This window comes from Acinetobacter sp. UBA2581 (genome assembly GCF_002339435.1).
Taxonomy (GTDB): Bacteria; Pseudomonadota; Gammaproteobacteria; order Pseudomonadales; family Moraxellaceae; genus Acinetobacter; species Acinetobacter variabilis.
The window spans coordinates 1-92,509 of the sequence record NZ_DDLD01000105.1 but is presented as its reverse complement, the minus strand read 5'-3'; the positions used below and the strand labels follow the sequence as shown (position 1 = coordinate 92,509).

At 42.6% G+C, this 92,509-nt stretch carries 86 protein-coding genes, 3 tRNA genes and 1 pseudogene; 52 read left to right on the top strand and 38 right to left on the bottom strand.

What is annotated here, in order from left to right; all coding sequences use genetic code 11:
- Positions 1-236, top strand: a 236-nt coding sequence (locus tag B3Q46_RS13850; RefSeq protein ID WP_286716274.1) for a hypothetical protein, incomplete at its 5' end; no start/stop codon positions are given.
- Between the two features lie 48 nt (positions 237-284).
- Here the strand turns inward: B3Q46_RS13850 and gatB are convergent.
- Genes gatB through gatC form a run of 3 tightly spaced genes read right to left on the bottom strand, consistent with a single transcriptional unit; the run spans position 285 to position 3,605 of the window.
- Positions 285-1,760, bottom strand: a complete 1,476-nt coding sequence (gene gatB / locus B3Q46_RS13845) for an Asp-tRNA(Asn)/Glu-tRNA(Gln) amidotransferase subunit GatB (RefSeq protein ID WP_175966983.1) — start codon at positions 1,758-1,760, stop codon at positions 285-287.
- Positions 1,760-3,238, bottom strand: coding sequence for an Asp-tRNA(Asn)/Glu-tRNA(Gln) amidotransferase subunit GatA (gene gatA / locus B3Q46_RS13840; RefSeq protein WP_175966985.1), 1,479 nt, complete (start codon positions 3,236-3,238; stop codon positions 1,760-1,762). Before gatA ends, gatB begins: the two co-directional genes overlap by 1 nt.
- Before the next feature lie 52 nt (positions 3,239-3,290).
- The gene (gene gatC, locus B3Q46_RS13835; RefSeq protein WP_005234479.1) at positions 3,291-3,605 is read right to left on the bottom strand and encodes an Asp-tRNA(Asn)/Glu-tRNA(Gln) amidotransferase subunit GatC; all 315 of its coding nucleotides are present in this window, start codon (positions 3,603-3,605) and stop codon (positions 3,291-3,293) included.
- Between the two features lie 134 nt (positions 3,606-3,739).
- On the opposite strand from gatC, the gene B3Q46_RS13830 reads away from it, so the two are divergent.
- The 6 genes from B3Q46_RS13830 (at position 3,740) to B3Q46_RS13805 (ending at position 8,492) form a co-directional block, all read left to right on the top strand.
- The gene (locus tag B3Q46_RS13830; protein WP_005234480.1) at positions 3,740-4,786 is read left to right on the top strand and encodes a rod shape-determining protein; all 1,047 of its coding nucleotides are present in this window, start codon (positions 3,740-3,742) and stop codon (positions 4,784-4,786) included.
- Positions 4,787-4,802: 16 nt separating this feature from the next.
- Entirely contained in the window at positions 4,803-5,660 is an 858-nt protein-coding gene (gene mreC, locus B3Q46_RS13825) for a rod shape-determining protein MreC (RefSeq protein WP_175966987.1), read from the top strand.
- On the top strand, positions 5,647-6,138 hold the full coding sequence (gene mreD / locus B3Q46_RS13820; RefSeq protein ID WP_005234482.1) for a rod shape-determining protein MreD: 492 nt from the start codon (positions 5,647-5,649) through the stop codon (positions 6,136-6,138). The genes mreC and mreD overlap by 14 nt, the downstream gene beginning before the upstream one ends.
- Positions 6,126-6,692 carry a Maf family nucleotide pyrophosphatase gene (locus B3Q46_RS13815; RefSeq protein WP_175966988.1) on the top strand — a complete coding sequence of 189 codons (567 nt, stop codon included), beginning with the start codon at positions 6,126-6,128 and terminating at the stop codon, positions 6,690-6,692. The genes mreD and B3Q46_RS13815 overlap by 13 nt, the downstream gene beginning before the upstream one ends.
- A gap of 39 nt (positions 6,693-6,731) precedes the next feature.
- Positions 6,732-8,186 (top strand): ribonuclease G, encoded by a 1,455-nt coding sequence (gene rng / locus B3Q46_RS13810; protein WP_175966990.1) that lies wholly within the window; start codon positions 6,732-6,734, stop codon positions 8,184-8,186.
- A 132-nt stretch (positions 8,187-8,318) separates the two neighbouring features.
- Entirely contained in the window at positions 8,319-8,492 is a 174-nt protein-coding gene (locus B3Q46_RS13805; RefSeq protein ID WP_004783090.1) for a PA1571 family protein, read from the top strand.
- Positions 8,493-8,650: 158 nt separating this feature from the next.
- Here B3Q46_RS13805 and B3Q46_RS13800 read toward each other — a convergent pair whose 3' ends face one another.
- Both B3Q46_RS13800 and B3Q46_RS13795 read right to left on the bottom strand, forming a co-directional pair.
- A complete protein-coding gene (locus B3Q46_RS13800) occupies positions 8,651-10,033 on the bottom strand; it encodes a WS/DGAT/MGAT family O-acyltransferase (RefSeq protein WP_005234485.1) in 1,383 nt (460 codons plus the stop codon).
- A 172-nt stretch (positions 10,034-10,205) separates the two neighbouring features.
- On the bottom strand, positions 10,206-10,940 hold the full coding sequence (locus B3Q46_RS13795; RefSeq protein WP_286716267.1) for a phosphoadenylyl-sulfate reductase: 735 nt from the start codon (positions 10,938-10,940) through the stop codon (positions 10,206-10,208).
- Between the two features lie 209 nt (positions 10,941-11,149).
- On the opposite strand from B3Q46_RS13795, the gene thrH reads away from it, so the two are divergent.
- Positions 11,150-11,767 (top strand): bifunctional phosphoserine phosphatase/homoserine phosphotransferase ThrH, encoded by a 618-nt coding sequence (thrH, locus tag B3Q46_RS13790; RefSeq protein WP_004783083.1) that lies wholly within the window; start codon positions 11,150-11,152, stop codon positions 11,765-11,767.
- Between the two features lie 70 nt (positions 11,768-11,837).
- Here thrH and B3Q46_RS13785 read toward each other — a convergent pair whose 3' ends face one another.
- The 4 genes from B3Q46_RS13785 to B3Q46_RS13770 all read right to left on the bottom strand — a co-directional run bounded on the left by B3Q46_RS13785 (position 11,838) and on the right by B3Q46_RS13770 (position 16,561).
- Entirely contained in the window at positions 11,838-13,055 is a 1,218-nt protein-coding gene (locus B3Q46_RS13785) for an OmpP1/FadL family transporter (RefSeq protein ID WP_004783082.1), read from the bottom strand.
- 321 nt (positions 13,056-13,376) lie between these two features.
- Entirely contained in the window at positions 13,377-14,705 is a 1,329-nt protein-coding gene (locus B3Q46_RS13780) for an OmpP1/FadL family transporter (RefSeq protein WP_004783080.1), read from the bottom strand.
- A 337-nt stretch (positions 14,706-15,042) separates the two neighbouring features.
- Positions 15,043-15,118 (bottom strand) — tRNA-Arg (locus B3Q46_RS13775).
- Positions 15,119-15,208: 90 nt separating this feature from the next.
- Positions 15,209-16,561, bottom strand: a complete 1,353-nt coding sequence (locus tag B3Q46_RS13770; protein WP_004783078.1) for an amino acid permease — start codon at positions 16,559-16,561, stop codon at positions 15,209-15,211.
- A 332-nt stretch (positions 16,562-16,893) separates the two neighbouring features.
- Between B3Q46_RS13770 and prpF the strand changes: the two genes are divergently transcribed.
- The gene (gene prpF / locus B3Q46_RS13765; RefSeq protein ID WP_286716260.1) at positions 16,894-18,084 is read left to right on the top strand and encodes a 2-methylaconitate cis-trans isomerase PrpF; all 1,191 of its coding nucleotides are present in this window, start codon (positions 16,894-16,896) and stop codon (positions 18,082-18,084) included.
- Between the two features lie 224 nt (positions 18,085-18,308).
- Positions 18,309-19,217 (top strand): polyprenyl synthetase family protein, encoded by a 909-nt coding sequence (locus tag B3Q46_RS13760; RefSeq protein WP_175966998.1) that lies wholly within the window; start codon positions 18,309-18,311, stop codon positions 19,215-19,217.
- An 82-nt stretch (positions 19,218-19,299) separates the two neighbouring features.
- Here B3Q46_RS13760 and putP read toward each other — a convergent pair whose 3' ends face one another.
- From putP to B3Q46_RS13735, 5 genes are all read right to left on the bottom strand, one after another.
- Positions 19,300-20,811, bottom strand: coding sequence for a sodium/proline symporter PutP (putP, locus tag B3Q46_RS13755; RefSeq protein WP_175967000.1), 1,512 nt, complete (start codon positions 20,809-20,811; stop codon positions 19,300-19,302).
- 213 nt (positions 20,812-21,024) lie between these two features.
- Positions 21,025-21,876: an SPFH domain-containing protein gene (locus B3Q46_RS13750; RefSeq protein WP_005234507.1), complete on the bottom strand. Its 852-nt coding sequence runs from the start codon at positions 21,874-21,876 to the stop codon at positions 21,025-21,027.
- 3 nt (positions 21,877-21,879) lie between these two features.
- Positions 21,880-22,362 (bottom strand): NfeD family protein, encoded by a 483-nt coding sequence (locus B3Q46_RS13745; RefSeq protein ID WP_004783073.1) that lies wholly within the window; start codon positions 22,360-22,362, stop codon positions 21,880-21,882.
- A gap of 101 nt (positions 22,363-22,463) precedes the next feature.
- Positions 22,464-23,381: a patatin-like phospholipase family protein gene (locus B3Q46_RS13740; RefSeq protein ID WP_005234509.1), complete on the bottom strand. Its 918-nt coding sequence runs from the start codon at positions 23,379-23,381 to the stop codon at positions 22,464-22,466.
- A gap of 65 nt (positions 23,382-23,446) precedes the next feature.
- Positions 23,447-24,076 (bottom strand): 1-acyl-sn-glycerol-3-phosphate acyltransferase, encoded by a 630-nt coding sequence (locus B3Q46_RS13735; protein ID WP_175967002.1) that lies wholly within the window; start codon positions 24,074-24,076, stop codon positions 23,447-23,449.
- A 126-nt stretch (positions 24,077-24,202) separates the two neighbouring features.
- Here B3Q46_RS13735 and B3Q46_RS13730 point away from each other — a divergent pair.
- From B3Q46_RS13730 to B3Q46_RS13700, 7 genes are all read left to right on the top strand, one after another.
- Positions 24,203-24,954 (top strand): IS5 family transposase gene (locus B3Q46_RS13730; RefSeq protein ID WP_414631447.1). Its coding sequence is split into 2 segments (ribosomal slippage): positions 24,203-24,437 and positions 24,437-24,954, totalling 753 coding nucleotides; the frame shifts between segments, so codons are not numbered across the junction.
- Positions 24,955-25,455: 501 nt separating this feature from the next.
- Positions 25,456-26,871 carry a type I glutamate--ammonia ligase gene (gene glnA, locus B3Q46_RS13725; RefSeq protein WP_171064793.1) on the top strand — a complete coding sequence of 472 codons (1,416 nt, stop codon included), beginning with the start codon at positions 25,456-25,458 and terminating at the stop codon, positions 26,869-26,871.
- Between the two features lie 86 nt (positions 26,872-26,957).
- Positions 26,958-27,233, top strand: coding sequence for a hypothetical protein (locus B3Q46_RS13720; RefSeq protein ID WP_005234859.1), 276 nt, complete (start codon positions 26,958-26,960; stop codon positions 27,231-27,233).
- Positions 27,234-27,288: 55 nt separating this feature from the next.
- A complete protein-coding gene (locus B3Q46_RS13715) occupies positions 27,289-27,747 on the top strand; it encodes a chorismate--pyruvate lyase family protein (protein WP_164071349.1) in 459 nt (152 codons plus the stop codon).
- Positions 27,748-27,753: 6 nt separating this feature from the next.
- Positions 27,754-28,632 (top strand): 4-hydroxybenzoate octaprenyltransferase, encoded by an 879-nt coding sequence (gene ubiA, locus B3Q46_RS13710; RefSeq protein ID WP_005234862.1) that lies wholly within the window; start codon positions 27,754-27,756, stop codon positions 28,630-28,632.
- Between the two features lie 106 nt (positions 28,633-28,738).
- Positions 28,739-29,989, top strand: a complete 1,251-nt coding sequence (locus B3Q46_RS13705) for an alpha/beta hydrolase family protein (RefSeq protein WP_005234864.1) — start codon at positions 28,739-28,741, stop codon at positions 29,987-29,989.
- A 111-nt stretch (positions 29,990-30,100) separates the two neighbouring features.
- A complete protein-coding gene (locus B3Q46_RS13700) occupies positions 30,101-30,361 on the top strand; it encodes a hypothetical protein (protein ID WP_005234866.1) in 261 nt (86 codons plus the stop codon).
- 5 nt (positions 30,362-30,366) lie between these two features.
- Here the strand turns inward: B3Q46_RS13700 and B3Q46_RS13695 are convergent, their stop codons facing one another.
- The 5 genes from B3Q46_RS13695 to B3Q46_RS13675 all read right to left on the bottom strand — a co-directional run bounded on the left by B3Q46_RS13695 (position 30,367) and on the right by B3Q46_RS13675 (position 32,715).
- Positions 30,367-30,810 carry a DUF2726 domain-containing protein gene (locus B3Q46_RS13695; RefSeq protein ID WP_004782760.1) on the bottom strand — a complete coding sequence of 148 codons (444 nt, stop codon included), beginning with the start codon at positions 30,808-30,810 and terminating at the stop codon, positions 30,367-30,369.
- Between the two features lie 62 nt (positions 30,811-30,872).
- Positions 30,873-30,948 (bottom strand) — tRNA-Asn (locus B3Q46_RS13690).
- A 6-nt stretch (positions 30,949-30,954) separates the two neighbouring features.
- Positions 30,955-31,030: transfer RNA gene (locus B3Q46_RS13685), tRNA-Asn, on the bottom strand.
- Positions 31,031-31,177: 147 nt separating this feature from the next.
- Positions 31,178-31,804 carry a superoxide dismutase gene (locus B3Q46_RS13680; RefSeq protein WP_005234867.1) on the bottom strand — a complete coding sequence of 209 codons (627 nt, stop codon included), beginning with the start codon at positions 31,802-31,804 and terminating at the stop codon, positions 31,178-31,180.
- A gap of 152 nt (positions 31,805-31,956) precedes the next feature.
- Positions 31,957-32,715 (bottom strand): Nif3-like dinuclear metal center hexameric protein, encoded by a 759-nt coding sequence (locus B3Q46_RS13675; protein WP_005234868.1) that lies wholly within the window; start codon positions 32,713-32,715, stop codon positions 31,957-31,959.
- Between the two features lie 170 nt (positions 32,716-32,885).
- Between B3Q46_RS13675 and B3Q46_RS13670 the strand changes: the two genes are divergently transcribed.
- From B3Q46_RS13670 to B3Q46_RS13630, 9 genes and pseudogenes are all read left to right on the top strand, one after another.
- The gene (locus B3Q46_RS13670; protein WP_004782756.1) at positions 32,886-34,067 is read left to right on the top strand and encodes a S1C family serine protease; all 1,182 of its coding nucleotides are present in this window, start codon (positions 32,886-32,888) and stop codon (positions 34,065-34,067) included.
- 136 nt (positions 34,068-34,203) lie between these two features.
- On the top strand, positions 34,204-34,461 hold the full coding sequence (locus B3Q46_RS13665) for a hypothetical protein (protein WP_005234869.1): 258 nt from the start codon (positions 34,204-34,206) through the stop codon (positions 34,459-34,461).
- A gap of 80 nt (positions 34,462-34,541) precedes the next feature.
- On the top strand, positions 34,542-35,333 hold the full coding sequence (gene rutD, locus B3Q46_RS13660; protein ID WP_005234870.1) for a pyrimidine utilization protein D: 792 nt from the start codon (positions 34,542-34,544) through the stop codon (positions 35,331-35,333).
- Between the two features lie 336 nt (positions 35,334-35,669).
- Positions 35,670-36,776: a pyrimidine utilization protein A gene (gene rutA, locus B3Q46_RS13655; protein WP_005234871.1), complete on the top strand. Its 1,107-nt coding sequence runs from the start codon at positions 35,670-35,672 to the stop codon at positions 36,774-36,776.
- Positions 36,773-37,534 (top strand): pyrimidine utilization protein B, encoded by a 762-nt coding sequence (rutB, locus tag B3Q46_RS13650; protein WP_005234872.1) that lies wholly within the window; start codon positions 36,773-36,775, stop codon positions 37,532-37,534. The genes rutA and rutB overlap by 4 nt, the downstream gene beginning before the upstream one ends.
- Before the next feature lie 32 nt (positions 37,535-37,566).
- Positions 37,567-37,947 (top strand): pyrimidine utilization protein C, encoded by a 381-nt coding sequence (gene rutC / locus B3Q46_RS13645; protein ID WP_004646493.1) that lies wholly within the window; start codon positions 37,567-37,569, stop codon positions 37,945-37,947.
- A 178-nt stretch (positions 37,948-38,125) separates the two neighbouring features.
- Positions 38,126-38,608: pseudogene (rutF, locus tag B3Q46_RS13640) on the top strand (NADH-dependent FMN reductase RutF); the annotation flags it as partial.
- Positions 38,609-38,641: 33 nt separating this feature from the next.
- The gene (gene rutG, locus B3Q46_RS13635; protein ID WP_286716243.1) at positions 38,642-40,003 is read left to right on the top strand and encodes a pyrimidine utilization transport protein G; all 1,362 of its coding nucleotides are present in this window, start codon (positions 38,642-38,644) and stop codon (positions 40,001-40,003) included.
- Between the two features lie 51 nt (positions 40,004-40,054).
- The gene (locus tag B3Q46_RS13630) at positions 40,055-40,894 is read left to right on the top strand and encodes an NAD(P)-dependent oxidoreductase (protein WP_414631448.1); all 840 of its coding nucleotides are present in this window, start codon (positions 40,055-40,057) and stop codon (positions 40,892-40,894) included.
- A 143-nt stretch (positions 40,895-41,037) separates the two neighbouring features.
- Here the strand turns inward: B3Q46_RS13630 and B3Q46_RS13625 are convergent, their stop codons facing one another.
- The 3 genes from B3Q46_RS13625 to lipA form a co-directional block, all read right to left on the bottom strand.
- Positions 41,038-41,430, bottom strand: coding sequence for a carboxymuconolactone decarboxylase family protein (locus B3Q46_RS13625; RefSeq protein ID WP_286716239.1), 393 nt, complete (start codon positions 41,428-41,430; stop codon positions 41,038-41,040).
- A gap of 166 nt (positions 41,431-41,596) precedes the next feature.
- A complete protein-coding gene (locus B3Q46_RS13620; protein WP_208462048.1) occupies positions 41,597-44,101 on the bottom strand; it encodes an acyl-CoA dehydrogenase in 2,505 nt (834 codons plus the stop codon).
- Between the two features lie 351 nt (positions 44,102-44,452).
- Positions 44,453-45,466: a lipoyl synthase gene (gene lipA / locus B3Q46_RS13615; protein WP_286716236.1), complete on the bottom strand. Its 1,014-nt coding sequence runs from the start codon at positions 45,464-45,466 to the stop codon at positions 44,453-44,455.
- A 217-nt stretch (positions 45,467-45,683) separates the two neighbouring features.
- Here lipA and sthA point away from each other — a divergent pair, with 217 nt between their 5' ends.
- The gene (gene sthA / locus B3Q46_RS13610; protein ID WP_005234884.1) at positions 45,684-47,099 is read left to right on the top strand and encodes a Si-specific NAD(P)(+) transhydrogenase; all 1,416 of its coding nucleotides are present in this window, start codon (positions 45,684-45,686) and stop codon (positions 47,097-47,099) included.
- 52 nt (positions 47,100-47,151) lie between these two features.
- Here sthA and B3Q46_RS13605 read toward each other — a convergent pair whose 3' ends face one another.
- Positions 47,152-48,030, bottom strand: a complete 879-nt coding sequence (locus B3Q46_RS13605; RefSeq protein WP_286716235.1) for a LysR substrate-binding domain-containing protein — start codon at positions 48,028-48,030, stop codon at positions 47,152-47,154.
- Between the two features lie 160 nt (positions 48,031-48,190).
- On the opposite strand from B3Q46_RS13605, the gene B3Q46_RS13600 reads away from it, so the two are divergent.
- The 3 genes from B3Q46_RS13600 to B3Q46_RS13590 all read left to right on the top strand — a co-directional run bounded on the left by B3Q46_RS13600 (position 48,191) and on the right by B3Q46_RS13590 (position 50,878).
- Positions 48,191-48,904 carry a UxaA family hydrolase gene (locus B3Q46_RS13600; RefSeq protein ID WP_286716234.1) on the top strand — a complete coding sequence of 238 codons (714 nt, stop codon included), beginning with the start codon at positions 48,191-48,193 and terminating at the stop codon, positions 48,902-48,904.
- A gap of 16 nt (positions 48,905-48,920) precedes the next feature.
- Positions 48,921-49,709: a UxaA family hydrolase gene (locus tag B3Q46_RS13595; RefSeq protein ID WP_286716233.1), complete on the top strand. Its 789-nt coding sequence runs from the start codon at positions 48,921-48,923 to the stop codon at positions 49,707-49,709.
- Positions 49,710-49,861: 152 nt separating this feature from the next.
- Entirely contained in the window at positions 49,862-50,878 is a 1,017-nt protein-coding gene (locus B3Q46_RS13590) for a 2-keto-3-deoxygluconate permease (RefSeq protein WP_034170051.1), read from the top strand.
- Between the two features lie 93 nt (positions 50,879-50,971).
- Here the strand turns inward: B3Q46_RS13590 and B3Q46_RS13585 are convergent, their stop codons facing one another.
- From B3Q46_RS13585 to B3Q46_RS13565, 5 genes are all read right to left on the bottom strand, one after another.
- A complete protein-coding gene (locus B3Q46_RS13585; protein ID WP_005234894.1) occupies positions 50,972-51,301 on the bottom strand; it encodes a four-helix bundle copper-binding protein in 330 nt (109 codons plus the stop codon).
- Between the two features lie 300 nt (positions 51,302-51,601).
- Positions 51,602-52,561 (bottom strand): TauD/TfdA dioxygenase family protein, encoded by a 960-nt coding sequence (locus B3Q46_RS13580; protein ID WP_286716232.1) that lies wholly within the window; start codon positions 52,559-52,561, stop codon positions 51,602-51,604.
- Between the two features lie 185 nt (positions 52,562-52,746).
- Positions 52,747-52,881 carry a hypothetical protein gene (locus tag B3Q46_RS13575; RefSeq protein ID WP_034170050.1) on the bottom strand — a complete coding sequence of 45 codons (135 nt, stop codon included), beginning with the start codon at positions 52,879-52,881 and terminating at the stop codon, positions 52,747-52,749.
- Entirely contained in the window at positions 52,874-54,088 is a 1,215-nt protein-coding gene (locus B3Q46_RS13570) for an MFS transporter (RefSeq protein WP_286716231.1), read from the bottom strand. Before B3Q46_RS13570 ends, B3Q46_RS13575 begins: the two co-directional genes overlap by 8 nt.
- Positions 54,089-54,268: 180 nt before the next feature.
- Entirely contained in the window at positions 54,269-55,348 is a 1,080-nt protein-coding gene (locus B3Q46_RS13565; RefSeq protein WP_286716229.1) for an OmpW/AlkL family protein, read from the bottom strand.
- Between the two features lie 444 nt (positions 55,349-55,792).
- Between B3Q46_RS13565 and B3Q46_RS13560 the strand changes: the two genes are divergently transcribed.
- A complete protein-coding gene (locus B3Q46_RS13560) occupies positions 55,793-55,972 on the top strand; it encodes a hypothetical protein (RefSeq protein WP_004782731.1) in 180 nt (59 codons plus the stop codon).
- Between the two features lie 56 nt (positions 55,973-56,028).
- On the opposite strand, the gene B3Q46_RS13555 is transcribed toward B3Q46_RS13560, so the two are convergent.
- Positions 56,029-56,817 (bottom strand): A1S_2505 family phage non-structural protein, encoded by a 789-nt coding sequence (locus tag B3Q46_RS13555; protein WP_034580895.1) that lies wholly within the window; start codon positions 56,815-56,817, stop codon positions 56,029-56,031.
- Between the two features lie 339 nt (positions 56,818-57,156).
- Here B3Q46_RS13555 and uvrB point away from each other — a divergent pair, with 339 nt between their 5' ends.
- The 8 genes from uvrB to proB all read left to right on the top strand — a co-directional run bounded on the left by uvrB (position 57,157) and on the right by proB (position 66,718).
- Positions 57,157-59,178 carry an excinuclease ABC subunit UvrB gene (gene uvrB, locus B3Q46_RS13550; protein WP_286716227.1) on the top strand — a complete coding sequence of 674 codons (2,022 nt, stop codon included), beginning with the start codon at positions 57,157-57,159 and terminating at the stop codon, positions 59,176-59,178.
- Between the two features lie 142 nt (positions 59,179-59,320).
- A complete protein-coding gene (locus tag B3Q46_RS13545) occupies positions 59,321-59,920 on the top strand; it encodes a lipocalin family protein (protein WP_034170046.1) in 600 nt (199 codons plus the stop codon).
- 169 nt (positions 59,921-60,089) lie between these two features.
- Positions 60,090-61,022, top strand: a complete 933-nt coding sequence (gene rarD, locus B3Q46_RS13540) for an EamA family transporter RarD (RefSeq protein ID WP_286716226.1) — start codon at positions 60,090-60,092, stop codon at positions 61,020-61,022.
- A 246-nt stretch (positions 61,023-61,268) separates the two neighbouring features.
- Positions 61,269-62,726 (top strand): glyceraldehyde-3-phosphate dehydrogenase, encoded by a 1,458-nt coding sequence (locus B3Q46_RS13535; RefSeq protein WP_286716224.1) that lies wholly within the window; start codon positions 61,269-61,271, stop codon positions 62,724-62,726.
- Positions 62,727-62,926: 200 nt separating this feature from the next.
- Positions 62,927-63,301: a winged helix-turn-helix transcriptional regulator gene (locus B3Q46_RS13530; protein ID WP_159123113.1), complete on the top strand. Its 375-nt coding sequence runs from the start codon at positions 62,927-62,929 to the stop codon at positions 63,299-63,301.
- A 29-nt stretch (positions 63,302-63,330) separates the two neighbouring features.
- Entirely contained in the window at positions 63,331-63,993 is a 663-nt protein-coding gene (locus B3Q46_RS13525) for a hypothetical protein (RefSeq protein ID WP_286716222.1), read from the top strand.
- Positions 63,994-64,351: 358 nt separating this feature from the next.
- On the top strand, positions 64,352-65,557 hold the full coding sequence (gene cgtA, locus B3Q46_RS13520) for an Obg family GTPase CgtA (RefSeq protein WP_004782712.1): 1,206 nt from the start codon (positions 64,352-64,354) through the stop codon (positions 65,555-65,557).
- 27 nt (positions 65,558-65,584) lie between these two features.
- Positions 65,585-66,718 (top strand): glutamate 5-kinase, encoded by a 1,134-nt coding sequence (gene proB, locus B3Q46_RS13515; protein ID WP_034170044.1) that lies wholly within the window; start codon positions 65,585-65,587, stop codon positions 66,716-66,718.
- Positions 66,719-66,781: 63 nt separating this feature from the next.
- On the opposite strand, the gene B3Q46_RS13510 is transcribed toward proB, so the two are convergent.
- Together B3Q46_RS13510 and B3Q46_RS13505 are read right to left on the bottom strand one after the other, a co-directional pair.
- Positions 66,782-67,378, bottom strand: a complete 597-nt coding sequence (locus tag B3Q46_RS13510) for a phosphatase PAP2 family protein (protein ID WP_286716220.1) — start codon at positions 67,376-67,378, stop codon at positions 66,782-66,784.
- A gap of 166 nt (positions 67,379-67,544) precedes the next feature.
- Positions 67,545-68,249, bottom strand: a complete 705-nt coding sequence (locus B3Q46_RS13505; RefSeq protein ID WP_005234925.1) for an SIMPL domain-containing protein — start codon at positions 68,247-68,249, stop codon at positions 67,545-67,547.
- A gap of 475 nt (positions 68,250-68,724) precedes the next feature.
- Between B3Q46_RS13505 and B3Q46_RS13500 the strand changes: the two genes are divergently transcribed.
- Positions 68,725-70,098: a diaminobutyrate--2-oxoglutarate transaminase gene (locus B3Q46_RS13500; RefSeq protein WP_005234927.1), complete on the top strand. Its 1,374-nt coding sequence runs from the start codon at positions 68,725-68,727 to the stop codon at positions 70,096-70,098.
- A 3-nt stretch (positions 70,099-70,101) separates the two neighbouring features.
- Positions 70,102-71,634 (top strand): pyridoxal phosphate-dependent decarboxylase family protein, encoded by a 1,533-nt coding sequence (locus tag B3Q46_RS13495; RefSeq protein WP_286716218.1) that lies wholly within the window; start codon positions 70,102-70,104, stop codon positions 71,632-71,634.
- An 87-nt stretch (positions 71,635-71,721) separates the two neighbouring features.
- Here B3Q46_RS13495 and B3Q46_RS13490 read toward each other — a convergent pair whose 3' ends face one another.
- Positions 71,722-72,774, bottom strand: a complete 1,053-nt coding sequence (locus B3Q46_RS13490; protein ID WP_286716216.1) for an aromatic ring-hydroxylating oxygenase subunit alpha — start codon at positions 72,772-72,774, stop codon at positions 71,722-71,724.
- 302 nt (positions 72,775-73,076) lie between these two features.
- Between B3Q46_RS13490 and B3Q46_RS13485 the strand changes: the two genes are divergently transcribed.
- On the top strand, positions 73,077-74,507 hold the full coding sequence (locus B3Q46_RS13485) for an aldehyde dehydrogenase family protein (RefSeq protein ID WP_414631446.1): 1,431 nt from the start codon (positions 73,077-73,079) through the stop codon (positions 74,505-74,507).
- 52 nt (positions 74,508-74,559) lie between these two features.
- Here B3Q46_RS13485 and B3Q46_RS13480 read toward each other — a convergent pair whose 3' ends face one another.
- Positions 74,560-75,033: an Lrp/AsnC family transcriptional regulator gene (locus tag B3Q46_RS13480; protein ID WP_034703664.1), complete on the bottom strand. Its 474-nt coding sequence runs from the start codon at positions 75,031-75,033 to the stop codon at positions 74,560-74,562.
- Positions 75,034-75,172: 139 nt separating this feature from the next.
- Here B3Q46_RS13480 and B3Q46_RS13475 point away from each other — a divergent pair, with 139 nt between their 5' ends.
- The 9 genes from B3Q46_RS13475 (at position 75,173) to B3Q46_RS13435 (ending at position 85,723) form a co-directional block, all read left to right on the top strand.
- On the top strand, positions 75,173-76,888 hold the full coding sequence (locus B3Q46_RS13475) for an alpha-keto acid decarboxylase family protein (protein WP_286716213.1): 1,716 nt from the start codon (positions 75,173-75,175) through the stop codon (positions 76,886-76,888).
- A 44-nt stretch (positions 76,889-76,932) separates the two neighbouring features.
- Positions 76,933-78,315: an amino acid permease gene (locus B3Q46_RS13470; RefSeq protein ID WP_286716211.1), complete on the top strand. Its 1,383-nt coding sequence runs from the start codon at positions 76,933-76,935 to the stop codon at positions 78,313-78,315.
- Positions 78,316-78,509: 194 nt separating this feature from the next.
- Entirely contained in the window at positions 78,510-79,535 is a 1,026-nt protein-coding gene (locus tag B3Q46_RS13465; protein ID WP_286716209.1) for a substrate-binding domain-containing protein, read from the top strand.
- Between the two features lie 100 nt (positions 79,536-79,635).
- A complete protein-coding gene (pstC, locus tag B3Q46_RS13460; protein WP_286716208.1) occupies positions 79,636-81,015 on the top strand; it encodes a phosphate ABC transporter permease subunit PstC in 1,380 nt (459 codons plus the stop codon).
- Positions 81,012-82,403: a phosphate ABC transporter permease PstA gene (gene pstA, locus B3Q46_RS13455; RefSeq protein ID WP_286716206.1), complete on the top strand. Its 1,392-nt coding sequence runs from the start codon at positions 81,012-81,014 to the stop codon at positions 82,401-82,403. The genes pstC and pstA overlap by 4 nt, the downstream gene beginning before the upstream one ends.
- A gap of 13 nt (positions 82,404-82,416) precedes the next feature.
- Positions 82,417-83,340: a phosphate ABC transporter ATP-binding protein PstB gene (gene pstB / locus B3Q46_RS13450; protein WP_262735665.1), complete on the top strand. Its 924-nt coding sequence runs from the start codon at positions 82,417-82,419 to the stop codon at positions 83,338-83,340.
- A 586-nt stretch (positions 83,341-83,926) separates the two neighbouring features.
- The gene (gene sohB / locus B3Q46_RS13445) at positions 83,927-84,889 is read left to right on the top strand and encodes a protease SohB (RefSeq protein ID WP_104426322.1); all 963 of its coding nucleotides are present in this window, start codon (positions 83,927-83,929) and stop codon (positions 84,887-84,889) included.
- 109 nt (positions 84,890-84,998) lie between these two features.
- Positions 84,999-85,421, top strand: a complete 423-nt coding sequence (locus B3Q46_RS13440) for a hypothetical protein (protein WP_286716203.1) — start codon at positions 84,999-85,001, stop codon at positions 85,419-85,421.
- A 62-nt stretch (positions 85,422-85,483) separates the two neighbouring features.
- Positions 85,484-85,723, top strand: coding sequence for a hypothetical protein (locus tag B3Q46_RS13435; protein ID WP_286716202.1), 240 nt, complete (start codon positions 85,484-85,486; stop codon positions 85,721-85,723).
- Positions 85,724-85,783: 60 nt separating this feature from the next.
- On the opposite strand, the gene B3Q46_RS13430 is transcribed toward B3Q46_RS13435, so the two are convergent.
- The 5 genes from B3Q46_RS13430 to B3Q46_RS13410 all read right to left on the bottom strand — a co-directional run bounded on the left by B3Q46_RS13430 (position 85,784) and on the right by B3Q46_RS13410 (position 90,324).
- Positions 85,784-86,419, bottom strand: coding sequence for a DUF2238 domain-containing protein (locus B3Q46_RS13430; protein WP_286716200.1), 636 nt, complete (start codon positions 86,417-86,419; stop codon positions 85,784-85,786).
- 90 nt (positions 86,420-86,509) lie between these two features.
- Positions 86,510-87,898, bottom strand: a complete 1,389-nt coding sequence (gene purB, locus B3Q46_RS13425) for an adenylosuccinate lyase (RefSeq protein WP_262735658.1) — start codon at positions 87,896-87,898, stop codon at positions 86,510-86,512.
- Between the two features lie 57 nt (positions 87,899-87,955).
- Positions 87,956-88,687, bottom strand: a complete 732-nt coding sequence (gene hflD, locus B3Q46_RS13420) for a high frequency lysogenization protein HflD (RefSeq protein ID WP_004782648.1) — start codon at positions 88,685-88,687, stop codon at positions 87,956-87,958.
- Positions 88,688-88,694: 7 nt separating this feature from the next.
- Complete coding sequence (mnmA, locus tag B3Q46_RS13415; protein WP_286716196.1) at positions 88,695-89,834, bottom strand: tRNA 2-thiouridine(34) synthase MnmA; 1,140 nt, start codon at positions 89,832-89,834, stop codon at positions 88,695-88,697.
- 4 nt (positions 89,835-89,838) lie between these two features.
- A complete protein-coding gene (locus tag B3Q46_RS13410) occupies positions 89,839-90,324 on the bottom strand; it encodes an NUDIX hydrolase (protein ID WP_286716194.1) in 486 nt (161 codons plus the stop codon).
- Positions 90,325-90,595: 271 nt separating this feature from the next.
- On the opposite strand from B3Q46_RS13410, the gene B3Q46_RS13405 reads away from it, so the two are divergent.
- Positions 90,596-92,497: an acyltransferase family protein gene (locus B3Q46_RS13405; protein ID WP_286716192.1), complete on the top strand. Its 1,902-nt coding sequence runs from the start codon at positions 90,596-90,598 to the stop codon at positions 92,495-92,497.
- The last annotated feature ends 12 nt before the right edge of the window (positions 92,498-92,509 follow it).

Sequence of the window (92,509 nt, the reverse complement as noted above, 5' to 3'; positions counted from 1 at the left end):
TAGTGCGTAAGTCCTATAATATTAGAAATATTCTTTATCTGCTTAATCAAATGTGGAATGAAAAGAATCGCATGAATAAGCCCCCATGCTATATCTTGGTTAAGGATCATAATGAAATATTGGATACAGTTTTTAAATCATGGAATGTTATGCCAATAACTGCAGCAGAATTAGGAATTAGTGAAACAGATAGAAATAAACAGAATAAATTAGTTTTAGACGTAATATCTTCTTGATAAAAAACCCGCTCTAAAGCGGGTTTTTTATTCTAAAATTAATCAGCATTAACCAATCAATTTTTTCATTAATTCATTTACTTGTGCAGGGTTTGCTTTACCTTTTGCTGCTTTCATCACTTGACCAACAAGACCGTTGAAAGCTTTCTCTTTACCAGATTTATACTCTTCAACCATCTTCTCGTTAGCAGTAAGTACTTCCTTAATAATCGCTTCAATTGCGCCTGTATCAGTTTCCTGTTTCAAGCCTTTTTCAGCAATAATTTCGTCCGCAGATTTGCCTTCGTCCCACATAAAGCCGAATACTTGCTTCGCGATCTTACCGTTAATGGTGTTGTCCACAATACGTGCGATCATGCCACCAAGTTTTTCCGCAGATACAGGAGAGTCAGCAAGGTCTAGACCAGCTTTGTTTAAAGCACCTGAGAATTCGCCCATCACCCAGTTTGCCGCAATCTTGCCTTGCGCAGCACCACCAGCAGCTTTAACGACTTCTTCGTAAAACTCTGACATTTCACGAGTCAGTGTAAGAACGTGAGCATCGTACTCAGTCACACCAAAGTCAGCCACGAAACGTGCACGACGTGCAGCAGGCAACTCAGGCATGGTTGCTTTAATTGCTTCGATTTGCTCATCCGCAATCACCACAGGCAACAAGTCTGGGTCAGGGAAGTAGCGGTAATCGTTCGCTTCTTCTTTAGAACGCATTGACCGGGTTTCCATCTTCACAGGGTCGAACAGACGAGTTTCCTGGTCGATGGTGCCGTCCCATTCCAGAATTTCCATTTGACGTTCAATCTCAACATTGATCGCTTGCTCAATGAAACGGAATGAGTTCAGGTTTTTCAACTCACAACGTGTACCGAATGGTTGACCCGGACGGCGTAAAGACACGTTACAGTCCGCACGGAACGAACCTTCTGCCATGTTACCGTCAGAAATACCTAACCAGCGTACCAGTGTGTGAATCGCTTTAATGTAGGCAACTGCTTCTTCAACCGAACGCATATCCGGTTCAGATACGATTTCAAGAAGCGGCGTACCGGCACGGTTCAAGTCGATGCCTGACATGCCTTCAAACTGGTCATGGATTGATTTACCTGCATCTTCCTCAAGGTGCGCACGAGTCACGCCAATGCGTTTAACCGTGCCATCTTCAAGCTGGATGTCGATATGACCCAAGCCTACAATCGGGTTATCCATCTGGCTGATCTGGTAGCCTTTTGGAGAATCCGGGTAGAAGTAGTTTTTACGTGCAAATACAGAGGCTTGGTCGATGTAAGCATCGATACCCAGACCAAAGCGAATCGCAAGATCAACGACTTCTTTGTTCAGTACTGGCAATACGCCCGGCATCGCAAGGTCTACAAGGCTCGCCTGAGTGTTTGGATCATTACCAAATTCAGTTGATGAACCAGAGAAGATTTTAGATTTAGTCGCAAGCTGAGTGTGAATCTCGATACCAATAACGACTTCCCAACCATCAATCAGGTTAGATTTTGGTTTAGCAGCGTTTTTAGCCATTATGCATTCTCCTCAGCAATTGCAGCGCGTTTAGTATGCCAATCAGTTGCTTGTTGATACTGGTGTACCACAGACAACAATTGAGATTCTGACCAGTAGTTACCAATCAGCTGTAAGCCAACTGGCAAGTTGTCTTTGTCAAAACCAACAGGCGCATTAATCGCAGGAAGACCTGCAAGGTTTACCGCGATGGTGTAGATGTCACCTAAGTACATTTCAACCGGAGACAGGTTTGCACCGATACGATATGCAGTAGTCGGTGCAGAAGGCGCAGCGATGACATCGACAGATTCAAATGCTTTAAGGAAATCTTGCTGGATCAGACGGCGTACTTTCTGTGCTTTTACATAATAAGCATCGTAGTAGCCCGCAGATAACGCGTAAGTCCCAATCAGGATACGACGTTGAACTTCGGCACCGAAACCTTCTGAACGGGAACGTTTATATAGGTCGAGAAGATCTTTAGGCTCTTCACAACGGTAGCCATAACGCACACCGTCATAACGAGACAGGTTTGAAGATGCTTCAGCAGGGGCAATCAGGTAATACGTTGGAACATAGGCTTCCGTCATGTTGAGATCAATCTCAACCAGCGTTGCGCCCATTTCTTCCAGTTTTTTTAAGGATTCTTCAACGCGTGCTTTTACATCAGCATCCAGACCTTCAACATTGAAGTATTGTTTAGGAATACCAATGCGCAGACCTTTTACAGAAGTGCCGTTCAGGTTGGCAACGTAGTCATCAACGTCTTTGTCCATGGAGGTTGAGTCTTTGGCATCATGACCGGCCATCACATTCATCAGGTAAGCACAGTCTTCCGCTGAACGTGCCATTGGACCACCCTGATCCAGTGATGATGCGTACGCGATCATACCGAAACGTGATACACGGCCATAAGTCGGTTTTAGACCAGTCAGACCACAAAAAGATGCTGGTTGACGGATTGAACCACCGGTATCGGTACCGGTTGCAAAAGGTGCTAGATCAGCAGCCACAACCGCAGCAGAACCACCTGAAGAACCGCCTGGAACGTGATCTAGTGCCCAAGGGTTTTTGGTCGCGCCAAAATAAGATGACTCAGAAGTTGAACCCATGGCGAATTCGTCCATGTTCACTTTACCAAGTGTGACTAAGCCCGCAGCTTTACCTTTCGCTACAACGGTCGCGTCGTAAGGAGAGATAAAATTGTCCAGCATTTTAGAACCGGCAGTGGTTTTAATGCCTTGGGTACAGAAGATATCTTTATGCGCAATGGGCACGCCAGTCAGGGCAGTGGCATTGCCGGCTTTGATTGCAGCATCGGCAGCATCAGCTTGAGCCAATGCCTGTTCAGCAGTCACGGTCACATAAGCCTTGACCTGTGCATCAATTTTTTCGATGCGTTTTAAATAGTGTTGAGTCAATTCGCAGGATGAAAATTGAGCATTTGCCAAACCTTCAGTCAGTTCACGAATGGATAAGCGGTGTAAATCTGTCATGAGAAATAATTCTTTACGTTTAATTTAATAAAAAGAATGGACTGGGTAGTAATTACTCAATCACGCGTGGGACGAGATACAAACCGTCCTGTACAGCAGGTGCAACTGCTTGGTATTCCTCACGATGATTGCTTTCCGACACGACATCTTCACGTAAAGGCTGTGGGTGGTCGAAAGGGCTTTTCAGTGGTTCAACACCGTCAGTATCGATGCCTTTCAGCGTTTCCATCATGCCTAAAATTTTATTTAAACTTTGAGCATATTCAGCAGATTGCGTATCATTAAGAGATAACCTTGCGAGGTTGGCAATAGCTGAAACTGTTTCTGCATTTAAATCTGCAGAAGACTGTGCATCCGATGTAGACATAATATTACCTAATCAGTATTAAAAAAAAATTCAAATTATCATGCGTTATGATAAGCGATTGACTTGTCCAAATCATCACATTTAGTTAAAGTGGCCACCTTGCGTCCATATAAAGTTTAACTGAGAACGTCCCCGTGATTCTAAAACGACTAATAGGCTTGTTTTCGCCAGATCTCGCTATTGATTTAGGTACTGCAAATACACTTATTTATGCGCCAGGACGAGGCATTATATTAAATGAACCGACGGTTGTAGCCATCCGTCACAGTGGTTCACATAAAATTGTTGCTGCCGTAGGTCTTGACGCGAAACAAATGCTTGGTCGTACCCCAGCAAATATTTCTGCAATCCGTCCGATGAAAGACGGCGTGATTGCGGATTTCGAAGTGACCGAAACCATGTTAAATCAGTTCATTGGTAAGGTACACGAAAAACGTTTATTCCCGCCAGCGCCACGCGTGGTGGTTTGCGTGCCATGTAAATCGACACTGGTTGAACGCCGTGCGATCCGTGAAGCAGTTTATAATGCGGGTGCACGTGAAGTACGTCTGATTGAAGAACCGATGGCTGCTGCAATTGGTGCAGGCATGCCGGTTGAGCAGGCATGTGGTTCGATGGTTGTCGATGTGGGCGGCGGTACAACTGAGATTGCAGTAATTTCATTGCAGGGCTGTGTATATGCAGACTCGCTGCGTATTGGCGGTGATGTATTTGATGAACAGATCATCAACTACGTACGTAAGGCACATGGTTGCGTGATCGGTGAAACCACAGCTGAAGTGATCAAAAAAGAAGTTGGCATGGCACTTCCAGATGAAGGTGCAAAACCGCTGGAAATTGAAGTTCGTGGCCGTAACTTGGCTGAAGGTGTGCCTCGCGCGATTGTGGTGAACTCGGATGAAGTCACTCAAGCGATCTCTGATCCACTACAAAACATCGTGTCTGCTGTGAAATCTGCATTGGAACAAACACCTCCTGAACTGTCTTCTGACATCGCTGAACGCGGGATCGTGTTGACCGGTGGTGGTGCATTGCTGCGTAACCTGGACAAGCTGCTTGCTAAAGAAACAGGTCTGCCTGTTGTGGTTGCTGAAGATCCACTGTCTTGCGTGACTCGTGGAGGTGGTAAGGTACTCGAATTCTTCGACAATCCAAATCATGACATGTTATTTGTAGGCTAAGACAAGGATTCGGCGGGTGCAAGCACATCTGTTTTCTCGACAACCGCCATCTTTTCGCTCTTTTATCATTGCACTGATAACATGTCTGGTGGTGCTGTTCTTTGACTGGCGCATGCCACATGTTGTTCAACCTGCAAGGGATGTCTTGTACGCGGCCTATAATCCCATTTATGCCGTGGCCAGCTATCCGGTACTGTCGCGAGAATGGCTGAATCAACAAACCAAATCTGAAGCACAACTGCGTCGTGAAAATACCGCGATGCAGGCTGAGCTATTGCAGGCGCAAGTTCGCCTACAAAAAATTGCAGAGCTTTCTGCAGAAAATACCCGTTTGCGCGGTCTTTTAGATACCTCTCTGATTCTTGATGGACGTATGGAAATTGCTGAGGTGATTGGTACCGATGCTGATCCGCTACGCCATATCATCGTGATCAACCGTGGTTCCAATAACAAGCTGAAAGTCGGTCAGACCGTACTGGATGACATGGGGATTATGGGACAGATTATTGATGTCTATCCGCATAGTAGCCGGGTTATGCTGCTCTCTGATAAAGAACACTCCTTGTCGGTACGTCTGGAACATACTGGCATGCGTGCCATTGTCTCGGGAACCGGGGATCTGGGACGCCTGAAAATGGAATATGTACCGACCAGTGCCAACATCAAAGTCGGTGAAAAAGTCTATAGCTCGGGTTTGGGACAGCATTTCCCGGCAGGCTATCTGGTCGGCACCGTCTCTAAAGTACAACGTCATAATTCAGGTGAGTTTGCCCAGATTGATGTGGTTCCGGCAGCGCAGCTGGCTGGTGGTCATCATGTAGTGGTGTTATTTTCCGATTCTTTAGCGATGGAGCAGCCACATGTCGATCGCTAAACTGAAACCAAGAACCCATCGGGATCCCTTGTTGCCGATCATGATTTCGGTAATTTTTGCCTCGGTTCTGGTGGTCTATCCTTTATCTTATTCGCTCTCTGGCTGGCGCCCGCAGTTTATGCTGATGATCATGCTGTTCTGGGTGTTGTGTCAGCCGACCTGGTGTGGAATCTGGTTTGCATTTGCTACCGGGATATTCATTGATTTACTGCTTGATGCGCCTTTAGGTCTAAATGCACTTAGCTTTATCATCATTGCTTTTGTGGCACGTTTCCTGACCCGTGAGCGCCGTATTCTGACCTTTGCTAATTTATGGGTCATTACGGCAATTGCGATTCTGGCACATTTGATGATTATCTTCTTTGCCCAGATTTCGACCGGCGTACAATTCTCATTTGCACGACATTGGATTCCCATGCTGACTAGTGTCATCATATGGCCAGTGCTTTATTACTTTTTGAGAAAATGGCGCATTTAATCCTCGCTTCCAGCTCACCCCGACGCCGTGAACTTTTGCAGCAACTCGGGCTGAACGTTGAGATCTGTAGCCCAGATGTAGACGAATCTGTACTGGAAAATGAGTCCATTGCAGCCTATGTCGAACGTCTGGCACAAGTCAAAGCGGAAGCGGTGGCCAAGCTGTTTCCGGATGCCATTATTATTGCTGCGGATACCAGTTTAGGTGTGAATAATGAGATTTTGGGGAAACCTGAATCCAAACAGCATGCCTTTGAAATGTGGGAAAAAATTTCAGGGAGATGGCATGATGTGTTTACTGGAGTGTGCGTCCGCACAAAAGAAGAAAAATACAGTATAGTAGTTCGTACACAGGTTGAATTTCAGCCACTAAATAGCCATGATATGGAAAGTTACTGGGCAACAGGTGAGCCGCTTGGGAAAGCAGGCGCCTATGCAATACAGGGAATTGCAGCGCGTTATATTCCAAGAATAGAAGGTAGTTATTCGAATGTAGTGGGCTTGCCACTATATGAAACAGTACAGTTATTGCAGACGGTTAAGGCACTAAATTAACTGCTGAAAAAGAATTCTTATAATGTTTTGAGTGTTGTTATGTCTGACGAGTTGTTGATTAACGTCACACCGATGGAATGTCGGGTGGCGTTGATTGAAAACGGCACGGTGAATGAACTGTTTGTCGAGCGTACGGCCAAGCGCGGATTGGTCGGGAATATCTATAAAGGGAAAGTGGTCCGGGTCTTGCCGGGCATGCAGGCCGCTTTTGTTGATATTGGCCTGTCCAGAACGGCATTTTTGCATATCAATGACATGGTCTGGCCACGTAACCAGCCAACGCCGAATGTATTCGAGCTGTTGCAGCCGGGTCTGATTCTCACCGTTCAGGTGATGAAAGACATGCTCGGCACCAAGGGCGCACGTCTATCTACTGATCTTTCTATTCCTTCACGTTATTTGGTCCTGATGCCATATGGCAATCATATTGGTGTATCGCAGCGGATTGAATCCGAAGATGAACGCAATCGTTTACGCTCGATCATTGAGCGTATTCAGGCAGAACACAAGCTGCCAGGTTCCGTCATTGTCCGTACTGCCGCTGACGGCATTGAGGAAGAAGCGATTGCACAGGATATGGCTTATCTGGCTAAACTCTGGGAATACATTCAGCGCAAACAAAAAGTCATCGCAGTGCCTTCATTGATCTTTGAAGAGCTGCCTTTGCCACAGCGTGTTATTCGTGATCTTGCCAATGAAGAAACCGAAAAGATCTATATCGATTCACGCGAAATTCACGGCAAGTTGAAAGAGTTTGTGGATGAGTTCGTGCCGAATATGAAAGACCGTTTGCTACATTATCCGGGCGAGCGACCAATTTTCGATTTGTACAATGTCGAAGAAGATCTGCAAAAGGCTCTACAAACCCGTGTAGCACTGAAGTCCGGTGGTTATCTGATGATTGACCAGACTGAAGCCATGACCACAATTGACGTCAATACCGGTTCTTATGTGGGCGGTCGCTCGCTGGAAGATACGGTGTTTAAAACCAATATGGAAGCCACACAGGTCATTGCACGTCAGCTGCGTCTGCGTAATCTGGGCGGTATTATTATCATCGACTTCATTGACATGCAGGAAGCCCAACATCGTGAAGAAGTGATGAACCAGTTTATGAAAATGCTGGAACGTGATCATGCCAAAACCAAGATCACCCAGGTGTCTGAACTGGGACTGGTGGAGATGACGCGTAAGCGTACCCGTGAGTCTTTGGAACACTTGTTATGCGAGTCCTGTCCGACCTGTCAGGGACGTGGATATGTGAAAACAGCAGAATCAGTGTGTTACGAAATCTTTCGGGAAATCCTGCGCTATGCTCGCGCTTATGAATCACAAAGTGGCTTTACTGTCGTTGCCCATCCGGCAGTGATTGATCGGCTGTTAACTGCAGAAGCCCCAGCTGTGGCGGATCTGGAACACTTTATTAATCGTGTAATTAAATTCCAGGTCGAAAATTTATACACGCAAGAGCAATACGATATCATTCTCAGCTGAAATTGTAACAGAATATCGTTAAACACTTGTTACATCTGAAATTTTACATCTCTACTGATATTTACAATACTAGAAACATCAAATTAGCCAAAGCCTTTCTCCCAGTTCTAGGCTTAGCAAAAGGAGTCTATGATGAGTATGAGTAAAGTTGTAATCAATAAAAGCTTGAAACACGTATTAGAACCAAAGGCTGTGCATGCAGGATATATTGTGGATGAACGCGGGAATGAAGTTCAGATTACAGCTTCTATGATTCGCTCTGTTTGCCATCAGTTATTAAAACAGTGTCGTACTATTAAAAGTTAATTAAACCAAAATAGATTGCAGTTGTATGAATTTCATTCAAACTGTAAAAAGGAATAAAATCAAGGGGCTTAAATTGCCCCTTTGTTTTTCAATAAATGATTGGCAAAAGTGCTCACACACTTTTTAGCAGTCCATTGCCAGATTTTATTCGTCCGCGGCTAACTGACCGCTTTCAACTTTGGGACGGGTTCACCATCCACAATCCGTTCGAAGCGCTGAATTTCTTCTTCAAGATGAGTCAACAGATTCTGCATTTTGGGTAGAGCATTACGGCAAGCGGTAAGACCTACTTCAAGCTTGTCCATATAACTGGTCATCGTGATATTCAGTGCTTGTCCATCCAGTACAATTGAAGCCGGATATAAGGCTTCCAAACGTGCGCCATTCCAGTATAGGGGTTCCTGAGGACCAGGGACATTGGAAATGATTACGTTAAATGCCTGACGTTTTGGCATTAAGCCAGATGCAATATTGAATCCTGCAAGACCATAGACAAAGGCACTATAATTCAAAATTTGATTGGCATTCATGCGCTTAAAGCGCTCTTTAGCACTGAGTACACTGCGACGTACTGTTTTTAAGCGTTCTAAAGGATCATCCTTATGCGTGCCCAGATTCGCCAGAATCATGGTAATACGGTTGGAAACATCGGAATCATCACTACGTACGGAAGCCGGCACCATCGCAATCAATGGTTTTTTCGGCAAAGCATTTTGTGTGAGTAAATATTCGCGTAAGGCACCTGAACAGATCGCCAGCACGATATCATTAATGGTTACACCTAAAGCTTTGGAAATATGACGCAGACGTGAGAACTCAAAAGATTGGGCTGCGAAACGACGTGAGGTACTAACACGCTGATTTAAAATCGAACTTGGCGCCTGAAAGCTGGATACATAATCCGGATTACGCCCCATATCTTTCAGTACGGTTTGCGATAATTCATAAGCCACTCGTGGTGTACATTCCAGCTGTCCTTTAATCGCCTGTAGCACATTCTTCATGCGGCTGACTTTCGGCGCTTTCAGACGTTTTGCTCGTGGGCCTTCTACACACCAAGGTGGCACAATACTTTTCGCATGTGGATCATGAGAAAGTGATTTCTCTACCAGACGCATGCCTGCAATACCATCTACCATCGCATGGTGAATCTTGAAGTACATGGCAAAACGGTTGCCTTCAATGCCTTCAATAATATGACAGGTCCAAAGCGGTTTAGCGCGGTCAATCAGTGCACTATGTTCTTGGGAAATATAAGTCAGCAGCTCGCGGATACGCCCAGGTTTCGGTAAGGCAATATGACGAAAATGATGATCTAAATCAAATTCTTCATCTTCATCCCAGAATAAACCGTTTAAATAGTTATTAAATGGAGGAATCGGTGAGGATTTGGAATTACGAATATCAGTCACCAGATCCTGGATAAAAGAGGCTGGTGCATTGTCAGGAATTTGAAACAAAAATAACCCGCCTACATGCATAGGCTGCTGCCGTTTCTCTAAAGACAAAAAAATAAAGTCAATCGGATGTAATGGACGCATAGCGTAGATTGCCTCACTGCATTTTCTTCAGCTGCTCATGTATAAGCAACCTTGTTAGAATTATTGGTATCACATTACAAAGTATAGCGATTTTGTCGCATAAAGGTACTGATTTTTCTGTAGCCGATTGGTTCACAGAAAAACCACCCGACGAACGGATGGTTTTTTAAGATTATTTTTTCAAGTTGCCGGCATGCAAGCCACATTCTTTATGGGTGGCTTCTTCCCACCACCAGCGTCCTTCGCGTTCATGCTGATTTGGCAGCACAGGGCGGGTACAAGGTTCACAACCAATCGAGATGAAACCTTTTTCATGCAATGGATTGTATGGAATTTCCATCATACGGATATAATTCCACACATCCGCGCTAGACCAGTTAGCAAGGGGATTATATTTAATCAGCTGTTTGCCTGGACCAGAAAAACCTTCATCAGATTGAACCACCGGAATGTCATTCCGTGTTCCCGGGCTTTGGTCTTTACGCTGACCAGTAATCCAGCCATCTAAAGTTGCCAGTTTTTTGCGTAAAGGCTGCACCTTGCGGATTCCACAACATTCCTGATGGCCGTCACGGTAGAAACTGAACAGGCCTTTTTCAGTCGTTAGTTGTTGAATCGCCTCTGTTTCCGGGAAGCAGATTTCGATATCAATATTATAGTGCTGGCGAACTTTTTCAATAAATTGATAAGTCTCAGCATGCAGACGCCCTGTATCCAGGCTAAATACCCGGAAAGGTTTACCTAAATGCGATGCCATATCAATCAGTGCAACATCTTCTGCACCGGAAAATGAAATGGCAATTTCACCTTCCTGGTCGAGAGCAAGCGCTAAAATTTCACTTGGTGATTTATCCGCATATTCAGATGCGAACGCATCTACCATAGCAATAGTGGGGATTTTGGTCATATGAGTCCTGGCAACATAGGCTTGGAAATGACGTGGCCTATATGAATTTATTTCAGATTTATTCTATTTTAATAGAAATGCCCAAAGCTACTTATCACTAAAAAATAGATACTTATGAAAAAAATAGATTTAAAAAAGAACAATGCAAAATATGAATCTTCAGCTATGATAGGGCAAACTTTTTTCAATACAATTGAGGGGGATGCTTCATGGAAGTCGTATGTCTAGATCTAGAGGGCGTTTTGGTTCCAGAAATCTGGATCAATTTTGCTAAAAAAACAGGTATTAAAGAGCTCGAAGCAACGACACGTGATATTCCTGACTATGATGTGTTGATGACCCAGCGTTTGAATATTTTAAAACAGCATGGTTTGGGCCTAAATGATATCCAAGCCGTGATTGCGGATATGGGACCATTTGAAGGCGCTAAAGAATTTGTAGAATGGGTAAGTACTCATTTTCAGCTGATTATTCTGTCTGATACTTTCTATGAATTTGCTCATCCTTTAATGAAGCAACTAGGCTGGCCAACGATTTTCTGTCATAAGCTGGAAACTGATGAAGAGGGCATGATCACTGCTTATAAACTTCGCCAGCCAGATCAGAAGCGTCAGGCAGTGAAAGCATTACACGGTCTGAATTTCCGTGTGATTGCAGCCGGTGATTCATATAACGATACCACAATGCTGGGTGAAGCAGATCATGGCTTCCTGTTCGACGCACCAGAGAATGTGATTGCAGAATTCCCGCAATTCCCGCCAATTTATGGTTATGACGCATTGAAAGAAGCAATCCGTAATGCATCGGTACGTAATATTCCAGCTTAATTTTTAAGTTTGAAATTAAAAAAAGGCACCAAAGGGTGCCTTTTTTTATTAGAGTAAAACTCTTTATTGCTTAGAAACGGTAGCCGATTTTTAGGCCATAACCCATGGCATGGTTGTCTTCAAAATCACCTACAATAGTACCGCCAGTTTGTGCTTGGGCATCGCCTAACCAGAAATATTTTACGCCAGCCTGAATAAAGTAATTCTCAGCAGGGCTATATTGAGCACCTAAGCCTACATTCCAGTAACCTTCAGTTGGACCTAAAGTCGTTACAGGGTTGCCTGCACCTGAGTCATAACCTACAGAAGCTGAACCTGACCATTTATTATTGAATTTGCGACCTACACCGACTGTTGCTGACCATTGATCATTAGAGTAATCGATCAGATTTTGTGCTTTTCCTTTTGCCAAGGCTGAAGCTTGAGCGAGTAAAGATGGTGTTACAGCAAATTGATCCCAATGAACCCAACGAAGATTTGCAAAAGCAATAGTATTTTGAGCGACACCTGATTGCAGATCAATATTTACCGACTGAGGTGTAACCGCCTCTACAGTACTTTCTCTTTCACCTAAAGTCGCCAATAATGGTTTTGCTGGACTTAAAGGATGACCTGCATCAGGAAGTTGTTGTCCTAAAAGAGCTAAATCAGACTGTTCAGAAGATTTTGCTTTATGCTTAATTTCTGAACGATAGGTAACAGAAGCTTTTAATGCAATTTCAGGAATTTGATAAGCAAATCCAGCAAGCCATCCAAAGGCTTCTTCTTGTTTAAGCTGAATGTTATAGCCACTTAATAAAGAATAAGCACCCCCCCGTAATTTAATATCAGCCTCAACAGTTTGCCACACTGGACCAGCATAGAAATTCCAGTTTTCTGTAGGTTGATAACCAATGAGGGCAGTTAAATTATGTGTGTCAACATCAACTGATGTACCTTCTACACCATTACCAAAAGAACCAGCAGTTTCAGCGTATGTTGCATCTGCTCCAAAAGGTTGATCATAGATCAAGCCTAAAGAAATTTTGTCTGTTGCTTGAACTTTAATTGCAGCAGAGGGGAAATAGTAATCTTCCCCCATGTCGTTAATTTTTTCACCTTCAAAAGCAGATACTTTAGATGTCCCTTTCACAGTTGGATCAAGAACAGAAATTCCTGCTTCTGCATAGTTACCAGGTTGTAAAAAAGCCTGAATAGACTGGCCTGAACGGTCTAAACCGGCAGCGAACACGAGAGAAGTAGGCAGGCTAGAAAGAAGAATAGCGATAGAGATTGGCTTAAGCTTCATGGCTCATCCTTGACAATGTTGCATAAATATTAATAAAAGTTGTGGAAAAGTAACACAAATTTAAAAAGAGTAAATGCTCCACTTCGTCCAAGAAATTAACTATGGCGGTTATAAAAAATGATTGCTTAGAGTATTTATACTATATTTTTTTGATTAACTTAATGAAAATAAACAAATAATAATTTTTATCAAAATATATTAAAAACAAAATTTAGGCAAAATTTGATTGGTGATAAAAGCATCGAATAGTATACGGGTGTATAAAAATATAAATGAGACAATAAAAACCACCCGAAGGTGGTTTTTATTAACTAACAGGAATTAGAAGCGATAGCCCATTTTTAAGCCATAACCTAAAGCATGGTTATCTTCAAATTGTGCCACAGAGTTTCCTGTACCAAACATTGATGCAGGTTGAGCTTTAGCATCACCTAACCAGAAGTACTTCACACCACCAGCGATAAAGTAGTTTGCAGCAGGTGAGAATTGTAGACCTAGGCCAACGTTCCAGTAACCTTCAGTTGGACCTAAAGTTGAAACAGGGTTGCCTGCACCTGAATCCCAACCTACAGAGACATTACCTGCCCATTTTTCATTAAATTTACGGCCTACACCTACAGTAGCTGACCATTGATCATCTGTATAACCCACTAAGTCAAAACCATTTGGATTATCTGGGGTTAAGCCTGCGGCACCTAAAGCTTCTGAAACTGTACCAAACTGTTCAGGACGAATTGAAAAATCTTCCCAGTTTACCCAGCGCACATTAGCAAAAGCGACTGTGTCAGCCATGATACCAGTTTGGAAATCAAGGTTTACAGATTGTGGAGTTGTAATTTTGGTAGTAGTGTTTTCGTTATATACCGCACCTGGTCCAGGAACTAAACCAGTTAAAATTAAGCTTGTACCATATTCATTCGTTGCTGCTTCGTGATCAATTTCAGAGCGATACGTTAAAGATGCTTTTAATGCGATTTCAGGAATTTGGTAAGCTAAACCTGCAATCCAGCCTACTGCAGAATCTTTCTTCATATCTGCATTATATTGGCCTAATGCAATAGTAGAACCGTATGCGGTACCACGTAGTTGAACATTCCCTTTAACGGTCTGGTATACCGCACCACCATATAGATTCCAGTTTTCAGTTGGTTGGAAACCTAATAGGAACGTTAAATTTTCGGTTGTAACTTCTACTTCAGTTGCTTCTTGGCCATCATGCAATAAGCCCTGTCCAGCAAATAATGCAGCTGGAAGCCCCAAGCCTGCTAATGCTGGGTTTGCTCCAGCATCACCAACTGAATAGGCTGCATCAGCACCAAAAGGTTGATCGTATAAAAGACCCACTGATAATTTATCAGCTACTTGAAACTTTAATGCTGCACTTGGGAAGTAATAATCTTCGCCCATGTCTGATAGAGAGGTATTCTCAAGACCAGCTAAAGCTGCAGGAATAGCAGCGTTAGGTGTATAACCTGCATTAGCTTTACCAGATACAGATGGATCTAAAACAGAAATACCTGCTTCAAAATAGTTACCAGGTTGTAGGAAGGCTGCAATAGATTGGCCTGAACGATCTAGTGCTGCTGCAAATGCGCCTGTCATAGGTACAGTTGCAAGAATCATTGCAGTAGTTAATGTTTTTAATTTCATTTACGTCTTTCCTTGAGGTACAAATTTATATCTAGCGTTGTTGTTTGCACTTATTGAATTCTTGGAGATTTCGGGTATTTATCCGCAATCATTTGTTACTCCATGTGACAAAAATAGCACAATTAAAATAAGAGTAAATGCTCTAGAAAAAACTAATTAGTCTAAAAAAGCACCAAAATAGAGTTTTTGCACCAAAAAATGGCCTTATTTTGAAATAAGTATTTGAAAGTAAAAGAAATAAAATAATGGAGAAAAAATGATTTTTTGTATAAAAAATATTCTAAAAATATGAAGATTAACGCTAATTTTTTGAAGTATAGATCACATTTTGAAAGGATGGTGCGCCCTGCGGGACTCGAACCCACGTCGGTCGCTTAGGAGGCAACTGCTCTATCCAGTTAAGCTAAGGGCGCGAAAAAAGGCTATTGTACTGTAAAAAATGCAAAAAAAAAGTTATTGCCGAAGCAATAACTTTAAAAATCATCGATTAAAAGATTTTTTGATTAATTCTTAGGGCGCAGTGCCTTAAACAGAATAAACATGATCACGACCCAAATCGGAAGCATCAGTACCGATTCTTTAAAGCCTTGTGTCCACATGATGTAAAGAATGGTCGCAATGAAAGCTAAAACCAGAATATTACTTGCAGGTGACCACAATGCAGGGAAACTGGTCTTTTGTCCTAACTGCTTCATGCTTTGCATAAACTTGAAGTGAGTCAGACTAATCATGGCCCAGTTCAGTACCAGTGCACCTACCACTACATAAATCAGGTGACTTAAGGCATCTTCAGGAACAAAGTAGTTTAGAAGTACACAGCCGAAAATCAGCAGGGCAGAGAACAGAACTGCAGGAATTGGAACGCCTTGTTTGTTCACAGTCTTAAAGATTTTAGGGGCATTACCTTGCTGTGCCAGACCATAGAGCATACGGCTATTAGCATACATACCACTGTTATAAACAGAAAGTGCAGCTGTCAGGATGATGAAGTTCAGCAGATGTGCTGCCCAGTCAATCCCCAATTGGCTAAAGATCATTACAAACGGGCTTTTATCCAGACCACCCAGTTCCAGCTGGTTCCAAGGCACTAAAGATAACAGAATGGTCAACGCACCTACATAGAACACCAGAATACGGAATACAACCTGATTAATCGCTTTTGGAATAGTTTTTTCTGGATTTTCAGCTTCTGCTGCCGCCATCCCGATCAGTTCAATACCACCGAAGGCAAACATCAGGAAGGCCAGCATATAGAATAAGCCTTCAAAGCCATTCGGGAAGAAACCGCCTGCTGTCCAAAGGTTGCTGAAAGAAGCTCCTGAAGAAGCATCAGCAGTCAGGATCAGATAGAGACCAAAGACAATCATGGAAATGACCGCAGTCACTTTTACAATGGATAGCCAGAATTCTGATTCACCGTAGAATTTTACATTGCCGAGATTGACCAGCGTAATTACGATGAAGAAAAACAGGACTGAGGTCCAAGCTGGAATATGAGGCCACCAGTAATTAATATATTTTGCAACGGCGGTGAGCTCGGTCATAGCCACCAGGATATATAAGATCCAGTAGTTCCAACCCGCAAGGAAACCAGGGAATTTGCCCCAGTATTTATAAGCAAAATGGCTGAATGAACCTGCTACAGGTTCATGAACAATCATCTCACCCAATTGACGCATGATTAAGAATGCAATTAAGCCACCAATGGCATAGCCAAGAATAATAGAAGGACCCGCAGATTGGATCACCTGTGCGGAACCTAAGAATAAGCCTGTGCCAATTGCACCGCCCATGGCGATCAACTGAATATGACGGTTCTTTAAGCCACGCTGAAGTTGTGAAGACTCGTTATTCAAAGTGTTCAGCCCGACAATGTAAGAAATAGGTATAAAGATTGTAATGGAACAAAGATAAGAAGCCTAGAGCACCCGTCTGGATGAAATATTATTATCGTATTTATAAAAAAAAATTATAAAAATAAATAGAATAAAAGATATGTGAATCAATATATTAATTTTATTGAAAATGTAACTGATGAGTTTGCTGTTTTTTTAACTCGACACAAATGCTGTTTTTTTATACTTAGGTCGGGCAAGGCGACTACTTGGCTTTAAACCGATTATACTCGTCTCACAAATATTCAATAATTTTGATCAGAATAAAGACAAGCCAGAGGAAGAAAGTATTCATGAGTTTCGCTGCCCAAATCAAAATCCCGGCCACTTACATGCGCGGAGGCACCAGTAAAGGGGTGTTCTTTAAACTGGACGATTTACCTGCTGCTGCACAACAGGCAGGCCGAATTCGGGACCAGTTATTATTAAGAGTGATCGGCAGCCCGGATCCATATGGCAAGCAGATTGATGGGATGGGCGGTGCCAGTTCAAGTACCAGCAAAACCGTGATTCTGACTAAAAGTCAGCAAGAAAATCATGATGTGGATTATCTTTTTGGTCAGGTATCGATTGATCGACCTTTTGTGGACTGGAGTGGTAATTGTGGCAATCTGACTGCAGCAGTTGGGGCATTTGCGATTTCCAATGGCCTGGTCGATCCTGCACGTATTCCTGAAAATGGGCTGTGTACGGTGCGAATCTGGCAGGCGAATATTCAGAAAACCATTATCGCCCATGTACCGATGCAGAATGGTCAGGTTCAGGAATTAGGTGATTTTGAGCTGGATGGCGTAACTTTCCCAGCAGCCGAAGTACAGATTGAATTTCTGGATCCTGCCGATGATGATGCCGAGGGCGGTTCAATGTTTCCGACCGGAAATTTAACCGATACGCTGGAAGTACCGAATATTGGCAGCTTTGAAGTAACGATGATTAATGCCGGGATCCCGACAGTTTTCTTAAAGGCAGAAGATCTAGGCTATAACGGTACCGAGTTACAGGACCATATCAATAATGATGCAGCTGCCTTGGTGAAGTTTGAAACCATCCGAGCCTATGCTGCTCAACAGATGGGGCTGATTCAGGATATTAGTGAAGCTGTTACACGTCAGCATACGCCAAAGATCGCCTTTGTGGCTCCGCCAAAGACTTATACGTCCTCTAGTGGTAAGGAAGTCACTGAGGCAGATAGCGATATTCTGGTCCGTGCCTTATCGATGGGTAAATTGCATCATGCCATGATGGGGACAGCGGCTGTAGCGATTGGGACAGCGGCAGCAATTCCGGGAACCTTGGTCAATCGTGTTGCGGGTGGTGGTGAACGTGAATCAGTCCGCTTTGGTCATCCTTCCGGTACCTTAAGAGTGGGTGCGCAAGCAGTGCAGGAAAATGGAGAATGGAAAGTGAAAAAAGCCATTATGAGTCGTAGTGCTCGTGTGCTAATGGAAGGTTGGGTGCGTGTTCCTGAAGATGTTCTTTCTTAAAATTATTTCTTGAGAAAATTAGCCTAAGTAAAACCATCAGTTCTCTGGTAGTTTTTTATTGATGCAGATTTTCTACCTCAAATTTTCAGTCTCAATACAGAATTATGAAACAACATTTGGATTTAAGACTGAAAATTCAAAGCAATTCTAGGTACAATGCCTGATAACAGACAGGTACTTATAAACTGTCATTTTATTATTCTGGCTACGTATTCGAGGCGAATGTGTCATCTATCACTGACGTATCAACCCATGCACTAACTCAAGCACAACAACGAATCCAACACGATTTAATGACTGCTTTGGAAGCCTTTTCCATTCCGGAACCGTTAAAGTCGGCAGTACATCATGCCGTAATGCTAGGAGGAAAGCGGGTACGTCCAGCACTCTGTTATGCCACTGCCGCTTTAAAACCGAATCAGAATAGTGCTGCGGTACGCCGTGCCGCAGTTGCGATCGAGTTTATTCATTGCTATTCGTTAGCCCATGATGACCTGCCATGCATGGACAATGACTTGTTACGTCGTGGTCAGCCAACCTGTCATGCTGCTTTTGGTGAAGATACGGCTCTTCTGGCAGGTGATATTTTGCAATCTATGGCGTTTGAAATTCTGGGTAGTCGTCTGTTTGATCAGGGGCCTGCAGTAGAGCCAGCGATTGTCTTGAAGCAAATTCAGATTCTGGCTACTGCTTCCTCGAAAATGGTCAATGGTCAGGTACTGGATTTACAAGCCGAAGCCAAAAAAATTGATCAGGAAGCATTGGAAACCATTCACCGTAATAAAACCGGTGCTCTGATCAGTGCAGCGATTATGATGGCAGCGGTAACCATCTTTGAAGGGACTGATGTGGCGATTCCAAAACTGCGTGAATTCGGGCAAGCGATTGGTCTAGCTTTCCAAGTACAGGACGATATTCTGGATATTATTTCTGATACAGAAGTGCTCGGTAAAACGGCGGGCAAGGATGAACAGGTGGAGAAGTCAACTTATCCGGCATTAATGGGTTTAGAGAAAGCCCGAGCCTATGCACAGCAATTACATGATCAGGCCATGACTGCACTGAATCATTTTGATGGTCAGGCTGATGATCTGATGCAGATTACCCAGTTCCTGCTGACACGTAAAAGCTGATTTGAATAAACTAATCTTCCTGAAATTAGCTGAAAACGAGCATAAAAAAGAGGACTTAAAGTCCTCTTTTTTTTATATTGAATTATTTGCTTTCGTTATAGAGACGTTCTGCCTGTTCAAAGCGTGTTGTAATTTCAGCTGTTGGTGCTTTGCCTAATAGACTCACAACCACAATCGCAATCCAAGAACAGATAAAGCCTGGAATAATTTCATAGATGCCGGCTGGAATAAAACCAAGACCTGTTCCACCAACAGTATTCTTCCACAGAATCACCATACATGCGCCAACGATCATACCTGCCAAAGCACCATTCAAGGTCATACGTTTCCAGAACAGAGACAGAATAATCAATGGACCAAAAGCAGCCCCAAAACCAGCCCAGGCATACGCTACCAGCCCCAGCACTTTAGATTCAGGATTACCAGCCATCCAGATCGCCAGTAAAGCAATGAGAAGCACCATCAAACGACCGACCCAAACCAGCTCTTTTTGTGAGGCATTTTTACGAAGGAATGATTTATAAAAGTCTTCAGTCAGGGTACTTGAACACACCAGTAACTGACAACTCAATGTACTCATCACAGCAGCGAGAATGGCCGCCAGAACCACACCGGCAATCCATGGATTGAACAGGATTTTAGTCAGTTCCATAAACACGGTTTCAGGATTGGCATTCACCACAGTAGCGAGTTCCGGATGTTGCTGAAAGTAGGCAATACCAAAGAAACCTGCAGCTACTGCGCCACCTAGACAAAGTGTCATCCAGGTCATCCCGATACGACGTGCATTCGGAATCGACTTCACTGAATCGGCGGCCATAAAACGTACTAAAATATGCGGCTGACCAAAATAACCCAAACCCCATGCCATTAAGGACAGGATTGCGATGGTACTTAGATCACCGACCAGGTTCATGGCCTGTGGGCGTGCGGCTTCCAAAGCGAGCGTAACTTGTGACATATCTGAAAAAGTCAGAATGGTTACAATTGGTGTGAGGAGCAGGGCAAAGATCATCAGGGTTGCCTGAATGGTATCGGTCCAGCTGACTGCCAGGAAACCGCCGATAAATACATAACTGATCGTTGCAATTGCACTGATCCAGAGTGCCGTATTATAAGACATATCGAACATGCTTTCGAATAGACGTGCACCTGCCACCATGCCTGACGCACAGTAAATCGCAAAGAAAATCAGAATGACAAATGCAGAAACCACACGCAGCACTTTTTTCTGATCGTTAAAGCGGTTCGAGAAATAGTCCGGTAGGGTCAGGGCATTGTGCTGGACTTCGGTATGGACCCGTAAACGGCCCGCAACTAGCAGCCAGTTCAGCCATGCACCGATAATCAGACCAATCGCAATCCACATTTCAGACAGGCCAGAAAGATAAATTGCGCCTGGCAAGCCCATCAGCAGCCAGCCACTCATGTCGGAAGCCCCTGCAGAAAGTGCAGTTACGAAACTACCTAAACGTCGGCCCCCTAAGATGTAATCGGAAAAGTTGTTTGTCGCGCGGTATGCCATCAGGCCGATCACGACCATGCCGACAATATAAAAAAGAAAGGTAATTAAGGTTGGATTTAGGGAGCTCATACGGTATCCATTTTTAAGTTGGACAGTAGATCGAAACAAGGATTTTGACAGATGCGAAAGACTTTAATCCGAAAGCCAAGCAACATCGAATCCAGAGGATTTCAAAAATAAACGCGAAATTTAACCATAAATTCACAATCTTTGCTGAGATTTTCTTATTTTGAAAGAAAATAGGCAACCAATTGGCTGCCTATTGTGAAGTATCTCTGAAATTTAGTGACGTCCCATCACACCGCGAATGGTATTCAGCACATCGGCAGGCAAGACCACAGTCTTGGCATTTGGAGACTTGGCCATATCCTGCATGGCTTTGACATATTGTTCACCCAACAGATAAGCCACAGGAATTTCCTTATCGCCAATTGCCTGACTCACCATATCAATCGCACGCTGTGAAGATTCTGCCAGTACGACTTGCGCTTCTGCATCACGACGTGAGGCTTCCAGACGACCATCAGCTTCCAGAATGGCGGCCTGTTTTTCACCGTCTGCTTTAGTGACAGTTGCACGACGTTGACGCTCTGCCGCTGCCTGTTCTTCCATCGCCGTCTGCATAGTCACAGAAGGTTTAATGTCCTGAATTTCAACCGTCTTTAAGGTGATACCCCAGTCTGAAATATCATCAGAAATGCTGGACTTTAAACGTGCCTTGATATGATCACGTGAAGATAAGGCATCATCCAGATCCATTTCACCCACGATTGAACGTAGCGAAGTTTGTACCAGGTTCTGAATTGCCCATGAGTAGTTCTCAATCCCGTATACCGCTTTTTCTGGAGTTGTCAGGTTGATATAAGCTACCGCATTCATCAGCAAGACGGCGTTATCACGGGTAATTACTTCCTGCGAAGGAATATCCAGAACAATATCTTTGGTGGTGACTTTATAAGCCACTTCATCTACATAAGGAATGACAAAATTCAGGCCAGGATTGAGTGTGGTGTGATATTTACCCAGACGTTGCACGATCCATTTATAGCCTTGTGGAACAATCCGTACACCTTTAAAAATGGTAATCGCAACAAAGGCCAAGAACGCAATAACAATGATAGTGCCAGCAGACATAATTTATTCACCTTTTTCGTTTTGATATTGAGTGCTGTGGGGCTGTACAACCAGGTCATTTCCCAGAATATCGACAACACGGACACGATCTCCAACCTGAACTTTATCCAGAGCGCGGCAATCCCATTCATCCGAGCCTAAAACAGGCAGCGGAAAACGGACCCGGATCTGATCCTGTTCAAGATCGGTCTGAATCACCATACCAATTTGGCCAATAGTGGCTTCGCGCGACAGGCCGGCTTTGGTCTTGTCGATAGAAAGCGGCTTGATAAACTTGAACCAGAGCAAGGTACAAAGAACAGACAGGATGATCCAGGTCAGGATCTGGGTGGTCAGTCCCATCATCGGGAACATCCAGTACAGAATGCCAACCATAATGGCACCAATCCCGAACCAGAGGGCAGCAAAAGCGGGCAGTAGTAATTCTGAAAGAATAAGAAGTATTCCCAATACAAACCAGTGCCAAGGTTCAAGAACTAATTCCATATCGTGACCTATAGTGCTAAGTATTTAATTAATCATCATCTTTATATGATTTAATTCCAATGTAGCAGATGCGGCAGCAGATGAATATAAAAAAGTTCTGATTAAAATTTTGCCGGTCGTGCAGGCTTGAATGCAGCCGGAGATTGCCTAAAATCACTGATGGCTTTTTCAATTGAACGGATTTTTAATTGCGCAGCTTTTTCACCTTCGAGAATGGTTTCATTACTGGCTTTTAAATCCAGTGTGCCGATATGGCCTACTTTAGGCTGGATTACAATATTGGCCTGACTGAGTTCTTCATTGATGCTTTGCTGACCCATGATATTAATCGTCTGGTCCAGTACGCCCCACATGTTGAGCGCTTTATTGCTGTCCGGACGTGCAGAAATATCTACGGCAATAACAATATCAGCTCCCATATCTTTGGCCGTTTTTACCGGAATCGGGCTAACCAGACCGCCATCGACATATTTTGTACCGCCAATCACAGCAGGTACAAAGACATTTGGAATACTGCAAGAGGCACGCACGGCTTGTCCGGCATTGCCTTTGATAAAGTCAGCTTTACGGCCATTGTCCAGGCGGGTTGCCACCGCCGCGAAGCGAATCGGGAACTGTTCAATTGGTTTATTCGCCACATTTTTATTGACGAAATCCTGCAGTTTCTGTCCGGCAATAATTCCTTGGCGGTTCAGGGTTAAATCACGAATATCGGATTCTTTAAAGTTCAAGGCGATTTGCTGCAACTGAAAGGGAGATTTGCCGCTGGCATATAGACTGCCTACGAAACTCCCGGCACTGGTTCCAGTAACAATCTTCGGTTTGATGCCATGCGATTCGAGGACTTTAAGTACCCCGATATGGGCAAAGCCTTTGGCACCGCCACCACCGAGAGCAATAGCTACCACAGGTTCACGAGCCTGAAGAGGAGTAGAGGGTGCTGGGGTTTTAGTAGCTTTATCACATGCTGCAAGGCTTAAGCCCAAGCAGCCAATCAGAGCATAACGGGCTAATTTCATTATAAAAAAACTGGCGATTAAATCAACAAAATTCAGGCTATCACATCAAAAAAAGCCAGTTTTGCCTAGTCTTTTTTCAAAAGCTTTTGTAACGGCTTGGCGACCCAATCCGGATTTTTAGCCGAAAATTTACCTTCATAATGCTTATAGATCTGTTCCAGATCATATTCATAATCACCTGTCAGGTGATATACACCGAGGATATGAATGGTCTTGATGTCATAGTCAAAGGAAAACATCACAATCGGTAAATTGGCTGCCTTGGCAATATGATAAAAACCGCTGCGGATTTTTTCTGGCGCCTTGCGAGAACCTTCCGGTGCCATACCTACCCAGATCCGGTCTGTCTTATTAATCACATCAACAATTTGTCGGGTGTGACCTTGCGGTGTATCGCGTACTACAGGAACTACACCGATCCATTCCAGAATGGGTTTAAGTGGAGTACGAAACAGGCTGTCTTTACCAAAAATCGTAATCTGAATACCCAGACCAAGCAGGGCATTAAAGCCTAACCAGGCATCGATATTTGAGGTATGCGGGGAAATAATTGCCACTGCTTTAGGCAGGTTAGGGAATTCGCCTTTAAGCTGCCAGCCCTGAGCCAAAAATAGCTGTTTAAATAGGGTCTGGCTCAATTTACCTCCGCGACAGGGAACCAATGGAGGGAGTTTGGGAAAGCGTGTTTTACTCATCGATGTCTCATCCTGAAACGTATTTTTCTTTATTTTTGATCATACTAGGGCGTATCCTCATTTGAAGAATTGGTTTTAAATACTTAAAATCCTCCTTTAAGCTCTTTTCATTTCTATATTTTTTCAATGGCACGTACTCTTCTCACCGATGATATTTGGCAGCAAATTCAAGATACTATGCGATTACACGGTTGTTACTGTTCAAAAAATAGTAGAAATATCATGGAAGCCATCTTATGGAAACTACGTACGGGTGCGACATGGCGTGATATTCCTCAAGAACTTTGCCCTTGGCAAACTGCTTACAATCGCTTTAATCGCTGGGCAAGTAAGGGATTATGGGATAAATTTTTTTTAGATTACGAGGCATTCTGGATCAGGAATGGGTATTCATTGATGGAAGCTACATACGCGTGCATCAACATGCAAGTGGAGCTCGGCATGGTTTCGAAAGAGCAATTGGACAATCACGCGGTGGACGAACAACAAAAATACATCTTGCAACCGACGCGAATGGATTACCGATTGATTTTAAAATCACTGGGGGTGACGTCCACGACAGTCAAGTTGCAAAACAACTGATTGATATTGTAGGCGAGGCAACTTATCTCATTGCTGACAAGGGGTATGATGCTGAGCACATTAGAATATGTGCCAAGAACAAGAATATGATTCCCATTATTCCATTGAGATCAAACAGTAAGAGATCGAATAAGGAATTTGATAAATATCTATATAAATTAAGACATTTAGTTGAAAATGCTTTTGTGAGATTAAAACATTTCCGTGCTATTGCAACTCGATTTGATAAACTAGCACGCAATTATAAATCTATGATCCGTATAGCCTGCATATTTATTTGGTGCAAAGCCAAATGAGGACACGTCCTAAAATAATGATGCTGAAAAAAACATCATTTGAATAATAATGCATGGTATAAATCAAAGAATAAGATCGACAATTTGAATAAAAGTGACTCAAAATAGTGATCTTTTTAAATACAAAAACCTCCAGATACCACTTTGTAACTGATAGAAATTAACCAGAATTAAACGAAATTGAATATTTTTTAAACTAAATTAGCATAAAAACGCAAATCCTCACTGAAAAGTGCTCCTATTCTTACCTAATATGAAATCATCGCACTATTTAGGTGCGCTAAAAAAATACCTGCAACAAATCTCAGGAAGAATGCTTGAATATAGTGCATTTAGTTTAAGTCACAGTATAATAGCGACAAGGTATTTTTATCTTTCTATGTTTTCTTATAAAGATTTCAAGATTTTAGATATACTTTTAAAAGTTGGTACGCTAATTGCTTAATAGATACCAACTTCTAACACGCACTTTGCGAGTGCAACAAAAAACATCGGAGCAAAATGAGCATGGCGAACAAGGTCCTTCAACTCATACAAGAAAGTGGCGCGAAATGGGTCGATTTTCGCTTTACTGATACCAAGGGTAAAGAACAGCACGTTACTTATCCAGCAGACAGTATTGATGAAGATACGTTTGAAGACGGCAAAATGTTTGACGGTTCTTCAATCGCAGGTTGGAAAGGCATCGAAGCATCGGACATGATCTTACGTCCAGATGCAGAAACAGGTTTCATCGACCCGTTCTTTGCAGAGCCAACTGTTGTTGTGACTTGTGACGTTATCGAACCATCAACTGGTCAAGGTTATGAACGTGACCCACGTTCGATTGCTCGCCGTGCAGAAGAATACCTGAAATCTACAGGTATCGGTGATACTGCATTCTTCGGTCCAGAACCAGAATTCTTCGTATTTGACGAAGTGAAATGGGACATCGACATGTCTGGCGCTCGCCACACATTAATCGCTGAAGAAGCTGCTTGGTCTACTGGTAAAGATTACGAAGCAGGTAACTCAGGTCATCGTCCACGTGTTAAAGGTGGTTATTTCCCAGTTCCTCCTGTTGATTCTCATCAAGATATGCGTGCAGACATGTGTGCAAAAATTGAAGAAATCATGGGCCCAGGTCGTGTAGAAGTACATCACCACGAAGTTGCGTCTTGCCAGTTAGAAATTGGTGTGAGCTTCAACACAATGGTTCGTAAAGCTGACGAAGTACAACAGTTCAAATATGCTGTTTGGAACGTTGCGCACCAATACGCTAAAACTGCAACCTTTATGCCTAAACCAATGGTAGGCGATAATGGTTCTGGTATGCACGTTCACATGTCGATCTCTAAAGATGGCAAGAACTTGTTTGCTGGTGATGAATATGCAGGCCTTTCAGAAATGGCATTGTACTTCATCGGTGGTGTGATCAAACATGCTCGTTCATTGAATGCGATCACTAACCCATCTACAAACTCATACAAACGTTTGGTACCTCACTTCGAAGCACCGATTATGCTTGCTTACTCAGCGCGTAACCGTTCAGCTTCTATCCGTATTCCTTACGTTTCTAGCCCTAAAGGCAAACGTATTGAAGCACGTTTTCCTGATCCAATGATGAACCCGTACCTAGGTTTCGCTGCATTGTTGATGGCGGGTATCGACGGTATCCAAAACAAGATTCACCCAGGTGAAGCTGCTGACAAGAACCTGTACGATCTTCCTCCTGAAGAAGAAGCGAAAATCCCTACAGTGGCGCACAGCCTTGAAATGGCACTTGAATCTCTTAAAGAAGATCATGACTACCTGCTTAAAGGTGGCGTGTTCACTAAAGAAATGCTTGATGCTTATATCGAACTTAAGACTGAAGATGTACGCCGTCTGAATACGACTACTCACCCAGTTGAATTCGACATGTACTACAGCCTGTAATTCTGATCTGAATTTCACTGTAAAAAAGACCCGCCTTTGTGCGGGTTTTTTTGTATGATGCTGTTATTGATCAAAGATATGAAGTTATGGCACAACGTAAAAGACATACCGGCTTTTTTCCCTGGATTGATCCTCAGGATCATAGTAAAGGCTTTAAACTGAATTTTTCTGAAGTGACCTATGTAGATGTTGCGCGTACACCTGAAGGTTATAAACAGGTTGAGTTTGTGGCATTACGTCATCCTGAGTTGGCTTTGGATTATGATTATCCACAAAGTTTTTATCTCACAACAGATGGCATGATTTTGAAAAAGCTGCCAAGTGGAAAATATGAAGTGATTGCCAAAACAGATAATGCCTAATCGTGAAGTTGATAACATTGTGAGTGTAAAATTTAAAAATCCGAATAGACAGCAGATGCCTACAGCACTTCGAGAGTGGCTGTATGCCTCAGGATCATTGACGCAGCAGTTAACAGATCTGGCTGATGGTCAGTTCCGGGTAGAACCACAGCAGGAACATTTTCAGCGTCTGGAATTTGTGGATGCGCGGTGGATGCAGATGCCACATCAGCATACGTCCTGGGTGCGGGAAAGCTATTTATATGGCTCTGAAGAACAGCCTTGGGTCAAAGCCAAAAGTATATTTCCAATTTTAAGCCTGCAAAAACGTGCGCGGATATTCCAGCATATTGGATCGAAGCCGATTGGCTGGCTATTATTCCAGCGTACCAATCCACAGTGTGAGCGACGTGTGATTTATCTGGAAGAGGGCTGGACCCGCCAGAGCTGCTATACTTGGCATGGTTGTAAATTTATCGTACAAGAAACATTTTTACCGGCATTTGAACACTTTATACAAAATCAACAGGCTTAACTTGATATGGCAACTGCACAAGCAATTACTTGGCGTGAACGTCTGAGCGCCTATTATTATCTTTGTCGTTTTGATAAGCCAATTGGCACAGAGCTGGTTTTTTGGCCGACCATGTGGGCGCTATGGGTCGCAGCAAAGGGAATACCTGATCTCAGTATTTTGGTGCTGATGATTCTAGGTGTAATTTTTATGCGTGCAGCGGGCTGTGCCATTAATGACTTTGCCGACCGTAAAGTGGATGCGCATGTCGAGCGTACCAAAACCCGTCCCTTAGCCATCGGTATTATTAGTGCTAAAGAAGCAGTGATGGTCTTTCTGGTGCTCGTCGCAGCCAGTGCCTGCCTGTTATTTTTCCTGCCGATTGAAACCTTTTACTGGTCCTTTGGAGCCTTGTTTTTAGCGTTCATTTATCCGTTTATGAAACGCTATACCCATTTGCCGCAGGTATTCTTGGGAGCTGCATTTTCCTGGTCAATTCCAATGGCCTATACTGCCGTCGGGCAGACGCCAGATTTAACTTGTTGGCTTCTCTATTTTGGCAATCTCGCTTGGACCGTGGCGTATGACACGCAATATGCGATTACTGATCGTGAATATGATTTGAAAATTGGTGTGAAATCCACAGCCATTTTATTTGGTCAGCATGATATTCAGATCATTAGTACCTTACAGGCTTTAAGTCTGGTCTTGATTGGCGCAGCATTATGGATTGAGGATTTGCTTGTTCCACTTGGCTTGATGGGTCTGCTCGCAGTCGCAATTGATTTTATTTATCAATGGTCAGAAACTCGAGATAAGGACCCGCAGCGCTGTTTCTGGGCCTTCCGTCATAACCGCTGGGTGGGGCTGATGATTTTCCTTGGAATCTTTGCCGCGCTTCTGTAACTGCACCTTGTCGACTCATAACAAAAGCATCCTATAAGGGTGCTTTTTTTTATGCTTAATTCAAGATTCTTCATGAAAATCATAAACAACAATAAGGGATTAGAATATGAATAATGTAGTGAAAAACGGTTTCAAAAAAACCTGTCTGGCACTGGTATGTTCCATGTCATTGTTCATGACTGCGTGTAATGACGATGATAATGATTCGTTTCGACCACAGGAAAGGGTATTTTTAAGTCAACAGTCTTATGATGAGGATACCTTGCCTGAAGCGTCAGATATTCAAGTCATACGCTATAACATGCCAAACGTAAATGGTGAACGGGCTGAAGCGACAGCCATGGTGTTTTATCCAAATACACCTCAACCTCAAGACGGATGGCGGGTGGTGGTTTGGGAACATGGCACGGTGGGTAGCGGTGATTCTTGTGCACCAAGTAATAACCAGCTGAATAATAATTTTAGAGGATTGGCCAGCAGCTTGCTTGCAAAGGGATATGTGATTGTTGCACCCGATTATGAAGGATTAGGTACTCGGGGGATCCATCCTTATTTAAATTTAAAAAGTGCGGCACAATCGGCTATCTATGCAGTAAGAGCCTTTAAGGAACAACAGGGAAATCGATTTAATGGTGCCTGGGTCTCAGTGGGACAATCCCAGGGAGGGCACGCATCACTTGCTACAGCCCAGTTTGCCGATGAAGATCCAAATTATAAGGCAGCAGTTGCAGCAGCTCCGGCTTCAAGTCTGGGTTATATTATCAGTGAAGTAGCACCGCAAGCGCTTAGTGCCTTGGTTGAGGCTGGGCAAGATAATGCTGCGAAAGCAGTCTATGCAGAATTACTGGCTTATGCGGCTTATGTTGCTGTCGGGATTAAAGCTTATGAACCAGGCTTTAACTATCGCAATATATTTTCAAGCCGTGCAGGGATTGTGGCTGAAAAGGCGGAAGGCACGACTGGAGAAAATGGACTTTGTTTAGGGCCATTGATTACTGAATATGTGCAAGATATTGATGATTATCTGGTGAATAATCCGGAAAAAACGGTTGTAAACTATCCAGGATTAGTAGAAAACTTCCAGAATAATTCGTCGGTTGAAAAGTTCCTTGAGAATAATCAGCCTGCAACTGAAAAAATTAATGTTCCTGTGATGATCATTCAAGGTACTGCAGATATGGCTGTTCCATATCCAGTGACAAATACTTTACAACAAGGCTTGAAAGATATGGGAACCACAGTGACTTTTGTACCGGTACAAGACGCATCACATACCGAGGCTATTGTACAAAGCAGAACCCAGCTGCTGACCTTCATCAATACCTATATGCCTTCAGGTATTTCTGTCAGTCCTTAATCCTAAAAGGAGCTTCGGCTCCTTTTCTATTCCTTGTAAGGCTAGGCCTTGAGCAATCATTTAAGTTTGTTATAGTGACTCAGGATTATAGGTTATCAGTATAGGCTTGTTATGTCGGAACAGACAAAACCCCGCAGTATTAAAAAACTGCTTATCTTTGGAACCCTGGCTTTATGTGTGCCGATTTTTTTAGTGACGATGGCATTTCTGGCAGTTAATAGCGATGCAAAAAATCAGGAAAAATATAAGCAGCAACAGGCAGATATGATTGCCCGGATTGAAGCGCGCGAAGCGGCTGAAAAATCAAAGGCAGAGCAGGAGGCTAAAGCAACCCAAGCTGCTTCCGAAGCTGAAACGAATTCCTCTCATTAAACTATTTATCTTAAATCTCTTTGTAGCTGCCGGATCGTTGGAATTTCAGTGTAGCGGACGACTGTATAGCCGGCAGCAATCAGCATTGCATCGCGTTCCGCATCTTCCTGTTCCTTGCCAATATGGGTGGGGTCATCCAGTTCTATAATCGCCACCACATTATATTCCCGGTCCATCACCACAAAATCGGTCACCTTGCGGTTAAACTTGCTGCGCATTTTCATATTGTCATGCGTAATCAAAGCACTAAATGCGACCTGTGCCAGAATGTGATGATGCGGAAAAGCATCTTTCAGGCGAGTAAACATCTTGCTTTCGAAAGCTGTAATGACACGCTTGGGATAGAATTTCTTCTGGCGGGTAAACAGATGAGGGAAGAGCAGGCAAATTAAGGCAAAGCTTGCCAGACAGCCAATCACAAAGAATATAAACTGACTCAAATCAAACACGGATCATAAAAGAGAAAAGAATAAAAAAACCCACTTCGCAATGAGTGGGTTTTTCAGAATCTTGGCTCTCCCACCTGGGCTCGAACCAGGGACCTGCGGATTAACAGTCCGTCGCTCTACCGACTGAGCTATGGGAGAATAGATTGGCTCTCCAACCTGGGCTCGAACCAGGGACCTGCGGATTAACAGTCCGTCGCTCTACCGACTGAGCTATTGGAGAATCTGATGCGCATTTTAGGCAGGAAAACAAAGACCGTCAATCAATTCCTGTAAAGAAATGAATCATTTGCTTTTTTAATATGCATATTAGACCTAAAAATAAAAAAATCACCCATGAAGGGTGATTTTTTAAGCTGGAAATAAAAAATTATTTCTCAACACCAGCAGGTTGACCAGCATATTTCGCGTTTGCGTAATCCCAGTTCACCAGGCTTTCTAGGAAAGTAGAGATGTATTTAGGACGAGCGTTACGGTAGTCGATGTAGTAAGCGTGTTCCCAAACATCGATTGTCAACACAGCAATTTTACCGTGTGCCATTGGAGTGTCAGCATTTGAAGTTTTAAGGATAGACAGGTTACCGTTTACTTCGTCAGCAACCAACCAAGCCCAACCTGAACCGAACTGAGTTGCGGCAGCAGTTGCGAACTCTTCAGCGAATTTTTCGTAAGAACCGAAAGCTTCGTCAATTTTTGCAGCCAAAGCGCCAGTTGCTTTACCGCCACCGTTTTTAGTCAAGCAGTTCCAGTAGAATGTGTGGTTCCATACTTGCGCAGCGTTGTTAAATACACCTGCTTTAGATGAATCACCAGCAGTTGCTTCGATGATTTCTTCTAGAGTTTTGCCTTCAAGCTCAGTACCAGCGATCAGGTTGTTCAGGTTAACCACATAAGTATTGTGGTGTTTGTCGTGGTGGTATTCTAAAGTTTCTTTGCTGATGTGTGGAGCAAGAGCGTCGTAGTCGTATGGTAATGGTGGTAAAGTAATGGTTGTCATGTTTTCAATTCCTTGCATTTTGCTGGGTTTTGACAATAAGTGGCGTTATTGTAATAGATTCTTAGGCAAAAATGGGACTGTGTATAAATAACAATACAGAATAAAGCCTGAAAATTTAAAGATAAAGCCACTCATCTACTTGCCAATCGAAATTAAATCGGATTGTTTAATTCGAAATAACTATACTCAATATTAAATTGTTCTGAAATAGCTTTAGCCAGACGTTGTACACCATATTTTTCAGTAGCGTGGTGGCCGCAGGCATAATAATGCACATCCAGTTCCTGAGCATCATAAAAAGTACGTTCACTGACTTCGCCAGAAATATAAGCCTCACAGTCTTGTGCCGCCGCTTTATGAATATAATCCTGTGCACCACCAGTACAGAAACCGACTTTTTGAATCAGGCTTTTTTCGGCAGGTAAATGCAACGCATCATAGCCCAGTCTTTCTGATACATAGGCCTTGAATCCTTCTGGCGTCATGGCCTGTTTTAAATAACCAATATTCCCAATTGGACGGCGCTCACTCGGATCAAGCTGTTCCAGGTTTTCCAGCTCCAGCAGGTCTGCAATCGCAATATTATTTCCCAGAGTTGGATGGCTATCTAAAGGCAGGTGATAACCAACAAGCGAAATATCATTTTGGATCAGGCTTTTAATTCGTTTACCACGCATCCCGGTAATCGGGTAGGCTTCACCTTTCCAGAAATAACCATGGTGAACCAGTAATAAATCGGCACCTTGTTTGATCGCAGCTTCAATCGCAGTTTGTGAGGCAGTAACCGCACATAAAATTTTATTGACTTCAGCGCGGCCTTCGATTTGTAAGCCATTTGGTGCATAGTCCTTAAATTCGGAAGATGCCAAAGTCTGATCGCACCAGCGGATAATATCGTTTAAATTCGCCATAAAATTCCTGTCAGTTGATGAACTTGCCAATTCTTATTTATATGTCCAATTGTAACTAAAGCAGCACAAATCTCTGTGGATTTTTTTGTGTTTAGTTATGTATTTGGCATTACAATAGGATACAAATTACTTAGTCATCAACGAATTAAAATATTTTAGAGGATAGCAAAGTGCGCCGTACCTTTACATGGTTACCTTGGGTGTTACTGATTTTAGTCATTATCGGTTTTTTGGGGTGGCAGCAGCTGCAGAAACCTAAATCACCGATTGCGCCGGATGGCGTAAAAATGCCTGCTGAAAAAGTAGAACCGTTGATCGATACTTCGCGTTCTGGAGGCGTTGTCTCCTATAGTGCCGCTGTGAAAGTCGCAGCACCTGCGGTGGTAAATATCTTTACCACACAAAAAGTAAAACAGCAGGCGCATCCTTTACTGACAGATCCAGTCTTCCGTGAATTTTTCGGTGATCAGTTACCAGACCAGTTTGGTCAAAGTCCAAATGAAAACAGTTTAGGTTCAGGCGTGATAGTTCGTCCTGATGGTTATATCCTGACCAATAATCACGTGATTGCACAAGCAGACCAGATTGTAGTGGCCTTGCATGATGGACGCCGTGCTGAAGCTAAAGTTGTAGGTACAGACCCGGATACGGATTTGGCTGTAATCAAGATCGAACTTGAACAATTACCAGTTTTGCCATTCAAGCTGAGTGGCAATGAAGTCGGTGATGTTGTTCTGGCAATTGGTAACCCGTTTGGTGTCGGTCAAACCGTGACTCAGGGGATTATTTCTGCGACAGGCCGTTCTGATCTGGGCATCAATACTTATGAAGACTTTATTCAGACAGATGCTGCAATTAACCCGGGCAACTCGGGTGGTGCATTGATTGATGTTGCCGGTAACCTGATCGGGGTGAATACAGCAATCTTCTCGCAAACAGGTGGCTCACTGGGGATTGGTTTTGCGATTCCCGCTAAAATCTGTCAACAGGTGATGAATGCAATCCTGAAAGATGGCCGTGTCGTTCGTGGCTGGCTGGGTATCAGTCTGTTGCCGACTGAACGTAATGATGTACTGCAACCTAAAGAATCAGGTGTAGTGGTCGCTGAAGTGCTGGAAAATGGACCAGCAGCAAAAGCTGGCATCCAGCGTGGTGATAAAATTATCAAAGTAAATAATGAAGTGATTACTTCTGCCTCACATCTGATTAATTTTGTCGCTTTACAGGCACCAAACAGTACCGTTCAGATTGAAGTAGAGCGCGCTGGAAAAACCATGACACTGGATGTGGTGATTAGTGAACGTAAAACGCAAAGCAGTTCTTCACAATATATTCCTTTACCAGGTCAGTAATTTTTTCTAAGAAAATCCCTCCATGTGAGGGATTTTTTTATGCACGATTGATTTACTTTAGATACAAAACAAAAATATTTTATGTGAATTAAATCATTTAACTTCATTGAATAAAAATCAAAAAGAGTGAAGAACAATGAGTTTTATGACTGCAGATCAGGCCAAAATTTTATCGGACGTGGCCAATTTAAATATTGAAATGTACAAGCCTCGCTTGGCTCAACTGATTGAAGATAATGCCCGACTGGGCAATACCGCTGTGCTAACGGTATTTCCCAAACATTTGCCCTTGGAAGAAATTCGTGGTCTTTCGGCGGAATTGACTGAGCTTGGTTATAACGTACGCTTTGAGGTGCAGGAATTTTATTATAGCTTTAATGTCTACTGGCTATAATTTTATCAATTGTTCAAAAAAAATCCTGTTCAGGCATATATTTTGCTGCATTTACCTCATAGTTAAAATATGAGAGTGATATGTCTTTATCTATTCATCTTGCAGCACAGACAGATGCACCTTATGTGGTGCTTTCATCCGGACTGGGCGGGCATGCCAGTTTCTGGAATCCTCAAATTAGAGTTTTACAGCAGCATTTTCATGTAGTCACTTATGATCAGGAAGGCTGTCATTCAGATTCTGAGCTATTACCCACGTCTTATTCGATTGATCATATGGCCGGCCAGATTCTGGATTTATTGATCAATGATGGCATTCGAGAGTTTCATTTTATCGGGCATGCGTTGGGCGGACATATCGGCATGCAACTAGCGACCTATCAGGCTGAAAAAAAGTTTAAGCTGCTCAGTCTGACCATGTTAAATGCCTGGGGAGAGCTGGATGCTCATACTCAGAAATGTTTCGAGGCACGAACTTCCTTATTAGTGAATAGCGGACCAGAGGCTTATGTGCGGGCACAGGCTTTATTTCTTTATCCGCCGCACTGGATCTCGACACATATTGATCAGTTAACTGAAGCAGAAAATAGGCAGCTCTTAGACTTTCCACCGATCCAAAATGTTCTGGCCCGCCTACAAGCCGTGCAGGCTTTTAAACTAAACGAAGAGCATCAGCAAGTATTAAAAGATGTTCCAATCCATCTGATTGCCAATCAGGATGATTTTCTGGTGCCTTATCAACGGTCACAGCAATTACAACAATGCCTGCCGCATAGTTACCTCAGTTTGCTTGATACAGGTGCACATGCATCTACCGTGACCGAAACGGATCAGGTCAATCAGCTGATCTTTTCCTTCCTGATTTCCACTTAGTTTGAAGATTTTTTAAAAGCCAGACCTCCTGTCTGGTTTTTTATTTTTTCTAATCAATCATTTTTGTAGCATCAGCATGGTTTTTACTTCGAATTGATGCATGAACTGCAAATGCACAAATTGCTACGAGTGCACTTGAATGAAACAGTATGTTCAAAATTGACTCATAGGTAAAAATAGATATTTTACTAAAAATTCAAAAAATAAAATATTAAGTGTATGATATTTATAAATTAAATGTAGTTGGCACACGCTTTGCAATGTTTATCTTGTAAATAAAATTCCCGAAGTGGAATTAGAATTTTGAATAAGTGTTAAAAATGATGAGGTATGAAAATGAAAATAGGTGTCTTCTGTCCAATCGGAAATAATGGCTGGTTACTCTCTGAAAATGCACCGCAGTACATGCCGACTTTTGAGTTAAACAAACAAATCGTACAACGCGCCGAGCACTATGGTTTCGATTTCGCACTTTCTATGATCAAGCTGCGTGGCTTTGGTGGCAAGACTGAATTCTGGGAACATAACCTGGAAACGTTCACCCTGATGGCAGGTCTTGCTGCTGTGACCAGTAAAATTAAAATTTTCGCAACTGCCGCAACTCTGGTAATGCCACCTGCAATTGTCGCGCGCATGGCATCAACTATTGATTCGATTTCAAATGGCCGTTTTGGTCTGAATGTTGTGACCGGCTGGCAACCACCTGAATATACCCAAATGGGTATGTGGCCAGGTAATGACTATTTTGGTAAACGCTATGAATATCTGTCTGAATATGTACAAATTCTGCGTGAACTTTGGGCGACTGGTAAATCAGACTTTAAGGGCGAACATTTCCAGATGGAAGATTGCCGTGTCAGCCCACGTCCACAAGCGGATATGAAAATTATCTGCGCAGGTCAGTCTGATGCAGGTTTGGAATTTTCTGCACAATATGCCGACTACAACTTCGTATTTGGTAAAGGCCTGAATACTCCAACAGCTTATGCAGAAATTAATGACCGTCTAAAAGAAAAAACAGATGTGACTGGCCGTGATGTACAGACTTATGTGCTGTTTATGGTGATTGCAGCTGAGACCGATGAAGAAGCGCAAGCAAAATGGCAGCACTATAACGATGGCGCCGATATGGAAGCGATTAACTGGCTAATGAATCAGGGCGGTAAAGACACTACCTCGGGTACAGATACCAATATCCGTCAAATGGCTTCTAGCGTATCTCCAGTCAATATCAATATGGGTACGCTGGTAGGTTCTTATGAAAATGTGGCACGAATGTTGGATGAAATTGGCGAGATCAAGGGTACCGAAGGTGTGCTACTGACTTTTGATGATTTTATTCAAGGGGTTGAAGATTTTGGTCAAAAAATCCAGCCACTGATGAAATGTCGTGAGCATATTGTCATTGAAAGTGCAGCACCGGTTCTGGAGAAAAGCGCATGAGTGAATCAGTCGTAACAGCCGGTTTTACTGAAAAACTCGGCACAGGAAAAACGCTTAAAGCTGAACCCGAAGCAATTTGCCTTGCACCAGAACAGACAGCCTTGATTGTGATTGATATGCAAAATGCCTATACCTCGCAGGGTGGCTATCTGGATCTGGCGGGCTTTGATGTCTCGAAAACCAAGCCAGTGGTTGAAAATATTAAAAAGGCAGTTGATGCAGCGCATGCAGCCGGTATTCAGGTGATTTATTTCAAAAATGGCTGGGATGAAGAATATAAGGAAGCGGGTGGAACCGATTCTCCAAATTTTCATAAATCAAATGCCCTAAAGACCATGCGTAAACGTCCTGAATTACAAGGGAAATTATTAGCAAAAGGCGGTTGGGATTTTGAACTGATTGATGAGTTAAAGCCATTGCCACAGGACCTGGTCATTGAAAAGCCACGTTATAGCGGTTTCTTTAATACCGCGCTGGATAGCATGTTGCGTGTGCGTGGTATTCACAATCTGGTCTTTGTCGGGATTGCCACCAACGTATGTGTGGAATCGACGCTACGTGATGGTTTTTTCCTAGAGTATTTTGGTGTCGCACTTGCCGATGCCTGCCATCAGGCAGGTCCTGTCGAAGCGCATGAAGCCAGTCTGTATAACATCAAGACCTTCTTTGGCTGGGTGTCAGATACCGCAAATTTTATCGAGACCTTTCAAAAAGAAAGTGAGTCACTAAAAGAAACTAAATTAGCTGTAAGCGCATAAAGAATTAAAGATCAGGATTAAGGAAAAAAAGTATGCCTAAAGAAATCATTATTCCAGCAGGAACATCGAAACCATTAGCACCGTATGTACCGGCAACCAAGGCAGACAATATTGTGTATGTGTCCGGTACATTGGCCTTTGATGAAAATAATAATGTAGTGCATGTCGGTGATGCCGCAGCACAGACCCGTCATATTCTGGAAACCATCAAGCGTGTGATTGAAGAAGCCGGTGGCAGCATGGATGACGTAACGTTTAACCATGTCTTTGTCAAAGACTGGGCAGATTATGCTGCGATTAATGCAGTGTATGCAGAGTATTTCCCGGGAGATAAGCCGGCACGGTATTGCGTACAGACAGGTTTGGTCAAACCTGATGCGCTAGTCGAAATTGCTTCGATTGCCCATGTATAAGCCGATCCACCTGATTCAATCTCATTACTAGATGCCCCAAGTCTAAAACTGAATATTGACTTGGGGTCGGGAGAACAGCATGAATGCCAAATTATCTAAAATCATCACAGAGATAGTTGCAGAAAATAACGCATTAAATAAGGTTTTGGCGACTAACGCATCTGGCGACATCATTACGCAAGTCGATCAGCAGATTTTCCGTCAGGGCATGTCCAATCTGGGGGCTGCGGTGAATGTCATTACCACGCAAGGCGATGCAGGAATGGCTGGATTTACCGCTTCGGCCGTATGCAGCGTGACGGATACACCACCAACGTTGCTGGTGTGTCTGAACCGTTCTGCTTCAGTTTATGAAACCTTTAAAAAGAATCAGGTGTTGTGTGTGAATACCTTGGCATCACATCAACAACATCTATCCAATCTGTTTGGTGGAAAAACACCAATGGCAGAGCGTTTCAGTCAGGGGAACTGGAAAACCTTGGTGACCCAGTCACCTGTACTTGAGGATGCCTTAGTCAGTTTTGACTGCGAGGTGGTCCAATGTTTATCCGTAGGCAGTCATGACGTGCTGTTCTGTGAGGTGAAAGCCATGTGCCAGAGTCAAGGCAATGCGCTGATGTACTTCAATCGTTCTTACTGTGAGCCACACAAAATGTGCTAATTCAATTCAATCCTAATCAAGGAGGGGAAGCCGATGCAAGAAAAAGAAACGTGGTTTCCAAAATTTAAGCCTTACCAAGGCAATCTCGATACCACACCCGTGCAAACAGATGAATATCTGCCTGCTGGAAAAAGTATTATTCTCGGGTTACAGCATGTGTTTGCCATGTTTGGGGCAACTGTACTGGCACCCTTATTAATGGGGTTTGATCCCAATCTCACAATTTTTATTACCGGGATTGGTACCATTTTATTTTTCCTGATCACGGGCGGTCGATTGCCTAGTTATCTGGGATCTAGCTTTGCCTTTATTGGTGCGGTCGTCGCAGTGACGGGGTATTCCGGAGTTGGAGCGAATCCTAATATCGGACTGGCGCTTGGCGGTACGATTGCTTGCGGTATTGTTTATGCCTTGATTGGGCTGCTGGTGATGAAAACCGGTACCAACTGGATTGAAAAACTGATGCCACCTGTAGTGACAGGCGTGATCGTAATGATTATCGGTTTGAACCTGGCTCCAGTGGCAATCAAAAGCGTTTCAGCGAACCAGTTTGATTCCTGGATGGCACTAATCACTATTATCTGTATCAGTGTGATTGCTGTATTTACACGAGGAATGGTACGCCGTCTGTTATTGTTATTGGGCTTATTATCTTCCTACCTGATTTATTTCCTTTTCACCAATGTGATGGGCTTCGGACCTGCGATTGATTTTACTAAGGTCAGTGAAGCAGCATGGTTTGGTTTGCCAAATTTCCAAAGTCCGGTCTTTGAAATGAATGCCATGCTGATGATTGCACCAGTAGCAATTATCTTGGTTGCAGAAAATCTGGGGCACTTTAAGGCAGTCTCTGCGATGACCGGTAAAAACCTGTCTCCATATATGGGTCGTGGTTTCTTTGCTGATGGGGTGTGTACTTCATTATCAGCTTCTGTGGGTGGTACGGGGATGACCACTTATGCCGAAAATATCGGTGTCATGGCAGTCACCAAAGTTTATGCAACCACTGTATTTGTCTTTGCTGGTATCTTCGCCATCTTACTTGGGCTTTCACCTAAATTCGGTGCAGTGATCAGTACCATTCCAGTGGCCTTGTTGGGTGGTGCATCGATTGTCGTATTTGGTCTGATTACTGTGGCTGGTGCGAAAATCTGGGTGGATAACCGTGTTGATTTTACCAAGAACAGTACGCTGATTATTGGTGCAATCTGTCTGATCATGGGCACAGGGAACTATAGCTTGCAGATCGGCGGTTTTGATCTGGGCGGTATTGGTACTGCAACTTTAGCTGCGATCTTACTCAATCTGTTCCTGAACCGTGGTGAAGATAAAGAATTGCCAGCATCTGAACCAGCTGAAACCGTAACTGAGGTTGAGGCTAAGCCAGTCGCTTAATATGAGGAGCATTTTTTGAGTCATTCAATTGCATTTTTAGGACTCGGGGCAATGGGCTGGCATATGGCCTCCCATTTGCCAAAACTCGGGCATCAGGTTTGGGTCTGGAATCGAACTGAACAGAAAGCTGTAACGCATGCTGAAATTTTTGCAACTCAAGCAGTGAGTATTAAGCAGGCGGTTCAGGCAGATTTTATCTTTTCCTGTTTGCCGACCAGTCAGGATGTGGAAGCATTGATTGCAGCCCATCCACCCAAACAAGGTGCAATCTGGATTGACTGTACTAGCGGTGTACCGGAATCTGCCCAGAAACTGGCGAAGCTATTGGAGCAACAAGGCAGTTTTTATCTGGATGCACCGGTTTCTGGTCAAACCGTTGGCGCAGAAAAAGGCACTTTAACTGTGATGGTGGGTGGCAATGAACAAGCCTTTGAACGAGCCAAACCGATCATTGATGCCTTTGCTGGCCTGATTGAATATGTGGGAGAAAGCGGTTCTGGCTTTGCGGTAAAAGCTGTGAATAATACCTTAATGGCGACTCACTTATGGGCATTGGCTGAAGGGCTGACTGTGCTGAAAGGGCAGGGTGTTGATTTAAGCAGTGCACTAAACTGTATTAATCATTCCAGTGGTAAAAGCAGCATGTCGGAAAATATCATGGCACAGCGTGTACTAAGCCGTGAATTTAATAAGACCTTTGCACTGGATCTATTACAGAAAGATATTGGCATTGCCTTGGAGTTGGTACAGCAACAGCAACTGGATTTATCAGTAATGTCTTTGGTTCAGCAGGAATTTCAGCAGATTTCCAAACCACAGGCCAGTCAGCTGGATTTCTCCGCTGCGGTGCAAGGACTGGAACAGCGGACTCAAATTGAATTAAGAGGATAAGCTTTTTAATTCAATGTTAATTAAAGAATTTAAGAACCTATTGTTTGAAGCGCTATAGATTGATCAATTCAAAAGTTAAAAGCCGGGAAATAAAATTCCCGGCTTTATTTATTCATTAGGCAACTAAATAGCCTAAGTAAATCTTAATTCTCTTGATTCGCCTGATATTCCTGAATCACTTCAAGCGCTGCACGGAAGGCTTCCTGAGTAGCTGGAGCACCGCAGTAAGGCAGGCTATGCAGTAGTACTTCCTGAATTTCTTCAACTGTTGCACCATTATTCAAAGCGCCACGAACATGGCCTTTCAATTCAGTTGGGCTTTTTTGCGCGGTAAGAAAAGCAATAGTAATTAAAGAACGATATTTACGTGGTAAAACCCCTTCACGTTGCCAGGTTGAACCCCAGGCATGTTCATTAATCCAGTCCTGCAAAGGCTGAGTAAAAGGAACCGTATTGTCCTGGGCACGTTTTACAAAACTTGCACCCATCACTTCAGTACGGACTTTCAAGCCATTTTCATAATCTTGTTGTGACATCATTGACCCTCAATTTTATTATGGGTGTAGCTTAACGTTTTATCTCTTAAATACCATCGTGCAATAGTCGTAAAAAAGTGGCTGAATAGCCACTTGAGATATCCAAAGTGAAGTCAAGAAATAACTTCACTTTGTAATCAAGATCTGATTTAGATAAAAGTTCTATCTAAGGACTGGTTGAATGTGAAGGTGCACTTTGAACTGAAGTATCAGTACCTGTTGCATCTGCTTTCGAAATATGAGGATTTTCCAGCTCCAATACTTCCTGTAAATGCAAATCGAAGACATCAGTCAACATGCTGTCATAGCGACGCGCATTATAGTGCAGTAACTTATTGGCTTCTTCTTCATTAATAAAGCCTTGTCCATGCGCATCAGCCACATGATCAGCAAAACTGAGTCCCTTAAATTGACCTTTGTTTTCGGCTTTCTTAAAGCGATCCCAAAGCTGCTCAATCTCCAATAACATGGTGAAGGTTGATTCCATACGACCATTCACATCATCTTCCGCCGTGCTATAGAAAACATGCTTTTTCAGTACCTGCCGGAAAGTGTTATCTTCCATCATGACATTTGCGACTTCCTGTTTAAGTCGGTCAGATGGTTTCGCGACAGGTCGGCCAAATGGGAAACAGATGAGTTTGACCATGCCAGCAGCAACACCCACCGGGAAGTTCGCAAACAGGTCATAAAACGCTTCCTGAGCGGTATATAAAGATTTCTCAATTGCCAATTGTGCATGCAGACGTTCAGCTTCAGTTTTTTTACTATGTTCAAAAAATTTCAGAATTGCCGTCGCAATAAACAAATGGGCATGAATATCAGCCAGACGGCCAGAAAGCATTTCCTTGCGTTTAATATCACCTGCTAATAAACCTAAACACATATCTGCAGTCAGGGCAAAGTTGGCACTGAGCCGGTTGATAATCTTGTAATAGGGACGGGTAAAATCAACCGCACTTTGTGGCGCAGCACTTGAACCCCCGCTAAAAGCATAGGCAAAAGAGCGGGCAGTCCGGTTAAAGGTATAACCCAGATGCTTAAACAACATAGTATCGAATGGATTCAGAGCGGCTTTTGGATCTTCAGCTTGCAGAAGCTGTAATTCTTCATACAGATAAGGATGGCAACGCATCGAACCTTGACCAAAGATCATCAATGAACGGCTGAGAATATTGGCACCTTCCACTGTAATCGATACTGGAATGGCTTGATAGTTGAGAGCCAGGAAGTTACGAGGCCCCATCTGAATGGCGCGACCACCCACGACATCCATACCATGATTGACGATTTTACGCATGGTCTCAGTGGCATAGTATTTGGCAATCGCGGTCATAACTGCCGGTTTACCACCTTGGTTCAGACCACAAGTCACTAAATAACGGAAAGCTTCCAGCATATAAGCATCACTGGCAATTTCGCTATTGGCTTCCTGTACGCCTTCAAATTTACCCACCGAAATCTTGAATTGTTGACGGATTCGCGAGAATGCACTGACATTCAGGTAAGTCATTTCGGCACTGGAGGTAGACAAAGCCGGTAGGGAAATACCACGGCCAACCGCCAGACATTCCATCAGCATACGCCAGCCTTTACCGGCATTTTTCACGCCACCAATGATCCAGTCTAAAGGAATAAATACATCCTTACCTTCAACAGTACCATTCATAAAAGGGGAGCCAGGATTATGTCGTGGACCGACTTTTACCCCTTCATGATTGGCCGGTAGCAAGGCACAAGTAATCCCATAATCTGTTTTATCACCAAGTAGATGATCAGGGTCATACATTTTAAAAGCCAGACCGACGACAGTGGCAATCGGTGCTAAGGTAATCCAGCGTTTAGAAAAATTCATTCTCAAACCGAGAACTTCCTGACCTTCAAACTGCCCATAACAGACCACACCGGTATCTGGAATTGCACCGGCATCTGAACCGGCTTCAGGACTGGTCAGACCAAAACATGGGATTTCTTCACCTTTGGCCAGACCGGGTAAATAACGATCTTTTTGCTCATCAGTACCATAATGTAGTAACAACTCACCCGGCCCGAGAGAGTTAGGCACCATACAGCTCACAGCAGCAGTGAGAGAGCGTGAAGAAATTTTGCTCATCACTCGGCTTTGAGCAAAGGAACTAAAGGCACGACCGCCGTATTCTTTGGGAATAATTAGTCCCAAGAAACCGTTATCTTTAATATATTGCCAGATATGTTCAGGCAGCATTTTCTTCTCATGAATTTCCCATTCATCCAGCATGCTACAGAGCGTTTCGACTTCGTTATCCAAGAATGCCTGTTCCTCAACGGAAAGTTTTGGATAAGGATAGCTATTAAAGGTTTCCCAGTTCGGCGCACCCATAAAGAGTTCTTTTTCCCACCAGCTGGTGCCGGAATCAAGAGCCTCACGTTCTGTCGGGCTAATGCTCGGCATGGCATCCGCTAAAGCTTTATAGGCTGGCCTGGAAATGAAAGACATGCGCAAAGGTTCGATCATGACGACCAGACTGATCAGGATCAAAGGAATGCCCAGAATCAGTGACCAAGGACTGATAAAGGCACAAACCACTGACATGACAATCAGGGTAATTGTACCAGTGGTACGGGAGAGTTGAAAAAAGAAAATCGCCCATAAACTGGCAATGAGAAGAAGTACGGCGAAAATAAATAGCATTGTTATATTTCTCCAGGGTCATACAAGTGTGATGCTGCCGATCTCCCTAAGGTGTCTTCATAAGACTTGATCAATTTTTTTACATCGCTTAAGCAATTGGCAAATTCACAATTGTTCTTGTGAGAACAATCGTTATTAAATATTTCAACGATATATTGAAGTGTTTTATCTGTTTTTGAGATTGTTTGAAAAATGCGCAGTCTTCAAGTGAGAACACGCAAAGAAATGTGAAGATAAGTAATAACTTAATCTCCAAGAGAGGGTAGATAAAATAATTAAAAAGTGAACAAATATAAATTTAGCTAGGCATAAAAAAGCCCTCTACTTGAGAGGGCTTTGATCTAAGTCATTTTAAGCTTCGATTGCCTGTACAGCGATTTTTTTTGCTGGATCAACTTTACGGCGTACTTCTGGAACCGGTTCACCATAGTATTGACGATCCGCAAAGTAACTTGAACGTACCATCGGTGCTGACCAGATATTCTTAAAGCCAAGCTTACGGCCATGTTCTGCATAACGTTCGAATTCTTCTGGCGTTACAAAACGGTCGATTGGCGCATGCTGTTTAGATGGCTGTAGATACTGGCCAATCGTTACATAATCCACGTGATGAGCTTTCAGGTCGTCTAGCAGAGCGAGAACTTCTTCTTCAGTTTCACCGATACCGACCATCAAACCACATTTGGTTGGAATTTCTGGGCAATAATCTTTAAACATTTTCAACAGATTTAAAGAGTGCTGATAATCAGAACCTGGACGCATGGCTTTATACAGACGTGGCACAGTTTCAATGTTGTGGTTAAACACGTCTGGTGGACATTCAGTCATGATGCGTAAAGCGATGTCCATACGACCACGGAAATCAGGTACCAGAATTTCTAGCAAAGTCTTTGGACTCAAAGCACGAGCTTCTTTAATACAGTCTACAAAATGCTGTGCACCGCCATCCAATAGGTCATCACGGTCTACTGAAGTGATGACTGCATACTTCAGACCCAAGTTGGCAATCGTTTCTGCCATATGACGCGGCTCGTCTGGATCAAGTGCATTTGGACGACCATGCGCCACATCACAGAACGGACAGCGACGCGTGCAAATATCACCCATAATCATAAAGGTTGCTGTACCCCCACCAAAACATTCAGGCAGGTTCGGACAGGCAGCTTCTTCACATACGGTATGCAGTTTTTGCTGACGAAGTGTAGTTTTAATACGCTGAACTTCCTCGGGAGCGGCCATTTTCACGCGGATCCAGTCCGGCTTACGTGGCGTTTCAACCGTAGGAACAACTTTTACAGGAATACGGGCGACCTTTTCTGCGCCGCGAAGTTTGATACCCTGTTCAGGTTTACGGTTTTCAGACATATATAACTTTTCCACTGTTTTGAAGGAGGGAGATAAATCAAAGTTAACACTTTTTTAATTATAACGAAACTCGGGTGAAATAGGGTGAAAAGGATTATTCATTTAAAAAATGTTCTTATCACACAATATATGTAAGTTAAATACACCAAATTGGTAGCAATTACGTCATAATATAGCGTAGATTAAAGCAAAATTTTTTAATTTTAAGGAGCGTTGAATGCCACGTAAAAAAGAGGTCGTTAGTGGAACTTTCGTTAAGTACGATGCGGTAGTTCTAGGTTCAGGCCCTGCGGGCGAAGGCGCGGCAATGAAACTTGCCAAATCTGGTAAGCGTGTTGCAATTGTAGATATGCGTGAACAGCTGGGTGGTAACTGTACACACGTAGGTACGATTCCAAGTAAGGCATTGCGTCAAACGGTATCCAGCATCATCCGTTATCAACGTGATCCAATGTTTCAAAAAGTAGGTGAATGGAAACAATTCACTATGAAACAGGTACTGCGCAATGCACATAAAGTGATTCAGCAGCAGGTGGATACTCACTCACGTTTTTATGACCGTAACAAGATTGATATCTATCATGGTCGTGCTTACATTCAAGACGAAAATACGATCTTTGTATTTACACCAGATGGCATAAAAGAAACCATTATGTTCCAGCAACTGGTGATTGCGACGGGTTCACGTCCATACCGTCCAGAGATTCTTGATTTCAATCATCCACGTGTATTTGATTCAGACAAAATTCTGGATCTGGATTTCTCGATCCAAAAAATCATTATTTATGGTGCAGGTGTGATTGGCTGTGAATATGCATCAATCTTTATTGGATTGGGACATAAGGTTGACCTGATCAACACCCAACCAAAACTGCTGAGCTATCTGGATGATGAAATCTCCGATGCGCTGTCTTATCACTTACGCGAACAGGGTGTATTGATCCGTCATAATGAACAGATCGACTTCCTTGAAACTTCTGATGATTATGTCGTTCTGCATACACAAAGCGGCAAGAAAATTAAGGCAGACGCTATTCTGTGGTGTAACGGCCGTTCAGGGAATACTGACGGTTTAGGCCTTGAAAATATTGGCCTGAAACCAAACAGCCGCGGTCAATTAACCGTAAATGAACAGTATCAGACTGAAGTCGAAAATATCTATGCTGCAGGTGACGTGATTGGCTGGCCATCATTGGCTTCTGCTGCCTATGACCAAGGTCGTTGCGCAGGTGCCAACATGAGCGGTGAGCAAGACGTTGCACCCGTAACTGATATTCCGACTGGTATTTATACCATTCCAGAAATTTCTTCGATCGGTAAAACTGAGCAGCAGCTGACTGAAGAAAAAATCCCGTATGAAGTGGGTCAGGCTTCTTTCCGTCATCTGGCGCGTGCGCAGATTACCGGTGATACGGTTGGTGAATTAAAAATCCTGTTCCACCGCGATACGCTGGAAGTTCTAGGTGTGCATTGTTTCGGTAATAATGCTTCGGAGATTATCCACATTGGTCAAGCGGTCATGAACAGCCCGAACAATACGATCAAGTATTTTGTGGAAACTACATTCAACTATCCAACGATGGCGGAAGCCTATCGTGTGGCAACCTTGAATGGTATGAACCGTTTATTCTAATTTGATTTATTCAGGTTAGATCAAAAACCCGCAAGCTCAATTTGCGGGTTTTTTATTTATCATAATTTTGGCATAACCACTGAATAAACAGTTGGGCTTCATCAGATATGTTTTTCCTCGGGTCTACAATTGCATAATATTGAAATTGAGGCTGCGCTGTAATATCAAATAGTTGTACGAGTGATCCTTGATTAATGAGTTTATTTACTAGTGATTCTCTAGCTAACGCTATACCCCAGTTATTTTGTGCTGCATGATAAAGTAAAGATAAATCTTCAAAGCGATGTCCTTGTATAGGTTCTTTCCATTCTAAATGTGCTTGCGTAAACCAAGGTGACCAAGGCTCTAAATAGCTCCTTAAAAGGTCACAGTTTTTAAGATCCCTAGGTGAACGAATATTCTTTATTTTTACATAATAAGGCGATGCAACTGGGAAAATAGTATCTCGGCTAATCTGATAACTTTGCATACTAGGGTAGATTCCAGTTCCATATCTAATATCAAAATCAACTTTGCTAATTTCATAATCAAGCTGTGATTTTGCAATTTCTATAGCAATCTCAATATCTGGATACTGTTCTAAAAAGTCTTTTAAACGAGGAAGTAAATAAATATTTGCGAAAGTAGGAGGAGACGATAGCGTAACTGTTTTTTGATGAGGGTTATTCGAGTTAATTTTATTAAGACTATCTAGTGAATGTAGGGCTTTTTTTACTGACTGATAATAGGATGCACCTGTAGCACTTAAATTTAACTTGCGTGTAGTTCGCTCAAATAAAACAGTATTAAGTAATTTTTCTAAGGTCTGAATCCGATGTGAAATTGTACTACGGGTAACATTAAGTTCATCAGCTGCTTTGGAAAATGATGAATGCCTAACTACAGCTTCAAAAGCATAAATAAGATGAAGAGGAGGAATCCTTCCTGGCATAAATTGTCCAATCCTATTCAACAATGTGTCTTTTAAATATCACAGATTGTCAAAAATAAAAAGACTATGATGAATTCAATCAGACATTTTAATATCTGATAGCACTAGCAAAATATAAAGACATTATGGACTCAGCCAGCTACTAGAAAGGAAGCAAACAGTGAACACATCTTATATTCTTCAATTGCATCCGAATGATAATATTGCAATTGCCAAAAGCCCTTTGATATCACGCACACCGATTACAGAAGAGATTGCTACTTTAGAAGATATCCCTGCTGCCCATAAAGTCGCACTAAAAGATATTTTCAAAGGTGAAGCTGTATTACGTTATGGTCAGATTATTGGTTTTGCTACCCAGAATATTCTAGCGGGTCAGCATGTTCATATACAAAATTTGGCCATAGCTGATTTTGATCGTGACTACGCGTTTGGAGAAAATGTAATTCCAATAGCAACTGCGCTGCAGCCTCGAAATTTTTTAGGAATTAAACGTGCAGATGGACGTGTAGCTACTCGGAATTATGTGGGAGTAATCAGTACAGTCAACTGTTCAGCAACAGTGGTAAAAAAAGTTGCTCAGTATTTTGACCACCCAGAAATCATAGACAATTATCCTAACGTAGATGGCGTAGTAGCATTATCACATAGTTTTGGTTGTTGTATTGATCATCATGGTGAAGGGCTCAAGCAATTACGTCGTACTATTGCAGGTTATATGGAGCATCCTAACTTTGCAGCGGTAGTAATCATAGGATTAGGGTGTGAAGCCAATCAGTTGAAACCACTTCTTCAATCAAAAAATCCAGCATATGCTAGTAAAATAAAATCACTGGTTATGCAGGAAGAAGGGGGGGACACAAAAAACTATTGATAAGGCGATTGCGTTAGTGCAAGAAATTTTACCTGAAGCAAATCAAGTGAGCCGAGAGCCGCTACCATTATCTCATTTATGTGTCGCTCTGCAGTGCGGTGGCTCCGATGGATACTCTGGAATTACTGCTAATCCTGCCCTAGGTGTAGCTGTTGATCATTTGGTTGCACATGGCGGTACAGCAATCTTATCGGAAACTCCAGAAATTTACGGTGCAGAACATCTATTAACACGTCGGGCGGTGAATAATGAAGTAGGTCATAAATTAGTAGAGTTGATTCATTCTTGGGAAGCTTATGCTGATCGTGAAAAAGGTAGTATTGATAATAATCCTACTCCTGGAAATAAGGCGGGCGGTCTTACTACTATTCTAGAGAAGTCACTGGGTGCGGTAGCAAAAAGTGGTTCAACACCATTAAAAGGTGTGTATCGTTATGCGGAAACTATTGACACACAAGGCTTGGTATTCATGGATGCACCAGGTTATGACCCTATGGGAGCTACTGGCCAAATTGCCGGTGGGGCAAATTTAGTTGCCTTCACGACAGGACGTGGTTCTTGTTTTGGTGCTAAACCTTCACCCTCAATCAAAATTGCAACGAATACTGCTATGTATGATCGGATGCTAGATGATATGGATATTAATTGTGGAAATATTATGGACGGAACATCAAATGTGGCAGAAAAAGGTCAAGAAATTTTTGAAATGTTTATTCGTGTAGCCTCGGGTGAGAAAAGTAAAAGTGAAGCGTTAGGAATTGGTGGAGAAGAATTTGTACCTTGGATGATCGGTGCACAAATGTAAAAAGGAAATTGCTCAATAAGAGTAATGGTTTTGATCTCCACAGCCGCAATAAATATCTTTCTATTTTAAAAAATAGTTTCAAAATAATTAAGATCAGTATTGCTTTATCAAAACCATAACTCTTCAGGATGGAATTCGAGGGAGTTTTTAAAATGGAAATTAAAAAATTTATAGATAAAGTACCTGGTGGAATGATGCTAATTCCACTTTTAATTGGTGCAACAATTCATACATTTGCACCAGATACTGCTGAATATTTTGGTTCATTTACTAAGGGAATTATTACAGGGGCTGTACCAATTTTAGGAGTCTGGACTTTCTGCTTAGGGGCTTCTATTAATGTTCGTGCTACTGCCACTGTCGTCAGAAAAGCAGGAGCCGTTATCGGTGCAAAATTATTTATTGCCTGGATGTTAGCTCTAGTTTTAGGTTCTCTCATGCAGCCAGATGAAATGTTGAATACTCCGCTATTTGCGGGTTTTTCTATTTTAGCTATAGTGGTTGCATTTGATATGACCAATGCTGGTCTTTACTCTTCATTAACGTCAGAATATGGAACTAAAGAAGAGGCAGCAGCAGGCGCACTCATTGGAATTGAGTCTGGCCCTTTATTTACTATGCTTATTTTAGGTTCAGCTGGTGTTGCTTCTTTTCATCCTGCCGCTCTAGTAGGAGTGGTTCTACCATTTTTGTGTGGTTTCTTATTAGGCAATCTAGATGAAAAAATGAGAGACTTTTTTGCTCCTGCAGCGAAAGTAATGATTCCATTTTTTGGTTTTGCTCTGGGTAATAGTATTAATTTTGGACTAATTCTAGAAACTGGATTACCTGGAATTATTCTAGGTGTTACTGTTGTCTTGATTTCGGCTCTCTTTTTAATACCAGCAGATATATTTTTGGCCAAAGGTAATGGTACAGCAGGAATAGCAGCATCTAGTACAGCAGGTTCTGCAGCCGCTACACCAATGCTTATTGCTCAGGTAGCCCCACAATTTGAGGTTGTGGCGCCAGCAGCAACTACTTTAATTGCAGCCTGCGTAGTTATTTCAGCAATTATCGTGCCTTTACTTACATCTTTATGGGTTAAAAAGTTTGCTTATAAAATTGATGATATAAGAGCTAAAAAAACTGAGTTTAAAGCAGAATTTTCCAAAATTACAGATACCTAAAATCTTAAATAATAAGAAAAACCCGCAAGTTCGATTTGCGGGTTTTTTATTTTCTAAATTGAAAAAGTTTAATCTGGTCAGTAAGTCTAGTGATCAAGCTGCCATTTTGCGGCATTCTTCAGCACAGCGACGGCAAGCTTCTGCACATTGCTGGCAATGATCATCCTCATGATGGCCACATTCTTCTACACAATAATCGCAAGCTTTAGCACATAGCTCGCAAATCTCTTTCATAAATGGAGATTGCTTTTGTTGCATGCGGGCGCAGAGCTGACACAGATCAGCACAGTCCAGACAGCGCTGAATACATTCCCGCATCATTTCTAAATCTTCTTCTTTCAGGCAGGCACTGGCACAGTTGGTACAGGCCAGCGAGCAAGTCATACATGCGCGGACACAATCTGAAAATTGAATCTCGTTCATTTTCTCCTCCTTTTTGCAGCTATAGCAATCGCTTGTTTTTTAATACGCTAAGCAGAAAAGGAAAAATACACTAGGCAGTTTGAGTGAGAAAAAGTAATCTAATTACCGATTTTGTTAAAAGTTGTATTTCTAAAAAATTTAATTCAAAGCATCTCTCCTGATATTCCCAAAATAGGATGATTGAAGATTTAAAAATAAAACCATTGAGGTGGTCATTCCTCAATGGCGGAAAATCTACATGATGAGTCGTTATTGTCGAAGGCTTAAATAACCTTTCTCTTTATTATATTTTTATGGAGATTAAAATGGACGACTACCTGCCAAGCTGATCCGTTTTAATAAACGGCGTTGATCAGCGGGGAAAGGACGGCGTGAATGTAGAGTAACCTGATTATCCCAGAACACGATATCGCCTGCTTCCCAATTGTGCTCATAAGCGAATTCAGGTTTTAAGACATGTTCACGTAATTTTGCAATCAGTTCACTGCCTGCCTGATCGTCATAATTCACCAGCTCAACTTCGGTATGGGTATTTAACCAAAGTGCTTTACGGCCAGATTCAGGATGGGTACGTACCAGTGAGTGCGGGTAGGCGTGACCTAAAATTGGCTGATCTTTAAAGCGATACTTTGGCATATTACCCGCATAAGCATTACCATCTTTATTGCTTTGGAAGCGCACAAATGGATTATAGGTAATGAGCTGTAACAGGTTGATTTGTGCTTTGGTTTCTTCATCCAATGCTTTATAAGCCTTGATGGTATTAATCCAGGACGTCTGGCCACCATCTGTTGGCAGTTCAATGGCATAGAGTAAAGAGCCAAAAGATGGTAGGGGTGTCCACTGGTGATCGGCATGCGGTGCAAGTTCACCATGGCCGGTGTAATCCCCTTGACCGACTGCATTGGAAACTGGTACGACATCAGGTGGGGTGCCCGTATCAGTTTTAGAAGCTAGCACTGGCGTGTCAGCATCTGGACGGAAGATTGAACCGAAATAGGTGGCAAAGGCAAGATACTGTAGATCATCCAGACTTTGGTTTCTAAAGATCAGGATCAAGTGTTCGGCCAGAGCTTGCTTCAGACGCAGGATGATTTCACCAGATTGGGCTTTGCGGGCATCGAGGCCATAAACCACTGCGCCTAGCGCTTGATCTGCCTGCGGAACAATTTTAATTTCATCAGTATTCTGGAACTGATCTTGCTGATGCCAGCGTGGTGCATCGTGAATGGCTTGTGAAAGTTGGGTCAAGCTTGTCATTGGAAAGTCTCTGAATTTTCTTGTTGTAGAAAATCTAAAAAAATCCAGAGCAAAAATAAAATCACAAGAATTGCTAAACTTATGAAAATTCGGATAAAAATATCTAAATGATTGAATTGAAATCTTTTAATTAATATGGCAAAACAAAGTCCTAAAGCTGCTAAAAAATGTCAAATATTTGACAATCAGTGTGCGCAAAAAGCCTGGTTAAAGTACTCAAACAGTTCTGGAGTCTGGCTCCAGAGCAATAGAGAAATAGCGAGGAGAAGTACCATCGCTACCGCAATGGAAAGCTTGAGCAGAAAGGTGGAATCAGTCATGTACAATTTGCTCCTCATTTACCCATAAGTGCACCAGTACGCCAAAAATACTTAAGGCAATCGACAGCATCCATACTGCATTATAGTTACCACTCATGTCATGGTTTACACCGCCGAGCCAGCCGCCAAAGAATGAACCGACCTGATGGGTAAAGAATACAATCCCGCTGAGCATGGTCAGATATTTCACGCCAAACATATTGGCAATAATACCATTGGTGAGCGGTACGGTAGAAAGCCATAATAATCCCATGATGACACCAAATGCATAGACCGTCCAGGTGCTTAAAGGCAGCATCAGAAAGGCGATAATCGCAATCCCGCGCAGACCGTATAAGCCCATTAGCAGACGTGGTTTGGAATACTTTCCACCGAGCCAGCCAGCCGTATAGGTACCGACAACATTAAACAGGCCCACCAGCGCCAGGAAAATCGTGCCAGTTGTAGCATTGAAACCATGATCAATCAGATAACCCGGCAGGTGAATCCCGATAAAGACCACCTGAAAGCCACAGACAAAAAAGCCCATCGCCAGAAACCAGAACGGCTTATGGTTTTTGACTATCACTAAAATCTCTTTAAAGCTGAGTGATACCTTATTCGGTGTAGATACGGCATTTGGATCGACATATATCGGGGCTTTTAGCATCCAGGCCAAAGGTACAATCAAAGCGATTAAAATTGCGCTGACAACAAGTGCTGCTGACCAGCCGACATTCTGTAAAAGTAACAGCGTTGAAGGCAGCATAATAAACTGGCCGAAGGAGCCTGCTGCACTGGCAATCCCCATTGCCAGACTGCGTTTTTCAGGTGGTGCAGCTCGTCCGACTGCAGACAATAAAACCGGGAAAGAAGTCGCAGACAGGGCCAGACCTAAAATCAGTCCGACGCTGAGATTCAACAATAATCCGGTTGAACTGACGGCCATTAATAACAGGCCAAACGCGTATAAGGCACCGCCAACGGCAACAACAATCTTGCTACCATATTTGTCAGCGAAGGCACCAGTAATGGGCTGAACAGTACCCCAGATCAGGTTCTGCATGGCAATGGCTAAACTAAAGACATTATGACCCCAACCAAATTCTTCACTCATTGGCACCAGATACAGGCCAAATGCATGACGAATCCCCAAAGATAAGGCCAGAATAATGGCAGCGCCAATCAGCATAAAAATCAGGGTTCTAGAAAATTGACTGTCAGCCATAAGTCATTCATGCATATAAAGTTGATAGGTATAGTATTCGATTCAAGCTAGAGAGGCGATAAAATAAAAATTAATCAAACGATAAATTTTTTTTATAGCTGTATATAACGTCAGAAAACAAAACAACGGCCGTAGCCGTTGTCCTGAAGTATTCAGTTTTTTAATAAAAGAATTAATTGATTAAAAGCGCATCCCGAATCCGGCATAGGCCAGAATTGGATTGACTTCAATATCGGCTTTAGAGGTAATTAACTCCCCCAAATTATCATCAGAAACAGTAATGGTAGTTTCATTTTTAAGGTGGGCATAAGACACTGAACCCACTGCAAACCAGCGTTCATTAAAATCATAGGTGAAACCGACGGTGGCTATCGGAGCGAATGCATCGGTTGCTTCAAGATCTACTGTAGGATTGGCATTGCTCGGTTTACCTTCCAGTGAAGCTCCGGCATTGCCTTCTTTGATATTGGCAATCATATGACCGGCTGCAATCAAATCCTGTTCAGTACGCGGGTTAATCTCCAATTCATTAAAGTAAGCGTACATTATCCCTAAGCCGACATAAGGGCGAAACTTATTAACTCCGGTTTTTCCAAAATGATATTGTAATTCAAAGGCAGGCGTCCAAGCACGTGCTGACGCTGCAGGACCATGAGCTTCTAAATCAGTAATAAAAATATCATTTTGCAGATCGATATTCAGAAATTCTAAAGGCAAACTACCGATTTGAGGTGTAGCGATCGCAGCGAAAGGAGCATAAATTTTTCCTTTGCCCTGTAAGTCCACTTTGGGTGGAATGCCGGCTTTCATTTCAAGTGATACGTGATCGGTAAAAAAGTAATTACTTAATATCCCAAGCGTAGTGACATCATCTGCTTCCAGACCGGTGCCCGGATTATTCCACTCCTCCAACCCTTGAATTCGTGAACTACCGCTGAGTCCACTACCTAATTCACCACCGGTAAAAAAACCCAGAAATTCTAATGCTGCTGCAAGACCCTCTTGGTCAACATTAGAATTCAAGTTATTCAATACAGTATCGACTTGAATAGTACCATTTCTGGCAACTTCACCATTTTTTACAGCAGTATTAACTTGAAAAGGCTGAGCTTTTCCTTGTGGCATGACATGCAGTGCACCAACTGAAACGGAAAATCGCTTAAAGCCATCGCCATCCTGTAGGCTGAAATATGGGGATTCTGCATGTGCAAGCAGGGGTAGTGTGGCTAGACCTGCCATGCATACCATGATTGTCTTCATTGTTCAGAGGACTCCTTGTCCGTGCTAGTTATTTTTTTTCTATTGAACAATTTAGTTAAATCTCACCAATTTACACAGTTACAGAACGATTAGTGAAAAGTTAACAGAAAGTAAAAAATGCCAAAATTTGTATAAATTGTATTAATAAAATATATATTTATGTAAAAATTATCATGAATAGTGAAGATAAATAGGATGTTAATTTTTATAAAATTTTCAATTTTATTGAAGTAATAGAGTAAGAAGTGGGTAACATTTTTATCATTAATCTAAGTTTTAAATAATGATTTAAGCTTTCTGTTCCGGACGTGATATATACAAGAAATCAGCAAATTTTCCGCTTAAAACCTACTAGAAAAAGCTTTAATAAATTTAGCTAACCGATGGTACACAGCAGATAGAGTTTTTTTGTACAATAGCCGCATAAATTATTGAGTATTGCGCATGAGCTCCCAAAATTCTCCCAAGAAAAAGCCACTGGTTAATTTACCGTTTCCATTAAAACAGGCAGAACAATCTGCTTCAGATGAAGTTCTGGAAGATCTGCGACCTAAACCGCAGCGTTATGCTGATCGGACCTGGATGCCACCTCGTGGTACACGCCGTTCAATGGGCAAACGTTAATAAATAAAAAAGCTATGAAGTTCATGGCTTTTTTATGAGTAAAATTTGAGATTTTCTTAGCGAACTGTTTTACGCGCCTTATTTTCAGGTTTTGGCGGGGCAATCTCACGATCGCCTTTCCAGACATCAATAAAGTCTTTTTCATTGATATTATAAAGTTCCAGTAGCGCCAGAATTACGGCACCAAACAGCATGGAACCTTCAGAATTATTCTGGAAATCAAAAATCTTGCCATTCAGGTTATGCAGAATATCTTCAATCTCGAATACACGGTCACGACCATTGCTATCGACCGGATAAATCTGAGTATTGAGCAGAATCTTGGCCAGACTCTTTTCATTATCGGTCAGTGCCAGAACATCAATCAGCTCATCTGTCGCCGGAGTAAAAATCACTGAATCCCGGAAGATGGTATGCAGGAATTGCGACGTAATTTTCGGAAGCGCTTTTTCTACAAAAGGCCGGAATGATTGCGGGAAAATGACATTGTGAGAAATGCCTTTAAACATCGGAGCGATTTCTTCAACTTTATAACCTGCAATGCCACAACCGACCGAAGTAATAAAATATTTAATTTTAGGATGGTTCTTGGTGTAAATCTTGAAGTCATCAATATAGTGCTGGATCTGTGAGAGAGGCATCTGTTGCAAATGCTCATTCATAGTCGGAATAGCATAACTTTGACCCGCCCAGCCACGACCAACCCCCATGACCGCCCCAAAATGCTCATAAGCTGTTCGAGCTGCACCTCCGGCATGTTGTCCGGCTAAATTGCTTCCGAAAACAAATACCGTATTTTCTGGCAGAGATTTAACAATACTTTCATCGTGATAATGGTAAGTCATGGCTTTTTTATTCGATGTCCTGATTAGCTTCATGTTGCCTTTGAACGCTATAAGGGTCAAGGTGAAATTAATCTTTATTACCTCATCAGATAAAGCAGAACTTTATACAGAAATTTTGGCTAAATATTGAATAAGCCAGAATGAGGTAAGGAACCGAATCAAAACTTATACTGATTCAATTTTGATAGAAAAGATTAGAACTAAAATGGTTTTAGGCTACGAAAGCATAATATTTCACTCGATTTATTTTACTAAACAGAAACCTGGATAGGGATTGAGTAATTCAATTTTACCCCCATAATAAATTGAGTCGATATCCGCAGTGAAATTATTAAAGCTATGAGTGATAAACAACCCTTTGAACTGGTGACTAATTATCAACCTGCTGGCGATCAGCCACAGGCCATTGAAAAGCTGGTCAAGGGTATAGAAAAAGGCTATCACGATCAGCTTTTGCTGGGGGTTACCGGTTCAGGTAAAACCTATACTATGGCCAATGTCATCGCCCGTACCCAGCGTCCGACTATTGTCATGGCCCATAACAAAACGCTGGCTGCACAGCTCTACGGTGAATTTAAAGCATTTTTCCCGAATAATGCGGTTGAATATTTCGTCAGTTATTATGACTACTATCAGCCAGAAGCCTATGTGCCATCTTCAGATACCTTTATCGAGAAAGATGCGGCGATTAATGACCACATTGACCAGATGCGTCTTTCGGCCACCCGTGCACTTTTAGAACGACGTGACGCGATTATTGTTGCTTCGGTGTCTGCAATTTATGGTCTGGGTGATCCGAATGCTTATATGAGCATGCTGCTGCATGTGGTGGAAGGGGATCGCATTGGTCGTGATGATATTATCCGTCGTCTGGTCGAAATGCAGTATTCACGTAATGAACTGGAATTCCTGCGTGGTACATATCGTATCCGTGGTGAGATCATTGATATTTTCCCAGCCGAATCGGATCAGGATGCCATCCGGATTGAACTGTTTGATGATGAAGTCGACTCCATTCGCTGGTTTGATCCTTTAACCGGGAAAATGATCCGTAAAGTGCCGCGTGTCACGATCTATCCTAAAAGTCACTATGTAACACCGAAAGACAATCTGGCTCGCGCGATTGAAACGATTCGAGATGAGTTAAAAGAACGTCTGGTCTTTTTCCGTGAAAATGACAAGTTGCTGGAAGCTCAGCGGATCGAGCAGCGTACCCGTTATGATCTGGAAATGATGCAGCAGCTCGGTTATACCAACGGGATCGAAAACTATTCACGTCATTTATCGGGTCGTCCGGCAGGCGAAGCACCGCCGACACTTTTTGATTATGTGCCTGATGATGCCTTGCTGATTATTGATGAATCGCATGTGACCGTTCCACAAATTGGAGCCATGTACAAAGGTGACCGTTCCCGTAAAGAAAATCTGGTGAATTATGGTTTCCGCTTGCCAAGTGCGCTGGATAACCGTCCGATGAAATTTGAGGAATGGGAACGTATTGTACCGACGACCGTGTACGTCAGTGCCACACCTGCAAGATATGAAATGGAAAAATCTGAACAGGTGGTCGAGCAGGTGGTTCGTCCAACCGGTCTGATTGATCCGGAAATTGAAATCCGTCCAGTCCTGACTCAGGTCGATGATGTACTGTCTGAAATCAATATCCGTAAGGAAATGAATGAACGTGTGCTGGTGACGACATTGACCAAGCGCATGGCAGAAGACCTGACGTCCTATTTAAAAGAATATGGAATCAAGGTTGCCTATTTGCACTCCGATATTGATACCGTTGAGCGTGTGAAGATTATTCATGAGCTACGTACCGGTGTGCATGATGTTCTGGTCGGCATTAACCTGCTACGTGAAGGTCTGGATATGCCAGAAGTTTCACTGGTTGCAATCCTGGATGCGGATAAAGAAGGTTTTCTGCGTTCAGAACGTTCATTGATTCAGACCATTGGTCGTGCTGCGCGTAACTTGAAAGGTAAAGCGATTTTGTATGCGGATCGTATCACTGATTCAATGCAAAAAGCCATTGATGAGACTGAACGCCGTCGTGCCAAACAGATTCAGTTCAATGAAGAGCATGGTATTACACCACGTAGTGCAGTACGTCAGGTGATTAAGGAAATTGATACGGGTGAAGTGCTGGATGATGAAACTATTGAGCTGAAAGCTTCGGATCAGGCCCGTGCGATCAGTGCAGATGAACGCCATATCATGGCCGATCCAAAGATGTTCGCGAAGCATATCAATAAACTGGAGAAAGAAATGCTCAAGGCTTCAAAAGAGCTACAATTTGAGCAGGCTGCACGTATACGGGATGAAATTTTACGTTTAAAAGCGCAGATGTTAAGTTAGGTCTGTGTGTAAATTACAGATTTAAATTACGTAAAATCAATCACAAACCTAACATAATGCTACAAAGTATGTCTGCGGATGTCGCTATTGTAAGTACGAAATATTCATATTGAAAATTTTGTCCTGATCAAATAGGTATCGTATGACAACTAAAAATAATCTGCCTCATGCGGGATTGAAACTTGCAAAAATTGCAGTGGGTGGTGCAGTTCTACTTGGACTCGGGGCTGCAACCATGGCTTATGCCAAGAACGATTCTTTACCCACTGTAGAGAAAGTTGAACTGGACCGTTATTTGGGCATTTGGTATGAAGTGGCTCGTAAACCACTTACATTCCAGAACAAGTGTGATCGTGATGTTACGGCGACGTATACATTAAATGAAAATGGTAACGTTAATGTAGATAACCGTTGTATCCAGAAAAATGGTCAGGTGACCCAATCCGTAGGTGAGGCATACATTCAGAATGCACCTTATAACACCAAGCTCAAAGTAAGTTTCTTACCAGAGTTTATTCGCTGGTTGCCAGTGGGCCGTGGCGATTATTGGGTTTTGAAACTGGATGATAATTATCAAACCGTACTGGTAGGCGAGCCTAAACGTAAATATATGTGGGTATTGTCACGTGATCCTCAACTTGATCAGAACGTGGTGAATGAATACCTGCAATATGCGCAATCTGTGGGTTATGATTTGAGTGATGTGATACATACCAAACAGACCCAACAGGCAAGAAAATAAAAGGCCAATCGGGTTATGTATAAAAAACCCTGCTTCGGCATGGTTTTTTTAATCCAGCTCTTTTTTGAATTATATATTTTGCCTTGCTATTACCTTTGGTCAGATGAATCTTCAAGCTTTATTTTAGACTAATCGTTATAATGTGCTGGAATGATCTTGGGTTTGAAGCATGTATAAAGGTATTGCATTATCGGTATTGGCATCAGTGGTATTTGGTGTTCTTTATATATTCACGCCATTGTTGCAGCCTTTAGACAGTGAACAGACCTTTGCCTGGCGGATGCTGGCGACCATTCCATTTTTGACTGCGTTCATGTGGTGGTCAGGCGATTTGAGTCATATCACTCATATTTTTAAACGCATTCTCAAAGAGCCTGCTTTTCTGATCTGGTTGATCATCAGTTCCCTGTTATGTACGACACAGTTGTGGCTCTTTTTATGGGGACCAATTAATGGCCGCGGTTTACAGGTATCCCTGGGATATTTCCTGTTGCCTTTAGTCATGGTCTTGGTCGGATGTGTGCTCTATAAAGAGAAGTTGTCACGCTGGCAAATGGCAGCAGTCGCACTGGCCATATTAGGTGTAGGACATGAAATCTGGAGGATCGGTTCGATCGCGTGGGAAACGGTGTATGTAGCACTGGCATATCCGCTGTATTTCTTTATGCGCCGTAAATTCCAGACGGATCATTTGGGCGGTTTCTGGTGGGACCTTTTCATCATTCTGCCTGTCGCGATTTATCTGGGCTTTATTCATAGCGATTCCATGCAATTAATTCTTAATGCACAGCATTTGATTTTTGCGGTATTGGGTCTAGGCTTTTTAAGTGCGTTAGGATTGGGAAGCTATATTCTGGCGAGTCGCTATTTGCCTTTTGTCATCTTTGGGTTATTGAGCTATTTAGAACCAGTACTTTTGGCTTTTGCGTCTATGGCATTAGGGGAGCGGGTTGAAGCTGGCGAATGGCTGACTTATCTTCCGATCTGGCTGGCCGTCGTATTGTTGGTGATTGAAGGTATACTACACATTATTGAACAACGAAAAAGACGCTTGGCACTAGCACAAAATTTAGAGCGTTATCAGAAGCGTTTAGATTCTTGAATGATAAATTTGACCGAATAAACAACATTTAACAAAAATCTGGTTTTTACAGGGAATAGAGGAACTTTCAAATTTTGAATGCAAAATCATCTGACTAATTACAATTATTTTCAAAATTTATAGTGAATATATCGGATTTTCGGCCAGAGTTAATCAGCTTTTGATTCAAACTTGCGGCCAATTCCATTACAATTATCGGGTTTTGAAATTTATGCTTAGATTTACAATTAATTAGAGGACGTATCTGTGAGCAAAGACACTATCGTTGCCCTCCATGCAGAGCACCAAGGTCGTTGGAAAAACCGTGAAGAACTTGCGGAACGTATGATTGCCCTAGTAGGTCAGTTATATCGTGAAAAAAATATCGTAGCTACAGTTTACGGTCGCTCTTTAATTAACCGTTCTGTAATTCAGATCCTTAAAGCGCATCGTCGTACTCGCGTATTAGACGTTGAGCTTTCTGTTGTAGACACTTTCCCAATCCTTGAAGCATTGGCAAAAGTGGAAAACATCGGTACTGCTGAAATTGATCTAGGTAAACTTGCTGTTGAATTCAAAGCGAAAGGTGGTGATGTTAACGCATTCGTTGCTGATGCTGTGAAATCACTTGAAGGCAATGCAACTTCTGTTGAAGGTAAAGACGTTGTTCTTTACGGTTTCGGTCGTATCGGTCGTATCCTTGCCCGTTTGATGATCAGCCAGTCAGGTCTAGGCCGTGGCTTGAACCTGAAAGCAATCGTAGTTCGTAAATCATCTGACGGTGACCTTGAAAAACGTGCGTCTTTATTACGTCGTGACTCAATCCATGGTCCATTCGCGGGTACGATTTCTGTAGATGAAGAAAACGAAGCAATTATTGCAAACGGTCAGTTCATCAAAGTGATCTATGCATCTAATCCATCTGAAGTGGATTACACTGCATACGGTATCGAAAATGCATTAGTGATCGATAACACTGGTAAATGGCGTGATGCTGAAGGTCTTGCTCAACACCTTAAATGCCCAGGCGCTGCCCGTGTAATTCTGACTGCACCTGGTAAAGGTGACATGAAGAACGTTGTATTTGGTGTGAACCAGGCTGACATCCTTGATGAAGATCAAATCATCTCTGCTGCAAGCTGTACAACCAATGCGATTACTCCAACATTGAAAGTGTTAAACGACAAATACACAGTGATCAATGGTCACGTTGAAACAGTTCACTCGTTCACAAACGACCAGAACCTGATCGACAACTACCACAAAGCTGACCGTCGTGGCCGTGCTGCAACATTGAACATGGTCATCACTGAAACTGGTGCTGCTAAAGCAGTTGCGAAAGCACTTCCTGCACTGAAAGGCAAGTTGACTGGTAACTCTGTACGTGTTCCTACACCAAACGTATCTCTTGCGATCCTGAACCTGACTTTAGATAAAGAAGTTGATCGTGATGAAGTGAATGAATACATTCGCCAAATCTCAATCAATTCTAACCTTCAAGGTCAAATCGGTTATACAAACTCTACTGAAGTTGTATCTTCTGACTTTATCGGTTCGCGTACTGCAGGTGTATTCGACGCTCAAGCGACAATCACTTCAGGCAACCGCTTAACTGCTTATGTTTGGTATGATAACGAAGTGGGTTATAGCTGCCAGGTATTACGTATTGCTGAACAAATGGGCGGCGTAAGCTATCCAAAAGTTCCTGCTGAAACTAATGCATAATTAGTATTGAGCTGAAAAAAGGGCCTCATTTGAGGCTCTTTTTTATTGCATGTTTTTTAGGTTTAAGTTTTGGATTTAAATAGAATTAATTTGAAAAATCACCTTGATACGTCCATATGAATCTGTTAACTTACAAATGGTAAGTACATTAAAAATAGTAAGTAATAACTAAAAACTGTGATCAAGAAAGGAACTCTTCAATGACCAAGTATGCAATCAGTCCATTGTTGGGACAGGTGCTATCTAATGAATGTCCATCCCGTGAAATACTGGAACATCTCACTAATAAATGGTCAGTGCTGGTATTGCGCTGTTTAAGTGAGGGCGTACATCGCTTTAGTGAGTTGAAACAGCGAATTGAAGGGGTCAGTGAAAAGATGCTGGCACAAACCTTAAAAATGCTGGAACAAGATGGTTTTATTTTAAGAACGGTATATCCGGTTGTACCCCCTAAAGTGGAATATCAATTGACCATTACCGGTTCGCAAGCGGCAGAAAAAATAAATTATTTGATTGGCTGGGTAGAGCGGAGTTTGCCAGAGATTTTGGAAAATAAAGAGCGTGTTGCTAAATAAAACTTAAATTGCTTTTGGGGAAGCAATAAATGGATAAATCAGAAAATTTAGTTGCTCGATTATTGGCAGTGTACGCAATTATCCTAACTTTATGCATCGCTATTTATGCGATCTTTCAACTTTTAGAAGTTGATCTCACTTTAGCGACTAATCTTTTACTTTGGTCAGCTGCAATCTTTGCTCCAATAGCCGTATTAATGACTTATACAAGCTGGAGAGAGCAGAAAGGGAGTGAAATTCTATCTAGTATGTCTAAAGATAATTATGCATCTTTGCTTGCATTAGAGAGTCATTTGATAAATGTAGCAAATAGCGTGAAATATCAATTTAGATCATGGCAATTAAGTGAAAATAGAGAAAAACTTTTTAATAACCAGTATCTTTTTGAAATTGAAAAATTAAAAGATCGAACGTCTTCACTTAAAAAGAATCTGGATATGATAGTTCGGTATCAAAAGGAAAATATAGAATTAAAGACATTGGTAAATAATTTTAATTCTGAATGTGAGTTGGTGAATGAAGGTATAAAAGAACTCTGGGACCATATTGGAACATATGGTAACGATGATACTTACTTTAAAGCTAATTATTTAAAATATGAAAATGATTTTGATATGACAGTAGGTGAAGCTAATAAATCGAGTCAAGAGCTTAGAAATTATCTCATCAACCTTGTTTTTTATAAAACTTAATAAGACAGTTTCTAATTTTCTTTTGGATTACAAATAAGTTATTTTTTCAAAATCAACTCAATCAAAGAGTAAAACACAATCAAGAAAATTAAGCTTAAAGCAGTAAATCACTTCAACTATAAGAAAAGACCTAACTCAAATCTAAGCCAAGTACAAATATTTTTTTGATCTTTATTTTGTATAAGTTCCTCACAATAATTTCTTGATAAATCGTCAATCTGTATCAGCTTTTTGCTTGAATAATATAAAATAATCTTAAATTGGGTCTTCTTCATGGAAAGCCCAATAAATATAGTCGAGAAATGCTTTAAAATATGGCAGAATAGGCGGTTTTTAAAGTTTTTAGAGGATTGGCATTATGCGCTTTGTTGATGAAGCAGTCATTACCGTAGAGGCTGGCGACGGTGGCAATGGCGTAGCCAGTTTTCGCCGTGAAAAGTTCGTACCATTTGGTGGTCCAGATGGTGGTGATGGTGGTCGTGGCGGCAGCATTTATATTCAGGCTGACGACGACACGAGTACCCTTGTAGATTATCGTTATACCCGTAAATTTCGCGCTGAACGTGGTAAAAACGGTGCTGGCGCAAACTGTGCTGGTCGTGGTGGCGAATCAGTTATTTTAAAAGTTCCTGTGGGAACAACTATCGTCGATTCAGAATCTGGCGATATTATTGGAGATCTGGTTGAAGACGGCCAGAAAGTATTAGTGGCACATGGCGGCCAAGGTGGTTTGGGTAATACCCACTTCAAATCATCAACCAACCGTTCTCCGCGTAAATGTACGCATGGTACCAAAGGCGAATTCCGTGAAATCCGTCTTGAGCTGAAAGTGCTGGCTGATGTTGGCTTGCTCGGTATGCCGAACGCAGGTAAATCAACCTTTATTCGTGCAGTCTCCGCAGCAAAACCAAAAGTGGCGGATTATCCATTTACAACCATGGTGCCTAACCTGGGTGTAGTGGATGCGGATCGTCACCGTTCATTTGTAATGGCGGATATTCCAGGTCTGATCGAAGGTGCGGCAGAAGGTGCAGGTCTCGGGATTCGCTTCCTGAAACATTTGGCACGTACCCGTATTCTGCTTCACATTGTAGATGTTCAACCGATTGACGGTTCAGATCCAGCTTACAATGCCAAAGCGATTTTGAATGAGTTGCAAAAATTCTCCCCAACACTTTCAAAATTACCAGTGGTATTGGTTCTGAATAAGGTCGATCAGCTTGCTGTAGATACTCGTGACGAATGGTGTAATCACATTCTTGAAGAATTGCAGTGGGAAGGTCCTGTCTTTAAAACTTCAGGCTTAACGGCTGAAGGCACTAAGGATGTGGTGTATTACCTGATGGATCAAATCGAGCAGCAACGCGAACGCGAAGTTGAAGATCCTGAATACGCAGCAGAGATGAAAGAATTCCGTGATCAGCTTGAAGCTGAAACACGTGAACAAACGATTGCTGCGAAAGAAGCTTATCGTGAAATGCGTCGCGCTCAACGTCTGGGTGGCGATGACTTTGATGATGAAGATGATGACGACAGCGACGTAGAAGTATATTACGTACGTTAATCTTTTAAAGATAAGTCTGAGGACAAGATGATAGAAGTGGTAGATGGGCAACGTCAGCTCAAGGGTTGTAAACGAATCGTTGTTAAAATCGGATCATCTTTACTCACAGCAAACGGGCAAGGTTTAGATTTAGATGCGATCTCGCATTGGGCGGGACAAATCGCGGATCTACACAATGCCGGACACGAGATTATTCTCGTTTCTTCCGGAGCTGTGGCTGAAGGTATGGTTCGAATGAAACTTGAGAATCGACCCACCGATCTACCCAGTCTTCAGGCTTGTGCTGCCATTGGTCAAATGGGTTTAATCCAGACCTGGTCAAGTGTACTGGAAAAACACAGCATTCAAACCGCTCAGGTATTATTGACTCATGATGATCTGGCAGACCGTCGTCGCTATCTCAACTCTTGTGATGCTTTGCAACACTTGATTGACTGGCATGTGATTCCAGTCATTAATGAAAATGACACGGTTTCTACTGATGAAATCCGCTTTGGTGATAACGATACACTCGCAGCGATGGTCGCAGGTCAAGTTCATGCAGATCTGCTGATTATCCTGACCGATCAGGAAGGCATGTTCGACTCGGATCCACGTTCTAATCCGAATGCTAAACTGTTCCATACCGTTCGTGCCATGGATGAAAGCCTGTTTGATATGGCAGGCGGCGGCGGAAAATTTGGTCGTGGCGGTATGCTGACCAAAGTCCGTGCTGCTCGTCTGGCTGCCAAGTCTGGTTGTCCGACATTAATTGCCAGTGGTGATAGTGACAATGTTTTATCGCGCCTGATGGCGGGTGAAATGCTGGGTACGTTATTTATCACTGATGATGATCGTATGACTGCACATCAGCAATGGTTAGCAGCGCATCTGCAAACTGCAGGTCGTCTGGTGATTGATGATGGTGCGGTTAAAGCCATCAAAGAAAATCACCGTAGCTTGTTGCCTGTCGGTGTCAAAGCGGTAGAAGGACATTTTGACCGTGGTGATGTAGTGGAATGTGTCGATCGACAAGGTCACCGTATTGCTGTAGGACGTGTCAACTTCAGTTCGCGTTCAGCGGAAATTGTCAAAGGTCTGGCATCAGATAAAGTGCATCAGGTCTTGGGTGAAGCACGTTCTTTAGAGATGATTCATCGCAATCATATGGCGATTTACTAAATCTTCGGTCTATAAAAAAATCCCGCTTTCGAGCGGGATTTTTTTATGACATTTGGATTAAGTTTATTTAATCCATCCCATTCGAATAAAAGGCTTAAACAGGAATTGATGAATACTGAAAATAAAGCGCATGATTTTATTCTCATATTTCCACCAGAGCGGTAAGCCGGCAAGATTGACTGCTAAAGCAATCAGGAATGCTCCCACCATATCAATCGGAAAATGTACACCCACATAAACTCGTGACCAGGCTACCAGCCAAGCAGTCCAGAGCAGGATTCGTCCCAAATCACGTTGTACTGAGAAATAATAGGCAAAGGCAATCCCGCTGAAAATACTCATGTGGTTGCTTGGGAATGAACCTGTAGGCGCATGTTCAATCAAAGTTCGGCCAACTTCCATGACAAAAGGGCGAGGTGTGTTTAGAACGGTAGATAATACCTCGCTAATCGACAAGGTAATTGCTGTGAAGATTGCAGCTTTAATAATCCCGGTTTTTACTTCATGACTACCACGCAGCCAGGCAATAGCAAAAATCAGCAGGAATACATACACCAGATCATGCGCTATCAGACTGGCATAGTTAATCATCCAGATCGAGGCTTGGTCAGGTACATTGAGAAGATGAAACAGATACAGGTTCAATTGATCGAGTGACATGAGGAGAGAGGGTTGACACAAATGTCCGTTACTCTAAACCGATCAAAGCTCAATTCATATCTGAGTTTGTATGAATTTGTAGCATTGATTTTTCAGAGAATATTCACATGATAAAAAAACCACTCAAAAGAGTGGTTCTTAAAAGTCTGAGGAATATAATGAAGTCTTATTTAAACTGAATCGCCCCATTCGCGCTGACGGTCATTTGCGATTCACCCGCCGCAAATTCCTGCTCAGGAACCGCCATATCAGCCGATGCAGATTTCATCATGGCCATGCGCGGTACTGGCTGTGGTGAATAATTGTTAGTATTCAGGTTTAAGTTCACCAGTTGATAACTCGGTTTGTTCCAGGTCTGGGTGAGTGCCTGTGCGCGTTGCTGGAAGTTTTTGGTGGCTTCAATTATCAGTTCGCTTTCAACTTTTTTACGCTTTTCGTCTGATACTTTAAAGTTAATCGACTGGGTCTGGAAGTGCTGTTGTAATTCGGCAATCAGTTGAGATGTCGCTTTAAAATCTTTCGATTCCAGACGAATTTGGGCACGACCACGCCATTCTTTCAATTTACGGTTGTCATTGTCATAAATAGGGTAAGTACTTTGTGCCCCAGTCTCGATTTTCACAGTTGGATATTTGCGTGCTGTGGCGATCGCCTGACTCATCAGCTGGTTAATTTGAGTGGCCAGTTCAGCTGGTTGTTTGTTGGATTTTTCAATATAAAGCACAGCATGCATTTCATCATTTGAGATTTCACGGCTGGCCTCTGCTGAAAGATTAACAACATTATAATTCAGAGATTCAGCAGGAGCTGCGAATGTGCCTGTGGAGAGGGTGCTGGCAAGGATCAAACTGGTAAGTGCTAAGAGACGCATGAAATTGTCCTGTTTTTCTTAAAATTGGCCATCTAAGCCGTTGTTAAAATATTAAATCTCAATTGTGATCTTTTTACGAAATATTTGTCGTAAGAGTGTTAAATTTTCTTTAATTTTATCTCATTATTTAATTTATATTTATTATTAATAATTAAATACTTAATAAATAATTTTAAGATTGATTACCTGAATACCGCCTGCGCTACAAAAAAGCATAAAAGAACACGCTTTTCTTTCTGCTGTCACACTGTAAGATGATGATTTAGGGGATGGATTAGCATGATATTTTTTTTCGATAAAGATTAGGACAAAATGTGACTGAAAGTTGTTTATTTTCCTGAAAAATTCGGTATCATCCGCCTCCTAGTTGTTCGAATACAAAACTGCTAGCTAGAACCTTTATAAAGCGCCGAGTCAAAGGACCAAACGTCACCAGACTTATTTCTTTCACCCATATCAGAGATGGTAATTCGATATGAGCGTTACTTCTGTAAACCCTGCCACCAATTCCACAAACGAATACTACTTGACTCGCCAAAGTCAGATGGAATCGAATGTGCGTAGTTATCCACGTAAATTACCGTTAGCGATAGCGAAAGCACAAGGTTGCTGGGTTACCGATGTTGAAGGTACTGAGTACCTTGATTGTTTAGCTGGGGCAGGGACGTTGGCTTTAGGCCATAATCATCCTGCAGTCATTCAAAGTATCCAGGATACAATTGCAAGCGGTTTACCATTGCATACCCTGGATCTTACTACTCCTTTAAAAGATGCTTTTACCGAAGCACTTCTTTCTTATCTTCCAGGTGGCCAAGAAGAGTACTGCTTGCAGTTCTGTGGTCCATCAGGTGCAGATGCAACTGAAGCCGCGATTAAACTGGCGAAAACCTTTACTGGTCGTAGCTCAGTGATCAGCTTCTCTGGCGGTTATCATGGTATGACTCACGGTGCATTGGCAATGACAGGTAACCTGTCTGCGAAAAATGCAGTGAACGGTTTGATGCCGGGTGTACAGTTCATGCCGTATCCGCATGAATACCGTTGCCCACTGGGTCTTGGCGGTGAAGCCGGTGTTGATGCTCTGACTTACTACTTTGAAAATTTCATTGAAGATGTAGAAAGCGGTGTGACCAAACCTGCAGCTGTAATCCTTGAAGCGATTCAGGGTGAAGGCGGTGTGGTAACTGCGCCAGTAAAATGGTTGCAAAAAATCCGCGAAGTGACTGAAAAACACAACATCGTGTTGATTCTTGATGAAGTTCAGGCTGGTTTTGCGCGTTCAGGCAAAATGTTTGCATTCGAACACGCAGGGATTGAACCTGATGTCGTAGTGATGTCTAAAGCCGTAGGTGGTAGCTTGCCGCTTGCCGTACTTGGTATTAAACGTAAGTTTGATGCTTGGCAACCTGCTGGTCATACCGGTACTTTCCGTGGTAACCAATTGGCGATGGGTACAGGTCTTGCAACGATCAATACCATTAAAGAACAAAACCTTGCGCAAAATGCACAAGAACGTGGTGATTTCCTGCAAGCTGAACTGAAAAAACTGGCTGCTGAATTCCCATGTATCGGTAATGTACGTGGTCGTGGTCTAATGATTGGTGTTGAAATCGTCGACGAGCGTAAACCAGCGGATCATATGGGTTCTTTCCCTGCTGATGGCCAATTGGCTGCAGCAATTCAAACCGCTTGTTTCAACAACAAACTGTTGCTGGAAAAAGGTGGGCGTAATGGTACAGTAATCCGTTTACTTTGCCCATTGATCATCACTCAGGCTGAGTGTGAAGAAGTTCTGGTTCGCTTCAAGAAAGCGGTTGCTGAAGCTCTAGTCGCAGTTCGAGGCGCGTAATTCATGGTAGATTTTGCAGAACACCGTAAAGCGTTACTCTGCAATGATGCTGCATCTATCGCTGACTATGAGTCGGCGATGGATCAGGCGACCAAAGCGGTTGCAGCATGGTTGCAAAACGACAAGATGTATACCGGCGGTAGCATCAAGGAATTGCGTAGCGCAATTGCGTTCAATCCTTCTAAAGAAGGCTTGGGCGTACAGAAATCTTTAGAGCGTATGGTTGAGCTATTCCTCAACAAGAGCTTGAAAGTACATCACCCGCATTCGCTTGCGCATTTGCATTGCCCGACGATGGTCACCAGCCAGATCGCGGAAGTGCTCATTAATGCCACTAACCAGTCAATGGACTCTTGGGATCAAAGCCCGGCAGGTTCTTTGATGGAAGTGCAGCTGATTGACTGGCTACGTCAGAAAGTTGGCTATGGCTCAGGCCAGGCAGGTGTGTTCACTTCTGGTGGTACGCAATCCAACCTAATGGGCGTATTGCTGGCGCGTGATGCCTGCATCGCGAAAAACTGGAAAGATGAAAACGGTAATCCGTGGTCGGTTCAGCGTGATGGTATCCCAGCGGATGCAATGCGTAACGTCAAAGTCATCTGTTCTGAAAATGCGCACTTCTCTGTGCAAAAGAACATGGCGATGATGGGCATGGGCTTCCAATCTGTCGTGACTGTGCCTGTGAATGAAAATGCTCAGATGGACGTTGATGCGCTGGAAAAAACCATGGCGCATCTTCAGTCTGAAGGCAAGATCGTGGCATGTGTAGTCGCAACAGCGGGTACGACTGATGCTGGCGCAATTGATCCACTGAAACAGATTCGTGAAATCACCAATAAATATGGCGCGTGGATGCATATCGACGCAGCATGGGGTGGTGCGCTGATCCTGTCGAATGACTATCGTTCTATGCTGGATGGTATCGAGCTGTCTGATTCTGTGACACTGGATTTCCATAAGCATTACTTCCAGACCATTTCATGTGGTGCATTCTTGCTGAAAGATGAAGCGAATTATCGTTTCATGCACTATGAAGCAGAATACCTGAACTCTGCTTATGATGAAGAGCACGGTGTTCCTAACCTGGTATCGAAGTCTCTACAAACGACTCGTCGTTTTGACGCGTTGAAATTGTGGATGACCGTAGAAGCGCTGGGTGAAGAGCTTTATGGCTCGATGATCGACCATGGCGTAAAATTGACTCGCGAAGTGGCAGATTACATCAAGGCAACTGATGGTCTGGAACTTCTGGTTGAGCCACAATTTGCATCGGTATTATTCCGTGTGGTTCCAGCAGGCTATCCAGCTGAGTTTGTCGATGCCTTGAACCAGAACGTCGCAGATGAACTGTTTGCGCGTGGTGAAGCGAACATTGGCGTCACCAAAGTCGGTCAGGTTCAATCTCTGAAAATGACCACTTTGAGTCCGGTTGCAACGCTTGATAATGTGAAGAACCTGTTGGCACTGGTGCTTGCAGAAGCGGATCGTATCAAGGATTCAATCGCTAATGGTACTTATACACCGCCAATCGCATAAGCTGTGATGGTGTGAAAAAGGAGATCGTTAAGATCTCCTTTTTTATTGGAATTTGGCTGACACATAGATAATGATTTTTAAATAAAATTAAGCTGCAAATAAAGGACTAAAACCTTTTTTCCTTAACAGTTTGCGGTACATGCTGGAGCTACGATCTGCCGGGAAATGTGCTTCCAGAGATAAGTCCAGTGGTAAAAACTCAGGCTTCTGATTTTCGACAATCAGACGATCTTCTTCAAAAATCTTCAGATTAAAATCATAGGCTTCTTCGATGGGTAAGTCTTTATCATAATTACGACAGATAGGAGCAAACAGTCGGGTCTCACGGGCGGTCATCGGTGAGGCAGCATTCATAATCACCTGTTTGGTATCATTAGGGAAATGGATGGTCAGGGTCGCGGTAAAGGGCAGACTAATTTCAAAATGTCGTAGCCATTTAAAATCTTCCTGACCACGCTGATCTAACCCAATCGGATAACGGCCAACACTGCTGATATAGTCGGCACTGAAACCATATTTAGTTTCTGTTGTGGTGTAATTCGGGACTTCAACATCATTCGGATCACCAAAGGTATCCGGATGTACCCAGGCAAAATGGGCTACATCAATAAAGCCTTCTAGCTGTCTGCCAGCAAAACATTTGATGTCGACTTGTGGGCAAACCAGTTGCTGATAATCTGCATCGTTCCAATAAGGCATCATTGGAATATTCGGTTCAGTGTCTTTGTCAGCTGTCAGTGAACACCAGATCAGACCATAACGTTCAACCGCGGCATAGGTCCGTAAATGAAACCGATCTGAAATTTTATGCTGTGGATGTGCAGGGATACGGTTGCATTTACCTTGTGTACCAAAACGCAAGCCATGATAAGGACAGACCACGCCTTGACCATCATTTTTTCCCAGACTTAAGGGCACACCACGATGCGGACAGGCATCCTTGGCCACGATCAGTTCATCCTGCATCTTATAAATGACCAGTGACATATCTAGAAGCATTGTTCCTAACGGCTGTTCAGAAACATCACGGGCTAAGGCCACTGGATACCAATATTGAGCCAGGAGATGCCAGTCATGTTCTTCAAATGTCATGTGAATCGGTAAATCGGGATTGAAAACTGGAATGGTGGTGCTGTTCATGGTGCTATCACTGTAATTCTTTATTTCAATATAGACCAATGTGATGTTCTACGAAATTTCAAAGATCAGGACATGCTGTTGCATAAATTCGAACAGGATGTAAGGAAGAATGAGCTATAGGCAAAAAAATTAAAGGAAGCGATATTTGAAGCGCTTAGAAGCATTCTGAAAGATGCTTATTCTATTTTCCATGCACACAATGTGTATTCAGGGCTTTATACCTAATGTGATATGCAAGCTCCATTCAGACAAAATCAGCTAATGTCAGGGAACAACAAAAATATCTGATTCAGGATGAAGAGATGACTAATTTGCATGTATCCCAACCCGTTGGCTGTATTATTCAAGGAAAAATGGTACAAGGCGCTGCCGAAAGTTTTGTGGTGATCAATCCTGCTGATGAGCAGGTATTGGCCCTATGTTCCTCTCCCTCGGAAGCACAAATTGAAGACGCCATCCGTAGTGCCGAGCAGGCTTTTCATCAATGGAAAAATACGGATGATGCCACGCGACAGTCAATCTTGCATCGTATTGCGGATCGTATTGAAGAACATCGGGAAGAGTTAGCGCGTTTGGTGGTGCAGGAGCAGGGCAAACCTTATGCGCTGGCTGAATTTGAAGTCGGTGGGGCCATTGCCTGGACCCGCTATCAGGCAGAACTCAAGATTGAAACTGAAATCTTACAGGATGATGCCAATAAACGGATCGAACTGCATCATCGGCCTTTAGGGATTGTGGCATCGGTCACTCCATGGAACTGGCCTTTAATGATTGCTGTCTGGCATATAATGCCGGCAATTCGCGCTGGCAACGTAGTGATCAATAAGCCTTCAGAATTTACCCCATTGTCGACCCTTCGACTCGGTGAGTTGATTCAGGAAGAAGTTGCACCTGGAGTGGTATCTATACTTACTGGAGGCGGTGAGGTCGGTGCCAAGCTGACCAGTCACTCTGCAATTGCCAAAGTGGTATTTACCGGTTCGACCGCAACTGGTCAAAGAATCATGCAGAACGCAGCTGCGACTTTCAAGCATTTGACACTAGAACTTGGTGGCAATGATGCAGGCATTGTTTTGCCAGATACCGATATTCAGGCAATGGCAACCCAAATCTTTCATGGAGCTTTTATCAACATGGGCCAGACCTGTGCAGCGTTGAAACGCCTGTATGTACATGACAGTCAGTATGATGCACTGGCACAGGAATTAGTAAAAGTCGCGCAGCAACAGTCTCTGGGAGATGGTTTAGCCGAGACAACTACTTTTGGTCCGGTACAAAATATTAAGCAATACCAAAAAGTTCAGGCCATGATTCAGGAAGCCCGGGATGAAGGGGCAATAGTCATGACATCTGGTCAGAATCTACCGGATACAGGTTATTTTATTGCACCGACGATTGTGACCAATGTAAGCCCAGATAGCCGTCTGGTGCAGGAAGAGCAGTTTGGTCCGGTATTACCTTTGATCCGTTATCACGATATTGAAGAAGTACTGACTGAAGCCAACAATACGGATTTTGGTTTAGGTGGTTCAATCTGGTCATCCGATCTGGAGCAGGCGCAGCAGTTTGCTCAACGGCTGAGTTGTGGTACGGCATGGATCAATACGCATGGTGAGATTTTCCCGCATGTACCTTTTGGCGGATGGAAGCATTCAGGCATCGGTGCCCAGTTCGGACTGAGTGGTCTGCTCGAAAATACGATTCAGCAGGTTGTTCATATCAATAAAAATTAAATCAAAAAAAGCTCAAGTTAAACTTGAGCTTTTTTCTTTTACTTAAAATATATCAACGTAATAAAGGGCGGGCAGCCTGAAAATCAAAATGTAATTGCTTGAATTTATTTAAGACAATATAAGATTTGATATGACCAATAAAATTACAGCTCAGCAATTTTTCAGTCACAAAATTTGCCAGCATTTCCAGATTTTTAGCGCCTACTTTTAACATGAAATCTGCATCACCACTTAAAGAAAAAGCTTCCTGAATGGCTTCTTCTTCTTCAATCAATTGTTGAAAAGCGATCTTGGCTGCTGCGTCATGTGTTTTGAGATTGACCTGAACCATAGCCAAAACTGCAATTCCCAAAGCTTCAGGATGAATGCAGGCGCTATAACCCAAAATAATTCCTTTTTGCTCCAGCAGCTGACGCCGTCTAGAACATTGAGAGGCTGACAGACCGATTAAATCCCCGATTTCCTGATTCGTCAGGCGCCCATTTTTTTGCAAAGCCTGGATGATTTTCCAGTCAAATTTATCCATTGCATCCATTGCGCTGAATCCTTATCCGATACACGTTTTATGTGTTTTTGAATCATTGTGACTTGCATTATGCACGAAATCAGAAAATGAAATGCAATATTCTGTAATTGAAGCATAATAAGTGATAGGGAAAATAATAATGTTTATGGAAATTGGTCAGTACCTTAATCAGCGCCTGCAAGAACTAGGAATTCAGCATATTTTTGGTGTGCCAGGTGACTTTAATCTCTCCTATTTAGAACAGATCGAAATTGATCCAAAACTGGAATTTATCGGTAACTGTAATGAGCTAAACGCAGCCTATGCAGCAGATGGTTATGCACGTCTGCATGGTGTCGGTGCTTTGCTCACCACTTATGGTGTGGGTGACCTGAGCGCGATTAACGGCATTGCAGGTGCATATGCCGAGCAGGTTGCCATGGTGCATATTTCCGGTATTCCGCCTTTACATGCCGTAGAACAGGGTGCTTTGTTACACCATACCCTGATCGATGGTGATTATGACAATATCATGAACTGCATGCGCGAATTTACCGTGGCACAGACGCGTTTGACTCCAGCCAATGCAGTGAGTGAAATTGACCGGGTATTGAAGCAATGTATATTGATGCGTCGACCGGTTCATATTCAGCTTCCATCGGATATTACCCATCTCCAGATTAAAGTGCCAAAGCAGCCTCTAGATCTGAGCCGACCCCAAAGTGATCCAAAACTTCTGCAAGAAACTGCGACACGGATAGCCAAACGTATCAAACAGGCACGTCAGCCAGTTCTGCTCATTGACAATGAAGCAGAAATTTTCCAGCTTACCGATATGCTGCAAAATTGGGCTGAGCGCATGCAGATTCCCTATACCTGCCTGTCTACTGCCAAAAATATCATGAATGAAAGTCATCCCTTATATGCGGGTATTTATGCAGGTGCAGCAAGCGCAGCATCGACTTGTCAGCTGGTGGAGCAGTCAGATTGCCTGATTGCCATTGGACCACGTTTTACCGATGTTGCCACAGCATTTTTCTCACATCGTGTATCCGCACAAAATATGCTGTATCTGGCGGATTCCTGTCTTTGTCTGGATGGGCAGATGATCAGTGGACTGGATTTAGTTCAATTGATCCAAGCCATCTCAAAACAGACTTTAGATGATCAACCACGTACTTTTAATCCTGCACCGAAACCATCGTTACAAACTCAACAGATCGAAGAAAATACTGCGCTTAGCCAAACTGCACTCTGGCAGCAAATTTCTGAGTTCTTACAGGAAGATGATGTGATTGTGGCAGAAGTGGGCACTGCCAATGCAGGTTTATCAGGATTGACTTTACCTGTGACTGCTAAGTATCTGGTTCAGCCGATCTGGGGATCGATTGGTTATACCTTGCCTGCTTTGCTTGGCAGTATGCTTGCTGCACCGAAGCGCCGTCATCTGTTATTTATTGGGGATGGTTCGATTCAGCTGACCATTCAGGAGCTTTCTACCTTATTAAGAGAAGGCTTAAAACCTGTAATTTTTATTTTAAATAATGGCGGCTATACCATTGAACGTTTGATTATGGGTGAAAATGCCAAGTACAACGATATTCAGAACTGGCAATACAGCCAGTTTGCCCAAGTCTTTTCTGCAGATACCCCGCATCAGGCTCATATAGTCAAAACCCCGGCAGAATTAAAGCGTACACTCGCACAGGTTCATCAGGCTGAGGAATTATGTCTGATTGAACTGCAACTCCCACGTATGGATGCGCCACAACGCTTAAAACAGTTCGCTGAAGTCGTGGCACGCTATGACTATGGTGAATATGGTTATAAGCAGCTGGTTGAGCAGAATACACCTCCCTACAAAAAGGCAATCTAGCAAAATGTAGAAATTAAAAAAAATTGTTCACAAGGAGTGACAATATGGATGTTGAAGATCATCAATTAAAAAAACAGCTTTCCAACCGGCATATCCAGCTAATCGCCTTAGGCGGAGCGATCGGTACAGGATTATTTTTAGGTTTATCACATACGATTCAGCTGGCAGGTCCATCAGTACTTTTAGGCTATGCCATTGCTGGCATCATTGCATTTCTGATCATGCGCCAATTGGGTGAGATGGTGGTGCATGAACCGGTTAGTGGTTCATTCAGTTATTTTGCCAATAAATACTGGGGCAAAAAAGCAGGCTTTATTTCAGGCTGGAACTATTGGGTGCTCTATGTATTAGTCAGTATGGCTGAGTTGAGTGCAATTGGCACTTTCGTTCAGTTCTGGTGGCCGGAGATTCCGACCTGGCTCACGGCACTGGCATTCTTCCTGCTCATGAATGGTATTAATCTGGTCAATGTCAAATTCTTCGGTGAGAGTGAATTTATATTTTCCATGGTCAAGATTATTGCCATTTTAAGCATGATCGGATTCGGGATCTATCTGCTGTTTAGCGGTTCTGCAGGAAGTCAGGCCAGTGTGACAAATTTGTGGCAGCATGGCGGATTTTTCCCTGAGGGCTGGTCAGGTTTTATGATGGCACTTGCCGTGATTATGTTTGCATTTGGTGGGCTGGAGCTGATTGGTATTGCCGCCAGTGAAACCAAAAATCCAGAAAAGACCATTCCAAAAGCAGTGAATCAGATTGTCTACCGTGTACTGATTTTCTATATTGGTGCCATTGGCGTGTTGCTATGTCTGTATCCATGGAATCTGGTGGCGCAGGGCGGTAGTCCGTTCGTAATGATTTTCCAGTCATTGAACAGTCATGGTGTGGCGAATGTTCTTAATTTTGTAGTTCTGGTTGCTGCACTTTCGGTCTATAACAGCTGTATTTATTGTAATACCCGCATGTTGTTGGGTCTGGCTCAACAGGGTAATGCACCGGCATTTTTAAAGAAAATTAACCGCCGGGGTATCCCAATAAATGCTGTTCTATTCTCGGCAGCAGTCTCCGGTATCTGTGTATTAATGAATTACCTCATGCCGGATGAAGCTTTCGGTATTCTGATGCTACTGGTGGTTTCTGCTTTGGTAATTAACTGGCTGATGATTTCACTGACCCATTTGAAATTCAGAAAAGCCATGCAGGAACAGCAGCAGACGACCGCATTCCCAAGCCTGTTTGGCCGCTGGAGTAATTACCTGACAATTTCATTTATCATCATGATTTTAATGATCATGAGCTTTACCAAAGAAATGCAGATTGCCGTTGCATTGGTGCCGGTCTGGTTGCTGTTTTTGACGGTGATGTATGTGATGAAATATCGCAGGAAACCGGTACTCTTGCCTGAATCTACTGAACCTACCACTTAAATAGAAAGGCCCTGAAAAGGGTCTTTTTTCTATTATATTGTCTTGAGCAGGTAACGAATTAATTATCATAAAACCGTCATAAAGCTGTAACCCCGCTGTCATATTCTAAAATCAAAATGCGTGTATCGAAAAAGTACAAGACTTTATTAGAAAGTGGCGTACTCCAATAAATGCATCAATAAAGAGAGATGAGAATGCGCTTCAATCATATCGCAATTGCGTTGGCACTTTCAGGGGCAGCTGTTGCAACAACTGCAAATGCAGCTCGTGACACGATCCAAATCGCTGGTTCTTCTACAGTTTTGCCTTACGCAAGTATTGTTGCAGAAGAGTTTGGTAATACATTCCCACAATTTAAAGCACCTGTTGTAGGTTCTGGTGGTACTTCGGGTGGTTTGAAACAATTCTGTAATGGCGTTGGTGATAACACTATCGATATTGCTAATGCATCTCGTAAAATTAAAGACACTGAACTTGCAGCTTGTAAAAAAGCAGGTGTAAACCAAGTTCTTGAGATTAAAGTAGGTTATGACGGTATCGTGTTTGCATCAAACGCTAAAAAAGCGGCATTCAAATTACGTCCACAACATGTATTCGCTGCTTTAGCTGCTGAATTACCATCTAACGGTAAAATGGTTGCAAACCCATATACACGTTGGAACCAAATTGATCCAACACTTCCAAATGAAGCAATCACTTTAGTGATTCCTGCATCAAACCACGGTACACGTGAAGTGTTCCAAGAAAAAATGGTTGATGCTGGCTGTGAAACTTACCAAGCATTTGCGAAGTTAGATAAAGATGCACAGAAAAAGGCATGTTCTACATTCCGTAAAGATGGCCGTGTGATTGAAATTTCTGGCGACTACACTGAAACACTGGCACGTTTAAAAACATCTCCAAATGCAGTCGGTGTTTTTGGTTTAGGTTTCTATGATCAAAACCGTGACAAATTACGTGTAGCGACAGTTAACAACGTTGCTCCATCTGAGAAAACAATTCTGAATGGTTCTTACCCTGTATCACGTCCATTGTTCTTCTACGTGAAAGGTGAACATCTTAAATCAATCAAAGGCTTGAAAGAGTTTACAGAATTCTTTGTAAGCAAAAAAGTATCTGGTAAAGGTTCTAAGCTTGAAAAAGCTGGCCTGATTTCAATGTCTGACAAAGAACGTGCTGCGGTACTAGCAAACTTCAAAGCGGGTAAAGCTGTTAAATAAAAGTATGGAAATAGCCAATGGCAGGGTCGACCTGCCTTTGGTTTTTTTGCAAAGAAACCGTTTTTTCAAAGTGTGTAATTGAAGAAACAGTGGAGATTACATGAATCTGCTCCTCATTGGTGTGTTACTGGCGATTATTGCCATTGCCTATCAAGTTGGCTTAACCAAGAGCCGTAAACTTGCAGGTAAAGGGAATAACTCAGCGATGCTGCATTCTCGACCGGGTTACTATGGTGCATTGGTCGCGTTGTGGTGTGGTATCCCAGCATTTTTAATTCTGATTGTTTGGAATTTAGTTGAACCAAGTATTTTTCAACAAGTCATTTTAAATCATGTGCCTGAACAAATTCGTGCGACGCTAGATCCGGCGAGTACAAGCGTGATGGTTGAGCGTGTACAAGCATTGGCTTCGGGTTTTGGGGTGAGCGATACACCAGCTGCTTATGAACTTGCAGCAGCAGAACAGTTAAAGAAAATTGAGAACATTGGTTCATTCGCGAAATTAGCAGTTGTTGTAAGTGCGGCATTGATTGGTTTAGTGATGGCTAAACGTCGCATTGCAGAAAAATATCGTGCACGAAATCAAGTTGAAAAAGTCTTAAATGTAGCACTAGCACTATGTTCAGGCGTGGCGATTTTGACCACTGTCGGTATTGTCATGTCGATGTTTAGTGAAGCAATGCGCTTCTTTAGTTTTGTTAATCCTCTCGACTTCTTCTTTGGTACTGAATGGAACCCAGGTTTTAGTACTTCGGGAAGTGCAGAAGGCAGTTACGGCTTATTACCTTTATTGTGGGGTACGCTCATGGTGAGTGGTATCGCATTATTGGTAGCTGTTCCTGTTGGTTTAATGATTGCGATCTATCTTGCTGAATATGCAAAACCAAGTTTTCGTTCATGGGCAAAACCTGCGATTGAAGTATTGGCAGGTATTCCAACCATTGTTTATGGTGTCTTTGCTTTAATGGTCATTGGTCCATTTGCTAAAGATTTAGGCGCAATGATTGGGCTCGAAATTAATGCGACAAGTGCCTTAACCGCTGGTTTTGTCATGGGCATTATGATTATTCCATTTGTCTCTTCATTATCAGATGACATCATTACTCAAGTGCCACGAGCACTACGTGATGGTTCACTCGGATTAGGTGCGACAAAATCAGAAACGATTCGCCAAGTGGTTATTCCAGCAGCATTGCCAGGTATTATCGGTGCGTTCTTGCTTGCAGCATCACGTGCCATTGGTGAAACCATGATTGTGGTACTAGCCGCTGGTAATAGTCCGCAACTGCATGCCAATCCACTGGAAGCAGTTTCGACAGTCACAATTACCATTGTGAATCAATTAACAGGTGATACAGATTTTGCGAGTCCTCAGGCCTTGGTTGCCTTTGCATTGGGCTTAACACTGTTTGTAATTACTTTAGGTCTGAATATTGTTGCGCTGTACATCGTGCGTAAATACCGTGAGCAATACGAATGAGTACGATTAATACATCAAATATGGATCAAACATTCGATCCGCAAGCTGCTGCTGAGCAGCGTGAAAAGCGTAAAAAAATCATCGAAAGCTCATTGGCAAAGCGTCACCGTAAAGAAAAGACGTTTCGTATGTTTGGCTTCGGTGCGGTCATTACAGGTTTATTATTTGTTGCTTTGCTATTTGGCAGTATCTTGGCAAAAGGCTTACCTGCATTTTGGCAAAGTAGCATGACTGTGCCAGTGTTTTTTGATCCAGCAATTATTCAAGTCGGCCCTAAGCCGGTTCAAAAAGAAGGTGAGTCACCTGCACAGTTTGAAGAGCGTTTTATCGCTTGGCAAACTGAAATGGGCATGGTGGATTGGGATGCGCTCATTGTTAACGGTATTGTTAAAAAAGCACCTGAAATTGCAAATCAAAGTGATGAGTTGAATAGTATTTACACCAGTTCCGAAACTTATCGCTTACGTGATATGGTGATGAAAGATCCGTCACTGATTGGTAAAACGCAGGACTTCAAAATTCTAGCTGATGCGAATGTCGATGTATGGTTAGCAGGTAATATTGACCGTAGTCTCCCAGATGAACAGCAACAGCTGAGCCCTGAAGTACGTCAATTGGCCGATCAGTTAAAAGCCGATGGTGTAATCACGAATAGCTTCAATACAGAAATCTTTAAAAATCCAGATTCACGTAGTTCACCAGCAACTTCTGGCTTAGCAGGCGCATTTATGGGCTCGCTATTTATGATGCTGATTGTGATTGTGTTGTCTATTCCAATTGGTGTGGCATCTGCTATTTACCTTGAAGAATTTGCACCGAAAAACTGGATTACTGACATTATTGAAGTCAACATCAATAACCTTGCAGCAGTACCATCGATCGTATTTGGTTTGTTGGGTGCAGCAATCTTTATTGGTTGGATGCATATGCCACTTTCTGCACCTGTTGTGGGTGGTTTGGTCTTAAGTTTAATGACACTACCAACCGTAATTATTACAACGCGTGCATCTTTAAAAGCCGTTCCACCTTCGATTCGCCAAGCCGCTTTAGGCTTAGGTGCATCACGCTTACAAACAGTTTTCCACCATGTATTGCCATTGGCTTTGCCGGGTATTTTAACGGGCGGTATTATTGGTGTTGCCCAAGCTTTAGGTGAAACAGCACCACTATTACTCATTGGTATGAGCGCCTTCGTTGCAAACGTGCCTGCTACGCCACTTGATCAATCGACTGCTTTACCTGTACAGATTTTCTTATGGCAGGGTAATGAATTGCGTAACTTCTTCGAAGGACGTACCGCAGCAGCGATTATTGTACTTCTTGCACTGATGATTGGCTTAAACAGCCTAGCCATTTGGTTACGTAAGAAATTTGAAGTACGCTGGTAATTGAGAGCATTATATGAATACAGTTATTACTCCAGAACAGAATTCCTTAGAACAGGATAAGTCCGTGAATCCAGAACAAACGCAATTTACCTCTGCTCAGGGCAGTCAAAAACAGCTATCGACTTCGTTTGTGTCTCAGTTCGATACACAGACAAGTCAAAAGAAAGATGCAAAATCAACTGATGTAAAAATTAGCACACAAGATGTTCATGTTTACTACGGTGAGACTGAAGCCATTAAAGGAATTGACCTAAATATTTATGCAAATGAAGTGATTGCATTTATTGGTCCATCTGGCTGTGGTAAGTCAACATTCTTACGTACCTTAAACCGTATGAATGACACTATTGATAGCTGCCGTGTAACAGGTAAAGTGATGATGGATAATCAAGATATCTATGATCCAAATCTAGATGTGGTGTTACTACGTGCACAAGTTGGTATGGTTTTCCAAAAGCCAAACCCATTTCCAAAGTCAATTTTTGATAATGTCGCTTATGGACCAAAATTGCATGGTCTGGCACGGGATAAATATGATCTTGAAGAAATTGTAGAAAACAGCTTGCGTAAAGCGGGATTATGGGATGAAGTCAAAGACCGTTTAAATCAGCCGGGTACGGGGCTGTCGGGTGGTCAGCAGCAGCGTTTATGTATTGCACGGACGATTGCCGTTTCTCCTGAAGTGATTCTGATGGATGAACCTTGTTCAGCACTCGATCCAATTGCAACAGCTAAAGTTGAAGAACTGATCTCTGAACTTTCAACCCAATACACCATTGCTATTGTGACTCACTCCATGCAGCAGGCAGCACGAGTTTCTGATCGTACCGCTTATTTCCATTTAGGTGATCTGATTGAAGTCAACTCGACCGAGAAAGTCTTTACCCAGCCAGATCATCAGCTCACTGAGGCCTATATTACCGGGCGTTTTGGTTAAGAAGTTTGATCTAATGGAAAAAGGGCTAAAAAGCTCTTTTTTTTATATCTAAAAATAATCAAAGAATAGGAGATATATCAATTGAATCAGTGAAATGTGGAAAAATAAACCGAATCCTGTTGTGCCCGAAATTCTTATAGAATATGCCGTCTTTGACATGGCAGAGCTGTCAAAAGATAGATGTTAAGAAAAGGTTGCATCCGCTATGGAAACACTCAAAACGATGTCAGTTTCTCTGATGCTGCTGATCGCATTAAGTTTAAGCATCGGTGGTCTGTGGCATCAATTACAAAGCGGCAGCATGTTTTATACACTGATTTGATTGCTGTATGGACTCAGTTTGAATTTCTATTTCAAAAAGCAGGAAAAAGCCTTATATACGAATTCTGCTGTATTGCTAGGAGTTATTGTCTGGGCAGGTTATCAACATGGTATTAATTTTCTATAGTGCGAATTATTTTTGCCTTACTAAGACCATATGGATACTGCTCCGTTTCAGCAATTAAACAACAATATTCTATTGAAAAAAATTCATTTGACCTTATCTTAAATTGAAACCTATATAAATAATTGAGACCCGATTTTTATGTTATTTCATACCCCCAAATTACCCGCTGAAATCCGTATTAGTCATTTGAATGCGCGCATTAATGAGCAACGAAAAAAAATAGCGCAAACAACTTCATCTAAACTGGAACTTTTGCAATTAAGCCAGCAATTGTCAAAAGAAGCGCGTGCGCGTAAGAAAACTAACCAGAAAATCTATGTTCTCGATTTTAAAGGTGATATGGCTGCGTCAGCAGTAGAAAGCTTGCGTGAAGAAATTACCCTGATTCTATCTACAGCCAAAGCTGGTCGTGATCGTGTCATTGTACGTTTAGAAAGTCCGGGTGGTATGGTACATGGTTATGGTCTTGCAGCTGCGCAGCTGGTGCGCTTACGTGAAGCGGGTTTTCATGTGACCATCTGTGTTGATAAGGTTGCAGCCAGTGGCGGTTATATGATGGCGTGTATTGCAAATGAAGTGATTTCTGCGCCGTTTGCGATTGTGGGTTCAATTGGGGTAGTGGCACAGGTGCCAAACTTTAACCGTCTACTGAAAGAAAACAAGATCGATTTTGAACTTTATACTGCGGGTCAATATAAACGTACGGTGACCATGTTTGGTGAAAATACCGAAGAGGGCAAAGCCAAGTTTGAAGAAGAATTGCAACAGACACATGCCTTATTTAAACACTTCGTGGAAAAATATCGTCCACAGTTAAATGTTGAAAAAGTGGCAACGGGTGAACACTGGTATGGTCAGGATGCTCTAGATCTGAATCTGGTAGATAAACTGCAAACTTCCGATGAGTATCTGTTAGGCCTCTTACCACAACATGATGTGTATTTAATCCAGACCCGTAAAAAACCAACGCTGGGCGAAAAACTAGGTTTGCAAGCAGCACAAATTGCAGATTCTTTTATCCCCGCGGTGATGAATAAAGTAGTAGATACGCTAACCAAAGCTAATTCAAATTTGGTACAGATGCGTGATCCTAAACTTTAATTGGTTATTCAGTTATGAATCTAAAAGCTCACTTCGGTGGGCTTTTTTTATGATTTAAAATCAAAAAATTGTGCTATAAGTAAATGACTTATAGCAGTTTCTCATTTATATGCTCACGTTTCTTTTACTATTAGGCTTCTTCAGTATCATTTTCATTCCGATGCTATGTATGTTCTATTCTGAAGCGAAATTAACCACTGACGAATCGAAGAAGATGTTATTTTGGCTCAGCTTTCTTCCAGGCACTTCAATCTTTTTACTTTACGCATTTTTAAAGCCAGATGCTCCACCTGTAATTCCTTCGCAGGCCTGTGGCGTGATTCAATTTTACCAATTCAATGCTCGTCGTGGTGGTTACTTTGAGCGTGTCAGCATCCGCTTTGATGGTGCTCAATATAATCGTCATCTATTTTTTGATCAGCATCTAAAGAAAATTCCTCAAGGTCAAAAGGCCTGCTTTGAATATTTAGATAAGTTCAAATATCCGCATTTGGCAGAATCTAAGCTGGTGAAATGGATTGAACCTTCATAAATATCAGCCATGACTACTGCTCATCAGCTAAAATGAAGCATATTTCCATTAAGAGCAGAAAGATGACCGTGGCTGAAGCATTTTTAGCAATCCAAAATTGTTATTTCAACTATGAATTTGAACAACTGAATTTAGCAGATGATTTCCCTGAAGAGTTGCCTGTTTCTCTACGAGGAATCATGTACAGACATGAGATTCAATATCCTGATGCCACCTATTATATTTATTACAGCGAGATATTGACGGGTAATGAATTGCAAAAAATGAAAGATGATTGGCAGCGATATTGCCCACTTCCATAATTTAAAATAAGAAAATATAAAATCTAAGTCTTTAATTCATAGCGATTTCAAAAGCTCACTTTAGTGGGTTTTTTTATTTGCTGGAATTAACATCAATCCACCAGTAGACATCGCCCCAACAGTCGCTAATAATATATCTTTATGGGCATCCCACATATCACCTTGCTGGCCATTATAGCTTTCAGCCTGTTCAGGTGATAAGCCAATGGCGATCAGCCATTCAATCCATTCATAAATCAGACTAGTCGCCATCACAAATTGAATGACTAGTAGAAAAGTGGTGAACGGTTTTTGCTGGGGTAACCAGACCTGAAACAGTCGATAAAAAACAGGATAGAGCAGTAGACCAAAAACCAGATGTACAAAACGATCAAACATGTTGCGAGTCCAGCCCATGAGAGCATTTAAGTCAAAGCCAAACAGTGTCTGAATCCAGTCATTATAAGGCACATAAGAATATAGATAATGTGCTGCAATGATATGGATGAATAAAAACAGAATATACAGATTAAAACTAAGAAAACTGAGTCCGATTTTATACAGGCAGAAAATCAGCATACCGATCATAAATAGGGTGCCGGTCTGATGCAGTAAATAGGATTGCATTTCCAGAGGCTGAATGCTGGCAACAATGATCGCAGCTAGCAAAATCCCCAGGCTGATAAAATGTTTGCCGCTTAATCGATGATCCATCATCTTGTTATCTATCATTTTGTTTTAAAGTTGAAAATAATTATAAATAAAAAAGCGAAGCCGAAGCTTCGCTTTTGGTCTTAATTGTCTAAATTAGATTTTAGAAATTAAGTCTTTAATTTGTTTTGCCTGGTCAGCTGCATTACCAGTGTAAGTTGCTGGAGTCATTTCAGCCAGACGCGCACGGTCTGCAGCAGGAACAGCTTCCAGTTCATTACCATTCACGAAGCTCACCATCATGTCACGAGTCATGGCTTGACCACGAGTCAGTGCTTTTAGTTTTTCGTATGGTTTTTCAACGTTATAACGACGCATTACCGTTTGGATAGGTTCAGCCAGAACTTCTTGCGCATGGTCAAGATCTTCAAGAATACGAGCAGCATTCAGTTCAAGTTTACCGATACCTTTTAAGCATGCTTCGAATGCGATTAAGCTTTGTGCAAAACCAACACCCATGTTACGAAGAACAGTTGAGTCAGTTAAGTCACGCTGCCAGCGAGAAACAGGAAGTTTTTCACCAAGGTGAGCCAATACTGCATTTGCAATACCCAGGTTACCTTCAGAATTCTCGAAGTCGATTGGATTCACTTTATGCGGCATGGTTGAAGAACCCACTTCGCCTTCTTTCAGTTTTTGTTTGAAGAAGCCTAGAGAGATATAACCCCAAACGTCACGGTTAAAGTCGATCAGAATCGTGTTGAAACGACGTAGTGCATCAAACAGTTCCGCCATATAGTCGTGCGGTTCGATCTGAGTGGTGTACGGGTTGAAAGTTAGACCTAAAGATTCAACGAAAGCTTGAGAATGAGCTGGCCAGTTGATTTCTGGATAAGCAGAGTAGTGTGCATTGTAGTTACCTACAGCACCATTGATTTTACCCAGCAGTTCAACATTTTTGAACTGTTTGATTTGACGAGCCAGACGGTAAGCTACGTTCGCCATTTCTTTACCCAAAGTCGTTGGGCTGGCAGTTTGACCATGAGTACGAGACAGCATTGGCTGTTCAGCGTGAGTCTCAGCCAAAGCCACGATTGAATCGATAATTTGTTGCATAGACGCGATTAAAACATCACGGCCATTTTTCAGCATTAACGCATGAGAAAGGTTATTGATGTCTTCAGAGGTACATGCAAAGTGAATGAATTCACCCGCATTTTTTAGCTCTTCAATCCCTGCAATTTTTTCTTTCAGGAAATATTCAACCGCTTTCACGTCGTGGTTTGTGGTGCGTTCAATCTCTTTAATACGGTTGGCATCTTCTTCAGAGAAGCTGGCAACAATCGCATCAAGTGCAGCATTGGTTTCAGATGAGAACGCTGGCACTTCAGTGATTTCAGGACGGTTGGCAAGCGCTTGTAACCAACGCACTTCAACAGTCACACGAGCATGGATCAGACCAAACTCAGAAAGAAAAGGGCGCAGCGCATCACATTTGCTAGCGTAGCGTCCATCTAATGGAGAAAGTGCAGTTAAAGCGTTCATATCGATTCCCTAAATTTTGGAATTAAACGAAAAACGGTGCGCGTACAACAACATGGTTTAGATCACCTGAAACTGTAAGCGCGCGAGATTTTGGATATCCTGTAGCAGCTTGCGCTTGCCAAAAATCATGCCCCATGAACTGCCGCCAAGCTGCCGCCATAAGTGCGCCATTTGCAGTCCAGTAAAGAGTGAAGCACGGATGCGGTTGGTATGACCGGAATCTTTAAAGGCTTCAGCATTGCCACGCACCATGATCCGCGGATTGATCTGGCCGGCGGTATCGACATAAGTCTGAGCGAGATTGGCAATGATGCTGGGGTGCATGTAATTGTTATCGAAGAAGGAGAGCTGTCTGAGGATTTTTTGCTGGGATTGTTCGATGATTTCAACAAACTTGGGATTGCTATAGACCTTCTTTTCTAACTGAAGAAGTGCCATGGCATAGGACATTGGAAGCTTGGTCGATGAAAGTTTTGGAAGTCTGGATTTTGGGGAAGTATTAAAAGGTTGGGTAATGCTGCTTTCCAGGGTTTTTAAACCGAGGGAAATATCGGCCAGCTGATTAAAGAAGTCTAAGGTCTGGGCATTTAACTTGCCACTTGGACGGATATTTAAACTGGCTTTAATCAACTGTTCAAAATAGAAATTACCGCTTTCACCAATGCTTTGCTGTCCCGTCAATGCAGTCATATGCGTCAGCTGGGTGGCCTGAAAAACCCCCGCTAGCGCCAACGCACGATTTTGACGAACATTCAACGTTGTGGCTTGTTGAAACGGTAACTCCGTCATACCGAAATCATCCTTTAATAAAATCAGGTTTAGGCGCATTGGTATGATGAATCACGCCACCACCTAAACAAACTTCACCTGAGTAGAATACAACGCTTTGACCTGGGGTCACAGCACGTTGCGACTCATCAAATTCAACACGAACACCATTTGGTGTTTCTGGATCCTTGAAAATAGTACACGCTTGGTCAGGCTGACGGTAGCGGGTTTTTGCCGTACAGCGGAAACCTGATTCAGGAATATCCTGTTCACCGGCTACCCAGTCAATCGCTTCAGACCACAATATGGTACTGTGCATCAGTGGATGTTCATGACCTTGACCCACCACCAGACGGTTACCTTCAATATCTTTATGCAGTACAAACCAGGCACCTTCTTCAGCGCCTTTCATACCGCCAATACCGATCCCGCCGCGTTGACCGAGCGTATAGTACATTAAGCCGTGATGATCACCAACCTCTTTGCCATCTTCCAGCACGATTTTTCCAGGTTGCGCCGGCAAATATTGCTTTAAGAAGTCATTGAAGCGACGTTCACCAATAAAACAGATACCCGTAGAATCTTTTTTCTTCGCTGTTGCCAGACCTAATTCTTCTGCAATTTTACGGACTTGCGGTTTTTCAATTTCGCCGACAGGGAACAGGGTCTTATTAATTTCACGACCATGGACCGCATGCAGGAAGTAAGTCTGGTCTTTATTATTGTCATAACCACGCAGTAATTGAGCATATTGCTCACCACGTGAATTGGTCATGGTTTCGCCGCGACGACAGTAGTGACCGGTGGCAATAAAGTCAGCGCCGAGATTGATCGCATGATCCAGGAAGGCCCGGAATTTGATTTCTTTATTACACAAAATATCCGGGTTTGGGGTGCGGCCAGCAGCATATTCAGCCAGGAAATGCTCGAACACGCGATCCCAGTATTCCATCGCGAAGTTGGCGGTATGCAGTTTGATCCCAATCTTGTCGCAAACGGCTTGTGCATCGGCAAGATCTTCCATTGCCGTACAGTATTCTGTGCCGTCATCTTCTTCCCAGTTTTTCATGAAAAGACCTTCAACCTGATAACCCTGTTGAAGGAGGAGAGCTGCAGACACAGATGAATCTACACCACCAGACATACCGACGATGACACGTTGTTGCATAGGATTAGGCATCCAAATTTGAAATTAAGGGAGAATTTTGGTGCTCGTAAATGAGCGATAAAGGATAGCGTTTACCAGCTTGGGCATCCTGCACGGCTTTAATCACCAATGGGCTGCGAGCACGTGCGGTTTCAACCAGTTCATCCAGCGTCATCCAGACTGCACCGACAATACCGATATCCAGTTCAGCATTTTCATCATGGCTGACGGCTTCTGCTCTCAGGCAGAAACGGAAATAGGTACGATCCGGGAACATCGGCGGGGTATAGGTATAGATGCCGATCAGATCAGTAACATTGACCTGATAACCGGTTTCTTCTATTGTTTCACGAATGGCTGCTTCGACAATGGTTTCACCTGCCTCCACATGGCCTGCCGGCTGATTGAATACGGTATGGATGACACCTTCAGTATGTTCTTCAACAAACAGGAATTTTCCATTTTTTTCGACGACAGTTGCGACAGTGACGTGAGCAGTCCAAGCGGTCATAGAGGAGCACCATGGAATAAAAACTGTATTCTACAAAATTTAGGCGGCGGTGGCTATGTTGATACTCGGGATTTTAATTTAGATGATTAACAATAAAGGTATTTGGCGAAAAAGAAAGCGTAGAATATAATGAGTGCATAAAATACTAAAACAGCAATATTTGTATTCTACGCTTTAATATAAGAATTTGATTTAAAATAAAATTTAATAAAAATTAGCAGTATTTCATAACAATTAAAATAAATAACAGGCTTTATAGGACAGGACTCCAATGAAATTCAGAACAGACATCAATGGCCTCAGAGCAATTGCCGTGATTGCAGTCATGCTATTTCATTTTAATGCGGCATGGATGCCTGGCGGTTTTGTTGGAGTAGATGTCTTCTTTGTGATTTCAGGTTTTTTAATGACTGGAATCATATTTAAAGATTTAGAACATGAAAAATTTTCTATTCTGAAATTTTATGTGGCTCGTGCGAATCGGATTATTCCAGCTTTGGCCGTGCTGTGTCTGGTATTAATGATTTTTGGCTGGTTTTATCTGACGCCTTTTGATTACAAGTTATTGGGTAAGCATGCCGCGAGTAGCATGACTTTTTTATCCAATATCAGTTACTGGAAGGAATCCGGTTACTTTGAGGCAGGCACTCACGAAAAGTGGTTATTACATACCTGGTCACTTTCCGTCGAATGGCAATTCTATATGATTTATCCGCTCGTTCTCATTGCCATGCGCAAGTTCATGTCTATTCAGACCATGAAATTTATGCTGCTCGCAGGAACGATTTTAGGATTCATTCTATCTGTGATCGCTACCTACAAATGGCCAAATCCCGCTTATTTCCTGTTACCTACCAGAGCCTGGGAAATGATGATCGGAGGAATTGCTTATCTTTACCCTTTGGCCTTGCAGGAAAATAAGAAAAGGTTGCTGGAAGGAACGGGATTGGCACTTATTCTGGGATCCTATTTCTTCATTTCTGCAGAAGACTTGTGGCCTGGTTATCTGGCAGTTTTTCCTGTTACCGGTACCTTCCTGATGATCCAGGCACATCGAAATGACAGCGTTATTACCAATAATATTGTGTTTCAAAAATTAGGGGCCTGGTCTTATTCTATTTACCTATGGCACTGGCCTTTGGTTGTGCTGATCTATATCTACTCATTGCCTGAATATTATGTGTATGCCGGAATAGCACTTTCTATAGTGTTAGGTTTTCTGAGCTACAAGTATATTGAGCAGATTAAATTACCTTCATACCATCAGTGGAAAGATATTTATCGTATAAAACCGCTTTATTTTTCTCTAGTGCTCATGAGCTTAGGCGTTACTTTAAATATATTTAATGGTTTTAATACAGATCTGCGCCAAGGTGCAGCCTCAGAACAGGCAAAATTTTTAGATTATTATAATGAGAAATTCAAAAATTTAAGGGATGCATATTGGCTGAAATGTGATACTTACGTGAGCCTGACTGAGCATAATCGTTATGATCCTGATCCAATCTGTATCACGAAACAAAAGGAAGGTGGGGTGTTCTTATGGGGAGATTCTCATGCTGAGGCACTTTCTTTAGGGCTGAGGACATTACTGAAATCCAATGATATCCCTTTTTATCAGAAAACCTCCTCCATTTGCCGGGCATCGCTGACCGAGATCAACTATCATAAAGGAGCTTATAAAGAAGCCTGTGACTATTCCAATAAACTGGCACTAAAGAGCATCGCAGAACTGAAACCCAAAATTGTGGTTATCACCCAAGCCCTGAAACACGACGAAACCAATTGGGAAAATATCGGGAAAAGTTTACTTCAACTTGGCGTATCCAATATCGTCATTGTGGGGCCAATTTCACAATGGAAACCTTCACTTCCGAAAGTGATGGTGAAACCGAAAAACTGGAATAGTGCTGAAGATTTTATATTTGATGCCGGACTGGATTTAAGAGCAGTTCAAGTAGACGAGAAAATGAAAAAATTACAATATCCTCAGGGAATTACCTATATATCTCTTATTGATCATCTATGTAAAAAAGATGATGTTCAGCAGCAATACAAATGTCGGATTCGGGCAGCTCAAGGAGAAGACCTGCTCCAGGTAGATTATGGTCATTTAAGTGAATCAGGCTCTCTATTTGTGGGGAATACCATACTGTCAAAATACTTAACCTGAGTTCGATGAAAT

Coding starts and splice junctions, on each gene's coding strand:
- gatB (WP_175966983.1), bottom strand. CDS start 1,760: ATGGCTAAAAACGCTGCTAAACCAAAATCTAACCTGATTGATGGTTGG.
- gatA (WP_175966985.1), bottom strand. CDS start 3,238: ATGACAGATTTACACCGCTTATCCATTCGTGAACTGACTGAAGGTTTG.
- gatC (WP_005234479.1), bottom strand. CDS start 3,605: ATGTCTACATCGGATGCACAGTCTTCTGCAGATTTAAATGCAGAAACA.
- mreD (WP_005234482.1), top strand. CDS start 5,647: ATGTCGATCGCTAAACTGAAACCAAGAACCCATCGGGATCCCTTGTTG.
- B3Q46_RS13815 (WP_175966988.1), top strand. CDS start 6,126: ATGGCGCATTTAATCCTCGCTTCCAGCTCACCCCGACGCCGTGAACTT.
- rng (WP_175966990.1), top strand. CDS start 6,732: ATGTCTGACGAGTTGTTGATTAACGTCACACCGATGGAATGTCGGGTG.
- B3Q46_RS13805 (WP_004783090.1), top strand. CDS start 8,319: ATGAGTATGAGTAAAGTTGTAATCAATAAAAGCTTGAAACACGTATTA.
- B3Q46_RS13800 (WP_005234485.1), bottom strand. CDS start 10,033: ATGCGTCCATTACATCCGATTGACTTTATTTTTTTGTCTTTAGAGAAA.
- B3Q46_RS13795 (WP_286716267.1), bottom strand. CDS start 10,940: ATGACCAAAATCCCCACTATTGCTATGGTAGATGCGTTCGCATCTGAA.
- thrH (WP_004783083.1), top strand. CDS start 11,150: ATGGAAGTCGTATGTCTAGATCTAGAGGGCGTTTTGGTTCCAGAAATC.
- B3Q46_RS13785 (WP_004783082.1), bottom strand. CDS start 13,055: ATGAAGCTTAAGCCAATCTCTATCGCTATTCTTCTTTCTAGCCTGCCT.
- B3Q46_RS13780 (WP_004783080.1), bottom strand. CDS start 14,705: ATGAAATTAAAAACATTAACTACTGCAATGATTCTTGCAACTGTACCT.
- prpF (WP_286716260.1), top strand. CDS start 16,894: ATGAGTTTCGCTGCCCAAATCAAAATCCCGGCCACTTACATGCGCGGA.
- putP (WP_175967000.1), bottom strand. CDS start 20,811: ATGAGCTCCCTAAATCCAACCTTAATTACCTTTCTTTTTTATATTGTC.
- B3Q46_RS13750 (WP_005234507.1), bottom strand. CDS start 21,876: ATGTCTGCTGGCACTATCATTGTTATTGCGTTCTTGGCCTTTGTTGCG.
- B3Q46_RS13745 (WP_004783073.1), bottom strand. CDS start 22,362: ATGGAATTAGTTCTTGAACCTTGGCACTGGTTTGTATTGGGAATACTT.
- B3Q46_RS13740 (WP_005234509.1), bottom strand. CDS start 23,381: ATGAAATTAGCCCGTTATGCTCTGATTGGCTGCTTGGGCTTAAGCCTT.
- B3Q46_RS13735 (WP_175967002.1), bottom strand. CDS start 24,076: ATGAGTAAAACACGCTTTCCCAAACTCCCTCCATTGGTTCCCTGTCGC.
- glnA (WP_171064793.1), top strand. CDS start 25,456: ATGAGCATGGCGAACAAGGTCCTTCAACTCATACAAGAAAGTGGCGCG.
- B3Q46_RS13720 (WP_005234859.1), top strand. CDS start 26,958: ATGGCACAACGTAAAAGACATACCGGCTTTTTTCCCTGGATTGATCCT.
- B3Q46_RS13715 (WP_164071349.1), top strand. CDS start 27,289: ATGCCTACAGCACTTCGAGAGTGGCTGTATGCCTCAGGATCATTGACG.
- ubiA (WP_005234862.1), top strand. CDS start 27,754: ATGGCAACTGCACAAGCAATTACTTGGCGTGAACGTCTGAGCGCCTAT.
- B3Q46_RS13705 (WP_005234864.1), top strand. CDS start 28,739: ATGAATAATGTAGTGAAAAACGGTTTCAAAAAAACCTGTCTGGCACTG.
- B3Q46_RS13700 (WP_005234866.1), top strand. CDS start 30,101: ATGTCGGAACAGACAAAACCCCGCAGTATTAAAAAACTGCTTATCTTT.
- B3Q46_RS13680 (WP_005234867.1), bottom strand. CDS start 31,804: ATGACAACCATTACTTTACCACCATTACCATACGACTACGACGCTCTT.
- B3Q46_RS13675 (WP_005234868.1), bottom strand. CDS start 32,715: ATGGCGAATTTAAACGATATTATCCGCTGGTGCGATCAGACTTTGGCA.
- B3Q46_RS13665 (WP_005234869.1), top strand. CDS start 34,204: ATGAGTTTTATGACTGCAGATCAGGCCAAAATTTTATCGGACGTGGCC.
- rutD (WP_005234870.1), top strand. CDS start 34,542: ATGTCTTTATCTATTCATCTTGCAGCACAGACAGATGCACCTTATGTG.
- rutA (WP_005234871.1), top strand. CDS start 35,670: ATGAAAATAGGTGTCTTCTGTCCAATCGGAAATAATGGCTGGTTACTC.
- rutB (WP_005234872.1), top strand. CDS start 36,773: ATGAGTGAATCAGTCGTAACAGCCGGTTTTACTGAAAAACTCGGCACA.
- rutC (WP_004646493.1), top strand. CDS start 37,567: ATGCCTAAAGAAATCATTATTCCAGCAGGAACATCGAAACCATTAGCA.
- rutG (WP_286716243.1), top strand. CDS start 38,642: ATGCAAGAAAAAGAAACGTGGTTTCCAAAATTTAAGCCTTACCAAGGC.
- B3Q46_RS13630 (WP_414631448.1), top strand. CDS start 40,055: ATGGGCTGGCATATGGCCTCCCATTTGCCAAAACTCGGGCATCAGGTT.
- B3Q46_RS13625 (WP_286716239.1), bottom strand. CDS start 41,430: ATGTCACAACAAGATTATGAAAATGGCTTGAAAGTCCGTACTGAAGTG.
- B3Q46_RS13620 (WP_208462048.1), bottom strand. CDS start 44,101: ATGCTATTTATTTTCGCCGTACTTCTTCTCATTGCCAGTTTATGGGCG.
- lipA (WP_286716236.1), bottom strand. CDS start 45,466: ATGTCTGAAAACCGTAAACCTGAACAGGGTATCAAACTTCGCGGCGCA.
- sthA (WP_005234884.1), top strand. CDS start 45,684: ATGCCACGTAAAAAAGAGGTCGTTAGTGGAACTTTCGTTAAGTACGAT.
- B3Q46_RS13605 (WP_286716235.1), bottom strand. CDS start 48,030: ATGCCAGGAAGGATTCCTCCTCTTCATCTTATTTATGCTTTTGAAGCT.
- B3Q46_RS13590 (WP_034170051.1), top strand. CDS start 49,862: ATGGAAATTAAAAAATTTATAGATAAAGTACCTGGTGGAATGATGCTA.
- B3Q46_RS13585 (WP_005234894.1), bottom strand. CDS start 51,301: ATGAACGAGATTCAATTTTCAGATTGTGTCCGCGCATGTATGACTTGC.
- B3Q46_RS13580 (WP_286716232.1), bottom strand. CDS start 52,561: ATGACAAGCTTGACCCAACTTTCACAAGCCATTCACGATGCACCACGC.
- B3Q46_RS13575 (WP_034170050.1), bottom strand. CDS start 52,881: ATGACTGATTCCACCTTTCTGCTCAAGCTTTCCATTGCGGTAGCGATG.
- B3Q46_RS13570 (WP_286716231.1), bottom strand. CDS start 54,088: ATGGCTGACAGTCAATTTTCTAGAACCCTGATTTTTATGCTGATTGGC.
- B3Q46_RS13565 (WP_286716229.1), bottom strand. CDS start 55,348: ATGAAGACAATCATGGTATGCATGGCAGGTCTAGCCACACTACCCCTG.
- B3Q46_RS13560 (WP_004782731.1), top strand. CDS start 55,793: ATGAGCTCCCAAAATTCTCCCAAGAAAAAGCCACTGGTTAATTTACCG.
- B3Q46_RS13555 (WP_034580895.1), bottom strand. CDS start 56,817: ATGACTTACCATTATCACGATGAAAGTATTGTTAAATCTCTGCCAGAA.
- uvrB (WP_286716227.1), top strand. CDS start 57,157: ATGAGTGATAAACAACCCTTTGAACTGGTGACTAATTATCAACCTGCT.
- B3Q46_RS13545 (WP_034170046.1), top strand. CDS start 59,321: ATGACAACTAAAAATAATCTGCCTCATGCGGGATTGAAACTTGCAAAA.
- rarD (WP_286716226.1), top strand. CDS start 60,090: ATGTATAAAGGTATTGCATTATCGGTATTGGCATCAGTGGTATTTGGT.
- B3Q46_RS13530 (WP_159123113.1), top strand. CDS start 62,927: ATGACCAAGTATGCAATCAGTCCATTGTTGGGACAGGTGCTATCTAAT.
- B3Q46_RS13525 (WP_286716222.1), top strand. CDS start 63,331: ATGGATAAATCAGAAAATTTAGTTGCTCGATTATTGGCAGTGTACGCA.
- cgtA (WP_004782712.1), top strand. CDS start 64,352: ATGCGCTTTGTTGATGAAGCAGTCATTACCGTAGAGGCTGGCGACGGT.
- proB (WP_034170044.1), top strand. CDS start 65,585: ATGATAGAAGTGGTAGATGGGCAACGTCAGCTCAAGGGTTGTAAACGA.
- B3Q46_RS13510 (WP_286716220.1), bottom strand. CDS start 67,378: ATGTCACTCGATCAATTGAACCTGTATCTGTTTCATCTTCTCAATGTA.
- B3Q46_RS13505 (WP_005234925.1), bottom strand. CDS start 68,249: ATGCGTCTCTTAGCACTTACCAGTTTGATCCTTGCCAGCACCCTCTCC.
- B3Q46_RS13500 (WP_005234927.1), top strand. CDS start 68,725: ATGAGCGTTACTTCTGTAAACCCTGCCACCAATTCCACAAACGAATAC.
- B3Q46_RS13495 (WP_286716218.1), top strand. CDS start 70,102: ATGGTAGATTTTGCAGAACACCGTAAAGCGTTACTCTGCAATGATGCT.
- B3Q46_RS13490 (WP_286716216.1), bottom strand. CDS start 72,774: ATGAACAGCACCACCATTCCAGTTTTCAATCCCGATTTACCGATTCAC.
- B3Q46_RS13485 (WP_414631446.1), top strand. CDS start 73,077: ATGACTAATTTGCATGTATCCCAACCCGTTGGCTGTATTATTCAAGGA.
- B3Q46_RS13480 (WP_034703664.1), bottom strand. CDS start 75,033: ATGGATAAATTTGACTGGAAAATCATCCAGGCTTTGCAAAAAAATGGG.
- B3Q46_RS13475 (WP_286716213.1), top strand. CDS start 75,173: ATGTTTATGGAAATTGGTCAGTACCTTAATCAGCGCCTGCAAGAACTA.
- B3Q46_RS13470 (WP_286716211.1), top strand. CDS start 76,933: ATGGATGTTGAAGATCATCAATTAAAAAAACAGCTTTCCAACCGGCAT.
- B3Q46_RS13465 (WP_286716209.1), top strand. CDS start 78,510: ATGCGCTTCAATCATATCGCAATTGCGTTGGCACTTTCAGGGGCAGCT.
- pstC (WP_286716208.1), top strand. CDS start 79,636: ATGAATCTGCTCCTCATTGGTGTGTTACTGGCGATTATTGCCATTGCC.
- pstA (WP_286716206.1), top strand. CDS start 81,012: ATGAGTACGATTAATACATCAAATATGGATCAAACATTCGATCCGCAA.
- pstB (WP_262735665.1), top strand. CDS start 82,417: ATGAATACAGTTATTACTCCAGAACAGAATTCCTTAGAACAGGATAAG.
- sohB (WP_104426322.1), top strand. CDS start 83,927: ATGTTATTTCATACCCCCAAATTACCCGCTGAAATCCGTATTAGTCAT.
- B3Q46_RS13440 (WP_286716203.1), top strand. CDS start 84,999: ATGCTCACGTTTCTTTTACTATTAGGCTTCTTCAGTATCATTTTCATT.
- B3Q46_RS13435 (WP_286716202.1), top strand. CDS start 85,484: ATGACCGTGGCTGAAGCATTTTTAGCAATCCAAAATTGTTATTTCAAC.
- B3Q46_RS13430 (WP_286716200.1), bottom strand. CDS start 86,419: ATGATGGATCATCGATTAAGCGGCAAACATTTTATCAGCCTGGGGATT.
- purB (WP_262735658.1), bottom strand. CDS start 87,898: ATGAACGCTTTAACTGCACTTTCTCCATTAGATGGACGCTACGCTAGC.
- hflD (WP_004782648.1), bottom strand. CDS start 88,687: ATGACGGAGTTACCGTTTCAACAAGCCACAACGTTGAATGTTCGTCAA.
- mnmA (WP_286716196.1), bottom strand. CDS start 89,834: ATGCAACAACGTGTCATCGTCGGTATGTCTGGTGGTGTAGATTCATCT.
- B3Q46_RS13410 (WP_286716194.1), bottom strand. CDS start 90,324: ATGACCGCTTGGACTGCTCACGTCACTGTCGCAACTGTCGTCGAAAAA.
- B3Q46_RS13405 (WP_286716192.1), top strand. CDS start 90,596: ATGAAATTCAGAACAGACATCAATGGCCTCAGAGCAATTGCCGTGATT.